This is a genomic window from Indiicoccus explosivorum, from assembly GCF_002167005.1.
Lineage (GTDB): Bacteria > Bacillota > Bacilli > Bacillales_A > Planococcaceae > Indiicoccus > Indiicoccus explosivorum.
On record NZ_NHTN01000008.1, the window covers coordinates 57,672 to 155,174 of the forward strand.

A 97,503-nucleotide genomic window follows, 5' to 3' on the forward strand; every position below is an offset into this window, starting at 1 on the left:
ATACATTACAGAAGCCGACGGAAACAATTTCCAGCCGATGAACATCAACTTCGGATTATTCCCGGACCTTGGGGAACGGATCAAGTCTAAGCAGGAGCGGGCAGAGAGACACGCTGAACGCGCATTGACAACAATTCAAAATTTTATGAACCGTGTGCCGGTTTGATTGCAGAAAGCCTCTAAATTTTGATATAATTTAGAGGCTTTTGTTGTGGAGAAAGGCGGATGCATCAAATGAAGAAAGAAGCGATGCTTGATTCGTACATGACGTATATCCAGCTGGAAAAAAACTATTCCGCGCATACTGTTTCGAATTATCGGAAAGATTTGGAGTCGTTTTTTTCGTTCCTGGAATCGGAAGGCCTTTCAGAAATCCGGGAAGTGGAATACCTGCACGCCCGCAATTACGTGACACAGCTGTACGAACAGGCGTTTTCCAGAGCTACTGTTTCCAGAAAAATTTCGGCCGTCCGGTCGTTTTTTAAATACGGCAGCAGAGAGTTCGGCTTGAATGAAGAGGCGTTCAAGTCACTGCACCATCCTAAAAAACGAGAACGTCTGCCACAGTTTTTTTACGAACAGGAACTGGAAATGCTGTTTGAATCGGTCTCAGGAAATGATAAATTATCTCAGCGGAATCTGGCCCTCCTCGAACTGCTTTATGCAACGGGTATGCGGGTCAGTGAATGCACATCCATCCGGATCGGCGACCTGGACCGGGCAATGAATATCGTGAAGGTCCTTGGCAAAGGGAAAAAAGAACGCTATATCCCCTATGGGGAGTTTGCCCGTGAAGCGCTGGAACACTACATAGAGGAAGCGCGTCCTAAGCTGATGAAGAACACGGATCATGTTTACCTGTTCGTCAACAGCCGGGGGGAACCTCTGACTGACCGCGGAATCCGTTATATTCTGTCGGACTGTATAAAAAAGGCGGCGCTGAACACCGCGATCTATCCGCACATGATCCGCCATACGTTTGCCACCCATATGCTGAATAATGGCGCGGATATGCGGACGGTCCAAGAATTACTTGGACATGCCCATCTTTCTTCCACGCAAGTCTATACACACGTCACAAAAGAACATCTTCGCAGCACGTACTTGAATGCGCATCCGAGAGCTTGAAGGAGGAGAAGTCATGCAGGAATTCCATGCAACAACGATTTTCGCGGTCAGGCATAAAGGCCAGTCCGCAATGTCCGGAGACGGACAAGTGACATTCGGCAATGCAGTGGTCATGAAGCATACCGCCAGAAAAGTCCGCAGACTTTTCGACGGGAAAGTCGTAGCCGGATTTGCGGGATCGGTGGCTGATGCGTTCACCCTGTTCGAAAAATTCGAAGGCAAACTGACCGAATACAACGGCAATTTAAGAAGGGCGGCTGTCGAACTGGCAAAAGAATGGCGCGGCGATAAAATTCTTCGCCAGCTGGAAGCGATGCTGATCGTCATGAACGAGGATCAGCTGCTCCTCGTTTCAGGGACCGGCGAAGTGATCGAGCCCGATGACGGTATCCTTGCGATCGGATCTGGCGGGAATTACGCCCTCGCTGCCGGACGGGCACTGAAGAAATTCGCCGGTGACAGGCTCACGGCGGCGGAAATCGCGCAATCGGCACTCGAAACGGCAGCGGATATTTGCGTCTATACGAATCATCAGATCATATTGGAGGAGCTGTCAACATGAATAAAGGACAGGCGATGACCCCGAGAGAGATCACTGAGCACCTTGACCGCCATATTATCGGACAGAAGGAAGCGAAGCGTTCTGTCGCTGTCGCGCTGCGCAACCGTTACAGACGGAGCCGGTTGAGCGAAGAAATGCAGAATGAGATCATTCCGAAAAACATTTTGATGATCGGGCCTACCGGTGTCGGGAAAACGGAAATCGCCCGGCGGATCGCCCGGCTGACCGGCGCGCCTTTCATCAAAGTCGAAGCGACGAAATTCACGGAAGTGGGCTACGTCGGCCGGGATGTTGAATCGATGGTCCGCGACTTGGCGGAGTCCGCCGTGCGGATGGTGCGGGAAGAACGCATGGAAGCAGTGAAGGAGCAGGCGGAAAAACAGGCAGAAGAACGGATCGTCCGGCTTCTTGTGCCTTCAATGAAGAAGAAACAGAACACCGGAAACCCTTTCGAGATGCTGTTCGGGCAAAACAATGAACAGGAAGATTTCGATCCTGAGACAGAAGTGGGGATCCGCGTAAAACGGAGAGAGATCGCCGCTGACCTCCAAGCCGGGAAACTGGAGGAGGAGTGGCTGACGGCCGAAGTGACAGAACAGCCTCCGTCCATGTTTGATGCACTGCAAGGGTCGGGTATGGAGCACATGGGAGCGAATATGCAGGAGGCACTTTCCTCTCTCATGCCGAAAAAGAAGAAAAAGCGCCGCATGCAGGTGAGAGAAGCGAGGCGGGTGCTGACTGCAGAAGAAGCCGCTAAACTCATTGACGATGAAGATCTTGCACAGGAAGCAGTACAGCGCGCAGAACAGCATGGCATCATCTTCATTGACGAAATGGATAAAATTGCCGGAAAAGGTTCATCCCAGTCTGCTGACGTATCCAGGGAAGGAGTACAGCGGGACATCCTGCCGATTGTGGAAGGATCGACCGTGAATACAAAGTACGGTCCCATAAAAACGGATTATGTCCTGTTCGTGGCGGCAGGAGCATTCCATATGTCGAAACCGTCGGACCTCATCCCGGAGCTTCAGGGAAGATTCCCGATACGTGTGGAACTCCAAAAATTGAACGTGGAAGATTTCGTGAAAATACTGACGGAACCGAAGCATTCCCTTATTGAGCAGTATAAGGCGCTTTTGAAGACCGAGGGTGTCAGCATCAATTTTACTGCGGAGGCGATCACCCGGATTGCCGAAATCGCCTTTGAAGTGAACCAGGACACCGATAATATCGGCGCGCGCCGGCTGCACACCATCCTGGAGCGGCTGCTTGAAGAATTGTCCTTTGAAGCGTCGGAAATCGGCCCGTCGGCGATCGATATTACACCCCAATACGTCGATTCCAAGCTGGCGGAAGTAGCAAAGAACAAAGATCTGTCACAATTTATTCTGTAATTGAATCGTTTCTGTATTCAACAAGATTAAAAACCTTTAGAATAGTTTATAAGAACATAGAAATTTTAGGAGGACCCTTTAATGAGTTTATTAGACAAAACAAGAAGCATCAATTCCATGCTTCAGGCATCGGCCGGAAAACCGGTCAGTTTCAATGATATGGCGGAGACGCTAAGCAACGTCATCGAGTGTAACGTTTTTGTGGTAAGCCGCAAGGGCAAGCTTCTCGGCATTGCCATCAATCAGCTGATTGAAAATGACCGCATGAAAAACATGCTGGAACAGCGGCAGTTCCCGGAAGAGTATACGAAGAACTTGTTCAATATCAATGAAACTTCGCCCAACTTGAGCATTGACAGCGAGTACACTGCGTTCCCTGTTGAAAACCGGGAGTTCTTCAAGGACGGCCTGACGACGATCGTACCGATCATCGGCGGCGGTGAACGTCTTGGCACATTGATCCTGGCACGCGTGAAAGCCGAATTCGGGGATGATGATCTCATTCTCGGTGAATACGGTGCCACTGTCGTCGGTATGGAAATCCTGCGGGAAAAATCGGAACAGATCGAAGAAGAGACACGCAGCAAAGCGGTTGTGCAGATGGCGATCAGCTCACTGTCATACAGTGAACTGGAAGCGATCGAGCATATCTTTGAAGAACTGGACGGCAATGAAGGGCTTCTCGTCGCTTCCAAAATTGCCGACCGTGTCGGGATCACCCGTTCCGTCATCGTCAACGCGCTGCGCAAACTGGAAAGTGCGGGTGTGATCGAATCCCGTTCTCTCGGTATGAAAGGGACATATATCAAAGTCCTGAACGCCAAATTCCTGACTGAACTTGAACAGCTGAAAATGCAGTAATGCCTATAAGACCTGAAGGACCTGCGGAAGCGGGTCTTTTTTTATTGGCCTGACTTTTTCATGCTGCCGGATCGACCGCACGAGATCTCAAGAAACAGGTTAAAGCAGGGATAACAGTTATTTTTATAAAACAGGAAAAAATTAAATTTGATAGGAATGAGTAAAAAGAAACAGGACCACCTGCCTGTTAACGCGGTTGACAAACTTATTTTGCACCGGACTTACAAAACAGTGGGAAACCTGTAAGCCAAAAGGGAAACAGCTAAGGTAAAAATGACAGCAAAATGGGCGGATTAACCTATTAAAAAGTATTTGAATCGCATAGACACTATATTACAAGTTCATTACAATGAAGAAGCTAATCGGTACCCGTAAAAATGACGAATTATGTCGGACAGGAGCATGTGGATGAATTTATTCGGAGGTTCAATCAGCAGTCTGGAACAAGGGCTGACATATGCAGCGGCCAAACAGAAGGCGGTCGCCAGCAATATCGCAAACGTGGATACACCGGGATACAAGGCGAAAACAGTCAGTTTCGATTCATTTCTTGAAGACGCCAAAAAAATGGAAGCTTACCGTACGAACAGCCGCCATATCCCTTTTGCGGAAACCGGCTTCTCTGCAGGGCAGCGGTCATCCCCTTTCAGTTACCGCCATGATGGCAACGGCGTGGACATGGATAAGGAGCAGGCGGCGCTGGCCGAAAATCAAATCTACTATAACGCACTGGTCGACCGGATTTCGAGCAAATTCAATACACTGCAAAGTGTCGTGAAAGGAGGCCGCTGATCTTGTCGATCTTTAAAAGCATGAATATAACTGCATCCGCCTTGACGGCACAGCGCCTCAGGATGGATGTCATTTCATCGAACATGGCCAATATGGAAACGACGCGCGCACGGCTGGAGGACGGCGAATGGCAGCCTTACCGCCGGAAAACAGTAGAACTTTCATCCGGTTCCGGCAGTTTCTCTTCTTTCCTGCAAAAAGCCCAAGGTTCAGCAGGACCTGCCGGAGTCAAGGTGACCGCTATCCATGAAGATACCGAGACACCATTCAAGCTCGTCTTTGATCCTGCCCATCCGGATGCAGACGGAGACGGCTATGTAAGACTGCCGAACGTCGACCCGCTGAAAGAAATGGTCGATCTGATGTCGGCCACGCGCTCATACGAAGCGAACGTCACGGTATTCAACGCAAATAAATCGATGCTGACAAAAGCTTTGGAAATCGGAAGATAAAGGACGTGGAACAACATGGCGATCGAATCGGTATCCATGATGAAGCCGGAAATGCTCATGCCATCCGGCCAGACAGAAAGAAAATCTCCGTTTGAGACGCAGCAGGCGTTCGGCGAGATGCTGAAGAATGCTATCGGCGAAGTGAACAATGCACAGCAAGCTTCTGATGTCATGACCCGAAAACTGGTCCAGGGCGAACAAGTCGAACTGCATGATGTCATGATCACCGCTCAGAAAGCGAGTGTCATGCTGAACACATCGATGGAGATCCGAAATAAGGCGATCGAAGCTTACCAGGAAATACTGAGAATGCCAGTCTGATCCGACTGAGGAAACAGAGATTGAGGAGACCGGGGGAACAGCATGAACGAACGCATGTCGAAAACCAAAGATAATTTCACCCGGTACTGGCAGAGCCGCACACGGATGCAGAAAAATACCATTCTCGGGATGCTGATCGGCATCGTTCTCCTTGCCGCAGCCATCACTTACTTCACCACGAAGACGACTCTTGTCCCGCTTTATTCCGACGTGGCGCCGGCGGAAATCGGCAGAATCAAAGAAGCGCTCGATGCCCAGGGTGTGGTGAATGAAATAGCACCGGGAGGCACTTCCATATTGGTGCCTGAAGAACTTGCGGATGGTCTGCTCGTCCAGCTGGCTGCAGAAGGCTTTCCGGAATCCGGCATCATCGATTATTCCTTTTTCTCGGAAAATGCCGGATTCGGTATGACCGACAATGAATTCGATGTTATGAAACTCGCAGCGATGGAAAGTGAGTTAGCGGATCTGATTTCGGAAGTGGAGGGCGTCAATGGAGCCAATGTGATGATCTCCATGCCGGAAGCATCAGTATTCCTCGACGAACCGGCCGGTCTGTCGACCGCTTCCATCGTATTGAATACCGCACCCGGCCACAAATTCACCGAACAACAGATCACAGCCCTTTATAGCTTAGTATCAAAAAGTATTCCTAATTTACAAGAGGAAAATATTGTAATTACGAACCAGTTTTTTGAATACTACGATAAGGAATCAACAATAGCCGGTGCATCAGTTACGAACCAAATGGAAATCAAGCAAACGATTGAGCGGGATCTCCAGCGGCAAGTGCAAATGATGCTTGGCACGATGATGGGCTTCGACAATGTGGCGGTGTCGGTTACGACAGACATCGATTTTCAATCCGAACGGCGGGAAGAGAACCTTGTGACACCGGTCGATGAAGAGAACATGGAAGGCATTGCGATCAGCACACAGCGGATTACGGAAACTTATTCCGGGACGGATGCCGCTGGCGGCGTGCCAGGAATGGACGGGACCGACAACCAAACTCAATATGCCGCTGGGACAGCCGGAAGCGGCGATTATGAGAAAATAGAAGAGACCATTAATTCCGAAGTGAACCGGATCCGGAAGGAAATCGTTGAAAGTCCCTACAAAATCCGGGATATCGGCTTACAGGTGATGGTTGAGCCGCCGGACCCGGCGGATATCGATTCACTTCCGCCTGAAGTGCTCGCAGATATCGAACAAATATTGGAAACGATCGTCCGGACCACTATTGACAAGGAAGCGGCGGGCGAACTGACGGAAGAACGGATTGACGAGAAAATCGCCGTTTCTGTCCACCCATTCTATGGGGTCGCTGAAACTCCTGAACCGGCGGATGAGCCGGTGCTGCCTTGGTGGATCTTCGCGGCGGGCGGGGTGCTGGCCTTGATTATCGCCGTACTCGCCATAATGGTCATCCGCTCGCGACGGGCTGCTGAAGAAGAGGAAATCGCGGAACTGGAAGCGATGACTGAGCAGCTGAAAGTGGAAGATATTTCAGAAGAAAAAGAAACGGAAGCATCCATGCGGCGCAAACAGCTCGAGAAGATGGCGAAAGAAAAGCCCGAAGATTTCGCGAAGCTGCTCCGTACATGGATTGCGGAAGACTGATAAGGAGAGGGAGCATTGGTACGTAAAGAAAAAGGACTGTCAGGAAAACAGAAAGCGGCCCTTCTCCTCATTTCCATGGGTCCCGAAGCTTCCGCCAGTATTTACAAGCATTTAAATGAAGAAGAAATCGAGCGGCTGACCTTGCAGATTTCCAGCGTGAAAAAAGTTGAACCTGAAGTGAAAGAAGAAATCATCGAAGAATTCCATAACATTGCCCTTGCTCAGGATTACATATCGCAGGGGGGCATCGGGTATGCGAAAACGGTTCTCGAAAAGGCCCTTGGACAAGACCACGCGCAGACGATCATCAACCGGCTGACGTCTTCTCTGCAGGTGCGGCCGTTCGATTTCGCACGAAGGGCTGAACCGGCGCAGATCCTGAACTTTATCCAGCATGAACACCCGCAGACGATCGCGCTGATCTTGTCTTACCTAGACCCGCAGCAAGCGGGTGTAATCCTATCGTCGCTGCCTCAGGAAGGACAGGCGGATATTGCGAGGCGGATTGCGACGATGGATTCAACATCCCCTGAAATCATCAGCGAAATCGAAGCGGTTCTGGAGCGCAAGCTGTCTTCTTCCGTGACACAGGACTTTTCCGTCACAGGCGGAGTCGATGCGGTGGTCGAAGTGTTGAACGGCGTAGACCGGGCGACAGAGAAAACGATCCTCGATGCGCTTGAAATCCGCGATCCGGAACTCGCTGAAGAAATCAAGAAACGGATGTTCGTCTTCGAGGATATCGTGACCTTGGATAACCGGTCCATCCAGCGGGTGATCCGGGATTGTGAAAATACCGATCTGCTCTTGGCAATGAAAGTGTCGAGTGAGGAAGTGAAAGATATCCTGTTCCGGAACATGTCCGCCCGAATGGCAGAGAACTTCCGGGAAGAAATGGAAATCATGGGGCCGGTCCGCCTGAAAGATGTGGAGGATGCGCAATCACGCATCGTGAGCATTATCAGGCGTCTGGAAGAGGCCGGGGAAATCATCATTGCCCGCGGAGGAGGGGACGAGCTCATTGTCTAAAATTCTTCGTCCCGCCATCACAAGGGATACAAAAGAAATCGAAATCCGCACGATGCTGATCCGGGACTTTTTTTCGCCTGAAGAACAAAGCGAAGCGGAAAAACAGTTGCTGGATGAACAAAGAAAGGAATTGGATGCCCAGCAGCGGAGACTGGATGAGGGATTCAGGCAGCTTGAAGACCGCTATCACGCTTTCCGGGATGAAATGGTTTCCGCCCGCAGCTCTTGGGATACAGAAAAGCAGCAGCTCCAGCAGCAAGCATACGAGGAAGGGTTCCAGCAAGGATTCGAAGAAGGTCGCAGTAAAGGGTTCGAATCCGTCACGGAAGCCATCGGACAAGCGAACGAAACTGTCCGGTTTGCCGAACAGCAGGCGGCAGCTTATTTAGAGGACCAGGAACGGATTATCCTGGAGCTTGCCCTGACATCGGCTGAGCAGATCATGAATACGGAAATCGCTGAAGCGGAAGAGAAGTATATTCCGCTGGTTAAAAAAGCGATAAAAGCAGCCCGGGAAGCGGACAAAGTGAAGGTATTCATCCCGCCTGCCCGGTACCGTCTTCTGACGGAAAACCGGGAGGAGCTCGTCAGCCTCCTGCCTGCAGATATCCCGCTGATCATTTTCGCGGAAGACGGACTTGAAGAGACCGCCGGTTTTATCGAAACGAATTTCGGCCGGATTGATTTCAGTATCGATGAACAATTGAGCGGACTGCGGACCAAACTGACTGACATGCTGACAGGAGGAACAGGATGAAAGCGGAAGAGCTCATCAGCCGGATCCCGTCAATCCGCACACTGAAAAAATCAGGCCGAGTTTCCAGGGTGGTCGGCCTGATGGTTGAATCGCAAGGTCCTGAAAGTTCAATCGGGGATATTTGCCATATCAGACTTAGTGATGGAGGAACCATCGCCGCGGAAGTGGTCGGATTTAAAGGCGACTCTGTCGTCCTTATGCCATTTTCCTCTATCCGGGACATCGCAGCGGGCTGCCTGGTGGAAGCTCAGGGACACCAGCTGGAAATCAGCGTCGGCCCTCAGCTGGTCGGTAAAGTACTGGATGCGATGGGTCAGCCTTTCGATGGAGCGCAGCTGCCGAAAGGGCTTGTCCGGACCAAGACGGAACAGGAACCGCCGAATCCGCTGTCCAGGCCGCCGATCGATGAAAAACTGGCGGTCGGCGTGCGGGCTATCGACAGTATGCTCACCATCGGAAAAGGACAGCGTATCGGGATTTTTGCCGGTTCCGGCGTCGGGAAAAGCACGCTGCTCGGTATGATCGCGCGCAATACGAACGCGGATCTGAATGTAATCGCGCTGATCGGTGAAAGGGGCCGGGAAGTCCGCGAATTCATCGACCGCGATCTCGGGCCGGACGGACTGAAACGGTCGATCGTCATTGCGGCTACTTCCGATTCACCGGCCCTTATGAGAATAAAAGGCGCCTTCACTGCAACGGCGATTGCGGAATATTTCAGGGACCGGGGGCTGAACGTCATGCTGATGATGGATTCGGTCACCCGAGTGGCCATGGCGCAGCGGGAAATCGGCTTGGCTGTGGGAGAACCGCCCGCTACCCGGGGGTATACCCCTTCTGTCTTTTCCGTCCTCCCGAAATTGCTCGAAAGGACAGGTACGAACATGCATGGTTCCATCACTGCTTTTTACACCGTGCTGGTGGATGGTGATGACTTGAACGAACCGATCGCCGATACCGTCCGGGGGATCCTCGATGGTCATATCGTATTAGACAGGACGCTGGCGAATAAAGGGCAGTTTCCCGCAATCAACGTTTTGAAAAGCATCAGCCGCCTCATGAATCACATCGCGGATGACAGGCATAAGACGGCCGCCGAGCGCATTCGTGACCTCTATTACACCTATGCCAAAAATGAAGACTTGATCAACATCGGCGCCTATAAAAGAGGAACTTCGCAGGAAGTGGACGAAGCGATCCGTTATGAACCTTTGATAACGGAATTCCTGAAACAGGGCTACTTGGAAAACATCCGGCTAGAGGAAAGCATTTCACAGCTTGAGAAACTGGCGTTCAATGGAGGGTGACTATGAGATACGCTTACCGCTTCGATCAGGTGCTGAATCTGAGGGAGCAGGAAAAGACGGAGGTCGAATTGGCCTACCAGGCAGCGGTGGATCAGTTCGAAAAGACAGCGACTGAACTTTACGAATTGCTGAAGAGGAAAGAAGATACCATCCGGACACAGCAGGAAGAAATGAAAAAAGGGTTTTCTGTCACCGCTGTGCGCCACTATGCATTTTTCATTGAAGGACTGGAAAGTTCCATCGAATTCATGCAGCGGCGGGTACAGAAAGCGCGGACGAATATGGCGTGGCATGAAGACAAATTGCTGGAAAAAACGCAGGAAATCCGGAAATACGAAAAGATGAAAGAAAAGGACTATGAGCGGTTCCAGCAGGAAAGCGACCGCCTTGAGATGATCAGAACCGACGAACTGGCATCCGCCCAATTCTTCAACCGGGAAAACTGGTGAAGGGATGATGAAAGGGAAAGAAAGTACATCCGTAAAGAAACCAGGAAAAGCGCTGCTGATTTTCTCATGGGGGGTCATACCCGCCTTGTTCGCTCTTGCGGTTTTCCTGACAGTCGCTCAAGTGCTGGGATGGAGTATCACTGAAAAACTCGCCCCGCTTACCGGAGACCTGCTGTTTTCAGGAGAAGAAACTGAAAAAACGGAACAAGTGCTGCCGGCTGCGGAAGAGCTTCAGCAGACCATCCAGGAAAAAGAAGCGGAAATCTCGACCTTGCAGGCGGAATTGGAAGCCAGTGAACAACTGAACAGTGAATTGCTGGCAGAACAGGAAAAACTGCTCCACGAAATCGCGGTCCTGGAGCGGACGGATGAGCTGGAGGAAACGGAATTCAAAGAAGTGGTGGCCACGTTTGAAGCGATGTCAGCGAAATCTGCGGCTCCGATCCTTTCAGCGATGGAAACCACGGAAGCACTCCGGATCTTTCAGCAGCTGACGCCTGAAACGGCAGCTGCCTTTCTTGAGAAAATGGATCCGGAACTGGCAGCTGACTTCACTGAAAAGCTTTCCAATTGAAGCTTCACGATGAGAGGGGGTGAACAGATGAACATCAGCTTAATCGTTCCGCAGCACACAGGGAAATCCACGTTGGTCCCGACCGAAATGAAAAAAGAGACCGGGATTGCGTTCGGCGCTGTCTTCAGCGGGATTGCAGCTGAAAAAGTGCAGGCTGAACAAGACCCGGCGGGGGTTCCTGCAGCACTTGCTGAGCTTGCGGCACTGCTCGGATCGGATTCCACCTCTGCTGAGGCGGAGAAGGAACTTCCTGAAGAACTTTCCCGGATTGCTGCAGGACTGGCCGATCAGGGTGATCTGGAGGGAATTACGGTCGCTGGACTGGCGGCGGAACTGAAGATGGAAGAGCGCCAAGCGGCGGAGCAGCTAAGCGAACTGACTGGAACCGAAGTGGAACCGACTGATCGGCTGGAGACCGCTGTCGCCCACATCCTTGAAGCTGGTGAAAAACTGCTGGCGATTGCCGGAAAAGGGACCGGCACAAGCACCCCTATCGAAGCCGAAGCGCTTCTTTTTGCAGTGAAAGTGCTGAAAATTGCTCAGAAAAGCGCCGTCAAACCAGTTTTGTCCCATACGGAAGAATCCGCAATGAGGGATATCAGTCTTCTTCTGAAAGAATTGGCGCATGAAGCAGGGGGCAGGGCGAAAGCCCCCATGTTCAGCGGGGCACCTTTTTTGGTCCGTCCATCCGCATCTCTTGCTGCTGCGGCTCAGAAAACTGGAGAAGTAAGCGGAGAACGGCGGCAGTCCGAATCTAAGCCGGTCCATCCGGCTGTGAAGCAGCAATCTGTCCAAGTAAAAGGGGGCGGGGAAGGAAGTACTTTGAAAAGCTCTTCCGAAGAAACACAGTCGTCGCCTTTGCTGCATGAAAACAGGTCCGGAGCCTCCATAAAACCGGCGGAAAAGCAGGAACCCGCCCGCCAGCTTCCTGCACAGGAGTTCGAAAAGTTACTGAACCGAGCGAAATTCGGCCAGGCTAATGGAGCTTCAAAACTTCTGATCCGGCTGAATCCCGGTCATTTAGGAATGATCAGACTTGAAATCGTCCAGCGGGAAGGCGTTTCCACAGTCCAGCTGCTTGCTTCGACCGCCCATGGCAAAGAAATGCTCGATTCATCCCTTTCCCAGCTGAAACAGGCCTTCCTCCAGCAGAACGTGGCAGTGGATCGGATCGAAATCACACAGGCCCTCCAGGATGCATCCGGCAAAAACCGGCAGCAGCAATCCGCCGGTCAGGAACCGCAGGAACAGAGGGAGAACAGGAACGACCCTGAAACGGAATTCAATGAATTTCTACTGGAATTGGAGGCGGAAAATGTATGGATATGAAAACAATATCTCAAGGGTATTACGTGCCGGCGGCGGACCAGCTAAATATCGCTGAAAAATCCAATGGCAGTCTGGACAAAGACGATTTCCTGAAAATCCTCATCACACAGCTGCAAAACCAGGATCCAACAAATCCGATGCAGGACCGTGAGTTCATTGCACAAATGGCGCAATTTTCAGCATTGGAACAGACCATGAACCTGTCCAAATCATTCGAGTCTTTTGCGGCAGCCCAGCAGCAGAACCAATTGATCCAATACAGCTCGTTCATCGGAAAAACTGTCAAATGGCATGAATTGACCGGTGAAATGGCTGAAACCGGCAAACCTGAAACAGCGGAAGGTGAAGGAAAAATCACGTCCGTACGCTTTGTCGATGGCTCGGTGGAGTTCCTGCTGGAAGACGGCAAGAAACTTGTCCCTGCGAATATCTCTGAAGTCATCGGCGGCTGAGGAGGTGAACCATCGATGGGCATTCACATAGGACCATCCCTGCCACATGGGCCGGTCCAGCAGACAACTTTCCGTCCGCAGGTGAATCCGAAACAGTCTTTCCTGCAGCGGCTCCATGAAGCAGGGGGAAATCTTCAAATAAGCCGGCATGCGGCGGAACGGCTGGCAGAACGGAACATCCGTATTTCTGAAACAGAATGGAAAAAAGTCGGAGAAAAAGTGTTTGAGGCGAAAAATAAAGGGGTAAAGGAATCGCTTGTCCTTTTGGAGCAGGCAGCGCTCATCATTAGCGCAAAAAACGCCACAGTCATCACAGCCATGGACAGACAGGAAGCCAAAGAACAAATATTCACCAATATCGACGGCACCATTGTGCTGAACTGACGGCAGGACCCTGAATGGGATGCCGGCGGACCGCGGACTGACCGAAGCGGCCGAAATCGAAAGGGGAAACCAAAAATGTTGCGTTCAATGTACTCCGGAATCAGTGGAATGAAAAACTTCCAGACAAAACTCGATGTGATCGGCAATAATATCTCAAATGTAAATACGTACGGCTTCAAAAAAGGCCGGACGGTGTTCAAAGACATGATTTCACAGACGATGCAGGGCGCCTCGGCGGGGACGGATGCACGGGGAGGCATCAACCCGAAACAGGTAGGGCTTGGCTCTCAGATGGCTGCCATCGACACGATCCATAATGCCGGTGCGCTCCAGTCGACCGGAAGAGGGCTCGACCTCGCGATCGCCGGTGACGGATTCTTCCAGATGGCGGATATGGACGGTAATGTCTTCAATAATCCGCTTTATACGCGGGCGGGCAATTTCTATATGGACAGTGAAGGAAGCATCGTAAACGCGGACGGAAAGTACTTGGTCGGCGCAGCAGCCACTGTGGCTCCAGGCGGGGATTATCCGCTCGCATCGGCTGTTTCCAAAGACCCGGCAAGAGCGGGACAGAACCTGGACAGTGAAAACAACCACATACCGGATCTCACACCTGTGCAGATTGACGGCGTGCCGCAGGGCGGCGGGACAGCTTACGGTCCCCTTATGATCCCGACAGATGCCCAGAGCATGAACATCGACCAGCATGGTAACGTCACATTCGTCGATTCGGAAGGGGCACTCCGCTGGGCGGGACAGCTCGTATTGGCAAAATTCCCGAATACGGCGGGACTTGAAAAAGTGGGGGGCAACTATTTCAGAAGCACCACGAACACCGGAGATCCTCTTCTTCAGACGGCGCAGGAATCGGGGATCGGATCGATTGAATCGGGCTACCTCGAAATGTCCAATGTCGATCTTTCGGAAGAGTTCACTGAAATGATCGTCGCTCAGCGGGGATTCCAGGCGAACACCCGAATCATAACCACTTCGGATGAAATCCTGCAGGAACTGATGAATCTCAAACGATGATACTGCCTGAGTGAAGGAGGGAGGGCCGGTTCGGCCGGCCTGTCTATATGATTCATCTCACAAAGCTGAACGGAAAACCATTTTATTTGAATGCCCTGTACATTGAAACGGTGGAAGAGTTCCCCGATACGACCATTTCCCTGACGGACGGAAAAAAATATATCGTACTCGAAAAGAGTGCGGAAGTTGCAAAAAAAATCGAATCTTTTTACCGCAGCGTACAGCTGATGCCCCAGGCGGGAGGTGAAGAAACTTGAAAAATAAAGTTCTGGGTGTGCTGATGATCATGCTGGTTTCCATCGCTCTGATCGGTGTGGTGGTCGTGATCCTGGTCAATCAGCTGACCGGGGAAGCGGCTGGTGCGGAACCATCGATTGAAGAAGTTGCGGAAGCCTCCGTCGATGTCCCGGAGATGACAACGAACCTGAAAGACGGCAATTTTATCCGTCTTTCATTGAAAGTCCAGGGAAGCAGCAAGGATGCAGCAGAGGAACTGGAACTGCGCATGTTCCAGATCAACAACCTCATCATCAGCGAACTGTCTGAAAAGTCTGCGGAAGAACTGAACGGGAAGGAAGGGAAACTGGCTTTCCAGGAAGCGCTCAAGGCACAGCTGAACGAACTGATGCAAAAAGGCGAAGTCGAGAAAGTCTACCTCACATCCTACCTGATTCAGTAAGAGCACCAAAGTGGAAGGAGGCGGGCAAATGGCGGGCGATGTTTTATCGCAAAATGAAATCGATGCACTGCTGTCCGCGCTGTCGACAGGTGAGATGTCAGCGGACGAAATAAAAAAAGAGGAAGAGCAGAACCGGATTAAAATATACGACTTCAAACGGGCGCTGCGCTTTTCCAAGGACCAGGTACGGAGTCTGACAAGAATCCATGAAAATTTTGCCCGCTTGCTGACAACATATTTTTCAGCCCAGCTGCGCACATACGTACAAATAACTGTCGCATCCGTCGATCAGATCCCTTTCGAAGAATTCATCCGCTCCATCCCGAATATGACACTGATTAACGTATTCGAAGTGCCGCCGTTGGAAGGCAACATTCTGATGGAGATCAATCCGAATATCGCGTATTCCATGCTGGACCGGATCATGGGCGGAGCGGGGATCAGCAACAGCAAAATCGAGAACCTGACGGAGATCGAAACGAAAATCATGACCGCCCTCTTTGAACGTGGATTCGACGGTCTGCGGGAAGCATGGGCGAATGTGGCGGAAATCGACCCGATTCTCAAGGAGCTGGAGGTCAATCCGCAATTTTTACAGATGATTTCCCCGAATGAGACAGTCATCGTCATCTCTCTCAATACAATCATCGGTGAAACGAGCGGCATGATCAACATCTGCATCCCGCATGTCGTACTCGAACCGATTATTCAGAACCTGTCTGTGAGCTACTGGATGCAGACGAATAAAAAACAACTGTCTCCGGAAAATATGGAAAATCTCAAAAAACGGGTCCGGCATGCTGAAATGCCGGTCACTGTGGAGCTCGGTTCCGCCGAAATTTCGATCGAAGATTTCCTCCATCTCGGTGAAGGGGATGTCATCCAGCTGAATAAGCGGATCGATGTGCCGTTCGATATAAAAATCGGCGGTGTGCTCAAATTTATCGGGCAGCCCGGTCAACTGAACAATAGGATGGCTGTTCAAATTTTGGAAATCGTGAAAGGAGGGGAAGAAAGTGAGTGACGGCATGCTTTCCCAGGAAGAAATTGAGGCGCTGATCAGCGGGATGGCTCCGGCAAATAAACCGGAAGCGAAAGTTCTGCGGACGGAAGATTACTTGGATGCCTTTGCAATAGACACGCTCGGAGAACTCGGGAACATATCATTCGGCAGTTCAGCGACGGCACTTTCATCGCTTCTGGGGCAGAAGGTGGAAATCACGACCCCATCCATCAGCATCATCGACAGAGCGGACCTTGAAAAGGAATTTCCGAAGCCGTACGTCGCGATTCAAGTGGAATATACGCAAGGCCTGTCGGGCGAGAACCTGCTTGTCATCCAGCAGTCCGATGCGGCGATCATCGCCGACCTGATGCTGGGCGGTGATGGTGAAGACGCCGGTGCAGAAGAGCTGAATGAAATCCATCTGAGCGCCATTCAGGAAGCGATGAATCAGATGATGGGTTCCGCCGCGACATCCATGTCGACGATGTTCAATAAAAAAGTGGATATTTCCCCGCCGACGATCGAACTGCTCAATGTAAAAGAAGACACCGGAACGGATACACTGCCGGAAGATCACCTGCTGGTGAAAATTTCGTTCAGCCTGAAAGTCGGGAATTTGATCGATTCAAGCATCATGCAGCTGCTTCCGCTGTCGCTGAGCAAATCGATCATCAGCAGTCTGACAGGAGAAACGGATACGGAAGAAACTCCTTCACCTTCTGCTGAAACAACTTCCGCCGGAAGCCAGCCTCCGCATGCTGCCGGTGGCGGACCCCGTAACCTGCCGCCGCAGACGGAAACGCGTCCGAAGAAAGAGGAAGTGCCCGTCCAGCGGGCCCAATTCATGCCATTCGAACCTTCAAAACTGAGCGCACCTGAATCGAACAACTTGAACATGCTGCTGGACATCCCGCTGCAGGTGACGGTTGAACTGGGCCGGACAAAGCGCTCCGTGAAGGAGATTTTGGAACTGACCGGCGGCTCCATTATCGAACTGGATAAACTCGCCGGCGAACCGGTGGATGTGCTGGTCAACAACCGGCTCGTCGCACAGGGGGAAGTCGTGGTCATCGATGAAAACTTCGGTGTCCGGATCACAGATATAAGCAGTCAGGCGGACCGTCTGAACAAACTGAAATAATGGGGGAAACAGAAATGGCAAAACGGATTTTGGTAGTCGACGATGCAGCATTCATGCGCATGATGATCAAAGACATCCTTACAAAAAATGGATTTGAGGTAGTCGGGGAAGCGGCAGACGGCCAGCAGGCAATCGAAAAATACAGCGAACTGAAACCCGACCTTGTAACGATGGATATCACAATGCCCGAGATGGATGGAATCTCTAGCCTGAAAGGAATCAAAGCGCAGGACCCTTCCGCCGTCGTCATCATGTGTTCCGCGATGGGGCAGCAGGCAATGGTCATCGACGCCATCCAGGCAGGCGCCAAAGATTTTATCGTCAAACCATTCCAGGCAGATCGCGTCATCGAGGCGATCCAAAAAGCGATCGGTTAAAAGTGGTCATGATGATACGTTCCGTTTTCGCAGCGGCGTTCTTGTTCCTGGCCGCTCCAGGGGTTTCTCCTGCGCTGGCGGACGAATCAGTGGCTGACTCCCTGACAGGAGAACCGAACGCAGAAATCGTCGCAGAACCTGCGGAAACATCAGTCGGTGTATCAGCGGGGGATTACATCAAGATGGTGGCTGGCCTGCTGTTTGTCCTGGCGCTCCTGTACGGTGTGCTTAAAATCGTCGGCAGTAAGAACAGAGTTTTTCAGCAGACGCAGCTTATCCGGAATCTGGGCGGAATCCAGCTTGGAAACCAAAAATCCGTCCAGCTCATCAAAATCGGCGGATCGGTGTTTATGATCGGAGTCGGAGAAGATGTCTCACTCATGAAAGAACTGGACGACCCGTCGGAAGTGGAAGCGCTCCTCCGGCACTACGACAGCCGGCAGGCTCCTTCGGTCAGCCCATACATTGCTGAACTTGCAAAAAAAGCAGCCGGCAGCCGCCGTCACCGGACAGGGGAGTTCGGGGATATGTTCAAAAACCGGCTGGATCAGCTGAAGGATGAACGGAAAAGCGGTCTGTACGGAACCCGGAAGAAGGAGAACGATCAGCCATGAATGAGTTTGTCCAGTTTTTTGCCGAATCGGATGCCGGAGCGGTCTCGACATCGGTGAAACTGCTGCTCCTGCTGACTGTGCTTTCCCTTGCGCCGAGCATTCTGATCATGATGACCGCATTCGTGCGGATTGTCATCGTGCTTTCCTTCGTCAGGACAGCGCTCGCGACGCAGCAGATGCCCCCGAACCAGGTGATCATAGGACTTGCACTCTTCCTGACTTTTTTCATCATGGCGCCGGTATTCGAAGACGTGAACGAACAGGCGCTGACGCCGCTTTTTGAAGATGAGATTTCCCTGGATGAAGCTTATGAGGCGGCAAGCATCCCGTTCAAGGAATTCATGAGCGAACACACGCGCCAGAAAGATTTGGAGCTCTTCTTGAGCTATACAGAGGCGGAACGCCCGGATTCGCTTGAGGACATTCCGTTGACCATGCTGGTTCCGGCATTCGCGCTCAGTGAAATAAAAACCGCATTTCAAATCGGATTCATGATCTTCATTCCGTTCCTGGTGATCGACATGGTCGTCGCGAGTATCCTCATGTCCATGGGGATGATGATGCTTCCGCCGGTCATGATTTCACTACCGTTCAAGATCCTGCTCTTCATTTTGGTGGATGGCTGGTATCTCGTGATGAAATCTTTGCTGGAAAGCTTTTAGGAGTTGAATGCTAATGTCGGGTGAAACGGTCATTTCAATTGCTGAACAGGCGGTTTGGGCGATTCTGCTCGTCAGCGGCCCCTTACTTCTTGTCGCGCTCATTACAGGTTTGGCGGTGAGCATTTTCCAGGCCACCACACAAATTCAGGAGCAGACGCTGGCATTTGTGCCGAAAATCATTGCCGTCCTGGTCGCGCTCATCTTTTTCGGTCCTTGGATGCTGGGCCAGATGACCATGTACACACGGGATATATTTGAAAACCTGATCAGGTATATCGGCTGACGCCATGGCGGATCTGATTCCGGATATACCGGTCATGACACTCATCCTTGTCCGTGTGACCGCATTTTTCGTCACTGTCCCGCTGTTTTCATACCGGACGATTCCGCCGAATCTCCGGATCATATTTGCCGTTCTGATCGCCTGGATGATGGCATATACGGTGCCGGCCGGCAGTCTGACAGCGGATACCGGGTTTATTCTCCTCATCATGAAAGAAGCGATTGTTGGCCTGCTGCTCGGACTGCTGGCATACATCGTCATTTCAGTCATTCAGCTGGCAGGAAGTTTCATCGACTTCCAGATGGGATTCGCCATCGCGAATGTAATCGATCCGCAGACCGGCGCGCAGAGCCCGCTTGTCGGCCAGTTCTTCAACATTCTGGCGCTGCTGCTGCTCCTTGCGCTCAATGGACACCATCTGCTTCTGGACGGCCTGTTCTACAGTTATCAGTTCGTGCCGCTCGAAAGTGCGTGGCCCCAGACAGGCGACGACCGGTTCGGGGAATTCATTGCAAAGACATTCACCGCGGCTTTCGCCATCGCGTTCCAGATGGCGGCGCCGATCGTCGCTTCGCTGTTCCTGACGGACCTGGCTTTGGGGATTACAGCCCGTACCGTTCCGCAGCTGAATATATTCGTCATCGGGTTTCCCGTTAAAATAGCTGTCGCTTTCATTCTGCTGCTGATCATGATGGGGGTCATTGTCGCGGTCATGCAGTCTGTATTCGGACTGATGACAGAAAGTATGCGGGCGCTTCTGACACTTCTGAACGGAGGATGACTGTGCTGAAACTGGATCTGCAATTTTTTGCGGGAGAAAAGACCGAAAAAGCCACACCCAAAAAACGGGAGGATGCCCGTAAAAAAGGTCAAGTCCTTAAAAGCCAGGATGTTACGAGTGCACTGGTGCTGCTGTCCGTCTTCTTGTTTTTGTTTTTCGCCTCCGGCTATATGCGAGAACGTATTTTCGCCTTTATGACAGAGTTTTTCACTGATTACTTTTCAGCGGATGTGTTTACGATCGACGGCATGTCTTCCGTCTTTACAGAAGTGATTGCCGAGATGGCGATCCTGCTGCTTCCTGTCATGGCCGTGGCTGCCTTTGCCGGCATCGCGGGGAATTTTCTGCAATTCGGCCTCCTGTTCACAGCGGAACCGCTGAAGCCGGATTTTAAGAAATTGGATCCCATCAAAGGATTCAAACGAATTTTTTCTGTACGTGCACTCATCGAATTTTTAAAATCCATTCTGAAAATCAGCCTGATCGGTGCGGTCACCGTGCTGGTTATCTGGCAGAACCTGGATCAGGTGCTTGCTTTGTCCTTTCAGAACCCGGCAGCGGTTCTGGTGACTGTCGGCAAACTCGCCGGCATCATGGGAATCGCCGCTTCTTTCGTACTGCTCGGCATTGCCGTCGTGGATTACGCATACCAGAAGTATGACTATGAAAAAAACTTGAAGATGTCCAAACAGGACATCAAAGATGAGTATAAAAAAAGTGAAGGAGATCCGCTGATCAAATCGCGGATCCGCCAGCGGCAGCGCGAGATGGCGATGCGGCGAATGATGTCGGAAGTGCCGAAAGCCGATGTGGTCATAACCAATCCGACTCACTTCGCCATTGCGCTGAAGTATGACGAGACCCAGGCTGACGCACCTGTCGTGCTGGCAAAGGGCATGGATTTCGTAGCGCAGAAAATAAAGATGATCGCCGCTGAACACAAGGTTGAAATGGTGGAGAACCGGCCGCTCGCCCGGGCGATGTATGACCAGGTGGAAATCGGGGACCGGGTACCGGAAGAGTTCTTTAAAGCGGTCGCTGAGATACTGGCGTACGTTTATCGGATCAGACGAAAGATTTAGGAGGAGCTAGCATGGCCATGAAAGATTTAGGAGTACTAGGTGCCGTCATCATGATTGTGGCGATGCTGATCATCCCGCTGCCTCCCTGGCTGCTGAGTTTTCTGATCATCATCAATATCGCCATATCCCTCATGATCCTTCTGACGGCGATGAACATGCAGGAAGCCCTTCAGTTCTCAATCTTTCCTTCCCTCCTTTTGCTTACCACCCTGTTCAGGCTCGGGCTGAATGTGTCGACAACCCGGGCGATTCTGACAGAGGGGGAAGCCGGGGATGTCATCGAGACATTCGCTACGTTCGTCATCGGCGGCAATGTGCTTGTCGGTATTGTCGTTTTCATCATCCTCATTATCATCCAGTTCATCGTGATCACCAAAGGGGCGGAGCGGGTATCTGAAGTCGCCGCCCGATTCACACTCGATGCAATGCCGGGGAAACAAATGAGCATCGATGCTGATTTGAATGCCGGTTCCCTGTCAGAACAGGATGCCCGGATCCGTCGGGAGAAAGTCAGTCAGGAAGCGGACTTTTACGGAGCGATGGATGGAGGCACGAAGTTCATCAAAGGAGATGCGATTGCCAGCATCATCATGGTGGCCATCAACCTGCTCGTCGGCATGATCATCGGTGTAGTCCAGATGGGCATGCCGTTTCCCGAGGCAGCCGAGCATTTCGCTCAGCTTACAATCGGGGATGGCATCGTCTCCCAGCTGCCCGCGCTTCTCATATCGACTGCAACAGGGATTGTGGTGACACGCGCGACTTCTGAAGGGAATCTCGGATCCGATATTACAGGGCAGCTTTTTGCTCATCCGAAACTTCTGTATGTAGCTGCAGGAACCATCTTCCTGCTCGGTCTCGCCACGCCGATATTCGACCTCCTGACAATTCCGGTCGCCGGGATGCTGGCCGGCTCCGCCTTCTTCATGCAGCGGAAAGCGGCTGAAGAACCGGCCCATCTTCCTGATCAGGACGAAGAAGAGCTGGCAAGCGAATTGAAAAGCCCGGAAAATGTAGTGAACCTGCTCAGTATCGACCCGATTGAGTTCGAGTTCGGCTATGGACTGATTCCGCTCGTGGATGCCGGACAAGGGGGCGATCTGCTCGACCGGGTTGTAATGATCCGGAGGCAGCTTGCGATCGAACTGGGTCTTGTCATTCCCATAGTACGGATCCGGGACAATATCCAGCTGCAGCCGAACGAGTACCGGCTGAAGATAAAAGGAAATGAAATGGCGCGGGGTGAACTTCTTCTGGACCATTACTTGGCGATGAGCCCCGGGGAAGACGATTCCATTGAAGGGATCGATACAACCGAGCCGTCCTTCGGGCTTCCGGCGAAATGGATTACGGAACGTGTCAAGGAAGATGCGGAAATGCTCGGCTATACAGTCGTAGACCCGCCAAGTGTTGTATCCACCCACATTACGGAACTGATCCGGAATAATGCCCATGAGCTCTTGGGGCGCCAGGAGACGAAGCAGCTTGCGGATCACTTGAAGGAATCCTACCCGATTCTGGTGGAAGAAGTGACACCTTCTCCGCTTTCGATCGGGGAAGTCCAAAAAGTGCTGGCGAAGCTTCTCCGGGAGCATGTTTCCATCCGGAACTTGCCGGTTATTTTTGAAACATTGGCGGATTTCGGCAAAATGACTTCCGATCCGGACTTACTGGCTGAATATGTCCGTCAGGCGCTCGCCCGGCAGCTCACTGCCCAATATGCAGGAGACCGGCGGGTTCTCCACGTGCTGACTGTGTCGGGAAAAGTGGAAAAATTGATCGCGGACAGTATCCAGCAGACCGACCATGGCAATTACCTGGCGATCGACCCGGCAGATTCACAAGCTATCCTGGAATCCGTGGCGCGGGAAGCGGAAAGGCTGTCGCTGACCGAACAGTCACCTGTCATTCTTTGCTCGCCGGCCGTCCGGATGTATATCCGCCAGATGACAGAGCGGTATTTCCCTCATGTGCCTGTCCTTTCTTACAATGAATTGGAAGCATCCATTGAAATCCAAAGCGCTGGAGTGGTGACGACAGAATGAAAATGAAAACGTTCATAGGACCGACCGTCACGGATGTCATGCGGTCGGTGAAGAAAGAACTCGGGGAAGAAGCGGTGATCCTCTCTTCCCGTGCTGTGTACACCGGCGGATTTCTCGGCCTTTTCAGGAAAAGACAAATTGAGGTCTCAGCCGGGATCGGTCTCCCCGAAAAAAAACAGGCTGTTCCTTCAGATGGACTTCAGCAGGAAATCCGGGAACTGAAGGCGATGGTCAAAGAGCTTCGGAACGTTCCAAGCTCTGCGGTTTCTTTCGGCAGGCGTCTTGGATTTCCGGAAGAAGTGCTGGCCGGTTTCAGCCATGAACAGGAAAACGGAGCCGAACAGCAGCTGCAGATGGAGGATTTTATCAGAAAGAAACTGGACAGGCTGCCTATGGGGGACAGGAACAAAGGTAAAAAATTCATGGTTTTATTCGGTCCGACCGGTGTCGGGAAAACGACGACCATCGCCAAACTGGCTGCGAAGGCTGTGCTTGAAGATAAAAAAAGGGTCGGTTTCATAACTGCGGATACCTACCGGATCGCTGCAATCGAGCAGCTGAAGACATATGCAGCCCTGCTGCAGGCGCCGATAGAAGTCGTGTACAGCACGGAGGAATTCAAGCGGACTGCCGAACAGATGAAGGACCTGGATGTGGTGTTCGTCGACACAGCCGGCCGCAGCTTCAAGGAAGACCATCATATTGAAGAACTCCAGAATTTCGTCCTTGCTTCTGAAGATATCGGGGCTTACCTCGTCGTTTCGGCGGGGGCTAAAGAACAGGATGTCCAGCGGCTGATCCGGAATTTCAGCGGGTTCGGACTTCAACAGCTCATTTTGACAAAAGTGGATGAAACGGAATCGACCGTCCCGGTTATCGGCTCGCTGCTGGAATCCGGACTGGGAGTCGCTTACCTGACCAATGGGCAGGAAGTGCCGGAAGATATCCAGGAAGCGTCTGCCGGGCATATCGCCGATTTGCTGTTCAAGGAGCATGCATATGGCTGATCAGGCTTCGGCTCTAAGGCATTTGCTGGAACAAAGGGAAAGCCGGTGCCGGTCAGTTGCAGTGGTCAGCGGAAAAGGCGGTGTAGGAAAAAGCAGTTTCACTGTCAGTTTTGCTGTCTCGCTCGCCAAGCAAGGACAGCGTGTGCTTGTCATCGACTTGGATATCGGAATGGGGAATGTGCAGATTCTCGCAGGAAGCCATACGGCGACCGGTATAAAGCAGTATTTGGATGGAGAGGCGGCGCTGAAAGAAACAATCATGGCAGGTCCGGCCGGAATTTCATATATTGCAGGCGGATCCGGACTCGAACGGATCATGGAATGGGATATAAAGGCTTTTCAGCGGCTGCTGGAAGCTTTCGAGGAATTCCAGCATACATACAGCGTCATCCTGTTCGATATGGGTGCCGGTGCTGCAGCGGATACGCTCGAAGTTTTGATGAGCGCGGAAGAAGTTTTCGTTGTGACCGTCCCTGAACCGACTGCCGTCATGGATGCTTATTCCATGATGAAATTCATCAGTCTGAAAGGGTTCGGCGGAAAAATCTCGCTGATCTGTAACCGATCGGAAACGGACGGGGAAGGGAAGCTGACTGTCGATCGGCTGACGGCTGCTATGAAAAAATTCATGGGTGTCGACATCGGGCTGCTTGGCATTATTCCGGAAGATGCTTCGGTAAAAAAAGCAGTGAAACTGCAGCAGCCGCTCGTGCTGGCTTATCCGCAGTCGGAGGCGGCCAAGGCAATCAGCCGGATGGCCGGCACATTCATGACGGGTCAATCTGCGGCGGCGCCGGCGACTGTCGCAGAAAAACTTAAAACTCTGTTCAGGATAGGACGTGTCAGGCTGTCATGAGAAAAAAACAACTCCTTATCGTCGACGACTCCGCATTCATGCGCAAACTTATCACCGATTTCTTCACTGGACATCCTGAAATCGAAGTGGCGGGAACGGCGAAAAATGGCAGGGAAGCTATCCGGAAAACGACGGAGATCCAGCCGGATATCATCACCATGGACGTGGAAATGCCAGTGATGGACGGTGTGCAGGCGGTCAGGGAAATCATGGCGTCATGCCCGGTCCCGATCGTGATGCTTTCCAGTACCACGACCGCGGGGGCTGAACAGACAGTCGCGGCCATGGAAGCGGGAGCAGCCGATTTTGTCGCAAAGCCCGGCGGAAGTATCTCACTGGACCTTCATCTCATCCGGGACGAGCTGGCCCAGAAGCTGCTGCTGGCAAGCCGGATCAGTTTGAAGAAAGAACGCTATCGTTCGGTGAGGAAACCGGCTTCGTTACGGACTGGGGATCGGAACCGGACAGGACTGATCCTGATCGGAGCGTCAACAGGCGGACCGCGCGCACTTCAGGAAGTGATCAGCCATTTGCCCGCTGATCTTCCGTATCCGGTCTGTGTCGTTCAGCACATGCCCCCGAAATTCACGAAGTCGCTTGCGGAGCGGCTGAACAGTCTCAGCGGACTGACTGTGAAAGAGGCGGAAAATGGCGAATTGATCAAAAGGGGCTGCGTCTACATCGCTCCGGGAGGTACGCAAATGCGGATCTTCCGGTCTGCAGCCGACTGTGTTTTGAGCGTGGCGGAAGAACCGGCGATTCCGGGAGTCCTGCGGCCATCTGTGGATGTGCTTTTCGAGAGTGTGGCTGAAACCGCGGAATCACCGGTCACCGCAGTCATTTTGACGGGCATGGGCGCGGACGGAACGGAAGGGCTGGGTAAACTCAAAAATACCGGAGCGGACGTCCATGTGATTGCAGAAGCAGAAGAGACATGCATCGTCTACGGTATGCCTAAAGCAGCAGCGGAGTCCGGCAGAGTGGATGAAGTCGTCCCTCTCGAAGAAATTGCACATGCAATCGTAAATTCACTGATCAAGAGAGGGGCGTAACGATGGAAACGAGTCAATATTTGGAACTGTTCATTGAAGAAAGCCGGGAACATCTCCAGACATGTAATGAACAACTGCTGGAACTGGAAAAGCAACCGGGAAATCTGTCAATCGTCAATGATATTTTCAGAGCGGCCCACACCATCAAAGGAATGTCCGCGACAATGGGATATTCAGACATTGCGGACTTAACCCATAAAATGGAAAATGTGCTGGATGCGATCCGCAATGAAAAAGCGGGAGTCACGCCGGAAGTGCTGGATGTGGTGCTCACGGCCATCGATCAGCTTGAATCGATGACGGAAGATATCGCGGCCGGCGGGACGGGGACATTGGATGTCTCGGAGACCGTCCGTCAGCTGGCGAAAATCGAGGCTGGTGATCAGGCAAGTCCATCCGCTGGCAGCAGCGGAGAATTCCGGTCGGCACTTGTTTACGATGAATATGAATTCATGGTGCTTGAACAGGCGGCAGCGGCGCAGATGTCGTCCTTCGAAATCACGGTGGAGCTGCAAGACGACTGTCAGCTGAAGGCGGCGCGGGCGTTCATGGTGTTCGAAGCGCTCAGCAGCCTGGGCGAAGTGATAAAGACCGATCCCTCGACCGAAGAGCTCGAGGACGGGGAATTCGGCAATCGGTTCCAAGCCGTCCTTGTGACAAGCGGAAAAGCGGGTGAGGTCAAACAGGCGGTTCTCAGTGTGTCTGAAGTAAAAGACGCGGATATCCAAGCGGTCACTGCCGGACAAGTGAAAGGGCGGGCATCGGCCGAACCGAAAAAACAGTTGAAGAGCGGAACTGGATCGACGGCGGACGAGCATTCGGACGAACAGCCCAGCCGCCAGAAAGTTTCAAATAAAACCATCCGGGTGAGCATTGACCGGCTCGACCACCTTATGAACCTGTTTGAAGAACTGGTCATCGACAGGGGGCGTCTGCAGTCGCTTTCTCGGGATTTGAACAACCAGGCGCTGACCGAAACGGTCGAGCATATGTCCCGGATTTCCGGCGACCTCCAGTCGGTGATCCTCAACATGAGGATGGTTCCGGTCGATACGGTCTTTAACCGTTTTCCGAAAATGGTCCGGCAGCTTTCCCGCGATCTCGGTAAACAGATCCGGCTTGAAATCACAGGAGCGGAAACGGAACTTGATCGGACGGTCATCGACGAAATCGGTGATCCGCTTGTCCACTTGATCCGGAATGCAATCGACCACGGGATTGAAACGCCGGAAATCCGGAACAGGAGCGGTAAACCGGAAGAAGGGATATTGAAACTCCGCGCCTATCACAGCGGAAATAATGTGTTCATTGAAATCGAAGATGACGGTGCGGGAATCAGCAAAGACCGTGTTCTGGACAAAGCCGTGGAAAACGGGGTGGTTACCCGTGATCAGGCCCAAAACCTCGAAGACCGGGAAGTGTACGAACTTATCATGGCTTCCGGGTTCTCTACCGCAGAGACCATCTCGGACATATCAGGGAGGGGTGTCGGTCTCGATGTGGTCAAAACGACAATCGAAGGACTTGGCGGCTCGATCACGATCGATTCCGAGGAAGGCACAGGATCCGTGTTTTCCGTCCGCCTCCCGCTGACGCTGTCCATCATTCCGGTGATGCTCGTCCGGCTCGGAAACGAAGTCTACGCCGTGCCGATTTCGTCGATTACAGAGACGATGCTGATTCAGGACGAAGACATTCTGATGGTCCACGATCGTCAGATGATCGACTACCGGGGCAGGGTGATTCCGCTCATTTCGCTTCATCAAGTATTCGGGGCGCATGAATCGGAAAATCGGACGGCCCAGGCGGTCCTGATTGTCCAAAAAGGCAGCAAGGCGGCCGCGCTGTCAGTGGACTCATTCATCGGTCAGCAGGAAGTCGTCCTGAAACCCCTCGGCAACTATTTGACGGATGTCCATGCGATTTCAGGTGCAACCATTCTAGGGGACGGGAAAGTGGCGCTGATCGTGGACAGCGCATCACTTATTCAATGAAACCGGAGGAAGAGCGATGACAACAGATACCATGCAGAAAATGATCATTTTTGAAGTGGCCGGCCAGGATTATGCACTGCCGCTCACAGCGGTGAAATCCATTGAACGGTCGCTTCTCGTTACGAGAGTGCCCAACACCGGGCCTTTCGTAAAAGGTGTCGCCAGCCTGCGGGGCATTATGACGCCGGTCCTTGATATGCGGGCGCTTCTTGGAAAACCGGAAGCGGAAACAGAAGGGGAACAGCGGATTTTGATTGTTGCTTCCGGCGATGTCTATGCCGGTCTCTTGACCGATTCCGCCAATGAACTGCTTGAAATCGACCGGGACAGCATTCAGCTTCAGGATAGCGGCATCGCCGGCAGCTTCATGCGGGGCGTCGTCCAGGAGGGAAAGCGGATCATCCGCCTGCTCGATCATGATGAAGTGCTCGCGTACAGAGGAACCCGATAATGGAATCGAAACAAAAATTGCCCCCGATCCAGCTTGATGCGCTGAAGGAAGCGGGAAATATAGGGGCGGCTCATGCTGCGACGGCACTGTCTGCACTGTTAGGAAAAAAAGTGCTTCTTCACGTGCCGGGAGTCAGCACCGTCAGCCTGAATGACATATCAGAGCTGGCAGGCGGGCCGGAACAGCCCGTAGCAGCCATTTGCCTCCGGGTGGACGGGGAAGTGAAAGGCATGATGTTCTTCATTCTGTCGGTCGGCAGAGCCAACCGGTTCATCAGGCAGCTGACAGGGGATGACACGGTCGATTTCAGCAGCCCGCCGGCCAGTGAACTCGCCATTTCGGCTTTCAATGAACTCGGCAACATTCTGGCCGGTTCTTATCTCTCCGCTCTTTCGGATTTCACATCCCTGAGACTGCACCCTTCAGTCCCGGCTGCCGCCGTTGATATGGCCGGCGCCATTGTCAGTTCCGCGCTGGCGGAAGCTTCGGTGACTGCGGACGAAGTGATTGTCATCGATACAGTGATCAGTGAAGAAAATGCTGAACTCGAAGAAGTGAAGGGACATATGTTTCTTCTCCCGGACGCCTCATCACGTCAAGTGCTGCTGGAAGCTCTCGGTGTGGGAACATGATGGCGGCTGCAAAAATCGTCAAAGTCGGCATCGCCGAAATGGACATCGCGAAAGTCCCGGCTACGATCCGTACTGCCGGTCTGGGCTCGTGTGTAGGCGTCGTTTTGTATGATCTCGAGAGAGGCGTGGCGGGGCTCGTCCATGTCATGCTTCCGGATTCGGGCATCCGGTCTCCGGAAGGGAAACTGAACGAAGCGAAATTCGCTGATCTGGCGATCGGTGCAATGGCTGAAAGGCTGAAGAAAGAAGGCGCTCTCCGGCTGAAAGCGAAAATTGCGGGCGGCGCACAGATGTTCCAGCTGTCGGGGGCCGCCGATACGATGAGGATCGGACCGAGGAATGTTGAAGCGGTGAAACAGCAGCTGGCGGTCCGCCGCATCCAGTTGCTTGCTGAAGATACAGGCGGGAACAGCGGCAGGACCATCGAATTCGATCCGAAGACCGGCCAGCTGAGTATCCGTACGGTGAATGCGGCAATCAAACTGATTTAACTCCTGCCGGTGAACATTTCATTCGCCGAGCGGAACCGGAATTGCTTTTTAGATTCAGTAAATCTCACAGAATAGGAGTGGCGGACGATGAATGCGAAAATGGACGAACAGCAGTACTGGAAAAAGTGGCAGACGAACCGTGATCCGGAAGCGGGGGATGTGCTGATCCAAAAATACAAGCCGCTCGTTTCATATCATGCGCAGCGCATCGGTTCAGGGCTGCCGAAAAGTGTTTCGAAGGACGATCTGTTCAGTCTCGGAATGATGGGGCTTTTTGATGCGCTGAATAAATTCGATCCGTCACGTGAACTGAAGTTCGATACATACGCGTCCTTCCGCGTGCGCGGAGCGATCATGGATGGGCTGCGGCGGGAGGACTGGCTTCCGCGGTCATCCAGGGACAGGGCGAAAAAGCTGGAAGCCTCGATTGAGGAACTTGAACAGAAACTGATGCGGCACGCCACCCCTGAAGAAGTGGCGGCATACGCCGAGATTTCCGTAGCAGAAGTCCATACGGCCATTCAGGAAAACTTCTTTTCGAACGTCCTGTCTACGGACGACCGGAAAGACGATGATGAAGACAAAAGCTATGCAGTCCGGGATACGGCATCGCAGACACCTGAAGAACGGATCATGAAGGATGAGCTGATCGCAGAACTGTCCGGGCAGATCAAGACGCTGACGGAAAAAGAACAGCTGGTCCTCAGTCTGTTCTACACGGAAGACCTGACGCTGACCGAGATCGGTGAAATTCTTGGTCTTTCGACTTCCCGGATCTCCCAGATCCATTCCAAGGCGCTGTTCAAGCTGCGCAAGCAGCTGTCAGCGATCGATAAGGTGTAGCGGAGATGCTGATCGCAGTCATCATTTTATTTTCGATGCAGGCGCTGAGTTTTTATCTGATCGTCCTTCTTTTATTGAAAAACAGCCGGATAAAAGAACTCGAACAGCGGCAGGAACAGATTGTCGAGGAAATGGAGTACTCCCTGACCGCCTACCTGATTGAGATAAAAGAGGAAAACGACCGGTTATTGGACCGCCTGGAAACAGGTAAGCAGGAAGCACAGCAGTCACCTGTTCCGGCAGAGTCTGCTGAACCGGAAAAGCCGGCGGCACGGACGGAAGCGGAAGCGCTTTATCTCCGAGGCTTCACGATTGAAGAAATCGCCCGGCAGCTGGGAACAGGGAAGACGGAAGTGGAACTCCTCCTGAAGTTCCGGGACAAGCAATAGAAGAAGCGGACAGGCACATTGGAGAATGTGCTTTTTCCATTGTCTGTAACGATAGGAATTACTTGCGGCTGACCTGACTGTATGCTATACTTTCAAACGGTGTTAAATACACACGCATCTCGATCTGGATTGCAGGTGCCTTTATGGGTCACGGTCCGGGCGGGACAGATGCGGAGGACAATAAAACCTGTAGGAGGAAACAACTATGTCAGTAGTATCAATGAAACAGCTGCTTGAAGCTGGTGTGCACTTCGGCCACCAGACACGCCGCTGGAATCCGAAAATGAAAAAATACATTTTCGTCGAACGTAACGGAATTTACATCATCGACCTTCAGAAGACGGTCCGTAAGCTTGAAGAAGCTTACAACTACATGAAGCAGGTCGGCGAAGAAGGCGGAAAAGTGTTGTTCGTCGGCACGAAGAAACAGGCCCAGGACGCAATCCGTGAAGAAGCGGAACGCTCCGGCAACTTCTACATCAACCAGCGCTGGCTCGGCGGAACGCTGACAAACTTCGGTACGATCCAGAAGCGCGTCAAGCGGATGAAAGACATCGAGCGCATGGAAGAAGACGGCACATTTGAAGTGCTTCCGAAAAAAGAAGTCGTTCAGCTGAAAAAAGAGCATGAACGTCTTGTGAAATTCCTTGGCGGTATCCGCGATATGGATTCACTTCCGGATGTCATGTTCGTAGTGGACCCGCGCAAAGAGCGCATTGCTGTGGCGGAAGCGATGAAGCTGAACATCCCGATCGTCGGTATCGTCGACACGAACTGCGATCCGGATGAAATCGACTACATCATTCCAGCCAACGACGATGCAATCCGTGCGGTCAAATTGCTGACAGGCAAAATGGCGGACGCTCTGGTTGAATCAAAACAAGGTGAAGAAGAAGAAGCTCCAGCTGAAGCTGCTGAGTAATTCACACGCACCATCAGGTGATAAGCGGCTAAACCCCTTATCACCTTTTTTTGAGAAAATATCCCGAGGAGGAATTGACAATGGCAGTTACAGCACAAATGGTAAAAGAATTGCGTGAAAAAACAGGCGCAGGCATGATGGATTGCAAAAAAGCGCTTGTGGAAACTGATGGGAATATGGATGCGGCGGTCGACTTCCTTCGTGAAAAAGGCCTTTCCAGCGCATCGAAGAAAGCTGACCGGGTTGCAGCGGAAGGGACAGTCTCCATCCTTGAAAAAGGAAACGAAGCGGTCATCTATGAAGTGAACGCCGAGACGGACTTCGTCGCGAAAAACGAAGGGTTCAAGACCCTCGTCAATGATCTGGGCGAACATCTGCTTTCAGAGAAGCCGGCGACTGTCGAGGAAGCCCTTTCCTCTAAAATGGAGAATGGCGCTACAGTCGAAGACCATATTTCCAATGCAATCGCGAAAATCGGGGAGAAAATTACGCTCCGCCGCTTCACGATCGTGCAGAAAACCGACAACGATGCATTCGGCGCTTACCTCCACATGGGCGGACGCATCGGTGTACTCGTGGAGCTCGTTGGCTCTACCGATGAAGAAGCAGCCCGCGGTGTCGCTATGCACGTAGCTGCCCTGAATCCGAAGTACGTATCCCGCGACCAGGTTTCCGAAGAGGAAGTGGAACGCGAGCGCAAGGTTCTGACAGAGCAGGCACTCAATGAAGGAAAACCGGAAAACATCGTCGCCAAGATGGTGGAAGGCCGCCTTGGAAAATACTTTGAAGAGATCTGCCTTCTGGACCAGGCGTTCGTGCGGAACTCCGACCAGAAAGTCCGTGATTTCGTGCAGTCGACCGGCGGTAAACTGAAAGGCTTCGTGCGCTATGAAGTCGGCGAAGGCATCGAGAAGCGCCAGGACAACTTCGCAGAAGAAGTCATGAGCCAGGTCAACAAAGGCTAAGCGAATAGATCTGCCGGGGAACACGTTTCGTGTTCCCTATTTTTAAAGTATTATTAGAGTGATGGAGGGTACCGATGAGTGTTCAACAGTACAAACGGATCGTTCTGAAACTGAGCGGCGAGGCGATGGCCGGAGACAAAGGGTTCGGCCTTTCTCCTGAAATCATCAAAAACGTGGCTGCGCAAGTAAAGGAAGTTGTCGACCTGGGCGTCGAAGTGGCTGTAGTGGTCGGCGGCGGCAATATCTGGCGGGGCAAAATCGGATCAGAAATGGGCATGGACAGAGCAACCGCCGACTACATGGGCATGCTGGCGACTGTCATGAATTCGCTTGCGCTGCAGGATTCACTCGAGAACCAGGGCGTGGAATCCCGTGTTCTGTCTTCAATTGAAATGAGACAGGTCGCTGAACCCTATATCCGGCGACGGGCGATCCGTCACCTGGAAAAGAAGCGGGTCGTCATTTTCGCGGCAGGCACCGGGAATCCCTATTTCTCCACAGATACGACCGCAGCCCTCCGAGCGGCTGAAATCGAAGCGGATGTCATCCTGATGGCGAAGAACAACGTCGATGGCGTCTACTCGGCTGATCCGCAGACCGATGATAATGCAGTGAAGTATTCGGAATTGTCCTATCTGGATGTCATTCAGCGCGGGCTGCAAGTGATGGATTCCACGGCTTCCACACTTTGTATGGATAATGATATTCCGCTCGTCGTATTCTCGATCATGGAAAACGGCAATATTAAAAAAGCCGCTCTCGGCGAAAAAATCGGAACCACTGTCAGGAGGTCAATCTAATGCCACAAGCGATTCTGAAACAGTCAAAAGAAAAAATGGCGAAAGCGATCCAGGCGTTTTCACGCGAACTTGCCACCATCCGCGCCGGCCGCGCCAGTGCATCTCTCCTTGATAAAATCACGGTCGACTATTACGGTGCGCCGACTCCAATCAATCAGCTGGCGGGCATTTCCACGCCTGAAGCCCGTCTCTTGGTCATCTCGCCTTACGATAAGTCCGTTACCGGGGACATCGAAAAAGCGATCCTGAAGTCGGACATTGGCCTGTCGCCTTCGACGGATGGGACAGTTATCCGGCTGGCAGTTCCGGCGCTGACAGAAGAGCGCCGCAAAGAATTGGTGAAGCTCGTGAAAAAGGAAGCGGAAGATGCGAAAGTGGCCATCCGCAATATCCGCCGCGATTCGAATGATGATCTGAAGAAACTGGAAAAAAAGGGTGAAATCACTGAAGATGATCTTCGCGGCTACTCGGATGATATTCAGGAGCTGACGAACTCCAGCATCGCGGAAATCGACTCGCTTGCACAGGAAAAAGAAAAAGAGGTCATGGAAGTCTGAGTGAACTTCTGCCGGACCGGGACGTCCTGTTTTCAGGGCGTCTTTTTTGTTTCAGCAAAGAGGATGCGAAAACGCCAAGCATAGGCTCCTGTTTTTTGTTATGATTAACAGTAGACTTGCTGAAGAGCACGTAACGGAGGAAAAAAGGATGTTCGATAAATTGCTGAAGCGAAAAGAGCCTCCGGCGGATGCCGGCAGGCTGTCTGCAATTCTTGAAGAAGAGGTGCCGGCGCACATCGCGATCATCATGGACGGCAATGGCCGTTGGGCGAAGATGCGCGGACTTCCGAGAATCGCCGGCCATCATGAAGGCATGAAGACTGTCCGGAAAATCACCCGTCTGGCCAATCAGCTGGGAGTGGAAGTGCTGACGCTTTATGCGTTCTCCACTGAAAACTGGAAGCGGCCGAAGACCGAAGTGGATTTTCTGATGCGCCTCCCTGAAGAGTTCCTGTCATCGTATTTGCCGGAACTCGTCGAAGAGAACGTCCGGGTCACCATGATGGGCAGTGAGGACAGCCTTCCTCCGCACACCAGGAACGCGGTGCGGAAGGCGATTGATGAGACGCAGGACAACACGGGTCTCGTGCTGAACTTCGCTTTGAACTATGGGAGCCGGGCGGAGATCACGGATGCGGTCAGGGAGCTCGCCGTCCGGGTGGCTTCGGGTGAACTTACGCCTGCCGATATAACCGAAGACCATATCTCGGATGGACTGATGACCCACTCACTGCCCGAACCCGACCTCCTCATCCGGACGAGCGGTGAAGAGAGGCTCAGCAATTTCATGCTGTGGCAGCTTGCTTACACAGAGTTTTGGTTCACGAAAACACTGTGGCCGGATTTCAGCAGCGACTGCCTGATGGATGCGGTGGAAGACTACCAAAGACGCAGCAGACGATATGGCGGACTGAAAGGAGACGGCATGACATGAAACAGCGGATCATCACCGGCCTGATTGCGGCCGGTCTCTTCATTCCATTCGTCCTGATCGGAGGCCTGCCTTTCACCCTGCTGGTCTATGCACTGGCAGCCGTCGCTCTCCACGAACTGCTCCGGATGAAGGGCCAGTACCTGCTCAGCATCAGCGGCCTCATTTCAATGGCGATGATGTTCATGCTCCTGGTGCCTTCACATTGGACGGAAGTCCTGTACGAATATTCCGAGTATCAGAAGATCGACTTCGCTTTTTTCGCGGTCCTGCTGCTCCTGATACATACGGTGGTCGTAAAAAACACCTTCACTTTCGAGGATGCAGCCTTGTCCATACTGGGGACACTGTACATCGGAATCGGTTTCTTTTATTTTATTGAGACCCGCAATGCCGGTCTTGAATACGTTGTCTATGCCCTCCTCGTTGTCTGGTCGACCGATTCTGGCGCTTATTTCACCGGAAGGAAAATCGGCAAGCGGAAACTGTGGCCGGAAATCTCGCCGAATAAAACCATCGAAGGCTTCATCGGAGGCATTGCGTGGGCGGTCGCAGTTGCCCTCCTCCTGCACGCAATCGTGGATCTGGACAAACCGGTGCTGATCATCATCGGCGTCACCATCGCGGCGGCCGTGTTCGGGCAGCTGGGAGATCTTGTCGAATCCGCCCTCAAGCGCCATTTCGGCGTAAAGGATTCCGGCACCATTTTGCCGGGTCACGGAGGGATGCTGGATCGGTTCGACAGTCTTCTTTTCGTTCTCCCGCTGCTGCATTTCCTACACTTCCTATAAGAAAGGATGAGCACAGTTGACGCAAGATATAATCCTTCTGGGCGCCACGGGTTCGATCGGCCTCCAGACGGCGGATGTCATCCGCGAGCATAGCGGCCGGTTCAGGCTCGCCGGCTTCTCGGCCGGACGGAACATCCTGGAAACTAAAAAACTGATTGAAGAATTCTCCCCGGACGCAGTCTGTGTCCTCGAGGAAAAAGATGCAGCCGATCTCCGCGCGCAGTATCCCGGAACCGAGTTCCTGTCCGGTGACAGCGGCATTCTCGAACTGGCGGTACGGGATGCGGATGTCCTGGTCAGTGCCGTGATCGGAAGCGTCGGTCTCGAGCCGACACTTGCCGCTGTCAGGCTCGGCCGCAAAGTTGCATTGGCGAATAAAGAAACGCTTGTGACCGCCGGGCACTTGATCATGGAGGCTGCCCAAAAAAGCGGAGCCCGGATCCTGCCAGTCGACAGCGAGCATTCCGCCCTTTACCAGGCACTGAATGGTGAAAAACGGGAACAGGCAAGCCGGCTCATCCTGACAGCGTCCGGGGGCAGTTTCCGTGACCGGAAACGGCATGAATTGGAAGGCGTCACAGTCGAGGACGCCCTCAACCACCCCAACTGGTCGATGGGCGCGAAAATCACCATCGATTCCGCCACCATGGCCAACAAAGGCCTCGAAGTCATCGAAGCCCATGTCCTGTTCGGCTTCGATTACGATGATATCGATGTTCTCCTGCACAGGGAAAGTATTATCCATTCCATGGTGGAATTCGTGGATACGAGTGTCATGGCACAGCTCGGGACTCCGGATATGCGGGTGCCCATCCAGTATGCTCTCACTTTTCCGGATCGCCTGGACCGCCGGGAAGCGAAGCGGCTGAATCTTGCAGAGATCGGCAAGCTGCACTTCCAGGAAATGGACTTCGACCGGTACCGCGCATTAAAGCTCGCTTATGACGCCGGCCGCGTCGGGGGAACCATGCCGACGGTATTCAATGCGGCCAACGAAGAAGCGGTCGCCCAGTTCCTGAAAGGCGGAATCAGCTTCCTGGAGATCGAGGAATTGATCGAGAAAGCGATGACAGCTCACAATCCGAATTCAAAACCGGTGCTGGAAGAGATTTTGGAAGTTGACGCAAATACAAGAAAATCCGTCCGGAACATGCTAAAATAGCTTAAGGTTCAAACCGATTACGGTTAAAGGATGGGTTCAGCATGGAGACAGTCATCGCGTTCGCGCTGATTTTCGGTTCACTCGTGTTTTTCCACGAATTGGGCCATTTTATTTTTGCAAAACGTGCCGGGATTCTTGTCCGTGAATTCGCGATCGGGTTCGGTCCGAAGATCCTGGGCATCATGAAAGGTGAAACCTTATACACGATCCGGCTGCTGCCATTCGGCGGGTATGTCCGCATGGCCGGTGAGGATTTTGATACGGTCCGGCTTCAGCCCGGACACCGTGTCGGCCTGCTGTTGAATGAAGACGGGGAAGCCGAACGGGTGATTTTGAATCAGAAAAAGGAGTATCCGGATGTCCTGCTGATGGAAGTGGAAGAAGCGGACCTGGAGAAAGAATTGTTCGTCCGCGGATACGATGAAGATGAGCGGATGATTTCAGTGAAGATCGCCCGGAACGCTGTCATTGAGGAAAACGGAGCAGAGACGCAGCTGGCGCCTTATGACCGACAGTTCGGTTCCAAGTCAGTGGCACAGCGGTTCATGACTATCTTCGCCGGACCTTTCTTCAATTTCATTCTCGCTTTTTTGATTTTTACGGCGCTTGGCCTGTTTCAGGGCGTGCCGACGTACGAACCGATTATTTCGGAAGTGACGGAAGAGAGCCCGGCGGAAGCAGCCGGACTCGAAGACGGCGATCTTGTCGTTGAAATCGGCAGCGAAGAGATCGCCAGCTGGCAGGATCTTGTCGGGGTAGTTCAGGCGAATCCAGGGAATCCGCTCGAATTCACCGTCGTCCGCGATGGTGAGGAAGTCGACCTGACCATCACGCCGGAACTTGCCGAGAATGCGCCGGGAGAAACCGGTGTTATCGGCGTCATGTATAAGAGCCCTGTCGAAAAAGACATTCTCGGATCAGTCGTGTACGGTGCTGAGCAGACGGTTTTCTGGTTTAAGGAAATTCTGCGGCTCCTCGGCATGCTGGTGACCGGTCAATTCACGATCGATGCCCTTTCCGGACCGGTCGGGATTTATAAAACCACCGAAGAAGTGGTGCAGTATGGCATTTTCACACTGATGACTTGGGGCGGCATGCTCAGCATCAATCTCGGCATCATGAATCTGCTGCCGCTCCCGGCACTTGATGGGGGAAGGCTTGTTTTCTTCATCATCGAGGCGCTCCGCGGAAAACCGGTGGACCGGCAGAAGGAAGGCATGGTCCACTTTGTCGGCATCATGCTGCTGATGCTGTTGATGATCATTGTGACATGGAACGACATCCAGCGATTCTTTTTCTGACGCGGCAGATGTTGTTCCAGGAACCGGCGCAGCGCCAAAGGGCGCCTGCGCTTTTCCATATTAATTACTAGTCGATTGAGGTGCGTGACATGAGGCAGACACAGACATTCATTCCGACGCTCAGGGAAGTCCCTGCAGACGCGGACGTTAAATCACATCAGATGCTGCTGAGGGCCGGCTTCATCCGTCAGAACACGAGCGGGGTTTATTCCTTTCTGCCGCTCGGCAAACGGGTCCTTCAGAAAGTCGAGGAAGTGATCCGGGAAGAGATGCAGGCGGCCGGCAGCGTGGAAGTGTCCCTGCCGGCACTGCAGCAGGCGGAGCTGTGGCAGGAGACCGGCCGCTGGTATTCATACGGGCCGGAACTGATGAGGCTGAAGGACCGCCATGACCGGGAGTTCGCTCTTGGCGCGACACACGAGGAAGTCATTACCTCCCTTCTTCGGGATGAGATCAAATCCTATAAAAAGCTTCCGCTGAATTTATATCAGATCCAGAGCAAATTCCGGGACGAGAAGCGGCCGAGGTTCGGCCTTCTTCGCGGCCGGGAGTTCCTGATGAAAGACGCTTATTCATTCCATGCCACAAAAGAGAGCCTGGATGAGACGTATGAGAAGATGCGGCAGGCGTATACGAACATCTTTACACGGCTCGGCCTTAATTTCCGGGCAGTCATCGCGGATTCCGGAGCGATCGGCGGGAAAGACAACCATGAATTCATGGTGCTGTCCGACATCGGGGAAGACACAATCGCCTATTCGGATTCATCCCAGTACGCCGCCAACATTGAAATGGCTGAAGTGGATGCGGCTTATGAGCGGTCGGATGAAGCGCTGAAACCGCTTAGGAAAGCAGATACCCCGGATCAGAAGACGATCCGGGAAGTCGCCGGACATCTCGGGGTGGAACCGGAACGGTGCATCAAGACGCTGGTGTTCAAAACCGGGGACGGATTCGTTTTGGTTCTGGCCAGAGGCGATCACGACATCAATGAAATCAAAGTGAAGCACGTGACCGGCGCTAAAAACGCCGAGCTGGCGGATGCGGAAGAAGTCCGTCAGCTGCTGTCCGCCGGCATCGGTTCGGTCGGGCCGGTCAAACTGCCACAAGGTCTGAAGGTGTATGCCGATCATGCCGTACGGTATATCGTCAACGGTGTTGCCGGCGCGAACGAAGACGGCCGTCATTATATCAACGTGAACCCGGACCGGGATTTCTCGGTGGATGAATACGCTGACCTCCGGTTCATCCGGGAAGGTGATCCTTCTCCGGATGGCAATGGGACGATCGTTTTCGCGAAAGGGATTGAAGTCGGCCACGTCTTCAAGCTCGGAACGACATACAGCGAGCCGATGGACGGCACGTTCCTGAACGACCAAGGGCGGGCGGAGCCGTATATTATGGGGTGCTATGGAATCGGTGTATCGCGGGTGATGGCCGCCGTGGCTGAACAGTTCCAGGATGATGGAGGATTTTTATGGCCGCCGGCAATAGCGCCGTACACAGTGCATCTCGTGCCGGTGAACATGAAGGATGAGGCACAGCGGGAACTGGCTGAAGAACTGTATAAGCTGCTGAAAGATTATCGCTATGAGGTTCTTCTGGATGATCGGCCTGAACGTGCAGGCGTGAAATTCGCGGACGCCGATCTTCTCGGCATTCCGGTCCGCGTCACGATCGGTAAGCGCGCACCCGAAGGAATATTGGAAGTTAAAAACCGCCGGACCGGCGAGACGTTCGAATGTCAGCGGGAAGAACTGCAGGACCGCATTCAGCAGCTCCTGTCCAGATAGCGGCTGCAGAAAGGAAAGTACGACCGGTACTTTCCTTTCTTTGTCCATTTTTTCAGGAATAATGGGGGAGAGATATGACGATACAGAACGAGGCGGCAGCACGGTTCCGGACGCTGCTGCACCATTTGGATATGACGGACGATGCCTACATGCCATATTTTGAGAAGGCCGAACTGCAGCGGATGACCGTCCACAAGCGGGACCGGCAATGGAAGTTTCTTGTCCGGCTGGAAAAACCGCTGCCGATCGACCTGTACAGGAAACTCAGATCGAGAATGCGTGAAGTGTTTGCCCCGGTAGCTGAAATCCAATTGCACATCGAAACAGCCGATGAAGAATTCGATCCTGTGCTTCTGACGGACTATTACCTTGAAGTGGTGGAAGAACTACAGGACATGGCTCCCCCTCTCAGGGAACGGCTGACCGGCCAGCGACCGGTTTTCAGCGGACGGAAGATGCAGCTTGTCTGCCGGCACGAGCACGAAATGCTGTCGCTGCGTGCGAAGTACAGCGAAAAGCTTTCTCAGCTCTTCGGGCAGTTCGGTCTGCCGTCCGTGCAGGTGGAATTCCAACTGTCTGAAGAACCCGATGACGGTTCGCGGGAAGCGTTTCTCGAAGAACGCAGGGCGGAAGAGGAAGAAATGGCGAGGAAAGCGCTGGCGGATATCCAGAAACGGGAGCAGGAGCGGCAAAAAGACGATGGGCCGGCAGGGCCTTTCCAGCTCGGGATTCCGATTAAAGCGGAAGAGCCGATCACTGAAATTAAACTGATTCAGGACGAAGAGCGCCGGGTGACCGTGGAAGGCTATGTTTTCGATGCCGAAGTCCGCGAACTCCGTAGCGGCCGGTCCCTCCTGACCGTCAAAATTACAGATTACACGGATTCCATTCTCGTCAAAATGTTCTCAAGAGATAAAGAAGACGCAGAGTTGATGGCGAAAGCGAAAAAAGGGATGTGGATCCGGGCCCGCGGCTCGATTCAGACGGATACATTCGTGCGGGATCTCGTCATGATGGCCCAGGATATGACGGAAGTGAAAAAGGAAATCCGGAAAGACACAGCGGCTGAAAAACGGGTGGAATTGCATACGCATACCCCGATGAGCCAGATGGATGCCATTTCTTCTGTCGATGCCCTTGTCGCCCGGGCTGCGGCCTGGGGACACCCGGCGATCGCGATCACCGACCACGCCGGCGTCCAGTCTTTCCCGGAAGCATATGCTGCCGGACAGAAGCATGGTGTGGATATCATCTACGGACTTGAAGCGAATCTTGTCAACGACGGAGTGCCGATCGCTTACGAAGAACGTCACGTCCTGCTGGAAGAACAGACTTTTGTTGTGTTCGACGTCGAGACGACCGGTCTGTCCGCGGCGTACGATACCATTATCGAATTGGCGGCAGTCAAAATAAAAGGCGGCAACATCGTTGATAAATTCGAGAGTTTCGCGAACCCGCACCACCCGCTGTCCGCAACGACCACCGACTTGACGGGCATCACGGATGACATGGTGAAGGACGCACCGGAAGTCGAGGAAGTCATCCGGAAGTATCATGAGTGGGCCGGGGACCATATCATGGTCGCCCACAATGCTTCTTTTGATATGGGGTTCCTTTATCAGTCATATAAAAAATTCGGCATCGACACTGTCCATGCGACCATCGATACACTGGAACTTGCACGGATGCTGTACCCGGATATGAAAAACCACCGGCTCAATACATTGGCGAAGAAATTCAATATTGAATTGACCCAGCATCACCGGGCGATTTATGACACGGAAGCGACCGCTTATCTCCTCGATCATTTATTGAAGGGAGCAAAAGCGAAGGAGATCCTTTATCACGATCAGCTGAATGATTATGTCGGGACAGGGGACAGCTACAAGCGGGCGCGGCCATCCCACTGCACGCTGCTAGCGAAGGACGAAGAGGGGCTGAAGAATCTCTTCAAGCTTGTATCCGCATCCCACATCAACTACTTCTACCGGGTGCCGCGCATTCCCCGGACACTTCTTCAAAAGCATCGGAATGGCCTGCTGGTCGGTTCCGGCTGTGATAAAGGGGAAGTGTTTGAAGCGGTGATGCAGAAATCCGTCGAAGACGCTGTAAAAGCCGCAGAGTTTTATGATTACCTGGAAGTGCATCCGAAAGCGGTCTATTCGCATTTGATCGAACTGGAGCTTGTCCGGGATGAGTGGAATCTGGAAGATATCATCCGGAAATTGGTGAAAGTCGCCGATCAGACAGGCAAGCCGCTGGTGGCGACAGGAAACGTCCATTACTTGGACCCGACCGATGCCACATATCGGCAGATCCTGGTGGGTTCCCAAGGCGGGGCCAACCCGCTCAATCGGCATAAGCTGCCGGACGTCCATTTCCGCTCGACGGATGAAATGCTCAGTGCGTTCGATTTTCTGGGCAAGGAAAAAGCGCACGAATTGGTCGTGAACAATTCCAGGAAAGTCGCAGGGTGGATCGGGGATGTCAAGCCGATCCGTGATGAACTGTACACGCCGAAAATTGAAGGTGCGGATGATGAAATCCGTGAATTGAGTTATGGGATGGCCCGACGGCTGTACGGGGATCCGATTCCGGAACTGGTGGAAGCCCGTCTGGAGAAGGAATTGAAATCGATCATCGGGCATGGATTCTCTGTCATTTATCTGATTTCGCATAAACTCGTGAAAAAATCGCTGGATGACGGCTACCTTGTCGGTTCCCGGGGTTCCGTCGGTTCATCATTCGTGGCGACCATGACGGAAATCACGGAAGTGAACCCGCTGCCGCCGCATTACGTCTGTCCGGAGTGCAAGAAATCCGAGTTCTTCACCGACGGCTCCATCGGCTCAGGATTCGACTTGCCGGATAAGGAGTGCCCGGATTGCAGCATCCCGTACAGAAAGGATGGGCATGATATTCCGTTCGAAACGTTCCTGGGCTTTAAAGGAGACAAAGTTCCGGATATCGACCTCAACTTCAGCGGCGAATACCAGCCGACGGCGCACAACTATACGAAAGAATTGTTCGGTGAAGATTACGTATACCGTGCCGGAACAATCGGGACGGTGGCCGAGAAAACGGCATACGGTTATGTCCGCGGCTATGCGAATGACCATGACCTGACATTCCGGGGAGCGGAAATCGACCGCCTCGTCCAAGGATGTACAGGCGTGAAGCGGAGCACCGGCCAGCATCCGGGCGGGATCATCGTCGTGCCGGATTACATGGACATTTACGATTTTTCCCCGATCCAGTTCCCGGCGGATGCGCAGGACGCGGAATGGAAGACAACGCATTTCGACTTCCATTCAATCCATGATAATCTGCTGAAACTCGACATTCTGGGACACGATGATCCGACTGCCATCCGCATGCTCCAGGACCTGTCCGGCATCGACCCGAAAACGATACCGACAGATGATCCTGAAGTGATGAAGATTTTTTCCGGAACCGAATCGCTCGGAGTCACAGAAGAACAGATCGGCTGTAAGACGGGGACGCTCGGCATCCCGGAATTCGGCACACGCTTCGTCCGGCAGATGCTGGAGGAGACGAAGCCATCGACGTTCTCCGAACTGGTCCAGATTTCCGGGTTGTCCCACGGGACGGACGTCTGGCTTTCGAACGCCCAGGAACTCATCCAGAATGGGACCTGTCAGCTGTCGGACGTCATCGGCTGCCGGGATGACATTATGGTTTACCTGATTTATCAGGGACTGGAACCTTCCGTCGCCTTCAAAATCATGGAAGCAGTCCGGAAAGGGAAAGGCTTGACGCCGGAATTCGAAGCCGTGATGAAAGAGAACGGCGTGCCGAACTGGTATATCGAGTCCTGCAAGAAGATCAAGTACATGTTTCCGAAGGCGCACGCCGCAGCATACGTGCTCATGGCAGTCCGCATCGCTTACTTCAAAGTCCACTTCCCGGCCCTGTATTATGCCACATACTTCACAGTCCGGGCGGCTGATTTCGACTTGAACGTAATGGCGAAAGGATCAGGGGCGATCCGCGCGAAAGTCCAGGAAATCAATTCGAAAGGCCTGGATGCCTCGCCGAAGGAGAAAAGCCTTTTGACTGTTCTCGAACTGTCTCTCGAAATGTGCGAGCGCGGTCTGTCTTTCCAGAAAGTGGACCTTTACCGGTCGTCAGCGGATGAGTTCGTGATCGATGGAGACAGTCTGATTCCTCCGTTCAATGCCATTCCCGGTCTCGGAACGAACGTGGCGAAACAGATTGTCGCTGCGAGAGCGGATGGGGAATTCCTGTCGAAGGAAGACCTTCAGCAGCGGGGCAGAGTCTCGAAGACGCTGATCGAGTACTTGGACGATCACGGCAGCCTCGAAGGATTGCCTGATGCCAATCAGCTGTCTCTGTTCTAATAAGTTGCTATGACGGTTCTCATATGTTATGATTGCCATAACATTTGCGTTATAGCTCTGAGCAAAAGAGTGGGATCTCCCGCTCTTTTCTGTTTTGTTATGGCAAAAAATTGACAGGAGGAAGGTATGAGCAAAATAACTGAACAGGTGGAACAGCTCGCACAGCCGATCGTCGCCGGCCTCCAACTCGAGCTGGTCGACACGGAGTTTGTGAAAGAAGGGAAAAATTGGTTCCTTCGGGTCTATGTCGATAATCCGGACGGTCCGATGGACATCGAACAATGTGCGGTGGTCAGTGAAAAACTGAGCGAAGAACTGGACCGGACCGATCCGATCGAACAGAATTATTTTCTGGAAGTTTCTTCACCAGGAGCGGAGCGGCCGCTGAAAAAAGAGAAAGACTTTGAAAAGGCGCAAGGGAAATATGTCTATATCAAGACATATGAGCAGATTGCAGGAGAAAAGGAATTCGAAGGCTATTTGAGGAAAGCGGATCCGGATGCGCTGACAGTAGAAGTGAAAATTAAAACACGCAGGAAAACGGTGGAAATCCCACGAGATAAAGTGGCAGTTGCGCGTCTGGCAATTGATTTTTCGGCACCGCTTGACTGATAATTTAAGGAGTGATACGTAAAATGAGCAGTGATTTGCTGGATGCGCTGACTGCGCTTGAGAAACAGAAGGGGATTTCGAGGGATATTCTGATTGAAGCGATCGAAGCGGCCCTTGTGACGGCTTACAAGCGTAATTTCAATCAGGCACAGAACGTGCGGGTCGATCTGAATTTGGATACCGGAACGATGCTGGTGTTCTCGCGCAAGGATGTTGTGGAGGAAGTCGAAGATGACCGCCTCCAGATTTCATTGGATGACGCGAAAGCGATCAATCCCGCCTATGAAGAGGGTGATGTCGTAGAAGAGGAAGTGACCCCCCGGAACTTTGGCCGGATAGCGGCACAGACGGCGAAACAAGTGGTCACACAGCGCGTCCGGGAAGCGGAACGCGGCCTCATTTTCGACGAATACGTGGACCGGGCGGATGATATCGTAAACGGGATTGTCGAGCGGATGGATCAGCGGAACCTCTATGTCGGTCTTGGGAAGGTCGAAGCGGTCCTGCCTCAAAGCGAGCAAATGCCGAACGAGACGTACAAACCGCATGACCGGATCAAAGTCTATATCACAAAAGTGGAGCGTACGACACGGGGGCCGCAAGTGTTTGTTTCACGGACTCATCCCGGCTTGCTTCGCCGGCTTTTCGAAAATGAAGTGCCGGAAATTTTTGACGGCATCGTAGAAATTAAATCGATTGCCCGGGAAGCGGGTGACCGGTCGAAGATTTCCGTGCAGGCACATAATGATGAAGTGGATCCGGTCGGCGCATGCGTCGGTGCCCGGGGATCGCGTGTCCAGACGATCGTCGATGAGCTCGGCGGCGAGAAAATCGATATCGTTGAGTGGTCAGAGGATCCGGTGGTTTTCGTAGCGAATGCCCTGAGCCCTTCCAAAGTGCTCGAGGTGCTCGTAAATGAAGAGGAAAAATCGACCACGGTGATCGTCCCGGATTACCAGCTCTCGCTGGCGATCGGCAAGCGGGGGCAAAATGCGCGCCTTGCGGCGAAACTGACAGGCTGGAAAATCGATATCAAAAGCGAAACGGATGCCCGGGAACATGGAATCTATCCGGTCGAATACAGCGATCAGACGGATGAAGGCGAATACGGCGAAGAAGAGCTCGAAGACTTCGATTTTTACGGAGACGAAGAATAATGAGAAAAGGGTGACCGCCCATGGCAGTACAGCGAAAAGTGCCGATGAGGAAGTGTGTAGCGACAGGAGGGATGTTCCCCAAAAAGGAATTAATCCGCGTCGTCCGCTCCAAAGAAGGCGAAGTTTCAGTTGATACGACCGGCAAAAAATCCGGCCGCGGCGCATACGTTTCAAAATCCGAAGAAGCCGTTGAAGCTGCGAAAAAGAAAAGGTCTCTGAACAGCCATCTGGAGACGGAAATCCCGGATGAAGTGTATGAGGAACTGCTTCGCCTGATCCGGCGGGAGCAGCTGAAACGATGAGCGGACAGCGGATATATCAGCTGCTCGGACTTGCGGCAAGCGCCAGAAAAGTGACGACAGGGGAAGAACTTGTCATCAAAGAAGTCCGCGGCGGGAACGCGAAACTTGTTATCGTTTCGCAAGACGCTTCAGCGAACACAGCGAAAAAACTCCGTGATAAATGCGGCAGTTATAAAGTCGGGCTGCAGGAGTTCGGATCAAGAGCTGAACTCGGGCATGCGATCGGCAAGGATGAGCGGGTTGTCATTGCTGTTACAGACAGCGGCTTTGCGAAAAAGCTGACAAGCTTATTCGATGAAATCAATAAGGGGTGAGCAGATGTCGAATATGAGAGTACATGAATATGCAAGAAAAGTGAAAAAATCCAGCAGAGAAGTAATTGGTGAACTGGCGAAGCTGAATATCGACGTGAATACACATATGGCAGTGCTGGAACCGGGTACGATTTCCAAACTCGATAAAGTGTATAACCGTGATACTTCGGCGGACGAAAAACCGGCACGCGCAAAAACTTCCCAGCCGAAAGGTGCCGGACAAAGCGGCGGCGCAGCTGGTTCCGGACAGAGCAAAGGCCCGAAACCACAGCAAGGCGGAGGCGGCAGAAGCCAGGGCAAAAATGCGTCCGGCGGCCAAAACCGGCAGGGCGGCCGCAGCGGAGGCCCTTCAAGAGGCGGTCAGGGAAACAGCCGCCCGGGGAATCGCGGATTGAAAGGCGGTCCGAATAACCGGAAAGGCAAACAGCAGCGCAGCCAGAACCAAGCGCCGCCGACGCCGAAAAAAGAGAAAGAGCTTCCGGCAAAAATCACGTTTTCCGAATCGCTTTCCGTTGCGGAACTTGCAAAAAAACTCGGCCGTGAACCGTCGGAAATCATTAAAAAACTGTTCATGCTCGGCGTAATGGCGACAATCAACCAGGAACTTGACAAAGACGCCATCGAACTGATCTGTGCCGATTACGGTGTTGAAGTGGAAGAAGAAGTGATCGTGGATACCACGGACCTCGAAACGTACTTTGAGCCGAAAGAAGGCGCAGTGACGAGAGAACGTCCTCCGGTCGTGACCATTATGGGACACGTCGATCACGGGAAGACCACACTGCTCGACTCGATCCGCAACACGAAAGTGACAGCGGGGGAAGCAGGCGGTATCACTCAGCACATCGGTGCATACCAGATTGAAGAGAACGATAAGAAAATCACGTTCCTCGATACGCCTGGACACGCCGCATTCACGACGATGCGTGCCCGGGGTGCGAAAGTTACGGATATCACGATTCTCGTCGTAGCGGCTGATGACGGCGTCATGCCGCAGACGGTAGAAGCGATCAACCATGCAAAAGCGGCGGAAGTGCCGATCATTGTCGCGGTCAATAAGATCGATAAACCGGGAGCGAATCCGGATCGCGTTATGCAAGAGCTGACCGAACATGGCCTCGTGCCGGAAGCGTGGGGCGGAGATACGATCTTTGTCCAAGTCTCGGCTCTCCAGGGAGAAGGGATCGATAACCTGATCGAGATGATCCTCCTCGTTTCCGAAGTTGCTGAACTCGAGGCGGATCCTGCACGGACGGCGATCGGTACGGTCATTGAAGCCCAGCTTGATAAAGGCCGCGGCTCCGTCGCGACGCTGCTTGTACAGGACGGCACCCTGCGTGTGGGCGACCCCATTGTCGTCGGAGATACGTTCGGACGCATCCGTGCAATGGTCAATGATATCGGCCGCCGCGTGAAAGAGGCAGGACCGTCGACGCCAGTCGAGATTACAGGCCTGAATGATGTTCCGCAGGCGGGCGACCGCTTTGTCGTCTTCGAAGACGAAAAGACAGCCCGCCAAGTCGGCGAAGTCCGGGCAACGAATGCAGTCCAGACCCAGCGGACAGAAAAAACAAGAGTCACGCTCGATAATTTGTTTGACCAGATGAAACAAGGGGAAATGAAAGAGCTGAACTTGATTGTCAAAGCGGACGTCCAAGGCTCCGTAGAGGCCCTTGCTGCGTCACTGATGAAAATCGACGTGGAAGGCGTCAATGTGAAGATCATCCATACTGGTGCCGGTGCCATCACGGAATCCGACATCTCCCTTGCCGCTGCATCGAATGCGATCGTCATCGGGTTCAACGTCCGGCCGGATGTGAACGCAAAACGTGCTGCGGAAGCGGAAGGCGTGGATATCCGTCTTCACCGGATCATCTACAAAGTGATCGAGGAAATCGAGTCGGCGATGAAAGGTCTTCTGGATCCAGAATTCGAAGAAAAAATCATCGGCCAGGCGGAAGTCCGCAATACGTTCAAAGTATCGAAAGTGGGTACGATCGCCGGAAGTTATGTAACGGACGGCAAAGTGACCCGCGACAGCGGTGTCCGGGTGATCCGGGACGGCATCGTCATTTTCGAGGGCGAAATCGATACCTTGAAACGGTTCAAGGATGATGTGAAGGAAGTCGCACAGGGATATGAGTGCGGAATCACGATCAAGAACTTCAACGATGTGAAAGAATTGGATGTTATTGAAGCGTACGTAATGGAAGAAGTTGCGCGCTGATGATCGTCTATGCGGAATGTGAATTTTTCATTCCCGCTTCGCATTCATTGAAGGACAAGAGAGCCGTCCTGCAGCGGATGCTGGTGCGGGCGCGCCAGAAGTTCAATCTTTCCGCTGCGGAAATCGGACATCAGGACGTGTGGCAGCGGACGCGTCTGGCGCTTGTCACGGTCGCATCGACTCGTGAAGCCGCAGAAAGGGAAATGCAGCGGGTCCTTCATTTCCTGGACAGCAATTCTGCCTGGGAGCGGCTCTCGACAGAGACAGATTATTTGTGAAAACGAGGTGAACCAGCGATGACGATGCGTTCCAACAGAGTAGCCGAGCAAATGAAAAAAGAACTGAGCGATATCATCAGCCGCAAACTGAAAGATCCGCGTGTGGGATTCGTCACGGTGACGGATGTGGAAGTCACCGGGGATCTTCAGCAGGCGACGGTATATATCAGTGTGCTCGGCGACGAAAAAAAGCAGGAAGAGACGCTGCTTGGCCTGTCGAAATCCAAAGGATACATCCGTTCGGAAATCGGCCAGCGGATCCGCCTGCGGAAAACGCCGGAACTGCTGTTCGAGTTTGATACATCCGTCGCGTATGGCAGCCGGATCGATTCCCTGCTGCGCGATCTGCAAGAACCGAAGGATGATCAATAACAGAAGCCTGCTGTCCGGATTCCGGGCAGACAGGCTTTTTTCGGTCTGATAAATGCTGGATGAGCACTTTAAAGCAATGCACCCGAAGGAGTGGGAAAATGGAAGTGAATGGCATCCTGCCGCTTTGGAAAGAACGAGGGATGACTTCTCATGACTGCGTATTCCGTCTGAGGAAAATATTGAAGACGAAAAAGGTCGGACATACCGGGACGCTCGACCCCGGCGTGGATGGTGTTTTGCCGATCTGTATCGGTCAGGCGACGAAAACAGCCGAATATTTGACGGATTCCGGGAAGACGTACGAAGCGGAAGTTACAATCGGCTATTCGACGGAAACAGAAGACAGTGAGGGAGAAGCGGTAGAAACGGATTTCAGCAATAAACGCATTTCCCGGACGCAGGTGGAAGAAGTCCTTGAGAGCCTTACGGGAGAAATTGTCCAAGTTCCGCCCATGTATTCTGCCGTCAAAGTGAATGGCCGGCGCCTGTACGAATATGCCAGGAAAGGGATTCCTGTCGAACGGCCGGAACGGAAAGTGCAGATCCATTCCATAGAATTGCTGGGAACCGAGACAGAATGGCAGGGGGAGCGCATCCGTTTTCCAATCAGGATTCAGTGCGGGAAAGGGACGTATATCCGTACACTCGCTGTGCAGATCGGTGAAGCGCTCGGGTTTCCAGCCCATATGTCCAAGCTGACCAGGACCGCTTCGGGGAAATTCCAAGCAGCCGATTGTGTGACACTCGAAAAAACGGCCGTTTTAATGGAATCAGGGGAAATCGGTTCCGTCCTGAAACCGATCAGCTGGGCGTTGGCGGATTTTCCGTTTCTGGAAGTCCCGGAAAGCTTGCTCTTCCCGGTCAAAAACGGACAAGTGCTCGACAGCCATCCGTTGCTCGACAGCCACCGGGCGCTCGTGTTCACGGAGGCAGGGCGGCCGATCGCAGTCTACAGCGGACATCCGGTGAAGCCTGGTAAAATGAAACCGGAAAAAATGTTCCCTGTCACGGGAAAAGAAGAGGTGTGAAATGGAAGTCATTCAATTACGTTATCCGAATCATTGCCTGCCGGGAAAAGAAACAGGCCCGTTATCCTTGGCCCTGGGCTTTTTCGACGGCATACATAAGGGGCACTTGAAAGTGATCGGTGCTGCGATGGAAAAAGCGGCCGATTCGAATTTCCGTTCAGCTGTCATGACGTTCGATCCGCATCCATCGGTCGTCCTGGGCGGCAAACAAAAAGACGTGGCTTACATTACACCGCTTGAGCAGAAGCTCAATATTCTGCAGACACTCGGTGTCGATTACTGTTTTGTCGTGCGGTTCACTTCTGAATTTGCCCGTCTGTCACCGGAGGAATTCGTCCGGTATTTCATAAAGGGCTTGGACGTCCGCCATGTCACTGCCGGTTTCGATTTTTCATTCGGCGCGAAAGGCAGCGGCTCGATGGCGGATATGGAAAGCCTCAGTGAAGGCCAGTACGGTGTGACGGTCATCAGCGAGCAGACCGACGGCGGTGAGAAGATCAGCTCCACCCGAATCCGCCGGCTGCTGAAGGACGGCGACGTGGAGGAGGCGGCTGAACTGCTGGGACGGCCATTCCGCATCGCTGGCGTTGTGGTGCAAGGGGACAAACGCGGCCGGGCGATCGGTTTCCCGACAGCGAATATCTTGCCGGCTGCAGGATCTTTTCTGCCCGGCACCGGCGTCTTCGCTGTCCGGATCGGTGTGCAGGAAGAGCTGTATGATGCCGTGTGTAATATCGGTTACAAACCGACCTTCAGGGACCCTGATGAAAAAGAGCTGACTGTTGAAGTACATATCCCGGGCTTTGACCGGTCCATCTACGGGGAAGAAGTTTTTGTGGACTGGTATAGGCGGATACGGGATGAGCGGAAATTTTCCGGCATCGAAGAATTGAAAGCGCAGATCGAGCGGGATAAACAGGCGGCGATGGAGTACCTGAAACAGCACTGAACAGCACGCTGCCGGTTGATTTCGTCCGGCGGCTGTGCTAAACTGTACAACGTACAGAATATGTACGAACCACTGCTTGGCAATCGAGTCACCAACGTTTGCTCGGGAGACGGGGATATCAGAACCACAGGAGGTGGAACTCAATATGGCAATCACACAAGAACGCAAGAACGAACTGATTGGCGAATACCGGGTTCACGAGACGGATACAGGGTCTCCGGAAATCCAGATCGCTATTCTGACAGAAGAGATCAACAACTTGAACGAACATTTGCGCACGCATAAAAAAGATCACCATTCGCGCCGCGGTCTCTTCAAAATGGTCGGACGCCGCCGTAACTTGCTGAAGTATCTTCGTGAAAACGATGTTCAGCGTTACCGTGAACTGATCAACAGACTCGGCCTCCGCCGATAATACACAAAACGGAAAGCGGGATTCTTCCCGCTTTTTCTTTATGATAAAAAGACGAAACTTTCGATTCATTACCGAATCGCCAATTTATCGCTTTTTTGTTACACTATTCAGAGATACATAGGAATAGTGCTACACTGTTTCAATCAGAGAGGAGCTCGATCATGGAGCAAAATAAGAAAGTCTATACGCTGGACTGGGCAGGCCGTCAGCTTCAAGTGGAAGTCGGTCAACTGGCCAAGCAGGCGAACGGCGCAGCAATGATCCGCTACGGCGACACCGCTGTCTTATCGACAGCGACAGCTTCGAAACAGCCGAAGCCGCTCGATTTTTTCCCGCTGACCGTCAACTACGAAGAACGGCTGTATGCGGTCGGCAAAATCCCGGGCGGGTTCATAAAACGGGAAGGGCGTCCTTCGGAAAAAGCGACGCTGATCAGCCGGCTGATCGACCGGCCGATCCGTCCCCTTTTCCCGGACGGATTCCGGAACGAAGTGCAAGTCATCTCGATGGTCATGTCGGTCGATCAGAACTGCCCGTCCGACATGGCCGCAATGTTCGGTTCGTCGCTGGCCCTCATGATTTCCGACATTCCGTTCGGCGGTCCGATCGCGGGAGTTACGGTCGGACTGGTCGATGATGAGTTCATCATCAACCCGACAGGAGACCAGATGGAGAAGAGCAGCATCAACCTGATCGTCGCGGGGACGAAGGATGCGGTCAACATGGTGGAGGCCGGTGCAAAAGAAGTGCCGGAAGCGACCATGCTGGAGGCCATCATGTTCGGTCATGAAGAAATCAAAAAACTGATCGCTTTCCAGGAAGAAATCGCGGCGGAAGTCGGGAAAGAAAAGTCTGAAGTGCAGCTTTATGAACTGGATGCGGAGCTGACACAGCAAATCCGGGACGCGGCGCTCGAAGATCTGAATGCGGCTGTCCAAGTACAGGAAAAGCAGGAACGCGCTGATGCGATCAGTGCTGTGAAAGAGCGTATCCTGGCGGATTATGAAGAAGAGGAAGATTCGGTCAAGAAACAGGCCGGCCAGATTCTCGATAAAATGGTCAAAGACGAAGTCCGCCGGCTCATCACAGAAGAAAAAGTCCGGCCGGATGGACGGACGCCGGATGAAATCCGGCCGCTGTCATCTGAAGCGGGCGTGCTGAAGAGGACGCATGGATCCGGATTGTTCACACGCGGCCAGACCCAAGCCCTCAGCATCTGTACGCTTGGCGCGCTGGGTGATGTCCAGATCATTGACGGCCTCGGACTTGAAGAATCCAAACGCTTCATGCATCATTACAATTTCCCGCTGTTTTCAGTCGGGGAAACCGGACCGATCCGCGGTCCGGGACGCCGGGAAATCGGGCACGGCGCGCTGGGAGAACGCGCATTGGAAGTCGTCATCCCGAAAGAAGAGGACTTCCCTTACACGATCCGTCTCGTATCCGAAGTCCTCGAGTCCAATGGCTCGACATCGCAGGCAAGCATCTGTGCTTCGACACTGGCACTCATGGATGCAGGTGTGCCGATAAAAGCCCCAGTTGCCGGAATCGCGATGGGACTTGTCAAAAAAGGGGATCACTATACAGTACTTTCTGACATCCAAGGCATGGAAGATCACCTTGGTGATATGGACTTCAAAGTGGCCGGTACCGCAAAAGGCGTCACCGCACTTCAGATGGATATTAAAATTGAAGGCCTTTCACGGGAAATCCTTGAAGAAGCCCTCACGCAGGCTCAAAAAGGACGGATGCACATTCTGGACAGCATGCTGGCGACAATTTCAGAGCCAAGAACCCAATTGTCGGAATATGCGCCGAAAATCACGGTCATACGGATCAATCCGGACAAGATCCGGGATGTGATCGGACCGGGCGGCAAAGTGATCAACAAGATCATCGAAGAGACCGGTGTAAAAATCGATACAGAGCAGGACGGGACCATTTTCATTTCTTCGGTCAATGAAGCGATGAATGCGCGGGCCAAGCAGATCATTGAAGACATCGTCCGTGAAGCCCAAGTCGGCGAATATTACCTCGGCAAAGTGAAACGGATCGAGAAATTCGGCGCTTTCCTTGAAATCTTCAAAGGCAAGGACGGACTGCTCCACATCTCCGAAATTCAGGAAGAACGGACGAAAAGCGTGGACGATGTCCTGAAACTTGGGGACGAACTGCTTGTTAAAGTCATCGAAATCGACAACCAGGGCCGGGTGAACTTATCCCGGAAAGCCGTTTTGAAGGAAGAGAAAAAGACGGCTGAGCAGGAACAATCAAAGTGATCAACAAAAATTGCCGGCAGCCGCCGGCAATTTTTGCGTAAGAAAGGTGTTTTGACAATGGTGGAAACAGAACGTCTTCCCAATGGCGTCCGGCTGGTGACAGAACGGATGCCGCATGTAAGGTCGGTAGCTGCGGGGATATTCGTGCACGCCGGTTCAAGGGATGAAAAACCTGAAGAAAACGGGATCGCTCACTTTATTGAGCACATGCTTTTCAAGGGGACTGAGAACAGGACGGCGAGGGAACTTGCCGAAGAATTCGACCGGATCGGCGGACTGGCGAATGCTTTTACTTCGAAAGAAATGACGAGTTACCATGCAAAAGTGCTGGACACCCACGCGGGAAAAGCTGTTGAACTGCTCGCGGACATGTTTTTCAATTCGGTCATGGATGAGAAGGAAATCGCAAAAGAGAGACAGGTCGTCCTCGAAGAGATCAGCATGTCCGAGGATATGCCGGACGATGACGTCCATGAACAGCTCTGGAAAGTGATGTACCCTGATCATCCGATCGGCGCCCCGATATTGGGGACGGAGGAAACGCTGGCGGCCTTCAGCAGAGAAAAAATGTTTCATTTCATGCAGCAGCACTATACGCCTGAACGCACGGTCATTTCCGTCGCCGGAAATATCGATGACCGGCTGATCGACCGGATCCGGGCGCTGTTCAGCCAGTTCTCCGGAAAGGTGGGCCGGCTGCCCGATGGCGAAGCGCCGGTATTCCGGCCAGGAATTTCAGACAGACGGCGCGATACAGAACAAGGGCACATCTGCCTTGGCTATCCCGGCATGCCGATTGATGACCGGCACATCTATGCGATGGCGGTGCTGAATAATCTTGCGGGGGGTACGATGTCCTCCCGAATGTTCCAGGAAATCCGGGAAGAGCACGGGCTTGCTTATTCGATCTACTCTTACCATACCGCCTACAAGGACCATGGCACCTTCGCCATCTACGGCGGCACAGCAAACAGTCGGTTGCCTGAACTGGAAGAACGGATCCGCGGCATAATGGAAACTTTGTCGGCCGAGGGCGTGACGGAACGGGAAGTGGGTTACTCGAAGGAACAGCTGAAAGGAAGTTACCTCCTCAGCGCTGAAGGGAGCGGCACCAGAATGGAACAGAACGGAAGGAATGAATTGATTCTGCCGAAGCATCTCTCAGACGAAGAAGTGATCCGGCATATCGAGGGAGTGACGGCCGGACAGGTGAATGAACTGCTGGATTTGTTCAAAGGGCCGCCGGCCGTATCCATTATCCGGCCGGAGTAGCCGCTCTCCTGTAAATCATTTTTCCTTGGACGCGGCCTGCCCATTGCCGTATAATAAAGGGTATGGACTTGGACGGGGAAACTTACTAGGAGGAGAATTTGTGAGTAAAACGAAAAATGAAAGTATCAAAGTCATCCCGCTCGGCGGAGTGGGAGAAATCGGGAAAGCGATGTATGTCATCGAAATCGATGACGAGCTGTTCGTAGTGGACAGCGGACTGATGTTCCCGGAAGATGAAATGCTCGGAATCGATATCGTCATTCCGGACATGACTTACCTTGAAGAAAATAAAGACCGGGTGAAAGGGATTTTCCTGACACACGGCCACGAAGATGCGATCGGTTCGATCGCCTACCTGCTCAAGCGGGTACAGGCGCCGGTTTACGGAACGAAACTGACCATTGCGCTTGCAAAAGAACATGTGAAGGAACTGGGGCCGCTCAAGGGACTGAAGTTCTTTGAAGTCACCAACCGGAGCCGGATGAATTTCCAGCGGACCCATGTGACGTTTTTCCATACCACCCACAGCATTCCGGATTCACTCGGCGTTGTTTTCCATACATCGGAAGGCGCGATCGTCCATACCGGTGAATTTAAATTCGACCAGTCAGCGAGCGGCAGTTATCGGCCGGATATCGCGAAAATGGCGAAAGTCGGAGATGACGGAGTCTTCATCCTGCTATCCGATTCAACGGAGGCGGAGCGGCCGGGGTATACGACGTCAGAGAGCGTAATCGCCGACCAGCTGACCCGCACGTTCCATTCCGCAGAAGGCCGGATCCTCGTGTCGCTGTTCGCTTCGAACTTCATCCGTATCCAGCAAGTGCTGGAAATCGCAGAACTGACGGGCAAAAAAGTGGCGATCACCGGCCGCACGCTGGAACACGCATTCGAAATCGGCCATAAGCTCGGCTATTTGACGGCCGATGAAAACACACTGATTCCGCTCAAAGAAGTCGATCAGCATCCGGATCATGAAGTGGTAATCATCGTGACAGGCCATCAGGGGGAACCGCTCGAAGCGCTGGATAAGATGGTGAATCGGCAGCACAGTGATGTCCGCATAAAGGAAACGGATACCGTTCTGATCACATTCACTCCTTCACCGGGAATGGAAGTGCCGATGTACCAAACGATGAATAAACTCGCCAAAGCCGGTGCCAACGTGCTGACATCGAGCAGAAAAGTCCACGTTTCCGGCCACGGAAGCCAGGAAGACCTGAAAATGATGCTGAACATGATGAAGCCGAAATACTTTATCCCGATCCAAGGCGAGTATAAGATGCTGATTGCCCATTCCCGTCTGGCACAGCAGACAGGAATTGAAAAATCGCAGATTTTCATTGCGGAAAAAGGCGACATCGTGGAATACAAAAACGGCAAAATGCGCATGAGCGGCCGCGTCACGGCAGGGAATGTGCTGATCGACGGCATCGGTGTCGGGGATGTCGGAAACATCGTCCTCCGGGACCGGAAGCTTCTGTCACAGGACGGCATCTTCATCGTCGTCGTGACACTGAACCGCAAAGAGAAGAAGATCGCTGCCGGGCCGGAGCTGATTTCACGCGGTTTCGTCTATGTGAGGGAATCCGAAGAACTTTTGGATGAATCCGCACAGCTTGTCCGGAAAGTGGTTGATAAGTATGCTGCAAAACAGTCGTTCGAGTGGAACAACATTAAACAGGAAATCCGTGATGCGCTGAATTCCTATCTGTTCCAGCAGACGAAACGGCGCCCGATGATCATCCCGATCATCATGGAATATTAAGAAAAAACCGGGGTTTCCGTCCTGAGAAATTCAGCGGAACCCTTTTTTCATTACATAAGAAATGAGGGAAGTGGCATGGGCCGGTCCCGTCCGAAAAAGAAAACGAAACGAACGAAAAAACAGAAGCAGTCGACCCGATTCATCGCCAGCGAAGTGACCGGTCTGGTCCTGATCGGGATAGCTCTCCTGATGCTCTTCAGACTTGGTCTCGCCGGCCGGGCGCTTGCGAATTCAGCGACATTCCTCCTGGGCTGGCTTGGCATCCTTCTGCCGATCTCCTTACTGGCCATAGCGGTCTACATAATGGTGAAACGGAAGAGACCTTCCGTTCCTTTGAGGATCGCAGCAGGCGGCGCTTTCATATTCCTTGGTGTCCTGCTGGCCGTCCACCTGCTTTGGGCAGGCTCTGTCATTTTGAGCATCACTTCCGACAATGTCATCACGGAAACAATCAGGGCGACACAGATTTCAGGGACACTCTGGACCGAATACACAGCAGCCGGAAGCGGGATGGCCGGTGCGCTGCTTTACGCCCCTCTTCATGTGCTGATTGACAGCGGCGGGATGGCGATTTTGTCATTCCTTCTCATTTCCATCGGTGTCATCATTCTGACAGGGAAAACCGCTGTCCCTTATCTCGCTGAAAAGGCGCCTGTTTTATTCGGCCGCGCTTCGGAGGTTGTGAAAGATAAGTTAAGGAAGCCGGTCAGAAAAGAGAAACGGAAACGTCCGAAACCGGCTGTACAAGAGCCGGAACCGGAAGTACAGGAACCTGCAGCCGAGGGGCCGGTTTATCCGGAATACAGTTATCAGCTTGAACCTGATGAGGAAGAAGAAGCACCGATCATTTCCGCGTTCACAGAGCAAGTCAAAACACGGACCCAGCCCCAGGAAGCGGAGTCCGCTGGACAGGAGACTCCGGAAGAGCCTGCAGCGGAAAGCGATCTCGGGGATGCGTCCATCATAAAACGGGAAGACGAAACGGAAAACGAAGATTATCAGCTTCCGCCCCTTTCTCTGCTGAGCCCTCCGCTCGACAGTGATCAGAGCGGGGAAGTGGCCGGCATCCAGCAGAATGCACGAAAACTGGAAAAAACGTTCCAAAGCTTCGGCGTCCGGGCGAAAGTGACGCAGATCCACTTAGGACCGGCAGTTACGAAGTATGAGATCATGCCGGACACCGGTGTGAAGGTGAGCAAAATCGTCAACTTGCACGATGACCTGGCCCTTGCACTGGCGGCGAGGGATATCCGGATCGAAGCGCCGATCCCGGGGAAATCAGCGATCGGAATTGAAGTGCCGAATTCAGAAGTGGCGGTTGTCAGTCTCCGGGAGGTTCTCGAATCGGATGAAAATAACCGGCCGGATAAAAAGCTTCTGTTCGGTCTCGGAAGAGATGTTTCCGGCAAAGCCGTGCTGGCTGAACTGAATAAAATGCCGCATCTTCTTGTCGCCGGATCGACGGGAAGCGGGAAAAGCGTCTGCATCAACGGGATTATCACGAGCATCCTCATGCGGGCGAAACCCCATGAAGTGAAAATGATGATGATTGATCCGAAGATGGTGGAACTGAATGTCTATAATGGCATTCCGCACCTTCTTGCCCCGGTCGTCACTGATCCGAGGAAAGCAGCCCAGGCACTGAAAAAAGTGGTTTCGGAGATGGAACGCCGCTATGAGCTGTTTTCACATACCGGGACACGGAACATCGAAGGCTACAACGAGTACGTCCAAGTCTTTAATGAAGAAAATGAAGAAAAGCATCCGAAGCTTCCTTATATCGTCGTCATTGTGGATGAGCTGGCGGATTTGATGATGGTCGCTTCAAGTGAAGTGGAAGATGCGATCACCCGGCTGGCGCAGATGGCCAGAGCTGCCGGCATCCACTTAGTAATCGCCACCCAGCGGCCGAGCGTGAATGTCATCACGGGCGTCATCAAAGCGAATATCCCGTCGAGGATCGCTTTTGCCGTTTCGTCGGCTGTCGATTCCCGGACGATCCTCGATGCAGGCGGTGCCGAAAAACTGCTCGGACGCGGGGATATGCTATTCCTTGGATCCGGCGCTTCGAAGCCTGTCCGGGTCCAGGGCGCGTTCCTGTCCGATGCGGAAGTGGAAAAAATTACGGATTTTGCGATCGAACAGCAAAAAGCGCAATACCAGGAAGAAATGATTCCGGGAGAGACTGATGATGCCGCCCCCGACGAGGAGACCGATGAAATTTACGATGAAGCTGTCCAGCTTGTCGCGGAAATGCAGACGGCTTCCGTCTCGATGCTCCAGCGACGGTTCCGTGTAGGGTATTCCAGGGCGGCGCGAATCATCGACCAAATGGAGCAGCGCGGCGTGGTCGGACCATACGAAGGGAGCAAGCCGAGAACGGTGCTCGTCCCGAAACCGGAAGACGTGTAGCTGAAAGGTCATAATTTTTTCGGCAAAAGTTTATAATTTTCGACATACGGGTATTTATTTCGTTTCATAAAAATGATATAGTTAGGCTGATTAGTAGGGATGTTTTACATCAGATGTCTGATCTCTGTCATTGGTGGTGATTGAATGGCGATTAAGTCGGATCATCGGCATTTGTATCTTCAAGTAATCGATCACATGAAGCGCGATATTGCCGCAGGGATCTATAAAGCAAAAGAAAAGCTTCCTTCGGAATTCGAGCTCGCAAAATCGCTCGGCGTCAGCCGGGCGACACTCAGGGAGGCACTGCGTATCCTGGAAGAGGAAAATGTCATCGTCAGAAGGCATGGCGTCGGCACATTCATCAACCCGGAACCGGTATTCTCTTCAGGCATCGAGCAGCTGACGAGTGTCTCGGATATGATCCGTCAGGCGGGAATGGAACCCGGTACGATCTATTTGAGCACTGCGGCCGCTCTTCCTTCTGCGGAAGATGTAAAACGCTTTCAATTCGCAGAAAACGAGCCGGTAGTGACGATCGAACGGGTCCGGACAGCAGATGGAGAGCCGGTAGTTTACTGCATAGATAAAGTCCCGGCTTCCCATCTCCCGGAAGACTTTCTCAGCAGACAGGAAGGTTCGATTTTTTCCGCTATTGAGGAGTCCGGGGAAATTCACGTAAATTACGCAGTGACTTTCATTGATCCGGCAGGTTATCATGAAGATGCATCACCGATTCTGCAATGTGAACCTGAAACGGCACTTCTTGTGCTGAAACAGCTCCATTATGATGATGACGATCGTATGGTGCTTTATTCGAAAAATTATTTCCGGGCGGACAAGTTCAGTTTCCATGTTGTCCGGAAGCGGATGTAGAACATCCAATCCTGCTAATTTCAAAAAACTTTGGGGTACAGAAAATGGCAAAACGTAAATTCGGTTTAGGTCTCTCACTGCTTCTCGCTTCAAGCACACTTCTTGCTGCTTGCGGAGAAGAGGAAACACCGGAAGTAGCTGGAGACACAGGAGATGAGCCTACTGAAGAAGAAGTATTCTCAGTAGCGATGGTTACGGACGTTGGCGGCATCGATGATAAGTCGTTCAACCAGTCAGCATGGGAAGGGATTCAGCGCTTCGGTGAAGATAACAATCTGGAACAGGGCGATGGCGGATTCGATTACCTGCAGTCCGCTTCGGATGCTGATTACAACACGAACCTCAACAACCTGATCCGCCGCGGTTTTGATCTTGTCTTCGGTATCGGTTTCCTTATGGAAGGCGCGGTCGCTGAAATCGCTCAGCAGCAGCCGGAAGCACAGCTTGCGATCATCGATGCAGTCGTGGAAGAGCCGAACGTGGCCAGCGTGCTCTTTAAAGAACAGGAAGGCGCATTCCTTGCCGGTGTGGCAGCCGCTCTTATGACTGAAACCGGAAAAGTCGGTTTCGTCGGCGGTATGGAGATCCCGGTAATCGAGCGCTTTGAAGCAGGATTCCGTGCAGGTGTGGAAGCGGCTAATCCGGACGTGGAAGTCGACGTACAGTACACCGGCGCATTCGATAAAGCGGAACTCGGTAAGACGACAGCGAACCGCATGTACTCCGCTGGCGCGGACATCATCTTCCACGCTGCAGGCGCAACAGGAAACGGTGTGTTCACAGAAGCGAAAGAACGTAAAGAACAAGATCCGGATGCCAACGTATGGGTCATCGGGGTGGATGCTGACCAGTACGACCAAGGTGCAGTCGGCGATACAAACGTTACGCTCACTTCCGTCCTCAAACGGGTCGATAATGCGGTTTATGATATTTCGACTATGGCGATGAACGGCGAATTCCCGGGCGGCGAAACCATCGTCTACGGTCTTGAAGACGAAGGAGTTGCACTGGCGGATTCCCGCGGAGCAATCACTGAAGATGTGCTTGCACAGATTGAAGAATTCAAACAGCAGATCGTTGCTGGCGAAATCACTGTTCCTGAAACTGTTGAATAAGACGTTTCAATAACGGTCATCATAAAGACCGGGTTAGCCGGTCTTTATGATTTTTTTTGCGATTTTCCGATATTAAAGAAGACAGCGAGTTGATAGACGAAAGGCTTTTACTCGTAAGAGTCTTTCCTGTATCAGCTTTTCATCAGGTATTAACCAGTTTTCTAGGGAGTGAAAACAGTGGAATATGTAATCGAAATGCTTAATATCCGCAAAGAGTTCGGTTCATTTGTTGCGAACGATGATATTACGCTGCAAGTGAAAAAAGGGGAGATCCATGCGCTGCTCGGTGAGAATGGTGCCGGCAAATCGACGCTGATGAATGTCCTTTTCGGTCTTTACCAGCCGGAAGGCGGCGAAATCCGTGTGAGAGGGGAAGCGGTGAATATCACCGATCCGAACGTGGCGAACAAATTGGGAATCGGCATGGTGCACCAGCATTTCATGCTAGTCGAAAATTTCACTGTCACTGAAAACATCATTCTCGGGAATGAAATGACGAAAGCGGGTATCGTCGATAAACGGAAAGCATCGAAACGGGTCAAGAAACTGTCTGAACAGTACGGACTTAATGTTGATCCGAATGCTAAGATCGAAGATATTTCAGTCGGCATGCAGCAGCGGGTGGAAATTTTGAAGACCCTTTACCGCGGCGCGGACATTCTGATATTCGACGAGCCGACCGCATCCCTGACTCCTCAGGAAATCACGGAACTGATCCAAATCATGCAGCGGCTGGTCCAAGAAGGAAAATCCATCATTCTCATCACGCATAAACTGAAAGAGATCATGGACGTATCCGACAGAGTGACCATCATCCGGAAAGGACAAGGTGTCGGGACAGTAGTGACTGCGGAAACCAATCCCAATGAACTGGCTTCCCTCATGGTCGGCCGGCAGGTGGAATTCAAGACCGTCAAGGGCGAAGCGTTCCCGAAAGACACGGTACTGCTGATCGAAGACCTGACAGTCGCCGATTATCGCGGCGTCGAGAAAGTGAAAGGGCTGAATCTGGAAGTCCGTCACGGAGAAATTGTCGGAATTGCAGGAATAGACGGCAACGGGCAGACGGAACTGATCGAAGCCATCACAGGCTTGCGGAAAGTGAAAGGCGGAAAAATCACTATCAGCGGAAAGGACGTAACCGGGAAGAAGCCCCGGAAAGTCACGGAAGCAGGTGTGGGCCATATCCCGCAGGACCGCCATAAGCATGGGCTCGTCCTTGATTTTCCGATCGGCCATAATATTGCACTGCAGACATACTATCAGGCCCCGATATCCAAAGGGGGGGTCATCCATTATGAAAAGATCGCCGAGCAGGCGAAACGCATCATCGAAAAATATGACGTGCGGACGCAGAGCGAAGCGACACCGGCTCGTGCCCTGTCCGGCGGTAATCAGCAGAAAGCGATCATCGGACGGGAAGTTGAACGGGACCCTGATCTCCTCATTGCGGCTTTGCCTACCCGTGGTCTTGATGTAGGGGCGATCGAATTTATCCATAGCCGGCTGATTGAACAGCGTGATCGCGGGAAAGCGGTCCTGCTGATTTCGTTCGAGCTTGATGAAGTCATGAATGTTTCTGACAGGATCGCTGTCATCTATGACGGCCAGATCATCGATGAAGTGCTGCCGCAGGATACGTCCGAACAGGAACTCGGATTGCTTATGGCCGGACAGTCAGACCGGAAGACGAAAGCAGGTGCCAACGAACATGTCTAATCGAACAACGAATCTTCTAGTGCCCGTCCTGGCCGTCGTGCTCGGACTGCTGGTGGGCGCCATCATCATGTGGGTCAGCGGCTATGACGCCATCGCCGGGTATGCCGCACTCTGGGATGGTATCTTCGGCGATCTGTACCGCGTCGGTGAAACGATCCGTCAGATCACACCGTACATCCTGGCCGGTCTCGCAGTCGCATTCGCTTTCAGGGCCGGACTGTTCAATATCGGTGTTGAAGGACAGCTGATTGTCGGCTGGTTCGCCGCCGCTTACGTGGGTGTTGCGGTCGAACTGCCGAAAGTGATCCATCTGCCGCTCGCCATCCTGGCGGCCGCGGCCGCTGGAGCGCTCTGGGGATTCATTCCGGGTCTCTTAAAAGCGAAGTTCCATGTCCATGAAGTCATCGTTACCATCATGATGAACTATATCGCGCTCCACGTAGTCAACGCGCTGATCGAAGTCGTCACCGGCGGCAGCGAACGGACTGAACGGATTTTCCCTTCCGCGTCCCTCCGCTCGCCGTTCCTGGAAGCGCTGACGGATTATTCCCGTCTCCATTACGGCATTATCGTGGCGCTGATCATGGTCGTCGTCATGTGGTTCATCCTCGATAAAACAACGACCGGATTCGAATTGAAATCGGTCGGGTTCAACCAGCATGCCTCCCAGTATGCCGGCATGAAAGTGGACCGGAACATCATCCTTGCGATGGTCATTTCCGGTGCGTTCGCCGGTATCGGCGGTGCGATGGAAGCGCTCGGGACGTTCGAGTATGTCTCATCGAAAGGCGGCTTTACCGGAATCGGGTTCGACGGAATCGCCGTCGCCCTCCTCGGGATGAATACACCAATCGGCGTTGTGCTTGGGGCCACTCTTTTCGGATCCCTGAAATATGGCGCACTCAATATGCCGAACGCCGCGAATATCCCAGTGGAAATCGTGGGGATTGTCACAGCCATCATCATCTATTTCGTAGCAGCCAGCTACGTAATCCGTCTGCTCATCGAGCGTGCAGCCAGAAAAAAGGAGGCGAAGTAACATGGGTCTGCTGGAAATGATCAACTTCATCGTGCCTTCTGCCATTTTCTACGCCGCCCCGCTCATCATCGTTGCGCTTGGGGGGGTATTCTCTGAAAGATCCGGTGTCGTCAACATCGGTTTGGAAGGGCTGATGGTCGTCGGCGCCTTTACAGGAGTCGTCTTCAATCTGTTCTTTGTGGACGTTTTCGGAGATGCGACCGCCTGGGTCTCCTTGATCGTCGCCATTATTGTCGGTATGCTGTTTTCACTGCTTCTTGCAGTCGCAGCCGTCTCTTTCCGGGCCGATCAGGTCGTCACCGGAGTGGCCATCAATCTGCTGGCCGTCGCTGCGACGATCTTCCTTGTCAAGAAACTGTTCGATAAAGGACAGACTGACACCATCGCTGTCAACTTTTCGAGAATTGATATCGGCTGGTTCAACCAGATTCCGATCATCGGCGATCTTTACTGGACTTCGATTCTCGCGATCGTCCTTGCATTCATCGCTTGGGGAATCATTTATTACACTCCATTCGGGCTCCGGCTGCGGGCGGTAGGGGAACATCCGGCAGCCGCTGATACGATGGGGGTAAACGTCACAAAAATGCGGTATATCGCTGTCATGATTTCGGGGGCGATGGGCGGTCTTGGCGGTGCGATTTACGCGCAGAGTATTTCTCAGGACTTCGGCCACGCAACCATCACGGGCCAGGGATTCATGGCGCTTGCCGCTCTGATTTTCGGCAAGTGGCATCCGCTGGGTGCGATGGGTGCAGCGCTGTTCTTCGGGTTCGCCCAGTCACTCAGCATTGTCGGCACATCCCTGCCGTTCTTCTCGGAAATCCCGACGGTGTTCCTGTATATCCTTCCTTACGTCCTGACTATCCTGGCCCTGGCTGGATTCATCGGCCGCGCGAGTGCGCCGAAAGCGAACGGTGTCCCTTATATCAAAGGGAACCGCTGATCGGGAACTTACGAAGGAAAACGAAAACAGAAAAAACTTTCACCCAAAAGGGCTGTCTGCGGACAGCCCTTTTGCCGTATTTGCAATACCTGTAATCCGTTCTGTATAGTTAAGGTAGATAAATGAGAGGGGCAAAGACATGTTTGAAACGATTGGCATTGCAAATGGCGTGCGGCTGCACGTCAACGAAACAAAACAATTCAAGACAGTCAACATCGCACTGAAGTTCAAAACCGGTCTGAGTGCCCCGAAAGCGGCGGCCAGGTCCGTATTGGCGAACGTCCTGCAGCACAGCAACGAGGAGTACCCTTCGCACACAGCACTCCGGATGGTACTCGATGATCTGTACGGCACTTCCCTTTATATAGATGCGGCGAAACGGGGGACCGAACATATTGTTTCCCTGAACGTCGAGACAGTGAATGATCAGTATCTGTCAGAAGACGGAGTGCTGGAAAAAGTGCTGAATCTCATGTATTTGATTCTTTTCAAACCGAACATGGAGAACGGCCTTTTCAAGGAAACGGTGTTCAACAGGGAGAAAAATGTCGTCCGGCAGCGAATCGAGTCCATATACGACGACAAGACCCGGTACGCCCAGCACCGCCTCACTGAGCTGGCTTTTCCGGGACATCCGGCCTCCGTCCCGGCGAACGGGACGATCGGAGACCTTGATGGACTGACGAATGAAGCGCTGCTGGCGGTTTATCAGTCGATGCTCAAAGAAGACAAAATCGATATATACGTGGTCGGCGACTTCGATGCGGAAAAGGCAGCGGCGTATGTCCGCCGTTATTTCCATTTCGACGGACGGGAGCCGGAACAGGCGCTGGTCCACGGCGATGTCCCGCAGCCTGAAAAGGAGCGCGTGACGGAAAACGAAGAAATGAAACAAGGGAAACTCCATATCGCCTACACAACGCCTGTCACATTCCGTGATGAACGGTTCCCGGTCATGCAGCTGCTGAACGGTGTATTCGGCGGGTATGCGCATTCGAAGCTGTTCATGAATGTCCGCGAAAAAGAGAGCATGGCGTATTACGTCTCGAGTTCCTATGCTTCACAGTTCGGCCTGCTGTTCGTTCTCGCCGGCATCGACCAGGCGATGGATGAAAAAGCGATCCGGCTGATCGGCGAGCAGCTGGAGGAAGTGAAAAATGGCGAAATCTCCGATGAAGAGCTCGGACAGACAAAAGCGCTGTTAACCAACCAACTGAAAGAAGCCCTCGATTCCGCCAGGGGCCAAATTGATATTTTCGATCAGTACATGGGCCTCACCGATGAATTCGATGCAGACTATCTGATCAGCAGATGGGCAGATGTGACAAAAGAAGACATCGCCGCAGCCGCAGCCGAGCTGGAACTGCACATGATTTATTTCCTGACAGGCAAGGAGAGTGAACAGCGCCATGCATAAACTTCATTTCAGGCAGCTTGACGAAACGCTTTACCATGAACAGCTGGAAAACGGGCTTGAAGTCTTCATCCTTCCGAAAAAGGATTTTTCCAAAACATACGCCACCTTTACAACTAAATACGGTTCGATCGATAACCGGTTCATTCCCCACGGTTCCAGTGAACCGATCTCCGTGCCGGACGGCATCGCTCATTTCCTCGAGCATAAAATGTTCGAAAAGGAAGACGGGGATGTGTTCAATCAGTTCAGTACACACGGCGCATCCGCAAACGCCTTCACTTCGTTTACACGGACGGCTTATCTGTATTCGGCGACCGGCCAGATCAAGGAGAATACGGAGACCCTGCTGGATTTCGTGCAAGATCCGTACTTTACCGAGCAGACCGTGGAAAAGGAAAAAGGCATCATCGGGCAGGAAATTACGATGTATGATGACCTGGCCGATTGGCGCCTGTATTTCGGGGTCATTGAAAACCTGTACAAGGAACATCCGGTGAAAATCGACATTGCCGGAACAGTCGAATCAATCAGCCAGATCACCGCTGATCATCTATATACGTGCTACCGTACGTTCTACCACCCGTCGAATATGCTGCTGTTCATCGTCGGTTCTGCGGATCCCGAAGAAATGATGGAACTGGTGCGATCCAACCAGGCGAAAAAGGAGTTTCCTCCAGCAGAACCGATCACCCGGCTTTATCCGGATGAACCGAAGGAAGCCGCAGTGAAGAGCGGATCCATCCGCATGAGCGTCCAGAAGCCGAAAGTCCTCGTCGGTATGAAGCCGGCTGTCACAGACCTGTCCGGCAGCGAAATGCTGAAGCATGAACTTGCGATGCAGCTGGCACTTGAACTGCTGTTCGGCCGGACTTCGGATTTCTACCACGAAGCTTATGAGAACGACTTGATTGATGAATCCTACTCCTATGAATTTTCGTTGGAGAATGGGTTCGGTTATGCGATGGTCGGCTCGGATAGCCATGAACCGGAAAAACTGGCGGAAGAAATCTCCTCCACGCTCCAGCGGGCGGCTGAAATGTGGCCGTTCGGCGAAGAAGACCTGAACCGGGTCCGACGGAAGAAAATCGGCACATTCCTCCGGGCCCTCAATTCTCCGGAGTATATTGCCAATCAGTTCACACGCTACAAGTTCAACGGGATGGACTTGTTTGAAGTGGTACCGACGCTCGAGGGGATGGAAGTGGCGGATCTCCAGGAAGCCTTTGCATCCATCAGCGGCGAACAGCAGCGGACGGTATTTTCTGTCCTCCCGAACCGTAAGGGACAGTAATGAAGCGTTTCGGAGTGGTCCTCGGCGCTTCGGGGGATATCGGGAAGGCGATTTCCGTCCGGCTGGCAGAGCAGGGCTGGTCGCTATACCTGCATTGGAATTCCCGCTACCCGGCAGAGCTCATTGACTCGCTGGAGTCCCGCTGGCCGTCTCAGGAATTCATTGCAGTCCAGGCGGATTTCCGCAGCGAAAACGGCGGTGAAAAGCTGGCGGGTCAGGTATATGACGCTTCCTGCGTAATCATCGCTTGCGGGCAGGGGCACTATGGCCTCCTTGCTGAAACGGCCGAAGAAGATCTGGAAGACTTATGGCGTGTCCACGTCAAAAACCCGCTTTCCGTCATTAAACGGCTGTCCCGATTTTTCAGCCGGCACGATTCTTCATATGTCGTTTTCGTTTCCTCGATCTGGGGAGAGACGGGAGCGGCGATGGAAACCGCCTATTCGGCGGTGAAAGGCGCCCAAATCGCTTTCGTGCGGGCCTATGCGAAAGAAATGGCCGGCAGGGGGACACGGGTCAACGCGATTGCGCCGGGGATGATCCGGTCGAAAATGAACGATGCATTCACGGATGAAGAGACGGATGAAATCACCCGCGGTATCCCGCTCGGGATCGGATCGCCGGAAGATGTGGCGAATGCGGCGGCTTACCTGACGGGCGGCGGGGCGGATTATCTGACCGGGCAAGTGATCCGGGTAAATGGCGGCTGGCTGATCTGAATCGGCAGGAAGCTAATCACAGGGAGGTCTGATGAGCATGAAAGAGTGGTATTTGGAATACGAAATCCTTGTCAACCGGCCGGGCCTTCTGGGCGACATCTCTTCCCTTCTGGGGATGCTCCGGGTCAACATCGTGACGATCAACGGTGTCGACCAGGGAAGAAGGGGGATGCTGCTGCGCGCGGAAAGCGATGTGGCGCTGAAGCGTTTCGAGCAGATTGTCACGACAATCGAAACCATTTCGGTGACGAAGTTCCGCGAGCCGAAGCTCCGGGACATTCTGGCCGTCCGCCATGGCCGTTACATCCAGCGCGATGCCGATGACCGGAAGACATTCCGGTTCGTCCGTGACGAACTCGGTCTGCTTGTGGATTTCATGTCGGAAATATTCAAGCAGGAAGGCCATAAAATGGTCGGGATCCGCGGGATGCCGAGGGTCGGCAAAACGGAATCGATCGTAGCCGCCAGCGTCAGCTCGAATAAAAAATGGATTTTCATTTCCTCGACGATGATTAAGCAGACGGTCCGGACGAAACTCGCGGGAGATGAGTTCAAGGAAAATAACATTTTCATCCTGGACGGGGCCGTGACCAGGCGCTCAAGCAACGAGCAGCACATGGAACTCGTCCGTGAAATCGTGCGGCTTCCCGCCATAAAGGTGATTGAGCATCCGGATATCTTCGTGCAGCATTCCGAGTATTCGATCGATGATTTCGACTACATCATCGAACTCCGCCACCATCCGGATGAACAGATTACATATGAGGTGCTCGAAAAAAATAATTTCATGGCCGAAGCGGGGCAGGCCGATCCATTCGGCGGATTCGGTTTTTGATGGCCCGGAAGGAGTTTGGACGATATGAATATACCGAATAAAATCACCGTTTCACGGATCTTGCTGATCCCGGTCTTCATGATCCTCGTACTGGCCGATTTCGGCTGGGGCCGGATGACGCTGTTCGGGGCGGAGATGTCCGTTTCCCAGTTTGCCGGAGCGCTTCTCTTCATCATCGCTTCCGTTACGGACTGGGTGGACGGCTATTATGCACGGAAATACAATTTAGTGACGAACATGGGAAAATTCCTGGATCCGCTGGCCGATAAGCTGCTCGTGTCGGCAGCACTGATCATCCTCGTGGAAATGGGCTATGCCCCTTCGTGGGTCGTCATTATCATCATCAGCCGCGAGTTCGCGGTGACGGGACTCCGCCTGCTGCTGGTGGAAGGCGGCGAAGTGGTCGCAGCCAGCAGCCTCGGGAAAATCAAAACGTGGACGCAGATTGTGGCGATTTCAGCGCTCCTGCTGAACAATACCGTCTTCACGCTGCTGGATATCCCGTTTGCTGAGATCATGCTGTATGTCGCATTGTTCTTTACCGTGTGGTCCGGCTGGGATTATTTCTCGAAAAACCGGCAGGTCCTGCTCGTTTCCAAATAGGAGGAGAGATGTTTCATGAACGCTGAAATCATTGCGGTCGGCTCCGAGTTGCTGCTCGGCCAGATTGCGAACACCAATGCCCGCTTCCTGTCGGGGCATCTCGCGGAACTGGGCATCGATGTCTACTTCCACACGGCGGTCGGTGACAATCCCGGCCGCCTGAAAGAAGCACTGGCCGTTGCTGAATCCCGGGCGGATCTGATCATCCTGACCGGCGGGCTCGGTCCGACAAAAGACGATCTGACAAAAGAAACGATCGCCGCACATCTCGGGACGGGTCTTATAATGGATGAAGAAGCGCTCGAATCGATCGCGGAATTTTTCAGCCGCTACGGACGTCCGATGACCGAAAACAACAAAAAGCAGGCACTGGTGCTGGACGGGAGCACAGTTCTGGTGAATCGACACGGCATGGCTCCGGGGATGCTTTTTGAAAAAGGGGAACATGTCTACATGCTGCTGCCCGGTCCTCCGAAAGAAATGGAACCGATGTTCCAATTCGAGGGGAAGCCGGCGCTTGCCCGCATGCTGAACGCGGAAGGCGTCATCGTATCGCATGTCCTCCGATTTTACGGCATCGGTGAAGCCGAGCTGGAAGACCGGGTGCAGGATCTCCTCGAAAGCCAGACGAATCCGACCATTGCGCCGCTGGCTTCGGACGGGGAAGTGACGCTCCGGATTTCCGCGAAAGCAGGCAGTGAAGAACAGGCCTGGCAGCTTATCCGTTCAGCGAAGGAGGAGTTGCTCGAGCGGGTCGGCAGCCACCTCTACGGGTTCGACGACGATTCCCTGGCATCCAAGGCGGTCGAATTGCTGCAGTCGCAGGGCAAGACGGTCGCTGCAGCTGAAAGCCTCACTGCCGGTCTGTTCATGTCGGAATTGGCTTCCATCCCCGGCGCCAGCGCAGTGCTGGAAGGCGGATTGGTCACCTACACCGCAGAACAGAAAATCCGCCAGTTAGGCCTTTCAGAAGAACTGCTCAGCCGGCATGGTGCGGTCAGCAGGGAATGCGCGATGGCGATGGCGGAACAGGTCCGCCCTTTGTTCCGGGCCGACTTCGGCATCGGCCTGACAGGAGCTGCCGGTCCCGACAGCCACGGCGGACAGCCGGCCGGCACCATCTGGATTGCAATCGCATCGGAGAGCGGAACGGAGGCCTGGAAGCTCGAACTTCCCGGCATGCGGAATACGAACCGGCTGCGGGGGGTCAAGCTCACCCTCCATCATCTTGTGCAGATTTTGCGGAAACAGCCGGCAAGCTGAATACCGGACTTTGCAGAGCGGGATACCCGCCGGAAGAATCAGTAGAACTGACGCTTCCGGCGGTTTTTTTGGCTGCTTTCCGCTGGATGGGCGGGTCCTTCCGGGACAGCAAAAAAGAAGTTTGAAGCCTCTTTTACCGGGAAAATCAGGATTTGCGCCCCGCAATGAACCGAAAACGAAGGATATCGAATAAAAAACCGAATAGACGTTCGCTTTTTCCTTGAGTTTTTCTCATAAAAAGAGTATAGTAGCAGTAGAGGGAAAATTGAGGTTCAACTTAAAGGAGGATTTTCATTGAGCGATCGTAAAGCGGCTTTGGACATGGCTCTGAAGCAGATCGAAAAGCAGTTTGGTAAAGGTTCCGTCATGAAATTAGGGGAGAATACGGATCATAACATCTCTTCCGTTTCCAGCGGGTCACTGGCGCTGGATATCGCGCTCGGTGTGGGCGGATTCCCGCGCGGACGGATTATTGAAGTATATGGGCCGGAAAGTTCCGGTAAGACGACCGTCGCACTGCATGCGATTGCGGAAGTCCAGGCATCGGGCGGCACAGCCGCGTTCATCGATGCAGAACATGCGCTTGACCCTGTGTATGCGCAAAAACTGGGTGTCAACATCGATGAGCTCCTGCTGTCACAGCCGGACACAGGGGAACAGGCACTGGAAATCTGCGAAGCGCTCGTCCGAAGCGGTGCGATCGACATCGTGGTCGTCGACTCTGTAGCGGCACTTGTACCGAAAGCGGAAATCGAAGGAGAAATGGGCGATTCGCACGTCGGCCTGCAGGCACGGCTTATGTCCCAGGCACTCCGGAAGCTGTCGGGCGCCATCAATAAATCGAAGACCATCACCATCTTCATCAACCAGATCCGTGAAAAAATCGGCGTCATGTTCGGAAATCCCGAAACGACACCGGGCGGCCGCGCGCTGAAGTTCTACAGCTCGGTCCGTATTGAAGTAAGACGCGCGGAAGCGCTGAAACAGGGCAATGACATTGTCGGGAACCGTACGAAGATCAAAGTTGTGAAGAATAAAGTCGCTCCGCCGTTCCGTACAGCAGAAGTGGATATCATGTACGGGCAGGGCATTTCGCGCGAAGGGGAGATCGTGGACCTCGGCGCGGAACTCGATATCGTACAGAAGAGCGGTTCCTGGTACGCTTATAACGAAGAGCGGCTCGGTCAGGGACGTGAGAATGCCAAGCAGTTCCTGAAAGAAAACACCGCCATCCGGAACGATATTGCAGGGAAGATCCGTGAGTCTTACGGAATGGCCTCTGCATCGTACACAATCGCTGCGCATGGGGAAGAGGAAGAAGACTTCAGCCTGCTCGACGACGAATAATAAGCAATGTTTCTATATAGAAGCCGCCGGCATCGTGCCGCCGGCTTTTTTAGTGGCTGAAGAGAGAGCGGCGGCGGCCCGCCAGAACTGCATTTCCGCAGCCGCCGGCTGCCGGCAAAGGTTGACAGGGCAACGGTGCAACTATACAATTAATATTGTATAATTTTCAAATTGCAGTTCGATGAGTGGCGGCAAAATTCCGTCATTCTTTGAATATGTACGCATGAAAAAAGCAAGGGGAGGTGTCCGAATGGGAACTGAAATCCTCTTCGCTTTGCTTGGATTGATCATCGGTGCAGCTGTTGGCTATGTAGTCTTGAAGAAAGTGAATGATTCGAATGTAGCCGGCGCCCGGAGTGTCGCGGAGCAGATTCTGGAAGATGCGAAGCGGCAGGCTGAAGCGCTGAAAAAGGAAGCTCTTTTGGAAGCGAAAGACGAAAATCACAAATTGCGCACAGAAGCGGAAGCGGAAATCCGTGAACGACGCGGCGAACTGCAGAAGCAGGAAAGCCGCCTGCTTCAGAAAGAAGAGAATCTGGACCGCAAGGATGAGGCGCTGAACAAGAGAGAAGCGAGCTTGGAACGGAAAGATGCCACACTCGCTGAAAAACAACAGCATATTGAGCAGATGGAGAGCAAAGCGGAGGCATTAATTGCAAAACAATCCGAAGAACTGGAACGCATTTCCGCTCTGACGCGCGAAGAAGCGAAGACAGTCATCCTCGATGAAGTCGAAAATGAACTTGCGACGGATATCGCCGTGAAGATCAAGGAAGCGGATGCACGCGTCAAGGAAGAAGCGGATAAAAACGCACGGGAAATTTTGTCACTTGCTTTGCAGCGCTTTGCGGCGGATCATGTGGCCGAAACGACCGTGTCTGTCGTCAATCTGCCGAACGACGAGATGAAAGGCCGCATAATCGGACGGGAAGGCCGGAATATCCGGACGCTGGAGACCCTGACAGGAATCGATCTGATCATTGACGATACCCCTGAAGCTGTGGTGCTTTCCGGATTTGATCCCGTCAGACGGGAGACTGCACGCCTGGCACTGGAGAAACTGGTGTCGGACGGGCGGATCCATCCGGCCCGCATCGAGGAGATGGTCGATAAGTCGCGCCGGGAAGTCGACGAGCAGATCCGGGAAGCCGGGGAACAGACGACTTTCGACATCGGCATCCATAATCTCCATCCCGACCTGATCAAGATCATCGGCCGCCTCAAATACCGCACAAGTTACGGACAGAATGTATTGAAGCATTCGAAGGAAGTCGCGTACCTGTCCGGCCTTCTGGCGGCGGAACTCGGGGAAGATGTGACGCTCGCCCGCCGTGCAGGCCTCCTGCATGACATCGGGAAAGCGATCGATCATGAAGTGGAAGGCAGCCACGTGGAAATCGGCGTGGAACTGGCGACCAAGTACAAAGAACATCCCGTCGTCATCAATTCCATCGCCTCCCACCATGGGGATACGGAAGCCACTTCCGTCATTGCGGTGATTGTCGCGGCAGCTGATGCTTTGTCAGCGGCCCGGCCTGGGGCACGGAGCGAAACGCTTGAAAATTATATCCGCCGGCTTGAAAAGCTGGAAGAGATTTCGGAATCATATGATGGCGTTGAAAAGTCGTTCGCCATTCAGGCGGGACGCGAAGTCCGGATCATCGTCCAGCCGGAACAAGTGGACGACATGACCGCACACCGGCTCGCGCGGGATATCCGCAAGCGGATTGAAGAAGAACTTGATTATCCGGGCCACATCAAAGTGACGGTGATCAGGGAGACACGGGCAGTGGAATACGCAAAATAACAGCGAAAGGCTTCGATGAATGTTCATTCAAAGAAGCCTTTTTCGTTTGGAGAGGTGTCCTGAGTGAAGGTTTTGTTTATAGGAGATATTGTCGGATCCGTCGGACGCGAGATACTTCGCGACTACTTGCCGAGGCTGAAGCGGAAGTACGGGCCGGATGCGGTCATCGTCAATGGAGAGAATGCGGCGGCTGGAAGGGGGATCACGAAATCCATTTATCAGGACCTCCTATACATGGGGGTGGACGTCATCACCATGGGGAATCACACATGGGACCAGAAGGAGATTTTTGATTTCATCGATGAATCAGATTTCCTGATCCGGCCGGCCAACTTTTCTGTTGAAGCGCCAGGCAGGGGAATGGTGACGATCGAGAAGAACGGCGTAAAACTGACAGTCATCAATTTGCATGGACGGGTCTTTCTGCCGCCCCACGACGATCCCTTCTGGCTGGCGGAAGAACTCATAGAAGAAGCTGAACAGCAGTCGCCGCTGATCTTCGTCGATTTCCATGCCGAAGCGACGAGCGAGAAGATCGCGATGGGGTGGCACCTGAACGGCCGCGCCTCCGCCGTCGTCGGCACGCATACGCACGTCCAGACCGCGGATGCCCGCATTTTATCAGGCGGCACGGCGTATATAACGGATGTCGGCATGACCGGGCCGTACGATGAAATCCTCGGCATGCGGAAGGAATCGGTGCTGTACCGGTTCAAGACGAATCTGCCGGTCCGTTTTGAAGTGCCTAAAACCGGCCGGCCGGTGCTTAGCGGCTTTTTCACTGAAATCGATGATGAAACCGGCAAAGCGGTTACCTGCGAACGGATCTACATCAACGAGGATTATCCGTTCGTCCCCTGAATTTGTCGAAAATATGCATCGGCGCGCAAGAGAGGGAACTGAATAAGGATCAGGCCTTGTCTCATTCGCTTCCGGTTCAGTATAATAAAGCAATGGACGAAAGGGGTTTTTTGATGAACGAGGAACAGCGGCTCCATGACAGTCAAATCAAGGCTGATACGCCGAACAAGACCGTCGGAAAGGATTACAGCCAATACTTCCAAAGCGTCTATGTCCCACCTTCATTGAAAGAAGCGAAAAAGCGCGGCAAAGAAGAAGTGGCATATGTCGACAACTTCTCCATCGATCCGCAGTTCAAGGACCTCGGGAACGGCCGGAAGTTCTACATCCGGACCTACGGCTGCCAGATGAACGAGCACGATACGGAAGTGATGGCGGGCATTTTCCAGCAGCTCGGCTACGCCGCGACCGCGACGGTGGATGACGCCGATGTCATTTTGCTGAACACGTGTGCGATCCGCGAGAATGCGGAAAACAAAGTGTTCGGTGAGCTCGGTCACCTGAAGCACTTGAAGACGGAAAAACCGGACCTCTTGATCGGGGTGTGCGGCTGCATGTCCCAGGAAGAAGCGGTTGTCAATAAAATCCTGAAGACTTACCATCAAGTGGACATGATTTTTGGCACGCACAACATCCACAGGCTGCCGCAAATCCTCCATGAAGCGTACCTTTCCAAGGAAATGGTCGTCGAAGTGTGGTCCAAGGAAGGCGACGTCATCGAAAATCTGCCGAAAGTGCGCAAAGGATCGATCAAGGGCTGGGTCAACATCATGTATGGCTGCGATAAGTTCTGCACGTACTGCATCGTGCCGTATACACGCGGCAAAGAACGGTCCCGGCGTCCGGAAGATATCATCCAGGAAGTCCGCCACCTTGCGGCACAAGGCTACAAGGAAATCACACTTCTCGGCCAGAACGTCAATGCGTACGGCAAAGACCTTCCGGATATCGACTACGGACTGGGCGATCTGATGGATGAGCTGCGGAAGATCGACATTCCCCGCATCCGGTTCACGACGAGCCACCCGCGGGATTTTGATGATAAGCTGATCGAAGTGCTGGCGAAAGGCGGGAATTTGCTGGATCATATTCATTTGCCGGTCCAGTCGGGCTCATCGGAAATCCTGAAAATCATGGCGCGCAAGTACACGAGGGAACGGTATGTGGAGCTCGTCCGGAAGATCCGGGAAGCAATGCCGAACGCCACGCTTACGACGGATATCATTGTCGGTTTCCCGAACGAAACGGAAGAGCAGTTCGAAGAGACACTGTCCCTGTACCGGGAAATCGGTTTTGAAATGGCCTACACCTACATTTATTCGCCGAGGGAAGGCACGCCAGCGGCTCGGATGACAGACAACGTACCGATGGAAGTGAAGAAGGAGCGACTTCAGCGGCTCAATGCCCTCGTGGCGGAATATGCGGCGAAATCGATGAAAGCGTATGAAGGACAGATTGTCCATGTCCTAGTAGAAGGGGAAAGCAAACGGAATCCGGATGTCCTGTCCGGCTATACCGAAAAGAATAAACTGGTGAACTTCACCGGACCGAAATCGGCCATCGGCCAAATTGTCCCGGTAAAAGTGACAGCAGCCAAAACATGGTCTTTGGACGGGGAACTGGCAGAAACCCCGGCGGATCTGAAAGCAGGTGTCTGAACATGCCATATACAAAAGCGGAAATCGTCGCAAAAGCGCGCGAATTGGCGAACATGATCGCCGACACGGAAGAAGTGGAATTCTTTAAGCGGGCAGAAGCCCAAATCAACGAAAACCAGGCGGTCCGTGAAAAACTGGCCAGCCTGAAAAGCCTTCAGAAACAGGCTGTCAATTTCCAGCATTACGGGAAAGAACGCGCCCTGAAACTAGTGGAAGAGAAAATCGCGAAAATCGAAGAAGAAATCGATGCGATCCCGATCGTCCAGGAGTTCAAACAGTCCCAGGTGGAAGTAAATGAGATCCTGCAGATGGTCTCGAACGGAATTGCGAACCAAGTGACGAACCAGATCATCGAATCGACCGGCGGCGACGTGCTGCGCGGAGAAACAGGATCGAAAATTCGCAGCACAGCGAAGAAAGAAGGATAACAGGAAAGCTGAAAGAGCGGAGACTCTTTCGGCTTTTTTCGATTTTGTTATAATAGAAAGGCAAAGAGGCAGCTGAAAGAGGTAACGAAAATGGCTTATACACCAATGATGCAACAATATTTGCAAGTGAAGTCCGAATACCAGGATGCGTTCCTGTTTTTCCGCCTGGGCGATTTTTATGAAATGTTCTTTGATGATGCACTGAAAGCGTCGCAGCTTCTCGAAATTACACTGACGAGCCGGGACGGCGGGCAGGCGGACCGCATACCGATGTGCGGGGTGCCTTATCACTCGGCGGCCGGCTATATCGATCAGCTTATCGCGCGTGGCCATAAAGTGGCGATCTGCGAGCAGATGGAAGATGCGAAACAGAAAAAAGGGATGGTCCGCCGGGAAGTCGTCCGGCTGATCACGCCCGGGACGCATACAGACGGAAAAGGGCTTGATTCCGGGTCGAACATGTTCCTGGGCGCCGCCGAGGAGACCGCGTCCGGCTACAGTCTGGCGTACGCGGACGTCAGCACAGGGGAAGCGGCGGCCCGCCATATCTTCGGAGGAGCGAAGGCGCTGATCGAAGAAGCCCGGTCACTCCGCCTCCGTGAACTTGTCGTATCCGACCAGCTGAGTCTCCTTCTCTCCGGGATGGATCAGGAGCTGATCCTGTCGGAAGAACCGGGGGCGGACGCGCCGGCCGGCGATGAACGGGTTGCGGGCTGTCCGAAGGAATTGCATGGCAGCATCCTGCTGCTCCTGTCCTACATAAACCGGACGCAAAAACAGACGCTCCCGCATATCCAGCCGTTCCGGCATATCGAAACGGACCGCCTGCTGTCGATCGATTTCCACTCAAAACGGAACTTGGAACTGACTGAACCGATCCGGGGCGGCGGCCGCAGCGGCACACTGCTGTGGCTGCTGGATGAGACGGCGACGGCCATGGGCAGCCGGAAGCTCCGGCAGTGGCTTCAGCAGCCGCTTGCGGAGCGGGGGCCGATAGAAGCACGGCAGCGGATGACGGCGGCTTTCATCACGGAATTCTTCACAAGGGATGCCGTGACGGATTTATTGAAAGAAGTGTACGACTTGGAGCGGCTCTCCGGGAAAATCTCGTTCGGCAGCGCGAATGGACGCGATTTGGCGCAGCTGAGGAATTCGCTTTTGAAAGTGCCGGCGATCATCGGAGAATTGACAGGGTCGGACAGCGATGTGCTCCGAGCTTTCGGAGCGGAATTGGACCCGTGCGAAGAAGCAGCTGAACTGCTGACCGCCATCAGCGAGGACCCGCCGCTTTCACCGAAGGACGGCGGTGTGATCCGTGACGGTTACTCGGAACGGCTGGACGAGTACCGGTATGCTTCCCGGAACGGCAAGGATTGGATCGCACAGCTCGAAGCGGCCGAACGGCAGCGGACGGGCATCAAGTCGCTGAAGATCGGCTATAATCGGGTGTTCGGCTACTATATCGAAGTGACGAAATCCAATCTCCATCTGGCCGACTTGGAGCGCTATGAACGGAAACAGACCCTGGCCAATGCGGAGCGGTTCATCACGCCGGAACTGAAAGAAAAAGAGACGCTGATCCTGACGGCGGAAGAAGAAAGCCTGGCGCTGGAATATGAGCTGTTCAGCGGAATCAGGGAACAGGCGAAACGCTTTATTCCGCGGATCCAGACACTAGCTTCAAGGCTGAGTGAACTGGATGTCTTCATCTCCTTTGCTTCCGTGGCGGAGAAGTACCGGTTCACGAAACCGTCTTTCCATGACGGAACCGCGATTTCCATCAAAGAAGGCCGGCATCCGGTCGTCGAGAAAATGCTGAACCGGCAGGGATATGTGCCCAATGACTGTGAAATGCCGGAAGATCGGAACATGCTGCTGATCACCGGTCCGAACATGTCAGGGAAAAGCACTTACATGCGGCAGATCGCACTGACGGTCATCATGGCGCAGACCGGCAGTTATGTGCCGACAGCGTCTGCCTGCCTTCCTGTCACCGATCAGATCTTCACTCGCATCGGGGCGGCCGATGATCTGACGAGCGGACAGAGTACGTTCATGGTCGAAATGATGGAATCCCGCTATGCCATCACCCATGCGACGGACAGGAGCCTTCTTTTATTCGACGAGATCGGACGGGGGACCTCCACTTATGACGGCATGGCGCTGGCACAGGCCATGATCGAATACGTCCATGAGGAAATCGGGGCGAACACGCTGTTTTCGACCCATTATCATGAGCTGACGGCACTTTCCGAAAGTCTGGACCGGCTGGCCAATATCCACGCCTCCGCCATGGAACAGTCGGGGAAAGTGGTGTTCCTCCATAAAATGAAACAGGGCCCGGCGGACAAGAGCTACGGTATCCATGTGGCGGAACTGGCAGAGCTTCCGGCTCCGATCATCCAGCGGGCACATGAGCTGCTGCGGGAATTCGAGTCGGACAGGAAAAAGGATATACAGCAGGAACCGGCACAACTGTCCCTATTCGATGACGGCGGCGCCCAATCGGAAGCGGCTGAAGCGATCCGGAATGCCCGGATTCCTGAAATGACGCCGCTGGAAGCGCTCCAGCTGCTGAATGAACTCCAGCAAAAACTGAACAGCTGAACCGGCAGGAAACAGACAGCCAGGGAAGGAAAGGAGGGTGCATGTGGGACGGATCAGACTGATGGATGAACCGCTGTCGAATAAAATCGCGGCCGGGGAAGTGGTGGAACGGCCGGCTTCTGTCGTGAAAGAATTGGTCGAGAATGCATTGGATGCCGGCGGAATGAAGATCGAAGTGCTCCTGGAGGAGGCGGGCCTGTTACGTGTGCAGGTCATCGACGACGGGAACGGCATGGACAGCGAAGACGCCGAGCTGTCTTTCGCCCGTCATGCCACCAGTAAAATCAGCAATGAACACGACCTGTTCCGGATCCGGACGCTCGGATTCAGAGGGGAGGCGCTGGCCAGTATCGCTTCGGTCTCCAAAGTGACACTGTCGACTTCCGACGGTACAGTCGGAACCCGGATCCAGGCGGATGGCGGCCGGATCACCGGCCAATCCGCGGCGGCACTCCGGAAAGGGACCGATATTTCGGTCGAACAGCTTTTCTATAACACGCCGGCCCGCCTGAAATACATGAAGACGCTGCAGACCGAACTCGGCCACATCATCGATTTGATGAACCGCTTCGCGCTCAGCCGTCCGGAAGTCGCTTTCCGGCTCGTCCACAGCGGAAAAGTCCTGCTGGAAACAGCCGGGAGCGGCGACATCCGCCGGGTGCTCGCGGATATTTATGGCGTCCAGACGGCACGGAAGATGATTCCGTTCGAAGGTGCGACTCACGACTACCGGGTTTCAGGGTTTATTTCCCTTCCGGAAATCACGCGGGCGAATAAGAACTATGTCTCCATTTTCGTGAACGGCCGATGGGTGAAGCATTATGCAGCAGTGCGGGCGATCCAGAAAGCGTACCACACGTATTTGCCGATCGAACGCTACCCGATCGCGGTCATCCGGATCGAGGGCGATCCGTATTTGACGGATGTCAACGTCCATCCTTCCAAGCAGCAGATCCGGTTAAGCAAAGAAGCGGAGCTGCTCCGGCTGATCGAGGAGGCCGTGAAATCAGCGATCCGGAATGCGGTGAAGGCACCGGTCATCGAGAAAAAACCCCAGCAGCGGCAGCCGAGAAGGGATGCACAGCTGGAATTCTGGAAAGCGGCATCGTCTCCGGAAGAGAATTCCATTCCCGTGCAAACTCCGTCCGATAAGCCGGCTGGACAAGTGACGGGGGAGGTGGAACAAGCTCCGCCTTCGAGCGGGAAACTGCCGTCAGTCGGCGAAACCGCTTCTTCCTATCCGGAAGCTGAGCCGGAACCGGTCGGCGGATGGTCTGAAGGGGACACCTCAGACGGGGAATCCGGAGAGCTGCGGGAAGAAGCGAAGCCGTTTCCGGAATTGGAAGTGGTCGGCCAGGTCCACGGGACGTATATTGTCGCGCAGAGCAAAGACGGCTTTTACCTGATCGACCAGCATGCGGCGCAGGAGCGGATCAAGTATGAATTCTACCGGGAAAAAGCAGGTGAAGTGGACAGCAGCGAACGGCAGACGCTTCTTTTGCCCTTGACGTTCCATTACAGCCGGGATGAAGCATACCGCCTCCGCCATTCGCTTGATCTTCTCCACTCAAGCGGGGTCTTCCTGGAAGAGTTCGGGGACACTTCGTTCATTGTCAGGGAACATCCCGCCTGGTTCCCGGAAGGGGCCGAGCAGGAGACGATCGAAGGGCTGATCGAGCAAGTGCTGACAGACCGGAAGACGGACGTGAAAAAGCTGCGGGAAGAAGCGGCGATCATGATGAGCTGCAAAAGATCGATCAAAGCGAACCACTTCCTGCAAAAACACGAAATGGAACGGCTTCTGGCCGATCTGAAAGCGGCGGATCAGCCGTACACTTGCCCGCACGGCCGGCCGGTCATCATCCATTTCACTTCTTATGACCTCGAGAAGATGTTTAAACGCGTCATGTGAAAAGGAATAACAGGGAAAAATGGCAGCAGGTACAATCGGAAGGGGAAGTGTGATGAAAAAAACGGAAGAGTTTCTTGAAATGGAAGATGGCTTTAAGCTTCATACCGTGTCGTGGATCCCGGAATCCCCGAAAGCCCATGTCCATCTGCTGCACGGAATGGCGGAACACATCGAGCGTTTCGATGACTTCGCCCGCTTCCTGACCGAGCAGGGATATGCCGTGACCGGTCACGATCAGCGCGGACACGGTTACACGGCGAAACGGAACGGGACCTTCGGATTTTTTGCGGAGCGGGACGGCTTCGCCCGTGTGACAGAAGACGCGCGCCGCGTCATCAGCATCACGAATGAACGGCTCGGGCATCTTCCGTTCATCCTGTTCGGGCACAGCATGGGCTCCTATATCGCCCGCCGGTATATCCAGCTCTACAGTGACGGCGTCCGGAAAGTGGTGCTTTCCGGAACCGGCGGAAGTGTCAAGTACCAGGGGCATGCGGCAAAAGCCTATGCGCAGGCGATGGCGCGCGCATTCGGCAAAGAACAGCGGAACAACTTATTGACGGCGGTCATGTTCGGCCAGTTCAATGCCCAGTTCCCGGATGCGGACGCGGGATTCGGCTGGCTGTCGCGCGATGAGGCCATCGTCCACTCCTATATCTCCGACCCGCTTTGCGGCTTTATTCCGACCAATCAGTTTTATATCGATTTGTTCAGCGGCATTTCCCTGATCCATGACATGAAGGAGGTCCGGAAAATCCGAAAGGGGCTTCCTGTCTTTTTTGCCAGCGGCTCCCGTGACCCGGTGGGGGATCTCGGAAGAGGTGTTTTCATGGCCGCCCGGCAGATGGCGGATGCCGGGGTGGACGATGTCACGGTCTACCTGGCGGAAGGTGCGCGTCATGAACTGATCAACGAATTGGATAAAGAACGCTACTACGCTGTCATCGCCAGCTGGATGGACAGGGATCTCGAATGACGGATGTGGTGGCGATCATCGGGCCGACCGCCTCCGGGAAAACCGATCTCAGCATCGGCCTCGCAAAGAGGCTGGATGGGGAAATCATCAATGGCGATTCGATGCAGGTCTACAGGCGGCTTGATGTCGGGACAGCCAAAATAACGGCGGAAGAAATGGACGGCGTGCCCCATCACCTGATCGATATCCTGGAGCCCGGGGACTCATTTTCTGTCGCGGATTACCAGCGGCTCGTCAGAGGGAAAATTGAGGAAATCCGGTCCAGGGGCAAATTGCCGATCATTGTCGGCGGAACGGGCCTGTATGTGCAGGCAGTGCTGTTCGATTTCCGTTTCGCCGAGAGGAAAACGGATCCGGGCCTCCGCCGGGAACTGGAGCGTGATCTGGAAAAGACAGGACCGGAAGCGATGCACCGGCGGCTCATGGCACTGGACCCGGACGCGTCCATTCATCCGAACAACACACGCCGTGTGCTCCGGGCGCTGGAAATCCTTTTGAGCGGAGGCAGCCTCGAGGACGGAAGCCGCAGCGGCGCACCGGTATACGATGCCGTCATTTTCGGGCTAGATGTTCCGCGCGATATCCTGTACGAACGGATTAACGCACGGGTCGCCCGGATGATCGGCAGCGGGATTTTGCAAGAAGCGGAATGGCTGATGGATGAAGGCCTGGAAAATTCACAGGCGGCACGGGCGATCGGTTACCGGGAACTGATCTCCTTCCTGCAAGGGGACCTTTCCAGGGAAGCGGCCATCGAGCTGCTGAAAAAAATTCCCGTAATTATGCAAAACGGCAATTTACGTACTTCCGCAACAAACTTCCGGTCCACTGGGTGGATGCTTTGAAGCCGAAAACGGAAATTGTCAGCGAAATTGAATATTTTTTGCAGGAAAAAAGCAGGTCTGGTCGAATAACACAAGTGAGGCCAAAAGACTGAGCCAGAGAAAATATAGGGGGTACGAGGATGAAACTCGCCAATATGCAGGATGTTTTTTTAAATCAGCTCCGCCGGAATAATACACATGTTACGGTTTTTTTGACAAATGGCTTTCAATTGAAAGGCATTGTCAAATCGTATGATAACTTTACGGTATTGCTGGAAACGGACGGGCGTCAGCAGCTGATATACAAGCATGCGATCTCGACATTCGTTCCGGCAAAACCCGTCCAGCTGAATCTGCAGCAGGAAACGAAGCAGGAGGAGACAACCTGAGTGAAGACCATGACAGCAGAAGAACTCCGGGAAAAAATCGAGACCGGTGAGCGGATCGCGGTGCTCGATGTCCGGGAGGATGAAGAAGTGGCGTACGGGATGATTCCGGGGGCACTCCATATCCCGCTCGGGGAAATCCCGGCGAGGGCGGCGGAACTGGAGACAGGTGCCGGCTACGCGGTCATTTGCCGTTCCGGCGGCAGAAGTGCGCACGCATGCGCCTTTTTGGAGAGTGAAGGCTTCGAGGTGACAAACGTCGAAGGCGGAATGCTCGAATGGACTGGAGAGACAATTGCAAAATGACGAAAAAAGGCTGCCGGTTTCCGGCAGCCTCTTCCTGTTTAATTGGTGATGTGACGGAACGGCAGCCGCCACTTCAGGATATAGGACAGAATCCGGAGCGTTGCGATGAGCGCGAAAAGCAGCAGGAGCCCCGTGTCGGTATGGATGATCCCTAACCCGATCACGAGCCCGGCGAGCGCGGCCCAGACAGCGTATATCTCCGCACGGAGCACAAGCGGTTTCCGGCCGGCCAGTACATCCCGGATCATTCCGCCGCCGGATCCGGTCAGCACCGCTGCCACAACGACCGCCGCCAGCGGCAGTTCGAGTTCGACTGCATGGATCGCTCCCTGTACAGCGAAAGCGCTCAGCCCGACAGCATCGAACAGAATGCCCCAGCGGTTCCAGTGGCGGAGCGCATTGTTCGGAAACAAAAACACGGCAGTGATGGCGAGCAGTGCCACTTGAAACAGCATCTCCTGTTCCCATAAAGAAGAAACCGGAATCCCGATCAGCAGATTCCGGACGGCACCGCCGCCGAATGCCGTGATGATTCCAAGGAGATAGACGCCAAAAATATCGTACTCCTCTTCCATCGCAATAAACGCACCCGAAATGGCGAATGCGGCAGTTCCGATCGTACTGAGCACTTCCCAAGACATATGACTGCCCCCCTTTCCGCTCTAGATGGTGTTGATTCAGCTCACTGAATTTTAGCAAAACCTGCGGGGATTTCAAGCATTTTTATTTGACATTCATTCACTACAAGATAGGAGATTCATTATGCGTGTGACAGCAAAGGAAATTGAACAGAAAATCCGCCCGCAACTGGAAAGGACGGATGATATTGCAATGATCAACCAGGAAAAAGTACTGAACGCGTTCCGCCGGCATCAAGTGAGTGATTACCACTTCAATCCATCGACCGGCTATGGTTACGATGATGAGGGAAGGGATACGCTGGAACGTGTGTATGCGGATGTATTCAGGACTGAACGGGCGCTGGTCCGGCCCCAGATCATCTCCGGGACGCATGCGATCACCATCAGTTTGTTCGGTATTCTCCGGCCGGGTGACGAACTCCTGTACATTACGGGCCGGCCGTACGATACGCTTCAGTCCATCGTGTCGGGCGGATCCGAAGATACAGGTTCGCTGGCTGATTTCGGCATCTCCTACCGGCATATCGATTTGAAAGACAATGGAATCGACTGGCCGGCAACGGAAGAAGCGATCTCGGAAAAGACGAAAGTGGTGGCCATTCAGCGCTCCCGCGGTTATGACACCCGTCCTTCATTCACTGTAGCAGAGATCCGGGAGATGGTCCGGCGGATCCGGCTGGTGAAGGAAGATGCCGTCATTTTCGTGGACAACTGCTACGGAGAGTTCGCGGAGACGGAAGAACCGATCGAAGCGGGCGCGGATTTAATGGCGGGTTCACTCATCAAAAATCCAGGGGGCGGCCTCGCTAAGATCGGCGGCTACATCGCCGGCAGAGAGGATCTGATACGAAAATGTGCGTACCGGATGACGTCACCGGGTATAGGAGGAGAAGCAGGGGCATCCCTGAACACGCTGAGTGATATGTATCAGGGCTTCTTCCTGGCTCCCCATACTGTCGCGCAGGCGATGAAAGGGGCGATTTTCACTGCCGCCCTGCTCGAAGAATACGGGATGGTGACTAACCCCCATTTCTCATCAGAACGGACAGACCTGATCCAGTCGGTCTCTTTCCGTTCGGCTGAACAAATGATCGCGTTCTGTCAGGCGATCCAAGCTCATTCGCCGGTAAACGCCCACTACCGGCCGGTGCCGGATTACATGCCGGGCTATACGGACGACGTCATCATGGCAGCCGGCACTTTCATCCAAGGCTCAAGCATCGAGCTGACGGCTGACGGACCGATCCGTCCTCCATTTACGGCTTTCGTCCAAGGTGGTCTGACGTTCGAACATGTTAAAATCGCAGTTACGGCAGCCTTGGAGGAATTGAAGACGAAAGCACTGATCGATTGAATGTCAGTTTTCATTACATTGATTTGACAAACAACGTGACATGAGGTATGATGAAAGGGTAATGACAGTGAGGTGAGGAAAATGAACCAGCAAGTCCGCCGCACCATGCCGCTGCTTCCGATCAGCATTGTCATGGAACTGACCGGACTGTCGGCACGCCAGATCCGTCACTACGAGGATCAGCAGCTCATTTCCCCCGCACGGACCGCGGGCAACAAACGCATGTTTTCGCTGAACGATGTAGACCGCCTGCTCGAAATCAAAGAGTATTTGGAGCAGGGCATCAACCTGGCGGGCATCCGTAAGATTTTGGATATGCAAGCCCAGCCTCCGCTGGCCGCCGGGGAACCGAAACAGATGACAGAGGAAGACTTGAGGGAGTACTTGCGGATGGAAATGATGAATTCGCATGGCCACCGGAGTTCCGTCAGACAAGGGGATTTATCCCGCTTCTATAACTGATGCGGGTACATATTATGAAATAGGAGAGTGAAAGGTTAATGGGCAAGTACACGAAAGATGACATCCGCCGTCTCGTCAAGGAAGAAGACGTCAATTTTATCCGGCTTCAGTTCACCGATATTCTCGGCACGATTAAAAACGTTGAAATTCCGATTTCCCAGCTGGATAAAGCGCTGGACAATAAAATGATGTTCGATGGTTCTTCCATTGAAGGGTTCGTCCGGATCGAGGAATCGGATATGCAGCTCGTTCCGGACCTCGATACATGGGTGGTGTTCCCGTGGATCACAGGTAAAGGGAAAGTGGCACGCCTGATCTGTGATGTCAACAATCCGGATGGCACTCCTTTTGCCGGCGACCCTCGCGCGAACCTGAAGCGGGTGCTGAAGGAAATGCAGGAGCTCGGCTTCACGGACTTCAATCTCGGACCGGAACCTGAATTTTTCCTGTTCAAGCTGGACCAGAGCGGAGAGCCTTCCCTTGAACTGAACGACCATGGCGGCTACTTTGATTTGGCGCCTGTCGACCTCGGTGAGAACTGCCGCCGCGACATTGTGCTTGAACTGGAAGAAATGGGTTTTGAAATCGAAGCTTCCCACCACGAAGTGGCACCCGGTCAGCATGAGATCGACTTCAAGTACGCGGATGCCATCAAGGCATGCGACCAGATCCAGACATTCAAGCTGGTCGTCAAGACGATCGCCCGCAAACATGGCCTCCACGCCACCTTTATGCCAAAGCCGCTGTTCGGAGTGAACGGTTCCGGCATGCACATGAACCTGTCGCTGTTCCAGGGCGATAAAAATGCGTTCCTCGACGAAAATGGTGAAATGCAGCTGAGCGATACGGCATACAGCTTCATCAGCGGAATCATCGAACATGCGAAAGGATTCACGGCGATCGCCAACCCGACGGTCAACTCTTATAAACGCCTCGTTCCCGGCTATGAAGCGCCTTGCTACATCGCCTGGTCCGGCCAGAACAGGAGTCCGCTCATCCGGGTGCCGTCTTCACGCGGCATGTCGACGCGCGTGGAAGTCCGTTCCGTCGACCCGGCAGCAAATCCGTATCTCGCGATGGCTACACTCCTTGCCGCCGGACTCGATGGCATCAAAAAGAAGATGACACCGCCGAAAGCGGTCGACCGCAACATTTACGCTATGAATAAACGCGAGCGCGAAGCGGTCGGCATCGAGGACCTTCCGGGAACACTCCATTCAGCGCTCAACGAACTTGAGAACGATGAAGTGATCCGAAAAGCCCTCGGAGAACACATCTTCCGCAACTTCGTGGAAGCGAAAGAAATCGAGTGGGACATGTTCCGGACCGCCGTCCATCCGTGGGAGCGGGAACAGTATTTAAAAATGTATTAAGAAGCAGCGCCGCTGGAGGCATAACGCCCCAGTGGCGTTTTTTTATTGCAACGGATTAAATTCCTTTGCTTACAGTCCCGGTGAATGTCACGTTTCCTGTACCAATAGGCTTAATCATTAAGAACTATTAAAATCCATAATTATCAAAATAATTAGTGGAAATCACTGGGTGTTATTGTATGATGGAAATAAGAAGGAAATCAGCAAAAGACAGGGGGCGAAATGAGGTTGTCTTTTATTGCGCATATCCGAAGTTCGGACGGTGAAATCCAAACGGTAGCGGAACATCTGACGGAAGTCCGTGAACTTGCAGAAAGGAATGGCAGGAAACTCGGGATGCAGCATGTGGCTGGTTTGGCCGGTCTGCTGCACGATGCAGGGAAAAATACGGACGAATTCAAGACGTACATTCAAAAAGCGGTTGCCGATCCTGGTTCAGTAAAGCGGGGGTCTGTAGATCATTCAACTTCTGGCGGAAGATTGCTTTATGAACGGTATTATCAATCGTCAGCTTCTCAATTGGAACGAATAACGATTGAGTGGGCAGCGATGGCTATTCTCGGTCACCATGGGGGCTTACTGGATTTTATCAATCCGGAAAATTCGTCAGATTTCATCAGGCGGACTGAAGAGAAACAGCTGGATGGGTACGAACAGGCGGCGGCTGAATTTTTTTCAACAGTTATCCCGGAAGGAGATTTCGATCGCTATGTGAAAAAAGCCTATGAAGAGGCAAAGCATTTCTTTACTGCGGAGCCGAACAAAAAGCCAAGTATGTTTACTGCTGCCTTGGCACAAAAGTTCATTTTCAGCTGTCTGATCGATGCAGACCGGACGAATACAAGGGATTTTGATATGAACCAAGAAACTGGAATGCCGATTGACAGCCTGCCAATATGGCAGGCCCACTATGAAAAGTTAATGCGGCATATCGGGTATTTTCAAGAAAAACAGGATGCGGCTCATCCGATCAATCGACTGCGATCCGAAATGTCGGAACAGTGCAGCGAACATGCAGAATTGCCATCCGGTATTTACACACTCTCCATTCCGACTGGCGGAGGCAAGACATTGGCCAGTCTCCGCTATGCACTGAAGCATGCGCAAAAATACAGGAAGGACAGAATCATCTACATATTGCCATACACCACGATTATTGAACAGAATGCACAGGAGATCCGGCGGATTTTAGGAGACGAAGACGCTGTTTTAGAACATCACTCCAATATCATTTCTGAATCCGGCACAAAAACTGAGTCGGATTTAATCAAAGAGAAAAAGCTCCAGCTGATGAAAGATAATTGGGACAGTCCCGTTATTTTCACGACGATGGTTCAATTTCTGAATACGTTTTATTCGAGCGGTACGCGGAATGTGCGAAGACTGCATAATTTGACGAACAGCATCCTTATTTTCGATGAAGTTCAATCCGTGCCGGTCAAATGTATTTCACTGTTCAATGAAGCCCTCAATTTTCTCAAGGACTATGGGAATTCAAGCATCCTGCTTTGCACAGCGACACAGCCGGGACTAGATTTTGTTAAGAAAAATCTTCAGCTGTCAGACAATCCTGAGATCATCAAGAATTTACCGGAAGCCAGTGAAAAATTCAAACGGGTTCAGATAGTCAGCAAACTTAATGAAGGTCCTTGCTCTGCGTCTGCCTTTGCGGATTCGGTTCTTAACAGTCTCGAAGAAATCGACAGCGTGCTCGTCATTCTGAATACAAAATCCGCCGCCCGCAAACTTTATGGCGAATTGCAGAATGGAGCAGATAATAGTGTTTTGCTTTATCACTTAAGTACAGGAATGTGTCCTGCACACCGGAAGCAGAAACTGGAGTGCCTTCGCAGCGTGCTTGATACTGATAAAAAAGTCGTCTGTGTCAGCACCCAGCTGATAGAAGCGGGAGTAGATATCAGTTTTGATTGTGTATACCGGTCTTTGGCCGGTCTGGATTCTATTGCGCAAGCTGCCGGAAGATGTAACCGGCATGGCAAGGATCCGATACGGAATGTCTATGTGATTAAGTCGGCGGATGAGGACACTTCGAAACTGGAAGAAATCACTCACGGGAAAACTGCGGCTTCCCGCGTTTTCAGCGAATTCGAGGAGAACAGTGACAGATACGAGGGGGATTTGCTGTCGGCTACCGCGATGCGGATGTACTTCCAATACTACTACCACCTGATTGAAGGCAAGATGAATTACGTTATTCCGAAACTTGGACAAGATATGCATTCCCTTTTAGGCAGCAATGCCACATACAGAAACAGCTACGTTAAATATCACGGCAAAAGGCCGAAGACAGTCAGCGTGCAAGCGTTTAAAACGGCAGGTGACAACTTCGAAGTGATCGACAGTCCCACCACAACCGTACTCGTTCCGTACAGTGACGAAGGGAAAAATCTCATTGCCGATTTTAATGGGGACCTCCCGCTTGAACAGCTTGGCAGTTTGCTGAAAAAAGCGCAGCATTATTCCATTAATCTGTTTGATACAGATCGCCGAAGACTTGAACAGAACGGTGATATGTACCCGCTTTTTAACGGAGAGATTTTCGCGTTAACAGATGCCGCATATAACGACGAATTTGGAATGGATACCGGAGGCGAAGGAAGATGGGAGACGGCAATTTTTTAAACAGAAAAACCCATCATTAACTTGATGGGTTCTCTGATGACTATTTATTATTTTCAATCCACGCCACTAGGCGACAAAAAGAGTATAACACAAATAAGAATACAAAATTGTTTGACATATCAAGTAGTTTAATTTATGTTTTTCTTAATGATATTTCTTTTACTATGTATTAGAAAGGAAGTGAAGTGTTGAAGAACCAAGTCGAGTTTTCAGTTTATGGAGAGCACGCGTTATTCACGGATCCTGTAACCAAAATTGGGGGTGAGAAGCTGACATATCAAATTCCCACGGCCCAAGCGCTGAAAGGGATGACTGAATCGATCTATTGGAAACCATCGATAATTTGGGTCATTGATGAAGTCCGGGTGATGAATCCCATCCAAACAGAGTCCAAAGGGATTAGACCCATCGAATATGGCGGCGGAAATACACTGGCTAACTATACGTACTTAAGAAACGTGCATTATAAGGTCCGGGCGACCTTTTACTTTAATAAGAATCGCCCAGACCTCAGCGGGGACTGGAACGAGAACAAACATTTCTCTATCACGAACCGATCCATCAACAAAGGCGGGCGCCGGGATGTTTTCTTAGGTACGAGGGAATGCCAGGCATATGTTGAACCAACGGATTTCGAAGAGGGAGAAGGATACTATGACAGCTACGGAGATTTGGATTTCGGCGTCATGTTCCACGGATTCAATTATCCGGATGAAACCGGCGGGAATACATTCGAGTCACGGTTTTGGCGCGCTGTCATGAAGAATGGTGTCATCAAATTCCCGCGTCCTGAGGAATGTACGCTCGTCCGCAAAATCAGTGACATGGAACCGAAAATGTTCAGCAATGGACAAATCCAGACCGCAGACAGCCTGTACGATGAAATCTTTTACGAGAGCGGTGAGTAAATGAGCTGGCTTGCGAATTTAGTGGAGATTTATGATAACAGCGCTTCTCTCATAGGACAATTTGCTGTCAACCGCTGGGGTCAGGAGTATGCATTGCTGCCGATATCGCATACTACGCAAAATGCCCAAATAGAAGTAACGATCAGCGAGGATGGTAATTTTGTCTCCGCAAGAGTAGTTGAGAAAAATGATGCAAGTACAATCATTCCCTGTACTGAAACATCGGCGAATCGGACGAGCAAAGCGGTTCCGCATCCGTTGTTTGATAAACTGCCATACGTTGCTGGAGATTATATGAAATATGGAGGGGATAAGAAAAAAGAAGGGAATTTTGCAGACTACATTCAGCAGCTGCAGGAATGGTGTGAGTCGGAATTCGCCCATCCGAAAGTTAAGTCAGTATGTGCTTATCTAAAGGAAGCGAGACTTGTCGGGGATCTGATTGAAAGCGGTGTCATCACGGTTGATGAGAATAATCGTTTCATTGAGAAATGGTCGAAGGAACAGGAAGAAGTGCATGGGGAAAAGCCGGAGCTTTATGGAGTGACACCTGCCAACCAAAGCGATTCCTTTGTCCGCTTTAAAGTGAATGTTTTTGGAGATAAAGAATCCCGATTGTGGCGCGATCATTCTGTCTATGAGAGTTTCACTCAGTTTTACAAAGAGAAATTGGGAAGTGATGACCTCTGCTATGTGGCGGGAAAATACCTGCCTGCAACAGAGAGGCATTCTTCTCGCATCCGGCATTCAGCGGACCAAGCTAAATTAATTTCGGCTAACGATTCAAGCGGATTTACTTTCAGAGGGAGATTCAGTGCTGGAAATGAAGCAGCTAATATCAGTTACGATGTCTCACAAAAAGCACACAATGCTTTAAAGTGGCTCATCCAAAAACAAGGAGTCAGCTTCGATGGAAAAACATTTCTTGTCTGGAGCAATGACCAATCCCCAGTACCGGAACCTTTCGAGGACACGGAAAACTTGTTTGCGGATGAAGAAGATGAAGCGATTGGAGACGTAACTTATTCGGAATATGCCAGACAGCTCCACTTGGCTTTAAACGGCTACCGGCACGATTTGAATACAAAAGCCGAAGTGAATATTCTTGTGCTGGACGCTGCCACTCCTGGCAGAATGGCCGTTGTCTATTACCGCAATCTCGAAAAGGAATTTTATTTGGATCGCATCCGTCATTGGCACGAAACGTGCAATTGGCTGCACCGCTACAAGCGAAACGAAGAAAAGCGGAAAATCATTTTCAGGGGTGCGCCGGCGTTCAAGGATATCGCGTTCGCTGCATTCGGAGGCAGGGCGGATAACCGGCTTGTGAAGGAAGTAGTGGAACGGCTTCTGCCGTGTGTAGTCGATGGACGTCCGGTTCCGCGGGATATCGTGAAGAAGGGGATCCAGCGAACTTCAAATCCAGTGGCGTTCGAATGGTCGAAAGGAAACTCGTGGGAATGGGAAAAGACGCTCAGTATTGTATGTGCACTTGTCAGGAAACAATTCGAAACGGAGGGCTATGATGTGGCATTAGATCAGGAAACAACCCAGCGCGATTATTTGTTCGGCCGCATGCTTGCAGTCGCAGACGTGCTTGAAAGAAGAGCGCTTGATCAGGGGGAAGGGCGTCCGACAAATGCCATTCGCTACATGAATGCATTCTCGCAGCGGCCGGTCCGCACGTGGACAATTATTCAGTCCAACCTGCAGCCGTACCAGGCGAAACTTGGAGGGAAAGGCACATACCTGAGTAAAATTCTCGATGAAATCGGCTCAAAGATCAATATTGAAGATTATACGGACAAGCCTCTCAGTGGCCTTTACTTGCTGGGCTATTACAGCCAGCGTCACGAGCTATACAAAAAGAAAGAATCCAAAGAAGAAACAGAACAAATCCAATCTTAAGGAGCGATCAAGATGACGTTAGCAGAAGAAAATAAGACTGTACTGGACCATAAAATCGATTTTGCTGTGGTCTTGACTGTGCGCAACGCAAATCCGAACGGTGATCCGCTGAACGGCAACCGGCCACGGCAAAATTATGACGGTTTCGGTGAAATTTCGGATGTCTGCATCAAACGGAAAATCCGGAATCGGCTTCAGGACATGGGCGAGTCCATTCTCGTGCAGTCAGATGACCGCCGAACGGACGGCTACCGGAGCCTGAAGGACCGGGTGGACGGTAATGAAGAATTGAAGGAACTGTCGAAAGGGAAAAACAAAAACAATCTTCTGTTTGCTGAAAAAGCTTGTGAATCCTGGACAGATGTCCGCAGTTTCGGCCAAGTGTTCGCGTTCAGCGGTTCCGGCGTGTCAATCGGTGTTCGTGGGCCAGTCTCCATCCATACAGCGGTCAGTCTTGCGCCAATTGATATATCCAGCATGCAGATAACCAAAAGTGTAAATTCGACAACCACTGCAGGTGAACCGGACAAACGGGGATCCGACACGATGGGCATGAAGCATCGGGTCGACTTCGGCGTCTATGTCTGTTATGGCAGCATCAACACCCAGCTCGCTGAAAAGACCGGATTTACGACGGAAGACGCGGAAAAAATCCGACAGTCGCTTGTCACGCTGTTCGAAAATGATGCCTCGTCCGCTCGGCCGGAAGGAAGCATTGAAGTGAACAAAGTGTACTGGTGGGAACATGATTCCAAGCTCGGGAATCATTCATCGGCTAAAGTCCACCGCTCGCTGACACACCGTCTGAAGGATGGTGTGAACGAACCGAGATCGTACGAGGATTACACCGCGGAAGTCAATGAACTTGAAGGCCTTGCTGTGCAAGTGTATGACGGACTATAACGAAGACGATTTCCTCATGCTGTCCGGCATCCAGCATTTCGTGTTCTGCCGGCGTCAGTGGGCGCTTATCCATATTGAACAGCAGTGGGAAGAAAACGTGCGCACCGTCGAGGGTCAGCACGTTCACCGCCGTGCGGATCAGCCGTTTATTAGGGAAAAAAGAGGCGACAAACTGATCATTCGCGCTCTCCCAATCCATTCAAAAATGCTGGGTGTTTCCGGCATTTGCGATGTCGTGGAATTTATTCGTGCAAATGATGGAATTGCACTCGCGGGCGAGGATGGAAAGTACATTCCTACTCCGGTCGAATACAAGCGGGGGAAGCCAAAAAAGGATTTATCCGATGTCCTGCAGCTGACTGCCCAAGCGATGTGTCTGGAAGAGATGCTGCTTTGCGAAGTGAAGGAAGGGGCTATTTATTATAATGAGGTGAGGGATCGGCTCAAGGTTCCCATTACCGTCGAGAACCGCGCGCAGGTAAAAAGTATGTTCCGGGAAATGCACAGCTATTACAGTCAGCGGCATACGCCAAAAGTACGGACCGGACCTTTCTGCAAAAACTGTTCACTGATAAATGTCTGCATGCCGGCCCTGATGAATAAAAGGACAGTCTCCAGTTATATTGAAGGGAAGATCCAGGAATGAAAAGGCTGCTGAATACGCTGTTCATCACTTCACCGGACACGTACCTGGCGCTCGAGGGAGAAAATATTCTGGTCAGGAAAGAGGAAACCATAATCGGCCGCGTCCCCCTGCATAATCTTGAAGCTGTCTGTACATTCGGCTATACAGGAGCAAGCCCTGCCCTGATGGGTGCGTGCGCTAAACGGAATATTGCTATCAGTTTCATGACGATGAACGGGAATTTTCTCGCAAGGGTGACCGGAGAATCCCGGGGGAACGTGATTTTAAGAAAAGAACAATACAGGATTTCTGACAGTGAACAGCGGAGCGCAGAAATTGCTCGGAACTTCATTATCGGCAAACTATATAATCAGAAATGGATCTTGGAGCGTGCATGCCGGGACCATGCATTACGAGTGGATACAATAAAGCTGAAATCCATTTCGGCACAGCTTTCGGAGACGCTTAAATTGTTGAGGGTCGTAAGTGATTTGGAGACACTTCGAGGCTTAGAAGGGAATGCGGCCGTCGCTTATAATTCAGTGTTTGATGAGTTGATCCTCCAGCAGAAAGAACAGTTTTATTTTAAAGGCAGAAATAAACGGCCACCTCTGGATAACGTTAACGCCTTGCTTTCGTTTGCTTATACATTGCTTGGAAATGACAGTAAAGCGGCACTGGAATCGGTAGGATTAGATGCCTACGTAGGCTTTCTCCATCGTGATCGTCCAGGGAGAGCATCTCTGGCCCTGGATTTGATGGAAGAAATGAGAGGCGTCTATGCAGATCGATTCGTGCTTTCTCTGATCAACAATCGGGTAGTGAACGACAAAGGATTCGCCCGGAAGGAAAGCGGCGCCATCATCATGAATGATGAAACAAGAAAAAAAGTGCTCAGTGCCTGGCAGGAACGGAAACAGGATAAAATCACTCACCCCTATCTGGGTGAAAAAATCTCTTGGGGACTGGTACCTTACGCACAAGCGCTGCTGCTTGCGCGTTTTATCCGCAAAGACCTTGATGAATATCCGCCATTTTTCTGGAAGTAGGTGAAGATATGCTGGTCCTAATCACTTATGATGTAAGAACGGTTGAAGATGCAGGTAAAACAAGGCTGAGAAAAGTTGCGAAAAAATGCCAGGACTACGGACAGCGCGTCCAAAATTCTGTCTTCGAATGCATTGTTGATGAGACTCAGTTCAAACAATTAAAAATTCAATTGGAACAAATCATTGATCCAGCCTTCGACAGCCTTAGATTTTATCGGCTTGGAAACAACTACAAGGCGAAGGTGGAGCACATCGGAGCAAAAGAATCCATGGACATTGAAGGTACTCTCATCCTTTAGTGCGAGGATCATGCGCTCACGATTTCCTTTATAAGCTCGCACTAAAAAGACAGGTGGATTCCATATTTTCAAGAGCAATAATTACAAAAAAAGTAAAAAAAGAAGGTAACACTGCGGAAAATACACAAAAAATCGATTGTTTTTAAAAAATATTTACGATTTTCCGCTGTCGCACCCCTCGTGGGTGCGTGGATTGAAATGATTTCTCCCGGCTGAAAAAGAAGCCGGTTCGGCGTCGCACCCCTCGTGGGTGCGTGGATTGAAATCAAATAAGTCAGCAAAGTTGGCCCTCCCAACATCGTCGCACCCCTCGTGGGTGCGTGGATTGAAATCGTCATTAATCACTTTCAAATCCGTCAAGTTGTTGGTCGCACCCCTCGTGGGTGCGTGGATTGAAATGGTAGGTTGTACAGGCTTATTCGCATCCATCAGGGTCGCACCCCTCGTGGGTGCGTGGATTGAAATGGCGACCGTGACAAAGTATACCGGCCCATTCGTGTCGCACCCCTCGTGGGTGCGTGGATTGAAATATATTTTTTATAGTGTAAAATTTGAATTTTAAACGTCGCACCCCTCGTGGGTG

Annotated in this window: 94 protein-coding genes, 1 pseudogene and 1 CRISPR repeat array (1 of these 96 cut by a window edge); of the genes and pseudogenes, 94 read left to right on the forward strand and 1 reads right to left on the reverse strand. The window is 52.7% G+C overall.

What is annotated here, in order from left to right:
* From trmFO to CCE92_RS02765, 84 genes and pseudogenes are all read left to right on the forward strand, one after another.
* A protein-coding gene (gene trmFO, locus CCE92_RS02350; RefSeq protein ID WP_088005915.1) for an FADH(2)-oxidizing methylenetetrahydrofolate--tRNA-(uracil(54)-C(5))-methyltransferase TrmFO crosses the window boundary here: on the forward strand, positions 1-166 show its 3' portion. 1,145 nt of this gene lie to the left of the window's left edge; only the last 166 of its 1,311 coding nucleotides appear in the window; the start codon falls outside the window, past its left edge; it ends in the stop codon at positions 164-166.
* Positions 167-234: 68 nt separating this feature from the next.
* Positions 235-1,128 (forward strand): tyrosine recombinase XerC, encoded by an 894-nt coding sequence (gene xerC / locus CCE92_RS02355; protein ID WP_088006013.1) that lies wholly within the window; start codon positions 235-237, stop codon positions 1,126-1,128.
* A 13-nt stretch (positions 1,129-1,141) separates the two neighbouring features.
* Positions 1,142-1,690, forward strand: coding sequence for an ATP-dependent protease subunit HslV (hslV, locus tag CCE92_RS02360; RefSeq protein ID WP_088005916.1), 549 nt, complete (start codon positions 1,142-1,144; stop codon positions 1,688-1,690).
* Positions 1,687-3,084 carry an ATP-dependent protease ATPase subunit HslU gene (gene hslU / locus CCE92_RS02365; protein ID WP_088005917.1) on the forward strand — a complete coding sequence of 466 codons (1,398 nt, stop codon included), beginning with the start codon at positions 1,687-1,689 and terminating at the stop codon, positions 3,082-3,084. The genes hslV and hslU overlap by 4 nt, the downstream gene beginning before the upstream one ends.
* A gap of 81 nt (positions 3,085-3,165) precedes the next feature.
* A complete protein-coding gene (codY, locus tag CCE92_RS02370; RefSeq protein ID WP_088005918.1) occupies positions 3,166-3,945 on the forward strand; it encodes a GTP-sensing pleiotropic transcriptional regulator CodY in 780 nt (259 codons plus the stop codon).
* A 408-nt stretch (positions 3,946-4,353) separates the two neighbouring features.
* The gene (flgB, locus tag CCE92_RS02375; RefSeq protein ID WP_088005919.1) at positions 4,354-4,737 is read left to right on the forward strand and encodes a flagellar basal body rod protein FlgB; all 384 of its coding nucleotides are present in this window, start codon (positions 4,354-4,356) and stop codon (positions 4,735-4,737) included.
* 2 nt (positions 4,738-4,739) lie between these two features.
* Positions 4,740-5,189: a flagellar basal body rod protein FlgC gene (gene flgC, locus CCE92_RS02380; RefSeq protein WP_088005920.1), complete on the forward strand. Its 450-nt coding sequence runs from the start codon at positions 4,740-4,742 to the stop codon at positions 5,187-5,189.
* A 15-nt stretch (positions 5,190-5,204) separates the two neighbouring features.
* The gene (fliE, locus tag CCE92_RS02385) at positions 5,205-5,510 is read left to right on the forward strand and encodes a flagellar hook-basal body complex protein FliE (protein ID WP_088005921.1); all 306 of its coding nucleotides are present in this window, start codon (positions 5,205-5,207) and stop codon (positions 5,508-5,510) included.
* Positions 5,511-5,552: 42 nt separating this feature from the next.
* Positions 5,553-7,133 carry a flagellar basal-body MS-ring/collar protein FliF gene (gene fliF, locus CCE92_RS02390; RefSeq protein WP_088005922.1) on the forward strand — a complete coding sequence of 527 codons (1,581 nt, stop codon included), beginning with the start codon at positions 5,553-5,555 and terminating at the stop codon, positions 7,131-7,133.
* Between the two features lie 15 nt (positions 7,134-7,148).
* A complete protein-coding gene (gene fliG / locus CCE92_RS02395) occupies positions 7,149-8,162 on the forward strand; it encodes a flagellar motor switch protein FliG (RefSeq protein WP_088005923.1) in 1,014 nt (337 codons plus the stop codon).
* Positions 8,155-8,919, forward strand: coding sequence for a flagellar assembly protein FliH (fliH, locus tag CCE92_RS02400; protein ID WP_162287795.1), 765 nt, complete (start codon positions 8,155-8,157; stop codon positions 8,917-8,919). Before fliG ends, fliH begins: the two co-directional genes overlap by 8 nt.
* Positions 8,916-10,226 carry a flagellar protein export ATPase FliI gene (fliI, locus tag CCE92_RS02405; RefSeq protein WP_088005925.1) on the forward strand — a complete coding sequence of 437 codons (1,311 nt, stop codon included), beginning with the start codon at positions 8,916-8,918 and terminating at the stop codon, positions 10,224-10,226. Before fliH ends, fliI begins: the two co-directional genes overlap by 4 nt.
* Before the next feature lie 2 nt (positions 10,227-10,228).
* Entirely contained in the window at positions 10,229-10,675 is a 447-nt protein-coding gene (gene fliJ, locus CCE92_RS02410; RefSeq protein WP_088005926.1) for a flagellar export protein FliJ, read from the forward strand.
* Positions 10,676-10,682: 7 nt separating this feature from the next.
* Positions 10,683-11,249 carry a MotE family protein gene (locus CCE92_RS02415; protein WP_162287796.1) on the forward strand — a complete coding sequence of 189 codons (567 nt, stop codon included), beginning with the start codon at positions 10,683-10,685 and terminating at the stop codon, positions 11,247-11,249.
* A 27-nt stretch (positions 11,250-11,276) separates the two neighbouring features.
* On the forward strand, positions 11,277-12,578 hold the full coding sequence (locus tag CCE92_RS02420) for a flagellar hook-length control protein FliK (protein WP_162287797.1): 1,302 nt from the start codon (positions 11,277-11,279) through the stop codon (positions 12,576-12,578).
* The gene (flgD, locus tag CCE92_RS02425) at positions 12,569-13,030 is read left to right on the forward strand and encodes a flagellar hook assembly protein FlgD (protein WP_088005929.1); all 462 of its coding nucleotides are present in this window, start codon (positions 12,569-12,571) and stop codon (positions 13,028-13,030) included. Before CCE92_RS02420 ends, flgD begins: the two co-directional genes overlap by 10 nt.
* Before the next feature lie 15 nt (positions 13,031-13,045).
* Positions 13,046-13,414, forward strand: coding sequence for a TIGR02530 family flagellar biosynthesis protein (locus CCE92_RS02430; RefSeq protein ID WP_088005930.1), 369 nt, complete (start codon positions 13,046-13,048; stop codon positions 13,412-13,414).
* Between the two features lie 75 nt (positions 13,415-13,489).
* A complete protein-coding gene (gene flgG / locus CCE92_RS02435; RefSeq protein ID WP_088005931.1) occupies positions 13,490-14,449 on the forward strand; it encodes a flagellar basal body rod protein FlgG in 960 nt (319 codons plus the stop codon).
* 47 nt (positions 14,450-14,496) lie between these two features.
* Positions 14,497-14,706 carry a flagellar FlbD family protein gene (locus CCE92_RS02440; protein ID WP_088005932.1) on the forward strand — a complete coding sequence of 70 codons (210 nt, stop codon included), beginning with the start codon at positions 14,497-14,499 and terminating at the stop codon, positions 14,704-14,706.
* Positions 14,703-15,128, forward strand: a complete 426-nt coding sequence (gene fliL / locus CCE92_RS02445; protein ID WP_088005933.1) for a flagellar basal body-associated protein FliL — start codon at positions 14,703-14,705, stop codon at positions 15,126-15,128. Before CCE92_RS02440 ends, fliL begins: the two co-directional genes overlap by 4 nt.
* 28 nt (positions 15,129-15,156) lie before the next feature.
* Complete coding sequence (gene fliM, locus CCE92_RS02450) at positions 15,157-16,152, forward strand: flagellar motor switch protein FliM (protein ID WP_088005934.1); 996 nt, start codon at positions 15,157-15,159, stop codon at positions 16,150-16,152.
* Positions 16,145-17,275, forward strand: coding sequence for a flagellar motor switch phosphatase FliY (gene fliY / locus CCE92_RS02455; protein WP_088005935.1), 1,131 nt, complete (start codon positions 16,145-16,147; stop codon positions 17,273-17,275). Before fliM ends, fliY begins: the two co-directional genes overlap by 8 nt.
* 14 nt (positions 17,276-17,289) lie before the next feature.
* Positions 17,290-17,652 (forward strand): response regulator, encoded by a 363-nt coding sequence (locus CCE92_RS02460; protein ID WP_088005936.1) that lies wholly within the window; start codon positions 17,290-17,292, stop codon positions 17,650-17,652.
* Positions 17,653-17,663: 11 nt separating this feature from the next.
* Positions 17,664-18,266: a flagellar biosynthetic protein FliO gene (locus CCE92_RS02465; protein ID WP_162287798.1), complete on the forward strand. Its 603-nt coding sequence runs from the start codon at positions 17,664-17,666 to the stop codon at positions 18,264-18,266.
* Positions 18,263-18,928: a flagellar type III secretion system pore protein FliP gene (fliP, locus tag CCE92_RS02470; RefSeq protein ID WP_088005938.1), complete on the forward strand. Its 666-nt coding sequence runs from the start codon at positions 18,263-18,265 to the stop codon at positions 18,926-18,928. Before CCE92_RS02465 ends, fliP begins: the two co-directional genes overlap by 4 nt.
* A 13-nt stretch (positions 18,929-18,941) precedes the next feature.
* A complete protein-coding gene (fliQ, locus tag CCE92_RS02475; RefSeq protein WP_088005939.1) occupies positions 18,942-19,211 on the forward strand; it encodes a flagellar biosynthesis protein FliQ in 270 nt (89 codons plus the stop codon).
* A gap of 4 nt (positions 19,212-19,215) precedes the next feature.
* Complete coding sequence (gene fliR / locus CCE92_RS02480) at positions 19,216-19,992, forward strand: flagellar biosynthetic protein FliR (protein WP_088005940.1); 777 nt, start codon at positions 19,216-19,218, stop codon at positions 19,990-19,992.
* Entirely contained in the window at positions 19,989-21,074 is a 1,086-nt protein-coding gene (flhB, locus tag CCE92_RS02485) for a flagellar biosynthesis protein FlhB (protein ID WP_088005941.1), read from the forward strand. Before fliR ends, flhB begins: the two co-directional genes overlap by 4 nt.
* Before the next feature lie 11 nt (positions 21,075-21,085).
* Entirely contained in the window at positions 21,086-23,119 is a 2,034-nt protein-coding gene (gene flhA / locus CCE92_RS02490; RefSeq protein ID WP_088005942.1) for a flagellar biosynthesis protein FlhA, read from the forward strand.
* Positions 23,116-24,126 (forward strand): flagellar biosynthesis protein FlhF, encoded by a 1,011-nt coding sequence (locus tag CCE92_RS02495; protein ID WP_088005943.1) that lies wholly within the window; start codon positions 23,116-23,118, stop codon positions 24,124-24,126. The genes flhA and CCE92_RS02495 overlap by 4 nt, the downstream gene beginning before the upstream one ends.
* Positions 24,119-24,982 carry a MinD/ParA family protein gene (locus CCE92_RS02500; protein ID WP_162287799.1) on the forward strand — a complete coding sequence of 288 codons (864 nt, stop codon included), beginning with the start codon at positions 24,119-24,121 and terminating at the stop codon, positions 24,980-24,982. The genes CCE92_RS02495 and CCE92_RS02500 overlap by 8 nt, the downstream gene beginning before the upstream one ends.
* Positions 24,979-26,034, forward strand: a complete 1,056-nt coding sequence (locus CCE92_RS02505) for a protein-glutamate methylesterase/protein-glutamine glutaminase (protein ID WP_088005945.1) — start codon at positions 24,979-24,981, stop codon at positions 26,032-26,034. Before CCE92_RS02500 ends, CCE92_RS02505 begins: the two co-directional genes overlap by 4 nt.
* Before the next feature lie 2 nt (positions 26,035-26,036).
* The gene (locus CCE92_RS02510) at positions 26,037-28,028 is read left to right on the forward strand and encodes a chemotaxis protein CheA (RefSeq protein WP_088005946.1); all 1,992 of its coding nucleotides are present in this window, start codon (positions 26,037-26,039) and stop codon (positions 28,026-28,028) included.
* 16 nt (positions 28,029-28,044) lie between these two features.
* Positions 28,045-28,479: a chemotaxis protein CheW gene (locus tag CCE92_RS02515; protein ID WP_088005947.1), complete on the forward strand. Its 435-nt coding sequence runs from the start codon at positions 28,045-28,047 to the stop codon at positions 28,477-28,479.
* Complete coding sequence (locus CCE92_RS02520; protein WP_088005948.1) at positions 28,479-29,111, forward strand: chemotaxis protein CheC; 633 nt, start codon at positions 28,479-28,481, stop codon at positions 29,109-29,111. The genes CCE92_RS02515 and CCE92_RS02520 overlap by 1 nt, the downstream gene beginning before the upstream one ends.
* Entirely contained in the window at positions 29,108-29,602 is a 495-nt protein-coding gene (locus tag CCE92_RS02525) for a chemotaxis protein CheD (protein WP_088005949.1), read from the forward strand. Before CCE92_RS02520 ends, CCE92_RS02525 begins: the two co-directional genes overlap by 4 nt.
* Before the next feature lie 87 nt (positions 29,603-29,689).
* Positions 29,690-30,445, forward strand: a complete 756-nt coding sequence (locus tag CCE92_RS02530; protein ID WP_088005950.1) for a FliA/WhiG family RNA polymerase sigma factor — start codon at positions 29,690-29,692, stop codon at positions 30,443-30,445.
* A gap of 5 nt (positions 30,446-30,450) precedes the next feature.
* Positions 30,451-30,834: a DUF6115 domain-containing protein gene (locus tag CCE92_RS02535; RefSeq protein WP_088005951.1), complete on the forward strand. Its 384-nt coding sequence runs from the start codon at positions 30,451-30,453 to the stop codon at positions 30,832-30,834.
* A gap of 205 nt (positions 30,835-31,039) precedes the next feature.
* Positions 31,040-31,756 carry a 30S ribosomal protein S2 gene (gene rpsB, locus CCE92_RS02540; protein WP_088005952.1) on the forward strand — a complete coding sequence of 239 codons (717 nt, stop codon included), beginning with the start codon at positions 31,040-31,042 and terminating at the stop codon, positions 31,754-31,756.
* An 80-nt stretch (positions 31,757-31,836) separates the two neighbouring features.
* Positions 31,837-32,721, forward strand: coding sequence for a translation elongation factor Ts (gene tsf, locus CCE92_RS02545; RefSeq protein WP_088005953.1), 885 nt, complete (start codon positions 31,837-31,839; stop codon positions 32,719-32,721).
* Between the two features lie 74 nt (positions 32,722-32,795).
* Entirely contained in the window at positions 32,796-33,521 is a 726-nt protein-coding gene (gene pyrH / locus CCE92_RS02550; RefSeq protein ID WP_088005954.1) for a UMP kinase, read from the forward strand.
* Positions 33,521-34,078, forward strand: coding sequence for a ribosome recycling factor (frr, locus tag CCE92_RS02555; RefSeq protein ID WP_088005955.1), 558 nt, complete (start codon positions 33,521-33,523; stop codon positions 34,076-34,078). Before pyrH ends, frr begins: the two co-directional genes overlap by 1 nt.
* Positions 34,079-34,226: 148 nt before the next feature.
* On the forward strand, positions 34,227-35,012 hold the full coding sequence (gene uppS / locus CCE92_RS02560) for an undecaprenyl pyrophosphate synthase (protein ID WP_088005956.1): 786 nt from the start codon (positions 34,227-34,229) through the stop codon (positions 35,010-35,012).
* Complete coding sequence (locus tag CCE92_RS02565; protein ID WP_088005957.1) at positions 35,009-35,800, forward strand: phosphatidate cytidylyltransferase; 792 nt, start codon at positions 35,009-35,011, stop codon at positions 35,798-35,800. The genes uppS and CCE92_RS02565 overlap by 4 nt, the downstream gene beginning before the upstream one ends.
* 16 nt (positions 35,801-35,816) lie before the next feature.
* Positions 35,817-36,962: a 1-deoxy-D-xylulose-5-phosphate reductoisomerase gene (dxr, locus tag CCE92_RS02570; protein ID WP_088005958.1), complete on the forward strand. Its 1,146-nt coding sequence runs from the start codon at positions 35,817-35,819 to the stop codon at positions 36,960-36,962.
* A 41-nt stretch (positions 36,963-37,003) separates the two neighbouring features.
* The gene (gene rseP / locus CCE92_RS02575; RefSeq protein WP_088005959.1) at positions 37,004-38,263 is read left to right on the forward strand and encodes an RIP metalloprotease RseP; all 1,260 of its coding nucleotides are present in this window, start codon (positions 37,004-37,006) and stop codon (positions 38,261-38,263) included.
* Positions 38,264-38,352: 89 nt separating this feature from the next.
* On the forward strand, positions 38,353-40,056 hold the full coding sequence (locus tag CCE92_RS02580; RefSeq protein ID WP_088005960.1) for a proline--tRNA ligase: 1,704 nt from the start codon (positions 38,353-38,355) through the stop codon (positions 40,054-40,056).
* 74 nt (positions 40,057-40,130) lie between these two features.
* Positions 40,131-44,438, forward strand: a complete 4,308-nt coding sequence (locus CCE92_RS02585) for a PolC-type DNA polymerase III (RefSeq protein ID WP_088005961.1) — start codon at positions 40,131-40,133, stop codon at positions 44,436-44,438.
* Positions 44,439-44,564: 126 nt separating this feature from the next.
* The gene (rimP, locus tag CCE92_RS02590; RefSeq protein ID WP_088005962.1) at positions 44,565-45,050 is read left to right on the forward strand and encodes a ribosome maturation factor RimP; all 486 of its coding nucleotides are present in this window, start codon (positions 44,565-44,567) and stop codon (positions 45,048-45,050) included.
* Positions 45,051-45,073: 23 nt separating this feature from the next.
* Positions 45,074-46,207, forward strand: coding sequence for a transcription termination factor NusA (gene nusA / locus CCE92_RS02595; protein ID WP_088005963.1), 1,134 nt, complete (start codon positions 45,074-45,076; stop codon positions 46,205-46,207).
* A 20-nt stretch (positions 46,208-46,227) separates the two neighbouring features.
* On the forward strand, positions 46,228-46,509 hold the full coding sequence (gene rnpM / locus CCE92_RS02600) for an RNase P modulator RnpM (protein ID WP_088005964.1): 282 nt from the start codon (positions 46,228-46,230) through the stop codon (positions 46,507-46,509).
* Positions 46,506-46,823 (forward strand): YlxQ family RNA-binding protein, encoded by a 318-nt coding sequence (locus tag CCE92_RS02605; RefSeq protein WP_088005965.1) that lies wholly within the window; start codon positions 46,506-46,508, stop codon positions 46,821-46,823. The genes rnpM and CCE92_RS02605 overlap by 4 nt, the downstream gene beginning before the upstream one ends.
* Before the next feature lie 4 nt (positions 46,824-46,827).
* On the forward strand, positions 46,828-49,050 hold the full coding sequence (gene infB / locus CCE92_RS02610) for a translation initiation factor IF-2 (RefSeq protein WP_088005966.1): 2,223 nt from the start codon (positions 46,828-46,830) through the stop codon (positions 49,048-49,050).
* Positions 49,050-49,328 carry a DUF503 domain-containing protein gene (locus CCE92_RS02615; RefSeq protein ID WP_088005967.1) on the forward strand — a complete coding sequence of 93 codons (279 nt, stop codon included), beginning with the start codon at positions 49,050-49,052 and terminating at the stop codon, positions 49,326-49,328. Before infB ends, CCE92_RS02615 begins: the two co-directional genes overlap by 1 nt.
* Before the next feature lie 18 nt (positions 49,329-49,346).
* Positions 49,347-49,700: a 30S ribosome-binding factor RbfA gene (gene rbfA / locus CCE92_RS02620; RefSeq protein ID WP_088005968.1), complete on the forward strand. Its 354-nt coding sequence runs from the start codon at positions 49,347-49,349 to the stop codon at positions 49,698-49,700.
* Between the two features lie 98 nt (positions 49,701-49,798).
* Positions 49,799-50,728 (forward strand): tRNA pseudouridine(55) synthase TruB, encoded by a 930-nt coding sequence (gene truB, locus CCE92_RS02625; RefSeq protein WP_088005969.1) that lies wholly within the window; start codon positions 49,799-49,801, stop codon positions 50,726-50,728.
* 1 nt (position 50,729) lies between these two features.
* A complete protein-coding gene (locus CCE92_RS02630) occupies positions 50,730-51,677 on the forward strand; it encodes a bifunctional riboflavin kinase/FAD synthetase (RefSeq protein ID WP_088005970.1) in 948 nt (315 codons plus the stop codon).
* 145 nt (positions 51,678-51,822) lie between these two features.
* On the forward strand, positions 51,823-52,092 hold the full coding sequence (rpsO, locus tag CCE92_RS02635; RefSeq protein WP_088005971.1) for a 30S ribosomal protein S15: 270 nt from the start codon (positions 51,823-51,825) through the stop codon (positions 52,090-52,092).
* 161 nt (positions 52,093-52,253) lie between these two features.
* The gene (gene pnp / locus CCE92_RS02640; RefSeq protein WP_088005972.1) at positions 52,254-54,371 is read left to right on the forward strand and encodes a polyribonucleotide nucleotidyltransferase; all 2,118 of its coding nucleotides are present in this window, start codon (positions 52,254-52,256) and stop codon (positions 54,369-54,371) included.
* Positions 54,372-54,428: 57 nt separating this feature from the next.
* Positions 54,429-55,643, forward strand: coding sequence for a M16 family metallopeptidase (locus tag CCE92_RS02645; protein ID WP_088005973.1), 1,215 nt, complete (start codon positions 54,429-54,431; stop codon positions 55,641-55,643).
* A 100-nt stretch (positions 55,644-55,743) separates the two neighbouring features.
* On the forward strand, positions 55,744-57,411 hold the full coding sequence (locus CCE92_RS02650) for a ribonuclease J (protein WP_088005974.1): 1,668 nt from the start codon (positions 55,744-55,746) through the stop codon (positions 57,409-57,411).
* Between the two features lie 75 nt (positions 57,412-57,486).
* Positions 57,487-59,823 (forward strand): FtsK/SpoIIIE family DNA translocase, encoded by a 2,337-nt coding sequence (locus CCE92_RS02655; protein ID WP_088005975.1) that lies wholly within the window; start codon positions 57,487-57,489, stop codon positions 59,821-59,823.
* A 144-nt stretch (positions 59,824-59,967) separates the two neighbouring features.
* Positions 59,968-60,696 carry a GntR family transcriptional regulator gene (locus tag CCE92_RS02660; protein WP_088005976.1) on the forward strand — a complete coding sequence of 243 codons (729 nt, stop codon included), beginning with the start codon at positions 59,968-59,970 and terminating at the stop codon, positions 60,694-60,696.
* A 44-nt stretch (positions 60,697-60,740) separates the two neighbouring features.
* Positions 60,741-61,811 (forward strand): BMP family lipoprotein, encoded by a 1,071-nt coding sequence (locus CCE92_RS02665; protein WP_088005977.1) that lies wholly within the window; start codon positions 60,741-60,743, stop codon positions 61,809-61,811.
* A gap of 177 nt (positions 61,812-61,988) precedes the next feature.
* Entirely contained in the window at positions 61,989-63,530 is a 1,542-nt protein-coding gene (locus tag CCE92_RS02670) for an ABC transporter ATP-binding protein (RefSeq protein ID WP_088005978.1), read from the forward strand.
* Entirely contained in the window at positions 63,523-64,569 is a 1,047-nt protein-coding gene (locus CCE92_RS02675) for an ABC transporter permease (protein WP_088005979.1), read from the forward strand. Before CCE92_RS02670 ends, CCE92_RS02675 begins: the two co-directional genes overlap by 8 nt.
* A gap of 1 nt (position 64,570) precedes the next feature.
* Positions 64,571-65,515: an ABC transporter permease gene (locus CCE92_RS02680; RefSeq protein ID WP_088005980.1), complete on the forward strand. Its 945-nt coding sequence runs from the start codon at positions 64,571-64,573 to the stop codon at positions 65,513-65,515.
* A gap of 139 nt (positions 65,516-65,654) precedes the next feature.
* Entirely contained in the window at positions 65,655-66,932 is a 1,278-nt protein-coding gene (yfmF, locus tag CCE92_RS02685; RefSeq protein WP_088005981.1) for an EF-P 5-aminopentanol modification-associated protein YfmF, read from the forward strand.
* Positions 66,925-68,223, forward strand: coding sequence for an EF-P 5-aminopentanol modification-associated protein YfmH (gene yfmH, locus CCE92_RS02690; RefSeq protein WP_088005982.1), 1,299 nt, complete (start codon positions 66,925-66,927; stop codon positions 68,221-68,223). The genes yfmF and yfmH overlap by 8 nt, the downstream gene beginning before the upstream one ends.
* Positions 68,223-68,942 carry an elongation factor P 5-aminopentanone reductase gene (gene ymfI, locus CCE92_RS02695; protein ID WP_088005983.1) on the forward strand — a complete coding sequence of 240 codons (720 nt, stop codon included), beginning with the start codon at positions 68,223-68,225 and terminating at the stop codon, positions 68,940-68,942. Before yfmH ends, ymfI begins: the two co-directional genes overlap by 1 nt.
* A 37-nt stretch (positions 68,943-68,979) precedes the next feature.
* Positions 68,980-69,777 (forward strand): DUF3388 domain-containing protein, encoded by a 798-nt coding sequence (locus CCE92_RS02700; RefSeq protein WP_088005984.1) that lies wholly within the window; start codon positions 68,980-68,982, stop codon positions 69,775-69,777.
* Between the two features lie 24 nt (positions 69,778-69,801).
* A complete protein-coding gene (pgsA, locus tag CCE92_RS02705; RefSeq protein WP_088005985.1) occupies positions 69,802-70,380 on the forward strand; it encodes a CDP-diacylglycerol--glycerol-3-phosphate 3-phosphatidyltransferase in 579 nt (192 codons plus the stop codon).
* A gap of 15 nt (positions 70,381-70,395) precedes the next feature.
* The gene (locus tag CCE92_RS02710) at positions 70,396-71,643 is read left to right on the forward strand and encodes a competence/damage-inducible protein A (RefSeq protein WP_088005986.1); all 1,248 of its coding nucleotides are present in this window, start codon (positions 70,396-70,398) and stop codon (positions 71,641-71,643) included.
* Between the two features lie 294 nt (positions 71,644-71,937).
* The gene (gene recA, locus CCE92_RS02715; RefSeq protein WP_088005987.1) at positions 71,938-72,990 is read left to right on the forward strand and encodes a recombinase RecA; all 1,053 of its coding nucleotides are present in this window, start codon (positions 71,938-71,940) and stop codon (positions 72,988-72,990) included.
* A gap of 250 nt (positions 72,991-73,240) precedes the next feature.
* Positions 73,241-74,797 (forward strand): ribonuclease Y, encoded by a 1,557-nt coding sequence (gene rny, locus CCE92_RS02720; protein ID WP_088005988.1) that lies wholly within the window; start codon positions 73,241-73,243, stop codon positions 74,795-74,797.
* 63 nt (positions 74,798-74,860) lie between these two features.
* The gene (locus CCE92_RS02725) at positions 74,861-75,658 is read left to right on the forward strand and encodes a TIGR00282 family metallophosphoesterase (protein WP_088005989.1); all 798 of its coding nucleotides are present in this window, start codon (positions 74,861-74,863) and stop codon (positions 75,656-75,658) included.
* A 113-nt stretch (positions 75,659-75,771) separates the two neighbouring features.
* Positions 75,772-77,316, forward strand: coding sequence for a tRNA (N6-isopentenyl adenosine(37)-C2)-methylthiotransferase MiaB (gene miaB / locus CCE92_RS02730; protein ID WP_088005990.1), 1,545 nt, complete (start codon positions 75,772-75,774; stop codon positions 77,314-77,316).
* A gap of 2 nt (positions 77,317-77,318) precedes the next feature.
* Entirely contained in the window at positions 77,319-77,744 is a 426-nt protein-coding gene (locus CCE92_RS02735) for a YlbF/YmcA family competence regulator (protein WP_088005991.1), read from the forward strand.
* A 90-nt stretch (positions 77,745-77,834) separates the two neighbouring features.
* A complete protein-coding gene (mutS, locus tag CCE92_RS02740) occupies positions 77,835-80,351 on the forward strand; it encodes a DNA mismatch repair protein MutS (protein ID WP_088005992.1) in 2,517 nt (838 codons plus the stop codon).
* 43 nt (positions 80,352-80,394) lie between these two features.
* Positions 80,395-82,263, forward strand: coding sequence for a DNA mismatch repair endonuclease MutL (gene mutL / locus CCE92_RS02745; protein WP_088005993.1), 1,869 nt, complete (start codon positions 80,395-80,397; stop codon positions 82,261-82,263).
* A 52-nt stretch (positions 82,264-82,315) separates the two neighbouring features.
* Positions 82,316-83,239, forward strand: coding sequence for an alpha/beta hydrolase (locus CCE92_RS02750; protein WP_088005994.1), 924 nt, complete (start codon positions 82,316-82,318; stop codon positions 83,237-83,239).
* Positions 83,236-84,176: pseudogene (miaA, locus tag CCE92_RS02755) on the forward strand (tRNA (adenosine(37)-N6)-dimethylallyltransferase MiaA). Before CCE92_RS02750 ends, miaA begins: the two are co-directional and overlap by 4 nt.
* Positions 84,177-84,203: 27 nt before the next feature.
* Positions 84,204-84,452 (forward strand): RNA chaperone Hfq, encoded by a 249-nt coding sequence (gene hfq, locus CCE92_RS02760; protein WP_088005995.1) that lies wholly within the window; start codon positions 84,204-84,206, stop codon positions 84,450-84,452.
* A complete protein-coding gene (locus CCE92_RS02765) occupies positions 84,453-84,755 on the forward strand; it encodes a rhodanese-like domain-containing protein (RefSeq protein WP_088005996.1) in 303 nt (100 codons plus the stop codon). It begins immediately after the preceding gene.
* A gap of 38 nt (positions 84,756-84,793) precedes the next feature.
* On the opposite strand, the gene CCE92_RS02770 is transcribed toward CCE92_RS02765, so the two are convergent.
* Entirely contained in the window at positions 84,794-85,396 is a 603-nt protein-coding gene (locus CCE92_RS02770; protein ID WP_088005997.1) for a trimeric intracellular cation channel family protein, read from the reverse strand.
* A 121-nt stretch (positions 85,397-85,517) separates the two neighbouring features.
* Between CCE92_RS02770 and CCE92_RS02775 the strand changes: the two genes are divergently transcribed.
* From CCE92_RS02775 to cas2, 10 genes are all read left to right on the forward strand, one after another.
* Entirely contained in the window at positions 85,518-86,750 is a 1,233-nt protein-coding gene (locus tag CCE92_RS02775; RefSeq protein WP_088005998.1) for a methionine gamma-lyase family protein, read from the forward strand.
* 81 nt (positions 86,751-86,831) lie between these two features.
* Entirely contained in the window at positions 86,832-87,212 is a 381-nt protein-coding gene (locus CCE92_RS02780; protein WP_088005999.1) for a MerR family transcriptional regulator, read from the forward strand.
* Between the two features lie 38 nt (positions 87,213-87,250).
* Positions 87,251-88,585 carry a type I glutamate--ammonia ligase gene (gene glnA / locus CCE92_RS02785; RefSeq protein WP_088006000.1) on the forward strand — a complete coding sequence of 445 codons (1,335 nt, stop codon included), beginning with the start codon at positions 87,251-87,253 and terminating at the stop codon, positions 88,583-88,585.
* Between the two features lie 222 nt (positions 88,586-88,807).
* On the forward strand, positions 88,808-91,228 hold the full coding sequence (gene cas3, locus CCE92_RS02790) for a CRISPR-associated helicase Cas3' (RefSeq protein WP_241535840.1): 2,421 nt from the start codon (positions 88,808-88,810) through the stop codon (positions 91,226-91,228).
* A 188-nt stretch (positions 91,229-91,416) separates the two neighbouring features.
* A complete protein-coding gene (gene cas5c / locus CCE92_RS02795) occupies positions 91,417-92,136 on the forward strand; it encodes a type I-C CRISPR-associated protein Cas5c (protein ID WP_088006002.1) in 720 nt (239 codons plus the stop codon).
* Positions 92,137-94,044: a type I-C CRISPR-associated protein Cas8c/Csd1 gene (gene cas8c / locus CCE92_RS02800; protein ID WP_088006003.1), complete on the forward strand. Its 1,908-nt coding sequence runs from the start codon at positions 92,137-92,139 to the stop codon at positions 94,042-94,044.
* 12 nt (positions 94,045-94,056) lie between these two features.
* Entirely contained in the window at positions 94,057-94,947 is an 891-nt protein-coding gene (gene cas7c / locus CCE92_RS02805) for a type I-C CRISPR-associated protein Cas7/Csd2 (protein WP_088006004.1), read from the forward strand.
* Positions 94,934-95,593: a CRISPR-associated protein Cas4 gene (gene cas4 / locus CCE92_RS02810; protein ID WP_088006005.1), complete on the forward strand. Its 660-nt coding sequence runs from the start codon at positions 94,934-94,936 to the stop codon at positions 95,591-95,593. The genes cas7c and cas4 overlap by 14 nt, the downstream gene beginning before the upstream one ends.
* On the forward strand, positions 95,590-96,621 hold the full coding sequence (gene cas1c, locus CCE92_RS02815; RefSeq protein ID WP_088006006.1) for a type I-C CRISPR-associated endonuclease Cas1c: 1,032 nt from the start codon (positions 95,590-95,592) through the stop codon (positions 96,619-96,621). Before cas4 ends, cas1c begins: the two co-directional genes overlap by 4 nt.
* Positions 96,622-96,629: 8 nt before the next feature.
* Positions 96,630-96,920, forward strand: coding sequence for a CRISPR-associated endonuclease Cas2 (cas2, locus tag CCE92_RS02820; protein WP_088006007.1), 291 nt, complete (start codon positions 96,630-96,632; stop codon positions 96,918-96,920).
* Between the two features lie 168 nt (positions 96,921-97,088).
* Positions 97,089-97,450: direct repeats of the CRISPR family, unit length 32 nt; unit sequence GTCGCACCCCTCGTGGGTGCGTGGATTGAAAT.
* Positions 97,451-97,503: the final 53 nt, after the last annotated feature.

Bases quoted from the DNA above. Each gene is read 5' to 3' on its own strand.
- xerC (WP_088006013.1), top strand. From the start codon at position 235: ATGAAGAAAGAAGCGATGCTTGATTCGTACATGACGTATATCCAGCTG.
- hslV (WP_088005916.1), top strand. From the start codon at position 1,142: ATGCAGGAATTCCATGCAACAACGATTTTCGCGGTCAGGCATAAAGGC.
- hslU (WP_088005917.1), top strand. From the start codon at position 1,687: ATGAATAAAGGACAGGCGATGACCCCGAGAGAGATCACTGAGCACCTT.
- codY (WP_088005918.1), top strand. From the start codon at position 3,166: ATGAGTTTATTAGACAAAACAAGAAGCATCAATTCCATGCTTCAGGCA.
- flgB (WP_088005919.1), top strand. From the start codon at position 4,354: ATGAATTTATTCGGAGGTTCAATCAGCAGTCTGGAACAAGGGCTGACA.
- fliE (WP_088005921.1), top strand. From the start codon at position 5,205: ATGGCGATCGAATCGGTATCCATGATGAAGCCGGAAATGCTCATGCCA.
- fliF (WP_088005922.1), top strand. From the start codon at position 5,553: ATGAACGAACGCATGTCGAAAACCAAAGATAATTTCACCCGGTACTGG.
- fliI (WP_088005925.1), top strand. From the start codon at position 8,916: ATGAAAGCGGAAGAGCTCATCAGCCGGATCCCGTCAATCCGCACACTG.
- fliJ (WP_088005926.1), top strand. From the start codon at position 10,229: ATGAGATACGCTTACCGCTTCGATCAGGTGCTGAATCTGAGGGAGCAG.
- CCE92_RS02415 (WP_162287796.1), top strand. From the start codon at position 10,683: ATGAAAGGGAAAGAAAGTACATCCGTAAAGAAACCAGGAAAAGCGCTG.
- CCE92_RS02420 (WP_162287797.1), top strand. From the start codon at position 11,277: ATGAACATCAGCTTAATCGTTCCGCAGCACACAGGGAAATCCACGTTG.
- flgD (WP_088005929.1), top strand. From the start codon at position 12,569: ATGGATATGAAAACAATATCTCAAGGGTATTACGTGCCGGCGGCGGAC.
- CCE92_RS02430 (WP_088005930.1), top strand. From the start codon at position 13,046: ATGGGCATTCACATAGGACCATCCCTGCCACATGGGCCGGTCCAGCAG.
- flgG (WP_088005931.1), top strand. From the start codon at position 13,490: ATGTTGCGTTCAATGTACTCCGGAATCAGTGGAATGAAAAACTTCCAG.
- CCE92_RS02440 (WP_088005932.1), top strand. From the start codon at position 14,497: ATGATTCATCTCACAAAGCTGAACGGAAAACCATTTTATTTGAATGCC.
- fliM (WP_088005934.1), top strand. From the start codon at position 15,157: ATGGCGGGCGATGTTTTATCGCAAAATGAAATCGATGCACTGCTGTCC.
- CCE92_RS02460 (WP_088005936.1), top strand. From the start codon at position 17,290: ATGGCAAAACGGATTTTGGTAGTCGACGATGCAGCATTCATGCGCATG.
- CCE92_RS02465 (WP_162287798.1), top strand. From the start codon at position 17,664: ATGATACGTTCCGTTTTCGCAGCGGCGTTCTTGTTCCTGGCCGCTCCA.
- fliP (WP_088005938.1), top strand. From the start codon at position 18,263: ATGAATGAGTTTGTCCAGTTTTTTGCCGAATCGGATGCCGGAGCGGTC.
- fliQ (WP_088005939.1), top strand. From the start codon at position 18,942: ATGTCGGGTGAAACGGTCATTTCAATTGCTGAACAGGCGGTTTGGGCG.
- fliR (WP_088005940.1), top strand. From the start codon at position 19,216: ATGGCGGATCTGATTCCGGATATACCGGTCATGACACTCATCCTTGTC.
- flhB (WP_088005941.1), top strand. From the start codon at position 19,989: ATGACTGTGCTGAAACTGGATCTGCAATTTTTTGCGGGAGAAAAGACC.
- flhA (WP_088005942.1), top strand. From the start codon at position 21,086: ATGGCCATGAAAGATTTAGGAGTACTAGGTGCCGTCATCATGATTGTG.
- CCE92_RS02495 (WP_088005943.1), top strand. From the start codon at position 23,116: ATGAAAATGAAAACGTTCATAGGACCGACCGTCACGGATGTCATGCGG.
- CCE92_RS02500 (WP_162287799.1), top strand. From the start codon at position 24,119: ATGGCTGATCAGGCTTCGGCTCTAAGGCATTTGCTGGAACAAAGGGAA.
- CCE92_RS02505 (WP_088005945.1), top strand. From the start codon at position 24,979: ATGAGAAAAAAACAACTCCTTATCGTCGACGACTCCGCATTCATGCGC.
- CCE92_RS02510 (WP_088005946.1), top strand. From the start codon at position 26,037: ATGGAAACGAGTCAATATTTGGAACTGTTCATTGAAGAAAGCCGGGAA.
- CCE92_RS02515 (WP_088005947.1), top strand. From the start codon at position 28,045: ATGACAACAGATACCATGCAGAAAATGATCATTTTTGAAGTGGCCGGC.
- CCE92_RS02520 (WP_088005948.1), top strand. From the start codon at position 28,479: ATGGAATCGAAACAAAAATTGCCCCCGATCCAGCTTGATGCGCTGAAG.
- CCE92_RS02525 (WP_088005949.1), top strand. From the start codon at position 29,108: ATGATGGCGGCTGCAAAAATCGTCAAAGTCGGCATCGCCGAAATGGAC.
- CCE92_RS02530 (WP_088005950.1), top strand. From the start codon at position 29,690: ATGAATGCGAAAATGGACGAACAGCAGTACTGGAAAAAGTGGCAGACG.
- CCE92_RS02535 (WP_088005951.1), top strand. From the start codon at position 30,451: ATGCTGATCGCAGTCATCATTTTATTTTCGATGCAGGCGCTGAGTTTT.
- rpsB (WP_088005952.1), top strand. From the start codon at position 31,040: ATGTCAGTAGTATCAATGAAACAGCTGCTTGAAGCTGGTGTGCACTTC.
- tsf (WP_088005953.1), top strand. From the start codon at position 31,837: ATGGCAGTTACAGCACAAATGGTAAAAGAATTGCGTGAAAAAACAGGC.
- pyrH (WP_088005954.1), top strand. From the start codon at position 32,796: ATGAGTGTTCAACAGTACAAACGGATCGTTCTGAAACTGAGCGGCGAG.
- frr (WP_088005955.1), top strand. From the start codon at position 33,521: ATGCCACAAGCGATTCTGAAACAGTCAAAAGAAAAAATGGCGAAAGCG.
- uppS (WP_088005956.1), top strand. From the start codon at position 34,227: ATGTTCGATAAATTGCTGAAGCGAAAAGAGCCTCCGGCGGATGCCGGC.
- CCE92_RS02565 (WP_088005957.1), top strand. From the start codon at position 35,009: ATGAAACAGCGGATCATCACCGGCCTGATTGCGGCCGGTCTCTTCATT.
- rseP (WP_088005959.1), top strand. From the start codon at position 37,004: ATGGAGACAGTCATCGCGTTCGCGCTGATTTTCGGTTCACTCGTGTTT.
- CCE92_RS02580 (WP_088005960.1), top strand. From the start codon at position 38,353: ATGAGGCAGACACAGACATTCATTCCGACGCTCAGGGAAGTCCCTGCA.
- CCE92_RS02585 (WP_088005961.1), top strand. From the start codon at position 40,131: ATGACGATACAGAACGAGGCGGCAGCACGGTTCCGGACGCTGCTGCAC.
- rimP (WP_088005962.1), top strand. From the start codon at position 44,565: ATGAGCAAAATAACTGAACAGGTGGAACAGCTCGCACAGCCGATCGTC.
- nusA (WP_088005963.1), top strand. From the start codon at position 45,074: ATGAGCAGTGATTTGCTGGATGCGCTGACTGCGCTTGAGAAACAGAAG.
- rnpM (WP_088005964.1), top strand. From the start codon at position 46,228: ATGGCAGTACAGCGAAAAGTGCCGATGAGGAAGTGTGTAGCGACAGGA.
- CCE92_RS02605 (WP_088005965.1), top strand. From the start codon at position 46,506: ATGAGCGGACAGCGGATATATCAGCTGCTCGGACTTGCGGCAAGCGCC.
- infB (WP_088005966.1), top strand. From the start codon at position 46,828: ATGTCGAATATGAGAGTACATGAATATGCAAGAAAAGTGAAAAAATCC.
- CCE92_RS02615 (WP_088005967.1), top strand. From the start codon at position 49,050: ATGATCGTCTATGCGGAATGTGAATTTTTCATTCCCGCTTCGCATTCA.
- rbfA (WP_088005968.1), top strand. From the start codon at position 49,347: ATGACGATGCGTTCCAACAGAGTAGCCGAGCAAATGAAAAAAGAACTG.
- truB (WP_088005969.1), top strand. From the start codon at position 49,799: ATGGAAGTGAATGGCATCCTGCCGCTTTGGAAAGAACGAGGGATGACT.
- CCE92_RS02630 (WP_088005970.1), top strand. From the start codon at position 50,730: ATGGAAGTCATTCAATTACGTTATCCGAATCATTGCCTGCCGGGAAAA.
- rpsO (WP_088005971.1), top strand. From the start codon at position 51,823: ATGGCAATCACACAAGAACGCAAGAACGAACTGATTGGCGAATACCGG.
- pnp (WP_088005972.1), top strand. From the start codon at position 52,254: ATGGAGCAAAATAAGAAAGTCTATACGCTGGACTGGGCAGGCCGTCAG.
- CCE92_RS02645 (WP_088005973.1), top strand. From the start codon at position 54,429: ATGGTGGAAACAGAACGTCTTCCCAATGGCGTCCGGCTGGTGACAGAA.
- CCE92_RS02655 (WP_088005975.1), top strand. From the start codon at position 57,487: ATGGGCCGGTCCCGTCCGAAAAAGAAAACGAAACGAACGAAAAAACAG.
- CCE92_RS02660 (WP_088005976.1), top strand. From the start codon at position 59,968: ATGGCGATTAAGTCGGATCATCGGCATTTGTATCTTCAAGTAATCGAT.
- CCE92_RS02665 (WP_088005977.1), top strand. From the start codon at position 60,741: ATGGCAAAACGTAAATTCGGTTTAGGTCTCTCACTGCTTCTCGCTTCA.
- CCE92_RS02675 (WP_088005979.1), top strand. From the start codon at position 63,523: ATGTCTAATCGAACAACGAATCTTCTAGTGCCCGTCCTGGCCGTCGTG.
- CCE92_RS02680 (WP_088005980.1), top strand. From the start codon at position 64,571: ATGGGTCTGCTGGAAATGATCAACTTCATCGTGCCTTCTGCCATTTTC.
- yfmF (WP_088005981.1), top strand. From the start codon at position 65,655: ATGTTTGAAACGATTGGCATTGCAAATGGCGTGCGGCTGCACGTCAAC.
- yfmH (WP_088005982.1), top strand. From the start codon at position 66,925: ATGCATAAACTTCATTTCAGGCAGCTTGACGAAACGCTTTACCATGAA.
- ymfI (WP_088005983.1), top strand. From the start codon at position 68,223: ATGAAGCGTTTCGGAGTGGTCCTCGGCGCTTCGGGGGATATCGGGAAG.
- CCE92_RS02700 (WP_088005984.1), top strand. From the start codon at position 68,980: ATGAAAGAGTGGTATTTGGAATACGAAATCCTTGTCAACCGGCCGGGC.
- pgsA (WP_088005985.1), top strand. From the start codon at position 69,802: ATGAATATACCGAATAAAATCACCGTTTCACGGATCTTGCTGATCCCG.
- CCE92_RS02710 (WP_088005986.1), top strand. From the start codon at position 70,396: ATGAACGCTGAAATCATTGCGGTCGGCTCCGAGTTGCTGCTCGGCCAG.
- rny (WP_088005988.1), top strand. From the start codon at position 73,241: ATGGGAACTGAAATCCTCTTCGCTTTGCTTGGATTGATCATCGGTGCA.
- miaB (WP_088005990.1), top strand. From the start codon at position 75,772: ATGAACGAGGAACAGCGGCTCCATGACAGTCAAATCAAGGCTGATACG.
- CCE92_RS02735 (WP_088005991.1), top strand. From the start codon at position 77,319: ATGCCATATACAAAAGCGGAAATCGTCGCAAAAGCGCGCGAATTGGCG.
- mutS (WP_088005992.1), top strand. From the start codon at position 77,835: ATGGCTTATACACCAATGATGCAACAATATTTGCAAGTGAAGTCCGAA.
- CCE92_RS02750 (WP_088005994.1), top strand. From the start codon at position 82,316: ATGAAAAAAACGGAAGAGTTTCTTGAAATGGAAGATGGCTTTAAGCTT.
- hfq (WP_088005995.1), top strand. From the start codon at position 84,204: ATGAAACTCGCCAATATGCAGGATGTTTTTTTAAATCAGCTCCGCCGG.
- CCE92_RS02770 (WP_088005997.1), bottom strand. From the start codon at position 85,396: ATGTCTTGGGAAGTGCTCAGTACGATCGGAACTGCCGCATTCGCCATT.
- CCE92_RS02775 (WP_088005998.1), top strand. From the start codon at position 85,518: ATGCGTGTGACAGCAAAGGAAATTGAACAGAAAATCCGCCCGCAACTG.
- CCE92_RS02780 (WP_088005999.1), top strand. From the start codon at position 86,832: ATGAACCAGCAAGTCCGCCGCACCATGCCGCTGCTTCCGATCAGCATT.
- glnA (WP_088006000.1), top strand. From the start codon at position 87,251: ATGGGCAAGTACACGAAAGATGACATCCGCCGTCTCGTCAAGGAAGAA.
- cas3 (WP_241535840.1), top strand. From the start codon at position 88,808: ATGAGGTTGTCTTTTATTGCGCATATCCGAAGTTCGGACGGTGAAATC.
- cas8c (WP_088006003.1), top strand. From the start codon at position 92,137: ATGAGCTGGCTTGCGAATTTAGTGGAGATTTATGATAACAGCGCTTCT.
- cas7c (WP_088006004.1), top strand. From the start codon at position 94,057: ATGACGTTAGCAGAAGAAAATAAGACTGTACTGGACCATAAAATCGAT.
- cas4 (WP_088006005.1), top strand. From the start codon at position 94,934: ATGACGGACTATAACGAAGACGATTTCCTCATGCTGTCCGGCATCCAG.
- cas1c (WP_088006006.1), top strand. From the start codon at position 95,590: ATGAAAAGGCTGCTGAATACGCTGTTCATCACTTCACCGGACACGTAC.
- cas2 (WP_088006007.1), top strand. From the start codon at position 96,630: ATGCTGGTCCTAATCACTTATGATGTAAGAACGGTTGAAGATGCAGGT.